We start from the raw sequence: 108,249 nt of genomic DNA on the forward strand, positions 1-108,249 counted from the left end.
CAGATCGACGAACCGGTCAATCGAGCGCAAAAGGTGGTCTTGCGGGACATGATCCTCCAGCGAGAACTCGTAAAACAGCGACGCTTGCGCTTCCTGTCTCGGTCCCATCATGGCTGATCCCTCCCTTTAGGAAGAATTGAATCAGCAACTTACCAACCGATCAAGCCCGAGTTTTTCAACAAAATAGGCTCAAAGCCGACATTCACCCGGCCCGCTACTCCAGCCCCTCTTCGCCCAGCAGGTGCCGACCTTGCCGGTCTTCGACCTCGATCACCCAGAGGTCGGGGTCAAAGCTGCGCTGGCGCTGGATGGCGTGATCCACGTCGCCCTCGGGGCCGGAGGAAAGTTCGACCCATGTGCGTTCGCCGCTCATCAGATCAAAGCTGCGCTGAAAGGCGGTGGCCTGCCCATCGAGCGTATTGAGCTTGACCAAAACCGCGCCCGCGGTGTCATCGCCATGGGCCACAACAAAGGCGGGGATTTCCTGAAACCTGAGCCGCGCCAGATAGGCGTGAACCCAGAAATCAGCGGTCAGGCGGGTCATGCGTTGCCGTCTTTGAAATCCAGACCCATTTCCGAATAGCGCTCGGATTCCTCAAGCCAGTTGGGCCGGACTTTCACTTGCAGGAACAGGTGGATCTTGCGGTCGAGGAACTCTTCCAGTTCCGCCCGCGCGGCCTGACTGACGGCCTTGATCGTCTCGCCCTTCTTGCCCAGAACGATGCCCTTGTGGCCGTCGCGCATGACATAGATGACCTGATCGATTCTGGCCGAGCCGTCCTTGCGTTCTTCCCAGGTCTCGGTCTCGACCGTCAGCTGATAGGGCAGTTCCTGATGCAGGCGCAGGGTCAGCTTCTCGCGCGTCATCTCAGCCGCGATCATGCGCAGGGGCAGATCGGCGATCTGATCTTCGGGGTAAAGCCACGGGCCTTCGGGCAATTCGCCCGCCAGCCATTTGCGCAGGTCGTCGACGCCGTGGCCTTTTTCGGCCGAGATCATGAAAGTTTCGGCAAAGGGGTAGCGCGCGTTCAGGTCGCTGGTCAGCGCCAGCAGTTTCTCGGACGGCACCTTGTCGATCTTGTTGATCGCCAGCGCGATGGTGCGGCCCTGCCCGATCTCGGCCAGCCCTTCGAGGATGCGTTCAACCCCTTCGGTGATGCCGCGATGCGCCTCGACCATCAGCACGACGATATCGGCATCGGCGGCCCCGCCCCAGGCGGCAGCGACCATGGCACGGTCCAGACGGCGACGCGGTTTGAACAGACCCGGCGTGTCCACAAAGACCAGTTGCGCATCGCCTTCCATCGCAACGCCCCGGATACGGGCGCGTGTGGTCTGCACCTTATGGGTCACGATCGAGACCTTTGCCCCGACCATGCGGTTCAGGAGGGTGGATTTGCCTGCGTTGGGCTCTCCGATCAGGGCGATAAATCCGGCGCGTGTGGTCATGTGTCTGGCAATCCTGTCTGCAACTGCGCCCCCCTATAGCAGAAAGGGGCGGCGGGCCAGAGGGATTTGTCGCATTGCGGCCCTGCGTTTGCGGTGGCAGGACAGGCGCAGGTGCCCAGCCAGTTCCAGCCCGGCCGCAAATCCTTTCAATGAGGTTGTCATGAAACGTCGCGAGTTTCTTCTTGGAAGCGGCGCCGCCGCAGGTGCGTTTGGGTTGGGCGGATGGTCGCTGGCGGCAGGTGATGCAGCACAGGAACTGGTGCTGCAACCCGCCAGTTACCGGCTGCGAGAACAGCTTACCGCGGGGATGGTCAGCCTCTCGCCCGATGCGCCGCCGCCGGTTCTGTATGGGCGACAGGGCGAGCCTATGCGGCTGAGTGTGCGCAACACCTTGCCGGATTATACCTCGATGCACTGGCACGGGCTGCGCATTCGCAACGAGATGGACGGGGTGCCTTACCTGACCCAGATGCCCATCGGCGAGGGTGAGCGTTTTACCTATGAGTTCACGCCACCGGATGCGGGGACCTACTGGTACCACCCCCATTGCATGACGATGGAGCAGATGGCGCGCGGGCTGACCGGCGTGATGGTGATTGCCGAGCCGGACGAGCCGGGGTTCGACAGCGAACAGGTGATCAATCTGCGGGATTTCCGTCTGGACGAGGATGACGCGTTCCTGCCTGCCTATACGGCGCGGGGTGCGGCGCGGGCGGGCACGTTTGGTACAGTGCAGACCGCCAACTGGCAGAGCGCGGCAGTTTATGAACACGCGGCGGGCAGTCTGGTGCGGCTGCGGGTGGTCAACACGGACACGACCCGCATCTACAAGCTGCATCCCGAGGGGGCCGAGACCCGGATCATCGCGTGGGACGGGCATCCGGTCGAGATCGACCTGCCGGTGCCAACGGCGGATGAACCGCTGTTGCTGGGCCCCGGTCAGCGGGTGGATTTTGCCGTCCGGATGCCCGAGGGCGAAGGGCAGACGGCGGACCTGATGGCCAAGTTTCCCGGCCAACCGCACCGCGCCATGGCGCGCATGCAGGCTACTGGCACATCAGCGGCGCGCGATCTGCGAGAGCTGCGCCCGCTGCGTGCAAATCCCGTTGCGCGCCCCGATCCGGATCGTGCGGAATTGCATGAGTTCGTCTTTGGCTGGACGCCGGAGGGCAGTGCCCCGAATGACGGGTTCTGCGGCACGCTGGGGTACAGTTTCTGGTCGATCAACCGCAAACCCTGGCCGGGTGATGCGGCGCAGGGCACCGGGCCGCTGGCGGTATTGGAACAGGGCAAAAGCTATGTCCTGCGGTTGCGCAACGAGTCGCCCAACCTGCATCCGATCCACCTGCACGGGCTGGCCTTCGTGCCGCTGCGATCCAACCTGCGCATCCTGCCACCACTGATGACGGACACGATGCTGCTGTTGAAGGATGAGGTGGCGGATATAGCGCTGGTGGCGGACAACCCCGGCGACTGGGCGTTTCATTGCCATGTGATCGAACATCAGAAAACCGGGCTGACCGGGTTCATCCGGGTGGTTTGAACGATGAAACCCGTCGGCCCGACACCGGACCGGCGGGTTGAACGGATCAGATCACGGGTGACGTCGCAGGATGGGGTTCAGCACGGCCACAAACACGATGCCGTACAAAACATGTCCGATCAGCGCGACCCATGTGATGCCGACAAAGTTCAGGAACGGCGGCAGACCGGCAAAGGTCGTGACACCTCCGATAGCAAATACCCACAGACCGAAACCATAGATTGCCGAGGCAACAAACATGTGGACCGGGCCCAGAACCTTGACCCAGATTGGCTGGAAAATAAGGAACCAGCCCAAAGGATAGGCAATCAGGCCGACAATGTAGAAATGCACGAAGAAGCCCAGAAAAGCGTTGCTGGGAAGGCCCAGACTGGACAGCAAACTCTGCGCCAGACCTTCGGGTGACAGGTTGGCCCAGCCGATGCCTGGGCTGACGACCTGCCCCCAGAAATCGAAGGCCATGGTTGCCACAAACCCGGCAATGAACAGAAAGCCGATATTGACGAGCGAGAGTTTTGCACGTTGCATTGGATTGCCTTTATCCGTTGTTTCCCAAGTGCTTTGACCTGTCGCAGTCAGACTGATGCCAAAGCAGTTAACACCCAGATACATATCTCGGGTCGTGGCGGCTATAGTCTTCAAGTTTGATTGAAACTTGTGACAGGCCGGGCGGCAGCACCGATCAGCGGACCCGATCCAGCAACGCCTTGGCGGCCGCCTGTTCGGCCTGGCGCTTGGAGCCTGCGGTGGCTTGTGCCTCGGTTCCGTCCTGAAGGCGGGCGGCGATTGTGAAGACGGGGGCGTGGTCGGGGCCGCTGCGTTTGACCTCGACATAGCTGGGTGGTTTCTGGCCGCGCGCCTGCGCCCATTCCTGAAGCGCGGTTTTGGCGTCGCGGGCGTCGGCCTCGACCTTGTAGATACGGTCGCCCCAGAGGGCGAGAATAACATCGCGGGCAGCTTCGAACCCGGCGTCGCGGTAGATGGCGGCAATCACCGCCTCCATCGCGTCGCCCAGCAGCGCCTGTTTGCGGCGCCCACCCGAGAGCATCTCGGACCGGCCCAGTTTCAGCACCGCGCCCAGATCGATCTGGCGGGCGACATCTGCGCAGGCCTCTTTGCGGACCAGAGCGTTGAACCGGGGCGCAAGCTGGCCTTCGGAGGCTTTCTTGTCGGCCTCAAGCAGCGCGGTGGCCATGACAAGACCCAGCACCCGGTCGCCCAGAAATTCAAGCCGCTGATTGTCGGGCCGGGTCGACGATGAGACCGAGCCGTGGGTCAGCGCACGCACCAGCAGCTCGGGGTTGGCAAATTCATACCCCAAACGCTGCTGGAAAGCCTTTATCTCGGCTGAGAGCTTCAATTGACCGCCTTGAAGAAGCGATCCCCACGCCAGGTCCAGAAGAACAGCATGGACCGCCCGGCAGACGAGAACATGATCCGGTCGGCGCGACCGATCAGGTTTTCGTAGGGCACATAGCCAACCCCGCCAGCGGATTGCGGCAGGCGGCTGTCAGCCGAGTTGTCGCGGTTGTCGCCCATGAAGAAATAATGGCCCTCGGGCACGGTATAGATGCCGGTATTGTCCGAGCCCTGATTGCCGATATTCAGCACGTCATAGGTGACGCCGTTGGGCAGGGTTTCGATCAGGCGCGACTTTTCACAGGCGCCGCCAACACCGACGGGGCCGTTTTCACAGCGTGGGCGCAGTCGTTGCGGGCCCTGTGGTTCGGCGATTTCGGTGAATATGCCGTCAGGCTGCTGCGGAACCGGTGTGCCGTTGAGGATGATCTGCCCTTCGCGGACCTGAATGCGGTCGCCCGGCAGGCCGATCAGGCGCTTGATATAGTCACGTCCGCTGACCGGGTGGCGGAAGACAATGACGTCGCCGCGCACGGGATCGCCGCCCCAGATGCGGCTTCCGTCGTCGCCCTGCATCCAGCCACAGAGATCTTCGGCGTCGATATTCAGGCCGACACTGGGGATGATCAGGCTGGGACATGAGGCGTAGGAATAGCCGTAGGCCATCTTGTTGACGAAGAGGAAATCGCCGATCAGCAGCGTCTGCTTCATCGAACCGGACGGAATCCAGAACGGTTGAAAGAAGAGGGTCCGGAACACGCCCGCGATCAGCAGGGCATAGACGATGGTCTTGATCGTTTCCCAGACGCCGCTTCCGGTTTTGGCTTCCTCGGCCATACTGCTCTCTCCAGTTCTCTGTGCTTGGCTTCGCTGCTACATGCGGGGGGGATGGGGTCAAGTCAAGGCTGTGTGACGTGATCTTGCAGGGGACGCGCCTCGATCACGACAAAGGCCTGTGCCCAGGGGTGGTCATCGGTCAAGGTGACGTGGATGATCGCCTCGTGACCTGCGGGGGTCAGTTCGTTCAGGCGTTCGGCGGCCCAGCCGGTGACATGCATCACCGGCTGCCCGGTGCGCAGGTTGGTGACGGCCATGTCTTTCCACGAAATGCCCATGCGCAGGCCGGTGCCGAGCGCCTTGGAACATGCCTCTTTCGCGGCCCAGCGTTTGGCATAAGTGCCTGCGGTATCCGCGCGGCGTTCGGCCTTGCGCTGTTCGGTGTCAGTAAAGACACGGTTGCGGAACCGGTCGCCGAACCGGTCGAGCGTACCCTGAATGCGGTCGATGTTTGCAAGGTCTGTACCGATGCCGAGGATCATATGGCTCTCATTTCTCTGGTCGGGCCAATCAACGGCAATTGATGACCACACGCAAGCGGTTGGTTGCCGTATTCCGTGATATACTTTACCGGAATGTTCAATTTTTTCGTTGGTGCGGGGGACGCAATGTCGAAAATTCCGTTCATGGCAATCGCGGTGGCTGGCATTGTCGCAAGCACCGTTTTCCCCGCTTTTGCACAGGATTGCGGAACCGAGGATACCCCCTGTCAGGTTGGAGAGGTGTCCTATCGGGTGGTTCTGCCGGATGCAGCGCCCGAGCCGCCAGCTGTTATCTATCTGCATGGCTATGGGGCAACGGCGAATTCAGCCGTAAATCTTTCCGGCCTCGCGGCGGCTTTTACCGACCGCGACATCGCCTTTATCGCGCCGAACGGTCAGGTCGACATTGGCAATCCCAAGGCGCTGGATTGGGGGGTGCATGATGGCTATCGCTGGCCGCGGGATGATCTGGCCGCGCTGGAGCAGATCAAGGAAGACGCCATTGCCCGTTTCGACCTGAACGCCGATCGCATTTTGCTGGCGGGGTATTCACGCGGCGGATCACTGGTTTGGGACAAGGCCTGCACGGATCATTCCTTTGCCTTTGCCTATGCCTCGGCATCAGGGGCCTTTTGGGAGCCGATGTGGCGACGGTGCAGCGGACCGGTTCACATGCATCATTCGCACGGATTTGCAGACCGGACCGTCCCGCTGGAGGGGCGTTTTGTGACCTTTGGGGACTATGATTTCGAACAGGGTAGCGTTTTGAAATCCATTGAAATTCTGACCAGAACCAATGGATGCGGGCAGATGGCGAACAGCGTTTCAACAGAAGGTGCAACCTGGCGAAAGAAGTGGACCGAGTGTCAGAACGGCTCTGTCACCCTGTCGCTGGGGCCACATGGTCACGGCAGGCAACCCGGTTGGGCAAATGCTGTTGCGGAATGGTTTCTGGAAATCTCGAGCGCGCCCTAGCGCCTCCACCGGCATTTGCCGAAATCAACTTGCCTGCTTTACGACAACCGCACCGTCAAAATCTTGTAACTCGCCAGGCCAAAAAACCCGGCAAAGGCGAAATCGAACCAGCGGCGGGCGCGGCGGTAGGTGCGGACCATGCGGGCGGATGAGAACAAAAACGCATAGCCGATGAAGATCAGCAGCGATCCTGCGTACAGCATGGCGAAATAGCCCAGCAGCATCGGCAGGTTGGCATCGCTTGGCGCGACGATGGCATAGATCGACCCCCAGCTGAGGATTGCCTTGGGGTTGGTCAGGTGGATCGCCGCGCCTTTGGCAAAAACCGTGGGCAGCGTGCCGGTGACCGGTTTACCCAGGGCGACCTCATCATCCGAGGTCATCGCGCGTTTCAGGGCCTTCAGCGCCAGCCAGCCCAGATAGGCCACGCCGACATAGCGGATCACCTCGAACAGCCAGACATTAGCCAGCATGACCGCCGACAAGCCCAGCGCCGCGGCAATGCCCCAGGCGGCCGATCCAGCGCAGATGCCAAGGGCAAAGGCCAGCCCGGCGGTGCGGCCTTCGGTCATGGCGGTTCCGGCAATGCCCATCGTGGCCGGGCCCGGAGATCCCCCGGCCATGAGCCAGGCGAACCAGATGGCGATAAAGCCGGAGGTGATCACGCGCGCGCCTCGTCCATCAGGCGGCGCATCTCCCGAATGGCGGGGGTGAGACCCAGGAAGATCGCCTCACCAATCAGGAAATGCCCGATGTTCAATTCCATGACCTCGGGGAAAGCGGCAACCGGCTTTACGGAGTCATAGGTAAGGCCATGGCCTGCATGGACCTCGAGCCCCAGCGAATGGGCAAAGGTGGACATCTGGCGCAGCGATTCAAGCTCGCGCGCGGCGGCGTCCATACGTCCTTCGGCATGGGCGTCGCAATAGGCACCGGTGTGCAGTTCGATCACCTCGGCACCGATGCGGTGCGCGGCCTCGATCTGACGCTGATCCGCGGCGATGAAGATCGACACGCGGCACCCGGCCTCGCGCAGGGGGGCGATGAAATGGGCCAGCTTGTTTTCCTCGCGCGCGACTTCGAGCCCGCCTTCGGTGGTGCGTTCCTCGCGCTTTTCGGGAACGATACAGACGGCGTGCGGTTTGTGGCGCAGGGCGATTTTCTGCATCTCTTCGGTGGCGGCCATTTCAAAGTTCAGAGGCACCGACAGAACCTCCATCAGCCCGTCGATATCGGCGTCCGAGATATGGCGGCGGTCTTCGCGCAGATGCGCGGTGATGCCGTCGGCGCCGGCCTCCTCTGCCAGCTTGGCGGCGCGCAGCGGGTCAGGATAGGCCCCGCCGCGCGCGTTGCGCACGGTGGCGACATGATCGATATTCACACCCAGACGCAGACGGCTTTCGGACATCATTTGGTTCCTTTTGCAGATTTTCGCCCCGACCTTAGCGATCTTGGCGCGGGACCGGCAGGTGTTTCTTCGGCCCGGCGTTTGATTTCTTCAAACTTTGCCTTGATCTTGGCGCGGCGGCGCAGCTGGTAGGTCAGGATCAGCGGCAGGCTGAGGTAGTAGCAGATGATGCCCGCCACGATGCCGGGAATGATGCCGCCAATCATGTAAGGATAGAAAACGTCGTGATAGAACTGCCCCAGCCCGTGCCAGTCGGCCACGCGGTCCGTGAACAGGGCAAGAAGATTGTCCTTGAGGTCACCGATGGCGTCGGCAAATTTGCCCATCAGCCCCTGCGTGTCGCCTTCTTCATATTCGGTGCCCAGCAGGAAATGCCCGGTTTGCAGGCAGATCACCCCAATCGGGACATAGGTCAGGGGATTGCCGAAGAACGTACCGCTGAGCGCGGCCAGAATATTACCCTTGATCAGCCGCGCACCAATTGCGGCGACCAGAAAGTGCAGCCCATAAAACGGCGTGAAGGATGCGAAAACGCCCGCCCCGATGCCACGGGCAATCCGGTCAGGGGAATCCGGCAGGCGGCGGACACGGTGTTTGACATAGTGGAAGGCGCGGGTCCATCCGCCACGCGGATAGACGAGTTCCGAAGCGACCTGAACAGGAGAGCGTCGGTCTCGGCGCTTGAATACCACCCGTGATCACCCCTTCTCAGCCAGCCGCGGTCGCGGTTTTGGTCCGGTCCCGATAACGCTCGACCGCTGCAACGTCGCTTTCAGCCTCAAGCATCAGCATCAGCGAATGCAACTGTTCAAGGTCGCGCAGTTCGACATTGATCAGCAGGCGGTAAAAATCCGGTTTGCGGTCCACAAATTCCAAGTTTGAGATATTGGCCTTTTTCTCGCCGATCAATGTGCAAATGCGCCCCAGAACCCCGGCATCGTTGCCGATGGTCAGATCCAGTGTCGCCCCATAGACGGCCGGGTGCGTGCCAGAATGCCAATGCAGATCGACCCAGCGTTCCGGTTCGCTTTCATATTGGCTGAGCTTGTCGCAGTCGATGGCGTGCACCACAACACCCTTGCCCCGGTAGGTGATGCCGACGATCCGTTCGCCCGGCAGCGGCTGGCAGCAGGGCGCGCGGTCGAATTTCTGGCCGGGCTCAAGACCGATCACCGCGCGCCGCAGCGGGATGGCATCGCCGTCATCCTGAGCCAGTTCTGGATAAACGGCCTGAACCACCTCATGAGCGGTCAGTTCGGCACTGCCCAGACGGGCCAGCAATTCATGCCGGTCTTTCAGGCGCAGGTGCTTGGCGGCGGTATCAAGCGCCTTGTCGGTGGCCTTGCGACCCACATGGTCAAAGCCCGAGCGCGCCAGTTCCTTGCCCAGCTTGATGAACCGTTCGCGATCCACCTCGCGCAGGGCGCGGCGGATGGCGGTACGGGCCTTGCCGGTGACGGCGATCTCAAGCCACGTGACCTGCGGTGTCTGCCCGTCAGCGGTGATGATATCCACGGACTGGCCGTTCTTCATCCGCGTCCAGAGCGGCACGCGAATGCCATCGACCTTGGCCCCCACACAGGCATGGCCGATCCGGGTGTGGATGGCATAGGCGAAATCGATCGGGGTCGCGCCCCGCGGCAGTTTCACCACGTCGCCCTTGGGGGTGAAGCAGAAGACCTGGTCCGAATACATCTCGAGCTTGACGGCTTCGAGGAAATCTTCGTGATCATCCTCGTTGTCGAATTGCTCGGTCAGGTTGGATATCCACTTCGCCGGGTCGACGGCAAAGGGGTTTTCCGTGCGCACCCCGTCCCGGTAGGACCAGTGCGCCGCAACGCCGGTTTCGGCCACATCGTGCATCTGGCGGGTGCGGATCTGAACCTCGACCCGTTTGCCGTCGCGCCCTGAAACCGTGGTATGGATTGAACGGTAGCCGTTCGATTTCGGCTGGCTGATATAGTCCTTGAACCGCCCCGGCACCGCGCGCCAGCGCTGATGGATGGCCCCAAGCGTGCGATAGCAGTCTTCTTCCGTCTGCGTGATGATGCGGAACCCGTAGATGTCCGAGAGGCGCGAGAAGCCCTGATCCTTTTCCTGCATCTTGCGCCAGATCGAATAGGGTTTCTTGGCGCGGCCAAAGACTTCGGCCTCAATGCCTGCCTTTTCCAGCTCGTGGCGCATGTCGCCGGTGATGCGGTGGATCACATCGCCGGTTTCGCGTTGCAGCGTGATAAAGCGACGGATGATCGACTGGCGGCCTTCGGGATTCAGGACGCGGAACGCGAGGTCTTCGAGCTCCTCGCGCATCCATTGCATCCCCATGCGGCCCGCAAGCGGCGCGTAGATATCCATCGTCTCGCGCGCTTTCTGAACCTGCTTTTCGGGCCGCATCGCCTTGATGGTGCGCATGTTGTGCAGACGGTCGGCCAGCTTGACCAGAATGACCCGCAGGTCCTTGGACATGGCCATGAACAGCTTGCGGAAATTCTCGGCCTGTTTGGTTTCGCGGCTGGACAGTTGCAGGTTGGTCAGCTTGGTGACGCCATCGACCAGTTTGGCGACCTCATCCCCGAACAGGTCGGACACCTTGCCGTAATTGGCCTTGGTGTCTTCGATCGTGTCATGCAGCAAAGCCGTAATGATCGTCGCATCATCCAGACGCTGTTCGGTCAGGATGGCGGCAACGGCAACAGGGTGGGTAAAGTAGGGTTCGCCAGAGTGGCGGAATTGCCCTGCGTGCATCTGCTGGCCAAACTCATAGGCCAGCGCGAGACGTTCAGCATTCGTCTTGGGATTGTAGTTGCGGACCAGCGCAATCAGATCGTCAGCAGAAATCATCCGGCCCGCACCTTCGTCTTTGGAGCTTACCCCTGCCCTTGAGCCTCCATCAGAGCGCGCAGGAGCTTTTCTTCGGACATGTCGTCCATCGCAGGCTTGTCCGACTCGGCACCCATCAGCAGCGCCATCTGATCTTCTTCCGGCTCATCAACCTCGATCTGGGTCTGGTTGGCCTCGATCAGGCGTTCGCGCAGGGCGTCCGCACCTTGGGTCTCGTCGGCGATTTCGCGCAAGGACACGACAGGGTTCTTGTCGTTGTCGCGGTCAACGGTAATCGCGGCACCGGCAGAAATCTCGCGCGCCCGATGGGCGGCCAGCATCACCAGTTCGAACCGGTTTGGAACCTTGTCTACGCAATCTTCAACCGTCACGCGGGCCATTGGGCGCTCTCCGTTTCTGAGTCCATGTCAGGAAGAGGTTTATCTAAGCGCGATTCCGCGCCTTGACAAGCAGGAAATGCTGCATTTGCAGGGATCACAGTGGCGTAACCGCTGCAACCTCGGATGGGGGCAGGTCGGCGACCATCTGGGAAACCGTGCGATCAAGCACAGGGTGGCGCCAGTCGGGCACAATATCCGCCATCGGCACAAGCACAAAAGCGCGGTCCTGAAGGCGCGGATGCGGCAGGATCAACTGTTCCGGTGCTTCTTGCCGCTGTGCCTCGGGCGGCAGAGTCAGCCAGCGGTCGAACAGGGCGCGGTCGGGCAGAATCTGATCGCCATAGCACACAAGATCCAGATCCAGCGTCCGCATTCCCCAGCGCTGCACCCGTTCACGACCGAACTGGTGTTCAACCTCGTGCAGTACGCGCAAAAGCTGGGCCGGGGATTTGTCGGTTTCGATCAGCACAGCCGCATTCACGTAGTCCGGACCAGCGCCAGCGGGGAAGCAGGGTGTCGCAAAAAACCGGCTGACAGAGCGAATCACTACGCCCTGTTGCGAAAGTGCGTCAATTGCGCGCTGTAGCGTTACAGCGGGCCCATTTCCTCTCAGATCGAGATTTGCGCCCAATGCCACAACCGCATTTGGCAAAGAATTGTACATATGCTACCCTATATTCGACACATTGCATACTTGCGATAACCGACAAAAGTTCTAATTATAAGCCCACCAGAGTGCGCCATATTATAACTCACACACCCACTCACTCACGTAACGCGGCGCAATCTGGATTATACCGGAAGGACCTATTTATGTTTTATAAGGACGAACGGCTAGCGCTGTTCATCGACGGCTCGAATCTTTATGCCGCGGCAAAAGCACTCGGTTTCGACATAGACTACAAACTTCTGCGGCAGGAATTCATGCGCCGTGGCAAGTTGCTTCGGGCTTTCTACTATACAGCGCTGCTTGAAAACGACGAGTATTCACCGATCCGCCCATTGGTTGACTGGCTGCATTACAACGGCTTCACCATGGTCACAAAACCGGCCAAGGAATACACCGACAGCATGGGGCGTCGGAAAGTCAAAGGAAACATGGATATCGAGCTGACTGTCGATGCCATGGAACTGGCACCGCGTGTGGATCATATCGTGCTGTTCTCGGGTGACGGGGATTTCCGCCCGCTGATCGCCAGCCTGCAACGTCAGGGCGTTCGCGTGTCGGTCGTGTCAACGATCCGCAGCCAGCCGCCGATGATTTCGGACGAGCTGCGCCGTCAGGCCGACAACTTCATCGAGCTGGAAGATCTGCGTGACGTGATCGGTCGCCCGCCGCGTGAAATGCCGACAGAGCATCGCAGCGTCGCGGTTGCAGGCGGCAGCTGATCCGGCACCACTGCCTGTTGATGGGAAAAATTCGCGCGGTCAGGACCGGGGTCCTGGCCGCGCTTCTTTAACTAAGGATTGGTGCTTAAACATCCTCTGACTAACAACGATTCGTGTCAGATGAATGACAATGTCCTGTCTGGACCAAGGCCGGGAAAAGACTTACCTGTGCCCTAAGGAGACAGCCGAATGACCAAGCCGCCACTGACACTTTACCTGGCCGCCCCGCGCGGGTTCTGCGCCGGTGTGGACCGCGCCATCAAGATCGTTGAAATGGCCCTGCAGAAATGGGGGCCGCCGGTCTATGTGCGCCACGAGATCGTGCATAACAAATTCGTGGTCGACGGGTTGCGGGCCAAAGGGGCTGTGTTTGTCGAAGAACTGCATGAATGCCCCGATGACCGCCCGGTGATCTTTTCCGCCCATGGTGTTCCGAAATCGGTACCCGCCGAAGCCGCGCAACGTGAGATGATCTATGTGGATGCCACCTGTCCCCTGGTGTCGAAGGTTCATGTCGAGGCGCAGCGCCATGCGGATGCGGGATTGCAGATGATCATGATCGGCCACAAGGGCCATCCCGAAACCGTTGGCACGATGGGACAGTTGCCAAAGGGTGATGTGCTGCTGGTCGAAACGGTCGAGGATGTGGCCACCGTGCAGGTGCGCGACCCCGACAAGCTGGCCTTTGTCACCCAGACCACCCTGTCAGTGGATGATACCAAGGACATCATCGCAGCCCTTCAGGACCGGTTCCCGGCCATTGTCGGGCCGCATAAGGAAGACATCTGTTATGCCACCACCAACCGGCAGGAGGCCGTGAAGGCCGTGGCCCCCATGGCCGATGCGCTGCTGGTTGTGGGAGCTCCGAACTCGTCAAACTCCCGCCGTCTGGTCGAGGTTGCCTCACGCGAGGGGTGCAAATACGCGCAGCTGGTCCAGCGTGCGACCGAGATCGACTGGCGCGCTTTGCAGGGCATCGAAAGCGTTGCGGTGACCGCAGGCGCATCGGCCCCGGAATTGCTGGTGAACGAGGTGATCGACGCCTTCCGCGACCATTACGATGTCACTGTCGAGCCGGTCGAGACCGCAACCGAAAACGTCGAGTTCAAAGTACCGCGCGTGTTGAGGCAACCGGCGTGACCGGCGTGCCGAAGGCGCCGCTTTATCTTGGGTTGGCGGGACTGGTCCCGTTTGTCTGGGGCGCGCTGACATATCTGAACGGCGATCTGAACGACTGGGGCACGCATACATTTGGCCCGCGCTTTGTCGGGCCTTATGTGCAGCTGTTCTATGGCTCGGTCATCCTGAGCTTTATGTCCGGTGTTCTGTGGGGGTTTGCCACCAAGACCTCGGGCAGCAAGGCGGCGCTGTGTTATGGGCTGTCGGTCCTGCCTGCGCTGTGGGCCTTTGCCATGACGGGCGGCGGGCCGGTCACTGCGGGCACCAATCTGATCTACGGGTTCACTGGCTTGCTGCTGCTGGACGCCCTGTTTTCATACTGGCGGCTGACGCCGGTCTGGTGGATGCAGCTGCGTATCCTGCTGACCGCGGTCGTTCTGGCCAGCCTAGCCGTCGGAGTGTACCTGTGAGCGACAAACGCACAATTGATGCCTATACGACCAGAGTAAACGAATATCTGGCCATTCCTTTACCAGCCGAACAGCTCAAGACCCGTCAGGAATTTGCCGATGCGGTCGGTGCGGGCGGTTATGTGCTGGATCTGGGGTCAGGACCCGGATCGGACAGCGGTTTCCTGATGCGTCAGGGGCTGAAGGTGCGGGCGCTGGATGCCACCCCCGCCTTTGTCGAACATGCCCGCCGGAACGGGGTGGACGCGCATCTGGGCACGTTCGACGACGTTACTGAAACCGCCGAATATGATGGCGTCTACGCCAGTTTTTCCCTGCTGCACGCGCCGCGTGCGGATTTTCCGCGTCACCTTAAAGCGATCCACACGGCCCTGAAGCCCGGAGGCCAGCTGTTTCTGGGCATGAAGCTGGGCACGGGCGAGCATCGTGACGATCTGGACCGCTATTACACCTATTACTCGGAAGCCGAAATCCGAGAGGCGCTGACCCAGGCCGGGTTCACGGTTGACCGCGCGGTCGAAGGAATGGGCAAGGGTCTGGCCGGGTCGTACGACGGGTTTATTCTGGTGTTCGCCCATGCCTGAGTTGTTTGCCTATACAGATGGCGCCTGTTCCGGCAATCCCGGCCCCGGAGGCTGGGGCGTGCTGCTGCGCGCGAAGAACGGGGACAGGGTTCTGAAAGAGCGGGAACTGAACGGGGGCGAGGCCGAGACGACCAACAACCGGATGGAGTTGCTGGCTGCCATCAGCGCGCTTGAGACGCTGGAGCGCCCGTCGAAGATCACCATTGTCACCGACAGCGCCTATGTGAAGAACGGCGTCACCGGCTGGATATTCGGCTGGAAGCGGAATGGCTGGAAAACCTCGAACAAGAAGCCGGTCAAGAATGTCGATCTGTGGCAGCGTCTGGACGAGGCGCAGGAACGACATGATGTGACATGGGAATGGGTCAAGGGCCATGCGGGCCATCCCGAAAACGAAAAGGCCGATGAACTGGCCCGCGCAGGCATGGCGCCCTTCAAGCCGAAAAAGGCGCAGGCGTGAGCGCGCTGACGCTGCTGGATTATGCCTCGGTTCTGATCTTTGCGCTGACCGGGGCGCTGGTGGCCAGCCGGGCGCAGCTGGATCTGGTGGGTTTTGCCTTCATGGCCTGCTTGACCGCAGTTGGCGGCGGCACGGTACGCGACCTGTTGCTGGACCGGCACCCGATCTTCTGGGTCGGCCAGCCAGATTACATCCTGATCGCCGTCGCGGCGGCGGTGTTTGTGTTCTTTACCGCGCATCTGGTGGAAAGCCGCTATAACTGGCTGGTCTGGCTGGACAGTTTCGCGCTGTCAGTCGCCGTTGCGGCCGGAACCGGAGCCGCGTTGTCACTGGATCAGCCCGGTATCATCGTCGTGCTGATGGGAGTGACGACCGGGTGTCTGGGCGGGCTGATGCGCGACGTGGTCTGCAACGAGGTGCCGCTGGTGCTGAAACAGGGCGAACTTTACGTCTCGTGCGCATTTGTTGGGGCGTTGACGGCGGTACTTGCGGTCAGGCTGGGGCTGGAGCCCGCCTTTGTGCTGGGTCTGTGCGCCCTTGTGTGCTGGGCCTTGCGGGCCGGGTCGCTGGTGTTTGGATGGCAGTTGCCCGTCTACAAAAGCCGCCCGCCCCGAAACTGAACCTGTCGGTGGACGCGACCGGGGCGGGCTGATAGCTGTTTGGAACGCGCAGCCCGGAGGCCAAATGCCGTTCAGACTTACATCGATTGCGGTCTCACTGGCTTTGCTGGCCTCATGCGGCGCATATTATGCACCCGTCCGCTTTGTTGCTGAGGGTGACCGGATCATCGCCTCGGGCACGATTGACGAAACAACGCTGTCCGCTTTCGAAGACGTCACCGCCGAAAACCCCAAAGCGCGCACGCTGGTGCTGCAATATATCGAGGGGTCGGTGGATGACGACGCCAATGTCATCTTCAGCCGAGAGGTGCGCAAGGCCGGGTTCGATACCGTTGTGCCATCGGACGGTCTGGTTGCCAGCGGCGGCACAGATCTGTTTCTGGCCGGACATCGCCGCGTTTTGCAACCGGGGGCCTGTGTCGGTGTTCACAGCTGGGCCGGATCGGGGCTGGTGGCCACGGAGTTGCCCAAAGATGACCCGGAACATGACCGCTATCTGGATTATTTCAGGGACATTGGTGTGGATGAGGCGTTTTACTGGTACACGCTGTATGCGGCCCCAGCCGACAGCATCCACTGGATGACCGCCGCCGAGGCGAACCGGTTCGATATGACGACGAAAGCCGCCCCGGCGCTTGGTTCAGCGCTGGAGTGCGACGAGCGCTGATCTGCTGCACTATCTTGTCGAGTGAAGGTTTCCAGGACGGAATGCGCGGCCAAGGAATATGCTAGCGGCGCAGGTAGGTCTGCCAGATCCAGATCACCAGCAATGCGCCCAGAACCGCGCCCACAAAGCCCGACATCCAGCCCATGACGGTTATCAGAAACCGCAGAACGAACCCTCCGATCAGGGCCCCGAAAACACCGATCAGCATGGTGGTTGGAATGTCCGCCTCGATCCGCATCAGGCGGGTGGCGAGGAACCCCGCGGCAGCGCCGATGATGATCAGGGCGACGACGGGCATGTCATTTTCGCCAATGGGTCGGCACGATGATCAGCGCGCCGATAGACGAGATCACCGCATCCAAACCCGGAGGGCCAAAGCTGATACCGAACATGATGCGGATGAAGTAGAACAGGAACGCCCCGCCCACGCAGATGATGATCGACTGAAGATAGCCGTTATGGGTGAACCCGGTCTGTTCGGACAGATATCCGACGATCCCGGCAATCACGACGGTCCCCATCATCACCATGAACATCGGGCTTCTCCTAGGTCAGGCGGGTGCCGGTGGGAATGGGCCAGCCCCGCAGGAAGGTTTCCCTATCCTGCGCGCCTTTACCCGCCCGTTGCAAGCGCAGCAGTTCGACCGCGCCCCGACCGCAGGCCACGTGCAGGTCGTCGTTCAGAACCTCACCCGCTGCGCCCTGCCCGTCTGCCAGCCGCGATGCCAGCAGCTTGATGCGTTCGCCATTCATTTCGGTCCACGCGCCGGGAAAGGGTGACAGCCCGCGAATTTGCCTGTCGACCTCAACCGCCGGGCGCGTCCAGTCGATGCGGGCCTCGGACTTGTCGATCTTGGCGGCATAGGTCACGCCATCCTCGGGCTGCGGTTCCGGTGTGAGATCCGGCAGCTTGGCCAGAGCCTCGACGATCAGCGCGGCCCCCATGGCCGAGAGCCGGTCATGCAGATGCGCGGTGGTTTCTTCAACCTCAATCGCGGTTGCCTGTCGCAGCAGGACCGGGCCGGTGTCCAGACCGGCCTCCATCTGCATGATGCAGATCCCGGTTTCGGCATCGCCGGACATGATCGCCCGGTGGATCGGGGCGGCACCGCGCCAGCGCGGCAGCAGGCTGGCGTGGATGTTCAGGCAGCCGTGTCGCGGCGCGTCCAGAATGGGTTGCGGCAGGATCAGGCCATAAGCGACGACGACGGCGATATCGGCGTTCAGCGCGGCAAACGCGGTCTGTTCGTCAGCAGATTTCAGAGAGGTTGGGTGGCGGACGGGCAGGCCCAGCGCCTCGGCCCGGGCGTGAACCGGTGTCGGGCGGTCTTTCTTGCCACGTCCGGCGGGGCGCGGGGGCTGGCAGTAGACGGCGGCGATGTCGTGCCCGGCCCTGACGAGTGCGTCCAGCACCGGGACCGAAAAATCGGGGGTTCCCATGAAGATGATGCGCATCGTTGGCTCCGGCGGTTGGGACAGGTGCCGGGCTGAAACCCGGCCTACGGTTTTCAGGTTTGTTTGCGGGCCTTGCGCAGCAGCATGTCACGTTTGACCTTGCTGAGCCGGTCGAAATACATCCGTCCGTTCAGGTGGTCGATCTGGTGCTGCACGCTGGTCGCATCGATCCCGACGAAATCGCGGCGGTCCAGCATGCCATGTTCGTTCAGGAACTTCACGGTCACCGCGCGCGGGCGTTTGATTGTGGCCGAGACGCCGGGCAGGTTCGGGCTGGCCTCTTCATGTTCGCGCAGCTCGATCGAGCTGTGCAGGATTTCCGGGTTTGCCAGACGCACGGCCCGGCCCCGTTCGGCAGAGCCGTCAACAACGGCAAGCCGCAGCATCACCCCGATCTGTGGCGCGGCAAGACCGACGCCGGGCATCGCCTCCATCGTGTCGATCATGTCGTCCCAGATGGCGCGGACCTCATCGGTGATCTCGGGCACCTCATCCGCCTTGGTGCACAGGCGCTTGTCAGGCCATGGCAGGCAGGTACGAACGGTCATGCACGGGCCCGTTCGCGTTTGAGCTTTTGCATCTTGCGGGTGATCATCTGCCGTTTCAGCGGCTTGAGATAGTCGATGAACAGCTTGCCGTCCAAGTGATCGATCTCGTGCTGAACGCAGGTGGCCCAGAGCCCGTCAAAGGTTTCCTGTTGCAAGTTTCCGTCGCGGTCCATCCATGTCACATCGACCACTTTGGGGCGCGTCACCTCGGCGTATTGATCAGGGATCGACAGGCAGCCTTCCTCGTAGACATTGGTTTCTTCCGAGGCCGCGATGACCTGCGGGTTGAACATGATCAGCGGGCGCGGCGCCTCGCCTTCTTCCTTAATGCAATCCAGCACGATCAAGCGATCCAGCACGCCGATCTGTGGCGCGGCGAGGCCAACACCCGGGGCGTCATACATCGTTTCCAGCATATCATCGGCCAGTGCGCGCAGGTCGTCCGTGAGGTCGGCCACGGGGGCGCAGACCTTCTTGAGACGGGGGTCGGGATAGATCAGGATGTTACGTTTCATGAGGCTGATTTAGGGCATCGTGCCCCGCGCCGCAACGCCCCCCTTGCACCTGCCTGAATTGCGGTTAGCTTTCGACCATCAGAATGGAGCTGACATGACTTTCAACGACCAGATCGACCGCCGGGGCACCAACAGTACCAAATGGGACAAGATGGAGATGCTGTACGGCGTCTCGCCCGAGGACGGGCTGGCCATGTGGACGGCCGATTCCGATTACCCGACGGCCCCTTGCGTGATCGACGCAGTACGCAAGGCCGCAGATCACGGCGTGTTCGGGTATTCCTGGGCGCACCCGGAGTATCTGGCCTCGGTCCAGTGGTGGATGAAAACCCGCCACGACTGGGAAATTGACACGGACTGGGTTCTGACGTCTCAGGGTCTGGGCAATGCTATTGCCCTGTCGCTGGATGTCTGGACCGAGCCTGGCGATCGCATCGTGACCTTCACCCCTGTCTACCATGAGTTTGCCCATAAGGTGAACAAGGCGGGCCGCCGGGTTGTGGAATGCCCGCTGGTGCGCGACGGCGACAGCTATGGGCTTGATCTGGAGGATGCGCAGTCGCGGCTGGACGGGTCCGAGAAGATGTTGCTGTGGTGTTCGCCGCAGAACCCGTCGGGCCGGGTCTGGACGCCAGAGGAACTGCGCGCCGTGGCCGCATTTGCCGAGCGCAACGGGCTGATCCTTGTGTCAGACGAGATTCACCACGATCTGGTCTATCCCGGTGCCAAGTTTGTGCCGATGGATGTGGCGGCCCCGGATGCGCGGCCTTGGACGGTGACGCTGACAGCGGCATCGAAGACCTTTAACATCGCCGGGCAGCACACCGGCAACATGATCATTCCCAACCCCAAACTGCGCGAGGCGATGAAGCATCGGCTGACAACGCTGGATTATGGCCCCAGCGCGTTGGGTGTGGCGATGATCACCGCCGCCTACAGCCCGGCCGGCGCGGAATGGGCAGATGCCCAGATCGCGCATCTGGAGGAAAACCGGCGTCTGTTCGACCAGACCATCGCCGAGATTCCGGGCCTTTGGTCGATGCCTTTGCAGGCGACCTATCTGGCCTGGGTCGACTTTTCCGGCACCGGCATGGATCACACCGAGTTTGTCCGCCGCCTGCGCGAGGATGCGCGGATTGCAACCTCGTCCGGGCCCGGCTTTGGCACTGGCGGAGAAACGTTTGAACGGTTCAACCTGGCCACACAACGGGCGCGGGTCGAGGAAGCCTGCGTGCGGCTGAAGCGGGCCTTTGGCGACCTGCAATAAGCCAAGCGGTGGCTGGTTTGACTGGCCTCACGATGGACCGCGCCTGCTGTCCGGGCGCGGACCCGAATGGTGAATTCCAAATCGATGGCCAGCCCTACGGCATGGTGGGCGTCACCCTGACCGAACCCGGGACGATAAAGATCCGAGCCTAGTCTTCGTAGCCCAGCAGTGCGATGGGCGCATCCGGGGCGCGGTAGAAATCCAGCGGTGCCTTGTCATGGGCGGCGGTGCTGCGCTTGAATTCGTATCGCATCTCTCCGCCTTCATCCTGATCGGCAATGATCAGGCATTGATACATAAGATTGGCCCCGTCATAGATATCGACCAACCCGCGCAGGCGCGGTGTCGTTTCCGCCTCAACCGTGAAACCATCTTTCCACAATTTGAGAATTTTATAGGTATTGTCGCCCATTTGGACACGAAGGCGACTGGCCTTTTTCAATGTGGCGATTCGGGCCGCATCCAACTCGGCGCGTATTTCCTTTGAAACATAAGTACTCATTAAATCATTCCCCCGCTAATGACCTCTATTGTGCGGGAACTGTTGTAAAAATCCAGTGAACGCGTTCACGGAACTGGCTGTGCCTGCGGTTTGTTGCACAGAAATCCCAGCATTGGCTGTGCGCGCATGCAGGTCTTGTGCGCGGGCAAATGCATAGGAACGGGCGGGGCTTGGACCTATCTTTGACCAAACGCCTGTGCGGAGGATGAGATATGGGCCTGCTGGTCGACGGAAAATGGCAAGACACCTGGTATGACACCAAATCCACCGGTGGCGCATTCAAACGCAGCGCGGCGCAGTTTCGCAACTGGCTGACCGCCGATGGCCGCGCGGGACCGTCGGGCAAAGGCGGGTTCCGGGCCGAAGCCGGGCGGTATCACCTGTATGTCAGCCACGCCTGCCCCTGGGCGCATCGCACCCTGATCTTTCGCGCGTTGAAAGGGCTGAGCGATCTGATCCCGGTTTCGGTCGTGCATCCCGACATGCTGGATCAGGGCTGGACCTTTGAGGTGGATGATCACGGTGCCACGGGTGACGTTCTTTACGGGCTGAGCCATGCACATCAGATCTATACCAAGGCGGATCCGTCCTATTCCGGTCGCGTCACGGTTCCGATCCTGTGGGACAAGGTGCAGGAGACCATCGTTTCGAACGAAAGTTCGGAAATCATCCGCATGTTCAATTCGGCCTTCAACGATATCACTGGCAATACGGACGATTACTGGCCCGAGGCGATGCGGGACGAGATCGAAGAGGTCAACGCGCGCATCTATTCAGACGTCAACAACGGCGTCTACAAGTCGGGCTTTGCCACCACGCAGGACGCCTATGACGCTGCCGTACACCCATTGTTCGACACGCTGGACTGGCTGGAGGAGCGTCTGGCCCGGAACCGTTACCTGATGGGGGATCGGATAACCGAAGCCGATTGGCGGTTGTTCACAACCCTGATCCGCTTCGACCCGGTCTATCACCTGCATTTCAAGTGCAACCGGCGGCGCCTGGTCGATTACCCGAACCTATGGGCCTATACGCGTGAGCTGTATCAATGGCCCGGTGTCGCCGAGACCGTGAACATGGCCCACATTGTGCGCCACTATCACTACAGCCATGACAGCATCAATCCGCACCGGATCATTCCGGTGAACCCGGTGCTGGATTACATGGAGCCGCATGGACGCGGTCAGCGCCCCGCAGCGTAATGTTCGACCATCGCCGCCAGATCCTCTGGCGGCGTTTCGCTTTGAACATAGGCACAGGCATTGGGACTGTGCGCAAAAATCGACCCGTCGGAAAAGAAGGTGGTGTTGGTGACAAAAATCACCCGCGCCTCGGGGCGGCGATAGCTGGCAAAATCTGCCACAGCCAATGCGCTTCCGGTTTCCAGAACCAGATCCAGCACGATGATATCAAAATCCGTGCCATAGAGCGCCAGAATGGCGGCCTCCTGAGCGTCAACCAGCGTGACTTCGGCGTCTTGCCGCTCCAGATGTCTTTTCCAGACCCGACCAAGGTCGGGGTTACTCTCAACAATCAGAACTTTCATTTGCAACAACCTCGGCACTTGGTATGGTGAGTGGTGCCGACCCCCGTGGTCCGTGATCTCGTTATTTCCTTAACAAAGTGTTAACAGCAGCCGCACGCTTGCGTGTTCGGGCGGATTTGCTTGTGTAAATGGCAAAAATCCGCTTGAAGCACCCCGAAACCGGTCAATCCCCGCAGAGAGAGCAGATGAGTACACTTGATCACGGCTTGGACCCCCGCGCAGTTCGCGACCACGGCGGGGGGCTGGACAGGGCGATTGTCAGGTATGGTGGAACGCGCGCAGATTGGATCGATCTGTCGACCGGAATCAATCCGCATCCTTACGCAGTCGCGGGTCTGACCGCCGGAGATTGGGCCGAATTGCCGGATCACGGTGCCTTTGAACGGCTGAGTGATGCGGCCCGCAGGTTCTGGAACGTGCCGCAGGGGGCTGAGATCCTGCCGGCACCCGGTGCATCGGCTGTCATCTCTCGCATTCCGGCGCTAGCCGCGCCAGGGCGTGTCCAGATCACACCGCCCACCTATAACGAACACGCCGCCGCCTTTTCGGCGCAGGGGTGGCGTGTTCAGCCTGAGGGCGCGGCTGACGCCCGCGTGATCGTGCATCCAAATAACCCGGACGGACGTATCTGGCAGGAAAGCGACGTCTCGGCCCCGCTGACCGTGATCGACGAGAGCTTTTGCGATGTCACGCCAGAGGTATCGTTGATCCATCTGGCGGAACGTCCCGGCGTGATCGTGCTGAAGAGCTTTGGCAAGTTCTGGGGGCTGGCCGGGATGCGGCTTGGGTTTGCCATCGGGCGGCCTGAACTGATCAACCGCCTGAACGACCTGACCGGACCCTGGTCAGTGTCCGGCCCGGCCCTGCGGGTTGGGACACAGGCCCTGTCGGACGATGACTGGGCCGATGCCACACGCGCGCGACTGGCGGATGAGGCGGCCCGGCTGGATGCGCTGATGCTGACCAGCGGCGCGGATATCGTCGGTGGTACCAGCCTGTTTCGTCTGTATCGGGTCGATGACGCCTTGGGCTGGCAGGACCGGCTGGCCCGCGCCCATATCTGGAGTCGTATCTTTCCCTATTCAGCAACCTTTCTGCGTCTGGGTCTGCCGCCAGAAAAGGGCTGGGACAGGTTGGAGGCCGCGCTGTGAGCCCTGCCCTGATGCTGGTCTGCGCCCTGTGTCTGGACGCGGCACTGGGAGAGCCCGATTGGCTCTGGTCCCGCGTCAAACACCCGGCGGTAATGATCGGCAACCTGATCGGCTGGCTGGACAAACGCCTGAACCACGGGCGCGGTCGGCGACTGAAAGGGGTGGCGGTGGTTGCCCTTCTGATCTGCGGCGCATGGGGTCTTGGATGGGGTCTGTCGCAGCTGGGGCCGGTCGTTGAAATTCTTGGCTGCGCAATCCTGTTGGCGCAAAAGTCGCTGGTTGCCCATGTCCGCGCGGTTGGTGACGGGTTGCAAACCTCGCTGGAAGACGGACGGGCGCAGGTGGCTATGATCGTTTCGCGCGACACGCAGGATATGACCGAAGCACAGGTGGCGCGTTCCGCCATCGAAAGTGCGGCAGAAAACCTGAGCGACGGGGTCATTGCCCCCGCATTCTGGTTTCTGGTCGCGGGGCTTCCGGGGTTGCTGGTGTACAAGGCGGTGAACACCGCCGACAGTATGATCGGCTATCGCACCGAAACGCACCGTGATTTTGGTTGGGCCGCGGCCCGGTTCGACGACCTGCTGAACCTGATCCCTGCCCGCCTGACCTGCGTGATGATCGTGGCGCTTTCCGGCCAATGGTCTCGCTGGTCTGAGATGGTGCGGGATGCGCAACGCCATATCTCACCCAACGCTGGCTGGCCCGAGGCCGCCATGGCCCGCGCCCTGAATGTCGCGCTGGCTGGCCCGCGCAGCTATGACGGGCAGGTGCGCGACCTAGCCTGGGTCAATGGCGACGCCCCGCGCGAGATCGGTGCATCAGAAGTTTTTCGCGCATGTGACATGCTCTGGCGGGTTTGGGGGCTTGCGCTTGGGCTCGTGTCAGTGTGGGTTGGGGCCAAACTGATATTCTGACGGACCTTTTCATGCGTATACTCTCTGGCCTGATCGCCGCTGCCCTGTTCACCTCACCTGCGCTGGCGCAATGTGGCGGTGGTTTTAATTCCTTTGTCAAAGGGCTGAAGGCCGAGGCCGTGCAGCAGGGTTTGGACAAATCAGCGGTGAACGGGTTCTTTGACGGGGTGCAGCAGGACAGCGCCGTGCTGAAGGCCGACCGGGCGCAGGGCGTTTTTCAGAAGCCCTTTGTTGAATTTTCCCGTCGTCTGATTTCGCAAAACCGGATCGAGCGCGGGCAAGCGATGTCGCGCAAATACGATGCGGTCTTTGATCGGATCGAGCGGGAATATGGCGTTTCCCGCGGGGTGCTGCTGGCCTTCTGGGCATTTGAAACCGATTACGGATCGTTTCAAGGCGACTTCAACACCCGCAACGCACTGGTAACTTTGGCGCATGACTGCCGCCGCCCGGAACTGTTCCGGCCACAGATCTTCGCCGCCATCGAGCTGTATCAGAACGGTGATTTCGACCCGGCCCGCACCACCGGGGCATGGGCCGGAGAGATCGGCATGGTGCAGATGCTGCCGCGTGACATACTGGAAAACGGCGTCGATGGTGACGGTGACGGGCATGTCCGCCTGAAAAGCTCGGCACCTGATGCGCTGATGTCGGGGGCCAGAATGCTGTCCCATCTGGGATGGCGCGCGGGTGAGCCTTGGTTGCAGGAGGTCACCGTGCCCGCGCAGATGGATTGGTCCCTGTCCGGCCCCGGCAAATCGCGTTCGGTGGCGGAATGGCAGGCGATGGGCGTACAGGCGCGCGGCGGGTCCTTGGCCAACCTTCCCGCCTCGCTGATCCTGCCACAAGGGCGCAACGGGCCTGCCTTTCTGGCCTATCCGAATTTCGATGTCTATTTCGAATGGAACCAGAGCTTTGTCTATGTTCTGACCGCCGCCTATTTCGGAACACGGCTTGAGGGCGGCCAGATCTATGATGCGGGCAATCCCGCGCAGGGCCTGAATGGCGCACAGATGAAACAGTTGCAGACCAAGCTTCAGGCCAAAGGATATGATGTCGGCAAGATCGACGGGATTCTGGGGTCAGGGACGCGAGCTGCGACGCAGGCGGAACAGAAACGCCTGGGCCTGCCCGCGGATGCCTGGCCAACGATGGAGTTGCTGGAAAAACTCTGAGCCAGCGGCCCGCACTGCTGCGGTATGGCGCAAAACCCCAAGATTATTCGACGATATCGGCACCGACGCCGCTGATTATGTGACCGGATATTTCTCGGGGTCAATTCCATGTCTTTGACAGACAAAATCGATGTAACTTCCCTTTGGAGGAATACCACCGAATTTGCTGCGAATACCACTGCGGGTTTCGCCCTGGAAGTGGTGAAACCGGGCCCAATCGGGTTCGTAGTCTTCAATGTTCTCGACCGGGTCCAGAAACCCGCGACGCGGCCAATACAAATGCCAGTGCTGGCCTCGGTCGATTTCACCGGTGACCCCCAGCGCCCAGCGGGTCACGCTTGGGCCGGTTGTCGTCCACGGAAGGTCATAGAGCGTGATTGTCTCGCCCGCCTCATAGCGTTTGACCAGTTTTTCAATGTGATCACTGCCCAACCAAAACGGGATCGGGACTTCTGACTCAAGGAAATTCAGGATCAGCTTCAGTGCCAGAGAATTTTTGGGAAGACGCAATACACAATTGTTCATCGCCTTATTGCGCCAGACGACACCAAACAGATAGTCCGGTGGAACATCCAGCGGCCGGATGCAGTAGATATCCAGATCAACCCACACATAGTCGGTTTTTTGCAGCATGTGGATACGGAAGATGTCTGAATAGACCGCCATCCGTCGTCGGCCACCGGTCAGGTTTTCGGTGGTTTCATCTGTATAGATTTCGCGGGCATCATGAACAACGACGCCTTCGGGAACATCCATGTTCATATCCAGCACGTACAGGTGGAAGACATAGCCATGATCCAGAAAGGACTGAATGCATACTCTTTCAACGCAAGATAACGGCGAACCAAACCAGAAACTTGCAACTTGAAATTCCAAAACAGCACCTCTTGCCCTAAGCCGAAACGGGGTCGCTGCTGCACTAACGAAGCGGTGCGTGGCTCGTCAACCGCGGCGGCGGTTTTGGCACGACTTACCCTGCTTTGCGCCAGCGCGCTGTGTCGAGGTGCCCACAGTTTGGTTCTGGCCTATCTTCGGGCGTGCATTTTTGGGCTAATGTTCCTGGCGTAGCCTTTGGCACCTGCCGCGGGTTCAGTACGCTGCACGGGTTGGTCCATTGCCAAAGTGACCGCCCTGAACTGCTGACTTCCTTATTCGGGCCGCACCGGGTATCGATCCCCTTTCTGATCGATCAGGATCAGCCGCTCGCCGCTGCGGACATACAGGTCGCAGCGGCTGAACCCGTTGCGGTACGCAATGCAGACGGAACCGTCATCGGCGATGGCGTAGGTTCCAAAGGCGGAATCTCCTCCCGCGTAGGTATAGGAATAGGCCCCACCGGCCGAAAACTTGGCCTGACCATCATCGTAAAAGGTCAGCGTCTGGCCTGCGAGGGCGTCAAGCTCGGCCACTGTCAGCGGGACATCGCCGGGTTTGACAGGCCAGTCGGCGGCGACAACCGGGGTGGCGGCGATGAGGGCGGAGATCAGGAAACGCGTCATGAGGCCAAGGTAGCGCGTTATGCCTGCAATCATCATAACGTTGCGGTGAGCGGTCAGGCCACCATCTGCTCGGCCTTCTTCAGATCGACCGAAACCAGCTGGCTGACGCCCTGTTCCTGCATGGTGACGCCGAACAGACGATCCATGCGCGCCATGGTCACCGCGTGGTGGGTGATGATCAGGAAACGGGTGTCAGTCTGGCGGCACATCTCGTCCAGCAGATCACAAAAACGGGTGACGTTGGCATCGTCCAGCGGCGCGTCGACTTCGTCCAGCACACAGATCGGGGCCGGGTTGGCCAGGAAAACGCCAAAGATCAGCGCGGTCGCGGTCAGGGTCTGTTCGCCGCCCGACAGCAGGCTGAGGGTCGAGAGTTTCTTGCCCGGCGGCTGACACATGATTTCCAGCCCCGCATCCAGCGGGTCATCGCTTTCGACCATGACCAGATTGGCCTCGCCCCCACCAAAGAGATGCTTGAACAGCATCGCGAAGTTCGAGTTCACCTGTTCAAACGCGGTCAACAGACGCTCGCGCCCTTCGCGGTTGAGGCTGGAGATGCCACTGCGCAGAGCTTTGATCGCCTCTTCCAGATCGGCCTTTTCACTGCTGAGCGTGTCAAATTCTTCCTGAACGTCCTTGCTGTCTTCCTCGGCCCGCAGGTTCACCGCGCCCATGGCGTCGCGCTGGCGTTTGTGGCGGTTCACTTCGGCTTCCAGAGCATCCGCGGCGGGCATCTGGTCGGGGTTGACGTCCAGCTGGTTCAGCAACTGGTTCGGGGTCAGTTGCTGGTCTTCGGCAATCCGTTCTGCCGCCGCAAGCACGCTTTCCTTTGCCGCTTCACTGCGCGCCTCGGCTGCGGCGCGGTTTTCGCGGGCTTCTGAGGCCAGGCGTTCGGCCTCACGCTCGGCCGTCACCACTTCGCGCAACTGTGTTTCTGCTTCGGCCAGCTTGTCAGCGGCATCGGCCCGCCGGGCTTCGGCGGCTTCGATCAACTCGTTCAGCTCTTCCCGCGCCTCGGCGATTTCGCCGGGGACGGCCATAGCCTCGGTCAGTTCCTCTTCCGAACTTTCCTTGCGCTCGGCCAGTTCCGAAATCCGTTTCTCGGCCGTTTCCAGACGGTGCCGCCAGCCGCTCAGGTCCTTGGTGACCTCCTGCGTGCGTCGGGTGCGGGCGTCGCCTTCACGGCGCAGCTCATCATGGGTCGAGCGGTGGGTCAGCATGGTGATCCGCGCTGCCTCGACCGTCTGCTTGATGTCTTCAACCTCGGCGCGGGCGCTGGCAAGATCACCCAGGTCGTTCAGCGCCGCCTCGGCCTCGCGCAGTTGCACGCGGGCGGACATGGCGTCTTCCTTGTGACGGTCTACGGCGAGGGCCAGGGTTTCCAGCTTGCCCTGCGCGAGGTTGCGATCGGCCTCGGCGCGGCTGAGCTGGCGTGCGGTTTCGGCCATGCGCTGATCGGCGGCACGGCGGGCTTCGCGCGCGCGTCGGTCGGCCTCGGTCACGTCCGCCAGTTGCCGCGACAGGGTTTCATGCGCGGCGCGGGCACCGTCGGCCTGCGCCTCGGTGCGGGCCAGTTCCTGTTTCAGCGCCTCAAGCTTGTTGAGCTGTTCCAGACGCAGCGCCGCCGCGCTTGGCGCATCCTCGGCCCAGGCGCGGAACCCGTCCCAGCGCCACAGGTCGCCCGAGCGCGACACAAGACGCTGGCCCGGCTTCAACGACGCCTGCAACCGCGCGCCCTGATCCGCATCGACCAGCCCGATCTGCGCGATGCGACGGCTGAGCCTATCCGGCCCTGACACGTGCAGCGCCAGCGGGTCGACCCCATCGGGCAAGGGTTGATCGCTGTCATAGCCTGCCACCTGAACCCAGCCGGACGGGCCGTCACCTTCAACCAGCGGCGCACGGAGGTCATCGGCCAAGGCTGCTCCCAGCGCCTTCTCAAAACCCGGTTCCACGCGCAGCAGGTCCATCACCTGCCCGCCTTCGGCCGTGTCGCGTTCCACCAGCTTGGCAAGCGCGGTTGTTTCGGCGCGGATTGCACCCAATTCGCCTTCGGCCTCGGACCGTTGCGCGCGTGCCTCGGCTTCGCGGGCCTGCGTTTCATTGCGCAACTCATCTGCGGCGGCCAGCGCCTCTTCGGCGGCCTCGGCGGCTTCGCGGGCTTCTTCCTCGCTTTCCTGCGAAGTTTCAAACGCCACGCTGGCACGGGTCAGGGCTGTTCTGGCCTCATCCACGGCCAGGCGGGCTTTTTCTTCTTCGCCCTCAGAGCGTGCCAGCGTCTTGCGGCTGTCTTCGACCAGACGCTGCGCCGACTGGTGACGGGCGACCAGACGCGCCATATCTTCGGTCTGCTGCGACAGGTGGTCTTCGCGGTCCTGAAGGATCGACGCGGCTTCGCGGGCAATTTCTGCGGCTTCCGCCACCTTCGCGTCATGCCCTTCGGCAGCCTTGGCCAGTTCACGGGCTTCCCATTCCAGCCGTTCGATCATCTGGCCCGCATCGCGGTTCAGGCCGGTTTCCCGGTCGATATCCTTGCCGAGTTGATGAATGCGGCTGGTCAGTGTTTCAATGGTCTGGCGCGCGCGGGTTTCCTGATCGGTCAGTTGATCGCGCTGCACCTGCTGGCGTTGCAGGACAGCGGCGGCGATGGCCTCTTCCTCGCGCAGAGGGGGCAGGGTTTCTTCGATCCCGGCCCTTTTTGCTGCTGCGGCGCGGGCTTCGGCCTCGGCGCGGGAGGCCTCGGAAATCCGGGCCCGCAGCTTGTCTTCAGCCTGCTGGCGGGCCATGTCGGCCTCTTTCCAGCGGCGATAGAGCAGCATCCCCTCGGCCTGACGCAGCTGTTCGCCGATTTCGCGATAGCGTGCGGCCTGACGGGCCTGACGGGCCAGTTGCGCAAGCTGCCCGCCCAACTGCTCGAGCACGTCATCGACGCGGGTCAGGTTGGCCTCGGTCGCTTTCAGCTTCAACTCGGCCTCATGCCGGCGTTGATACAGCCCCGAGATCCCGGCGGCCTCTTCCAGAATGCGACGGCGGGCGCGGGGTTTGGCGCTGATCAGCTCGGCGATGCGGTTCTGCCCCACAAGCGCGGGGGAATGGGCACCGGTCGAGGCATCCGCAAACAGCATCTGCACATCGCGCGCGCGCACATCCTTGCCGTTGGTCTTGTAGGCGCTGCCGACATCGCGGGTGATCCGGCGCACGATTTCAAGCTGGTCGGTGTCATTGAACCCCGCGGGTGCCAGACGTTCGGAATTGTCCATGGTCAGGACAACTTCGGCGAAATTGCGGGCGGGCCGTGTGGCGGCACCGGCAAAGATCACATCCTCCATCGCGCCGCCGCGCATGGATTTGGGGCGGTTTTCCCCCATCACCCAGCGCAAGGCTTCAAGAAGGTTGGACTTGCCACAGCCATTCGGACCCACCACACCGGTCAATCCGTCCGCGATGATCAGATCGGTCGGATCAACAAAGCTTTTGAAGCCGGTCAGTTTGAGCTTGCTGAAACGCAATGGCCGCGTGTCCCGTGATTCCTATGAATTGAAAGTCTGCGCAAGGGATGGGGTCCGAGTCAACGCAGTTGCGCAGGATATGGGATATCAGTGCAAGTTATCCACAACATCTTGCCGAAATGCGCAGGAACACGCGTATGTCAGTATGGGCTGCATTCAAAGACCTGATAGCCGCTGTCGCCTCCGACATTTTCGTAGATACCATAGTCGATACATTCATATCTGGGCGTAGAGACGGCAGTCAGCAGCAGCCGTTCCCCCGCTTCGCGGTCACAACCCAGAACACCAACCGTGACAGCCGCGTCGCCCAGCACGTCGAGGATCGGGCAGCCCGAAACCTGCGCCATGGCCAGCGCGGCGCGATCCCGAACGGGGCCAAGCCGCGGGGCGTATTGCGCGTTGATCCGCACCGCCTCGGCCAGATCGCCGCGCACGCGCACGTCGAACACACTGCCGTTCACCGCCACGCGGGTGGCAGGAACGTCGCGGAAATGCGGGGTCCCGGCGGCGCAGGCGGCCAGCAGAAGAGGTGCGAGAAACCGGATCATGCCGCAGAGTTGCAGCATATTGGTTAACAGAACATTTCCGGACGTCAGGCGCGCAGAACCTCGCCCAACCGGCGGATGCCTTCGCGGATCGTCGCCTCGTCCGAGTTCGAGAAGCTGAGCCGGATCGTGTTTGCCCCGCTGCCGTCTGGGAAAAACGCCTGCCCCGGCACAAAGGCCACTTTCACCGTATCCAGCGCATGCGCCAGCAGGTCAGACCCGCTGATCCCCGCCGGGAGTGTCACCCAGACGAACATACCGCCTTCGGGGCGCGTCCACGCCACCCCGTCGGGCATGTGCTGTTGCAGCGCATCCAGCATCGCATCACGGCGCGCGCGGTAAGTGTCGCGCACTTTCGGGATATGGGTGTCAAAGCACGCTTCCGCGACCTGATGCACGGCCATCTGGTTGATGGTCGCCGAATGCAGATCCGCCGCCTGTTTCAGCAGAACCATCTGCGAGATGATCGGCTTAGCCGCAACCACCCACCCCATGCGCAGACCCGGTGACAGGGTTTTCGAGAAGCTGCCACAGTATATCGTCCGGCAGTTTTCGATCGACCCCTTGCGCGCCTGTTCCAGAGCCAGGATCGGCGGGATCGGATCACCGTCATAGCGCAGCGCCTGATAGGCACCGTCTTCGATCAACGCGCAGTCCAGTTCGTCGGTCAGGTCCAGCAATGCCTCACGGCCAGGGCGAGTCAGGGTTTCGCCTGTCGGGTTGGCAAAATCGGGCGACAGATAGGCGAATTTCACGGCGCCATTCCCTGCCGCAGCCCTGAATTCATCGGCCCCCTTGTTGCCATTGAGCCGGTCAAAGCGCGGCTCATAGGCGTTGAACGCGGCAAGAGCGCCCAGATAGGTGGGCCACCCGACCAAGGCCGTGTCGCCGGGGGACAGGAACAGCTTGCCCAGATAATCCAGCGCCTGCTGCGAGCCCGAGGTGATCAGGACGTTATCCATGTCACATTCCACCCCGATCTCGCGCATGTGCTGCACCAGCCACCGGCGCAGGGGCGCATAGCCTTCGCTGACCGAATACTGCAGCGCCTGCGCCTGCATGTCCGGCCCCAATGCCTGCTGAAACGCCTGCGCGAAAGCCTCAGCCGGGAAAAGCGCGGGGTCCGGAATGCCACCGGCAAACGAAATGATACCGGGCTGATCGAGCAGTTTCAGCAGCTCGCGGATTTCTGACGCCTTCATCCGGGAGGCCCGGGTGGCAAACAATGGGTGTTGGGACATGAGGCTCCTCCGATCTCATTTCGGCGCAGCCTATGCTTTATCAAATTAAAGTCAACACTTCTGACCTAATATTTCAGCGGATTTGACCGGGTATTCTTGAACAGCCCCCCTGTCCATGGTCAAATGAGTTGACCAATTTCGGAACGAACCATGCCTTTTCAGAAAGTTCAGACGGAAAAACTGTCGCTTGCGGTCGTTCGCCAGATCGAGCTGTTGATCCTGCGCGGCATCCTGCGCCCCGGTGAGCGTCTGCCGCCCGAGCGTGAGTTGGCCGAACGGATGGGCGTGTCGCGCCCGTCCCTGCGCGATGCGGTGTCCGAGCTTCAGGAACAGGGGTTGCTGACAACAAAAGCCGGGTCCGGGATCTATGTGGCCGAGGTTTTGGGGTCGGCCTTTTCGCCAGCGCTGATCCGGTTATTCAGCAGCCATGACGAGGCCGTATTCGATTACCTGTCCTTTCGCCGCGACATGGAGGGGCTGGCGGCAGAACGGGCCGCGCGGCTGGGATCAGAGAGCGACCTGAAGGTTGTTCAGGCGATCTATGACAAGATGCGGGCGGCCCATGACCGGAACGCCGCGGACCAAGAGGCGCAGCTGGATGCCGAGTTTCACATGGCCATCATCGAAGCCAGCCACAATGTGGTGATGCTGCACATGATGCGGTCAATGTATGACCTGCTGGTGCAGGGAGTGTTCTATAACCGACGGACAATGTTCCGGCAGCGCGCGACCCGCGAGGCCATTCTGGACCAGCACAGCACTATCAACGCGGCCCTTCAGGCCCGCGATCCGGCAGCCGCACGTCAGGCCGTCGAAACTCATCTGAGCTTTGTCGAACGCTGCATGATCGATCAGCAGAAGGCAGAGCGGAACGAGGCCGTTGCGCAGCAAAGGTTGCAGCACGAAACCCGTCAGGCCTAGCGCTTTCCGAAGGCCTTCCGGGAGCGGAGCTCAGGCGGCCCCGGTCTCGGCCTGGATCAGGTGTGACGGGAAAGGTGTGCCACTGCCTTCGCCCAGATCGTCATTCGGGGCGATGGTTGTCAGGGCCGGGTCGATGAACAGCCGCGCGCCCCGGTCCCTGAGGTGTTTATGCAGCATCACATGTTCGCACACGAGGTCGCCCTTTTCATCCCGGCAGGAATAGCGCAGGCCACGCAGGGCGCGTGTCTTGTACAATCCTGCGCCGCCAAAGGCGCTATCGACCGGTATCAGGGGCATATCGGACGGAATGTGATACTGGCGGTCGAAAACCGCTGATTTCAGCAGAACTTTCCGCCATTTGCGGCGCCCGAACAGGGGCTTGCGCGTTGTCCGAATTCTTTGCCAGACGTCTTCGTCGCACCAGCCTGCGCAGCGCAGGGCATAGATATCGTAATAGGCCGGTTTGGAATTGGCGAAGACACCTTCCCAGCGTGGTACGGAACGTTGTGCGGCCGTCAGAACCGTCTGAGCGTCCAGACAGACATTCGGCCCGTTCAGATCAAGCACCAATGTCAGGTCGTGACCGCTGTCGCGTTCTTCCAGCCTGTTGAGGACAGCGTTTCTGGCCGCCGTGATCCGCTCGACCCGGCCCGGCAGTCTGGAGGCCAGACCATCCATGCGGACAAGGTCCACATTCGGGTCGCGGCGCGCGAATTCGGACAGAACCCGATCCGTACGATCGGTGTTGTCGTTTGTCGCAATGGTCACGGAATAGCGGTACAAGCGGGTGGTCAGGTCTTCGATCCTGTTGATGCTTTCGATCAGCGCGGCCCCGCCGTTTCTGACCACCCCAACAATATTCATCGAAACGTTTTCGCCTGCCACGGCCCGTCTTTCCCTGTTCTTTTTGCACCCGTCGGCCCTGAGCGGGACATTCCGACCCAAAGACGGGTACAGAATCCGGGTGATGTTCCGGTCAATACAATCAGCCCCGCCCCCAAAACAAAAGACCCGACAGCGCAATGCTCTCGGGTCATCTGCGTTTTTTACCTGTCGGTGTCCCCGTCAGTGCAGCTTGGCGCCCACATCTGCGATCGAGACCTCGATCAGCTTGTTCGCCTGCGCGGCTGTCATCTGCTTGGCCAGAACCGAGCCGGCAGCGGCAATCGCAACCGAAACGGCCTGATCGCGCACGTCTTTTACAGCCGAGGCTTCGGCCGAGGCAATCTGGTCCTGCGCAGCAGCCAGACGGCGTTCGATCGACTTTTCGAGATCGACCTTCGCCTGGTCCGCAGCCAGAGCCGCGTCCTGTTTGGCCGCCTCGACAATCGCATCAGCCTGTGCCTGCACTTCACGCTGCTTGCGCTCGTACGAGGCCAGCAGGCTGCGTGCTTCTTCATGCAGGGCGCGGGCTTCGTCCAGCTCGGCCTTGATGCCTTCGGCACGGTTGTCCAGCGCACCGCCGATCATGCCCGGCACCTTGAAGTAGAACAGGACCGCGATGAAAACGATGAAGCCCAGAAGGACCACAAAGTCGGTGTTGCCAAGCGAGAAGAACGGGCCGCTTGCAGCCAGCGCGGGGCTGGCGGCACCAACGATCAGGATAAGGGCAAGAGTGTTCCGCATGTCACTTATCCTTTCATCTGCGTGTCAATGGCACTGTCGATGGCTTTGGCATCCGCCTCGCCGCCCAGCGCGGTGACCAGTTCAGCCGCCGTATCCTTGGCGACCACTTGAATGCTTTCCAGCGCACCGGCACGGATTTCGGCAATTGCCTTTTCCGATTCAGCCGCCTTTGCAGCGATTTCCGCATCCGCCCTGGCAATCGCGTCATCCAGACCAGCCTGGATTTCAGCACGGGCTTCGGCCGCGATACGCTGCGCTTCGGCACGGGCATCGGCCAGCGCCTTGTTATAGGCCTCTTCGGCCTCGACCGCTTTGGCCTTCAGATCTTCGGCCGCAGCCAGGTCATTTGTAATGGTCCCCCGGCGCTCGGCCAGGATCGCCGCGATGCGGGGCAGAGCCACGCGAGACAGGACCAGAAAGATGACGACCAGCGTAATGACCAGCCAGAAAATCTGGTTGGGGAACCAATCGAAGCAGAGCTGCGGCATCCCGATGGCAGAGCCATGCGAGTCGACGCACGCGCCAACTACTTCTTCGCTAATGGGTTCAGTCGCCATGATGTCCTCCGTCGGAACGTTGTCTTTACAACAGGTGGGCCGCTATGGCTTGGACCCACCTGCGCGTAAGGATCAGGTTCCGCAGATTAGACGGCGAACATCAGCAGCAGCGAGACCAGGAATGCGAAGATCCCCAGGGCTTCTGCGAATGCGATACCGATGAACAGGGTTGCGGTCTGCGAAGCAGCCGCCGAAGGGTTGCGCAGGGCGCCGGCAAGGAAGTTGCCTGCAACGTTGCCCACCCCGATTGCGGCTGCGCCGGAACCGATTGCTGCCAGGCCTGCGCCGATGTGTGCGAGATCGCCTTCCATGATGTTTCTCCTTACGAATTGGAAGTTTCGATGTTGGGTTGTCGGACCTTAGTGCGAAGGATGCAGCGCATCTTTCAGATAAACACAGGTCAGAATGGTGAATACGTAGGCCTGAATGAAGGCCACAAGGACCTCGAGACCATACATTGCGGTGATCGCCAGAACTGACACAGGCGAAATCAGGGAAATTGCGGCAAAGCCTGCAAACACCTTGATCACCGCGTGGCCTGCCATGACGTTACCGGCAAGACGAATGGAGTGGCTGACGGGGCGTACGAAGTACGAGATCAGCTCGATGATCGCCAGGATCGGGCGCAGCGCCAGCGGCGCGCTGGAGACCCAGAACAGGCCCAGGAACGCGGCACCGTTCTTGACGAAACCCAGAATGGTCACGGTCAGGAACACGGCCAGCGCCAGCGGGATTGTCACGGCGAAATGCGATGTGGTGGTGAACGAGGTTGGGATCAGACCCAGGAAGTTCGCGGTCACAATGAACATGAACAGGGTCATGACATAGGGGAAGAACTTGACGCCGTCCTTGCCGCAGATGTCTTCCAGCATCTTGTAGATGAAGCCATAGGCCAGTTCCGCAATCGACTGCATCCGGGTCGGGACGATGGCACGCTTTGACGTGCTGAGAACCAGCAGGCCAAAGATCGCCACGATGGCCAGGAACAGCCACAGGGTCACGTTGGTGGGCGTGTACCAGGCAATCTCGCCACCGAACAGCGGCTTGACGATGAACTGGTCCATCGGGTGAAACACCAGGCTGCTGGCTTCTGCTGCGTGGTCTGCGCCTTCGGCGCCGTGTGCTGCGGTGGTCTCGCTTGCCACGTTCAGTCCCTCTCGTCCTTTTCGGCCTGCATATCGGCCGCTTGTTTATCTTGAACCTCTTGCGCGCTGCGGAGCATAACCTTCACGCCCGCGACAAGGCCCAGCAATGTGAACAGCACCAGAAAGATCGGGATCGTCCCGAGCAGGCTGTCCAGCCCGTATCCGATGCCAAATCCGATCCCAAGACCGGAAACCATTTCGATGACCATCCTCCAGGCAAGCTCGCCCCCGGATATGTCACTGTCAGCGCGGGCAGCCGGCTTTCTGGCCTTTTTCGCCGCCTCGATCTTGGCCTCAAGCTGCGCCATACGCTGCTTTTGGTCGTCATCGGTCACGGACGGAATCCTCGCGCTGTCTTGCGCATGGTGCTAAGGCGCGAAAGGCGCAGAGTCAACGGCGTTGATGGTGTGAAATGACGCAGGCTAATAAATTGTTTTTAACCAGTTATTTTTGGCTTGCTCGCCCGATCGAATTGCCTGCCTTTGGCCTGAGCGGCAGTAATCGCCCCAAAACCCATATTCAACCTTTTGGTTGATCTTTGCGCGCTAGCTGCGGCCACAGGCGTCGAACAAGGCGTCCGTCGATCAGCAAGAGCCCGGCAAAAATCGCCGCCATGCCCATCAAATGTTCGGGTTGCAGAGTTTCCCCCAAAACCCAGGTTCCAAGTATCAGGGCGGAAACCGGTGCGATCAGCGTGACGGTCGAAATGTTGGTTGGCCCGACTCTGGGCAGCAACCAGTAGAAGGCAATGAAAGCGGCCGAGGTCAGCACAAATCCGATCATCAACAACGAAAGCCATGTTTCAGTGCGCTCGATCATCGGCAGGCCTTCACGCCAAAGTGCCAAGGGTAAAATTGCCAAGGCCGCCCCGGTCAGTGCCAGGGCGACCAGCACCACCGGCTGCATGTCGCGGAAGGCCCGCGCAATGTTGACAGAAAACGCGTAACATATGGGTGCGCACAGGGTCAGCAGAACCGCCCAGAACTGAGATGTTTCGCCATTGTGCAAAATCGGGACGGACAACACGACAATCCCAATGAAGCCGCACACTACGCCAAGGGATTTCAACAGCGTCGCACGCTCGCTTCCCGGCCAGAAATGCGAAACGATAACGGCAAAGGCCGGTGTTGTCGCATTCACGATCCCTGCCACGCCGGACGCGATATGCTGCTGCCCAAGCGCATAGAACGCAAATGGTGCAGCATAGCTGAGCGCCCCGAACCCCAGCAGTCCAATGGCGCGCCCGAGTGTCAGGTGAACCGGCATACGGGCGGCAATCACATAGATCCAACAGCCCAGAGCCCCAAATGCAACCCGTCCCAACGATACGGATAACGGACCAAGTTCGCGCAGCAATATGGCGTTGAACATGAAAGACATGCCCCACCCGATGCCAAGGACGCAGATCACCAGCCAGTATTTCAGCGCCATTGCCGCCCCCTTTGTGCATCACCGCTGCACAGTGACGTGATAGGGTAAATTGTCAAACGGGTTCTCGCCCATTAGGAAAGACCCATGTCCAACGATCTCGACACCGTGTTCGCGGCCCTTGCCGACCCCACCCGCCGCGCCATTCTGGCGATGCTGCTGGAGGACGATATGGCCGTGACGGATGTCGCCGAGCCGTTCGAGATGTCGCTGGCGGCGATCTCGAAACATCTGGTCATCCTGACTAAAGCCGGGCTGATATCACAGGAAAAGCGCGGCCGGGTGAAGTGGTGCAAGCTGGAACCCGACGCGCTGCGCACCGCTTCGGTCTGGATGCAGGGGTTCGGTCAGTTCGAACCCATCAACCTGGATGCGTTCGAACGGTTTCTGGAAGTCGAGCTTCCGATCTCGGATGAGACCTAGCGCACGACGAAGACCGACATGCTGGCATGTTTGGCCAGATATCCGGCGTGGCTGGAAAAGATGTAATCGGTGATCCGGGGCGCGTGGGTGCCCACGATGATCAGGTCTGCACCAATCTCTTCCGCCGCGCGGGTCAGGTCGCTGTCCACTTCGGCAGCAACATCAACCGAGTGAATCTTGCGCACCGCGACCTCGCCCGCGCCTTCTGATACAAGCTGTTCGGTGAAGTCGGCCAGTTGCTTGTCTATCTCGGCCTCGGCTTCCGAGGATGCACCCATATGGGCCCCGCTGACACTGACCAGAGTGATCTTGGCGCCCTGCCATTTTGCCACTTGAGCGGCGACATCTGCGGCCTTGCGAACCTCGGGCGGCAGGTGGCGGTCAATCGGCAGCATGATATGTTTGAACATAATCTCCTCCTTTTGTCCGCCTTCCAAGGTAGTCATGAGACCAAGGGCCTGCCTTGATCTGGCTCAACAGATTCTGCTTTTGGAATTCGTGGGCAATCTGTACCGGTTTCAGACCGGGAGCGGCGTTACTCAGCTGCCCGGCGTTGGGGAATGGAGCGCGGGGCCTCTTCTTTCAGCAGCATCAGCAGCGCAATGACCGTCAGCGCCACACCGCCCAGGATCAATCCCGTCGGGACAGGTTTGCCCAGCGCGATTTCCCACAGGATCACCCAGCTTGGCACCAGATAGGTATAGGCCATGACCTTGGCCGACGGCAGCCGGAGCGAGGAGAATTGCACCAGAACGAAACTGGCCGCTGTTGCGAAGAACGAGATATAGAACAACCCGATCCAGACGATGGCGGGAAGAGCTGCCCAATCGGTTGCCTTCAGGTCAGACCAGCCGAACAGGACCAATAACAGGCACCCGGCAACCAGCGTACCGAACGTGAACACGACGGCAGGTTCTCCGCGGTTCAGTCTGCGGATCATGGGGGTGTAAATCGCGTGCGCGACGCATCCCCAGAAATAGATGACCTCGCCCTCGCCGATCTGGAAGGCGCGGAACATCTGCCAGTCGGCCCGAAAGATCACCCACAGCGCCCCAATCGCACCGATGGACAGGGCTATTGCCATGCGCGGCGTGGTGATCTGGCGCAGCAGGACCCAGCCCGCAATGGCCGAGACAACGGGGGTCAGGGTGAAAACCGCGGCAGCGCTGACCGGCGGGGCGGCTTGCAGCCCGTAAAACATCAGGACAAAGTAGGTGGCGAACAACCCGCCCAGCACCAGATACCGCCAGGGCGCCTGTGCGGCACTGCGGGGCAGACCGGTTGTCGCCAATGCCGCCACACCAATCACCACAGCCGCGATGGCAAAGCGCACCGCATTCAAGGCAGCAGGGGCAATTTCGTTGGCAATCATCGACCCAAGCGAGAAACTGCCTGCAACAAGGGCCGAAAAAGTCAGCATGGCCAGATGGCCGCGCATCTGCGGATTCATGGGCACCAGCCTTTGGAGGCTTCTTTCAGAAAACTCAGGAACGTTTGCACCTTGGTGGTTCGGTGCAGGTCCACATGGGTCACCAGCCACAGGTTGCCGAACCATTCCGGAAGCGGGTCGATCACTTCGACCAGAGTGTCATGACGGGCGGCCTCCCAACGGGCCATGAAGCCGATACCGGCCCCAGCCAGAACGGCCTCGCGCATACAGAAATTGTTGGTGCAGCGAAAGGTGATGCGATCGGCGGATACCGTGTTGCGCAGCCACCGGGTGAACGGCGCGCGGCTGCCTTCATCGTCAGAGCTGACGAAGTGATGGTTCCCGAAATCCTCGATACCCGAGGGTTTGCCGTGCCGTTCGATATAAGAAGTGCTGGCATAGAGGCCGACTTCTTCCTGCCGGAAGGGTTGCACAACGTTGTCGGGCTGATCCGGGGCCGATCCCGCACGGATCGCAACATGCGCTTCGCCATATTCCAACCGGAACAGGCGGTCTCCGGTCAGGTAGCGCACGATCAGCTCGGGGTGCATCTTTTGAAACTCGGTCAGCGTCGGCACCACCAATGGCGCGATGGAGCCCAGCGACGTCACCACCAGTTCACCCGATACATCGTCACCGCGCCCCTTCATCCGGCCGACAAGCTGGTTGAACTGGTCTTCGGTGGCCTGCGCCACGCGCAGCAAATCGTCGCCCGCTTCGGTCGGGGTATATCCCCGCGCGTGGCGCTGGAACAGTTTGACACCCAACCGGGCCTCGATCGCGTCGATGTGGCGGATCACTGTGGCGTGGTGCACGCCCAGAACCTCGGCCGCGCCGCTGACGGTTCCCATGCGCGCCACCTGATAGGCGGTCCGCACCTCATCCCAATTGTCCATCGTCACACCGTTCTGTGCAATTTCTAACAATAGCTGTTGATGTATCCGAGTTTTGTTCGCAAACGCAACAGCCATATTGGGATCAGAACAAGATTTCCCTGACCTAAAGGACCCGAAAAATGGCTAAAACCATCCTGCATATCGACGCCTCTGCCCGCCGCGCGGGTTCGACCACCCGCGACCTGTCTGACCGCATTGTCCGGCAGTTGGGTGCCGCCCGCATCATCCGCCGAGATCTGGCTACCCCCCTGCCCCTGCTGACCGAAGACTGGATCGCCGCCAACTTTACTCCGGCCGAGCAGCGCGACGACCTGCAACGCGACCGGCTGGCCCTTTCGGACGCGCTGGTGACCGAATTGCAAGAGGCTGATACCATCGTTATCGGCCTGCCGATCTACAACTTCTCGGTCCCCGCTGCATTCAAGGCCTGGATCGACCTGGTCGCCCGCGCGGGCCTGACCTTTTCATATTCGGAGAACGGCCCAAAAGGGTTGCTGGAGAGTAAACGCGCCATTCTGGCAATCGCGTCGGGCGGTACCGCTGTCGGATCCGAGATCGACTTTGCCACCAACTATGTGCGTCACGTTCTGGGCTTTATCGGCATCCATGATGTAGCGGTCATCGCCGCGGATCAAATGGCGGTGAACCCCGAAGCCGCGCTGGAAAGCGCCAAAAAGGCGGTAACAGAACTGGCGGCCTGATCGCCACTGGTCAATAAGCCCTGAAACGTCCAGTCTGCTGGCCAGATGGAACTGGCGGACTGGATGGCGCGCATGAAAAAGATCGGAATTCTGGGCGGTGTGGGCTGGGCCTCGACCGTGGACTATTACAGGGCCATTGCCGAAGGTTCCGGGCGTCACTTTGCGGCGCGCGGCCACGGCGCGCCCCTGCCGATCCCTGCCATGACCATCGAGTCTGTCACACAGGCCAAGACCCGCGCCCTGCGGGGTGTCGCAGGGGACGAAGCTAGCTGGGCGGCGTTTGATGCGGTGTTTCGCGACGCGCTGCTGACGCTGGAGCGCGCAGGCTGCGATTTTGGCATCATAGCGTCCAACACCCCACACGCGCGGTTGCACGCGATCAGACAGGGTGTTTCCATGCCCATTCTCAGCATTTTCGACGCGACGGCAGAGGCCACGGCCAACACAGGCGTGTCAAACGCATTGGTGCTTGGAACAACCGTGACGATGCAGGCCACCAACTATGCGGATCGTCTGGCGGCCGAGGGCATCACCGCGAATGCGCGGCTGCCCGACCCCGAGATTTCCGAGATGCAGGCCATGATCGACAGTGATTTCTACGGTGGTGCCTCTGATGCAGCGCGCGCAAGGTTGCTGGCCTTTTGCAACAAACATGCCCGTCCCGGAACCGCCATTCTGCTGGCCTGTACCGAGTTGCCGCTTGCCTTTCCAAACCATCTGGATGACCCGGTATTCGAGGCCGATGGGCACCTGTTCATCAACCCGTCCGCCGCGCATGTCGCTGCCGCGCTGAAACAGGCGCTTGAGTGATCAGGGCAGCCACGTAACGGTGCAACCGATGCGATCGAAGAACGCCATCACGTCGGATTGTTTCATCACAACGGTACGGTCATTGACCAACGGGTGCATATAAATCACCTCGACCCCTTGGGCGGCAGCGTCCATGAAGAACTGCACATTGTTCTGCACACCGTTGATCATCGCCAGCGGGCTGACCGCGCCGGGGCGAATACCAAGGTTCTGCAACAGCCGGTCTGCCGAACCAAAGGACAGGGCGCCGACACCCAGTTCTGCGCCCAGCGCCTTGAGGTCAATCTCGCGGCTTTGTTCCAGCGTCACCAGGTAGTTGCGCTTTTTCTTGTCCCGCAGATACAGGTTCTTGACCCGCAACGCGTTCTCGCTCGGCACCATGAACTGGCCTTCTACGGCCTTGGAGTCCTCGACCGTGCGCAAGGGAACATGGGTATGCAGGCGGTAGGGCAGCCCCCAGTCATCCAGCTGCGCCAACAGCGCGTCAGAACTGAGCGGTAATGTATCCTGAAATGTGGATGATGCGTCCATGGGATATCTCCGAAATGTTCAACGGCACTTGGCCTAACTGCGCCAAAATGGCAAGAACGAGACGAACCTGACGCTTTGAAGATCAATTTTCATGAAGATCATCAGAAACAACCCCGATCATTTGATAATCTTGCACAGACCGTGGGGGCGGAGCCTGTTTATATTGATCGTTTTCCTCATTTTCGCCGGATCCGCGATCAGCCAACAGATACAGGAGGAACCGGGATATCTTGAAATTCTCAAAACGCTCTCAATCCCGATTGTTGTTATTGTGGTATTGTCCCTCGAAGTTGTACAAAAGATGCAGATCATCCTGGATCGCACAACTGACACCTTGAAAATCCAACGTCGCACTCTGTTGGGCTATCGTGTCGAATCACACAAACTGTCAGACTTTAGATGCGCCGAAATGCAAGACAATGGTGGAAGTATTGGCGAAATAGCCACGCGTCCGGTTCTACATTTTGTGCATTCAGACGGTACAAGCTCAATTCCATTATTCGCCAGTTACACGAAATGGGGATCGAGCGCATTTGACGCGATCCAAACCCTGAACGCATGGAATGACGCCCGCACAGTTGACTCTGACAGCCAATCGGCCTAATGCCACCGCCAAACATCCGGAAGCGTCTTGATCTTCCGGTCCCTTGAGTCGTTCAGGGATCGCCCCCCACCAGCGAGTTTCGCCCGTGGGGGCGTTTGTGCATTTAACCGACGCATCCTATCTAGGACGCGCCATCAGATAACCGGCTAAGGAGGCCGAAGGCATGTTTGAAAATCTATCCGAACGCCTTTCCGGCGTCTTTGACCGGCTGACCAAACAGGGTGCCCTGTCTGAAGAAGACGTCAAGACCGCTCTGCGCGAGGTCCGTGTTGCCCTGCTTGAGGCCGACGTCTCGCTGCCGGTGGCGCGTGAATTCGTAAAGAAGGTGCAGGACCAGGCGACCGGTCAGGCGGTGACCAAGTCGATCACCCCCGGTCAGCAGGTCGTCAAGATCGTACATGACGCGCTGGTCGATACCCTGCGTGGCGAGGAAGACCCCGGCAAACTGAAGATCGACAACCCGCCTGCCCCGATCCTGATGGTCGGTTTGCAGGGTTCGGGTAAGACCACCACCACCGGTAAACTGGCCAAGCGCCTGAAAGAGAAAGAGGGCAAGAAAGTCCTGATGGCCTCGCTCGACGTCTACCGCCCGGCGGCGATGGATCAGCTGGCGGTTCTGGGGACACAGGTTGGCGTCGATACGCTGCCGATTGTACCGGGCCAGAAACCCGTCGACATCGCCAAGCGCGCCAAGCAGCAAGCCACATTGGGCGGCTATGACGTCTACATGCTGGATACCGCCGGTCGCCTGCATATCGACGAAGTGCTAATGGACGAGGTCGAACAGGTCCGCAACGCGGTTGACCCGCGCGAGACCCTGCTGGTGGTTGACGGCCTGACCGGTCAGGTCGCCGTTGAGGTGGCCGAAGAATTCGACGCCAAGGTCGGTATCTCGGGCGTGGTCCTGACCCGGATGGACGGGGACGGGCGCGGTGGTGCGGCGCTGTCTATGCGCGCGGTGACTGGCAAGCCTATTCGCTTTGTCGGTCTGGGCGAGAAGATGGACGCGCTGGAGACCTTCGAGCCGGACCGGATCGCCGGACGTATTCTGGGCATGGGCGACATCGTTGCCCTGGTCGAAAAGGCCCAGGAAACGATGGAGATGGAACAGACCGAGCGCATGATGAAGCGCATGGTCAAAGGTCAGTTCAACATGAACGACCTGAAGATGCAGCTGGAACAAATGATCCAGATGGGCGGCATGCAGGGCATGATGGGCATGATGCCGGGCATGGGCAAAATGGCCAAGCAGATGGATCAGGCGGGTCTGGACGACAAGATCCTGCGCCAGCAGATCGCCTTGATCCAGTCCATGACCAAACGCGAACGCGCCAACCCGCAACTGCTGCAAGCCAGCCGCAAGAAACGGATTGCAGCCGGTTCGGGGATGGAGGTCAGCGACCTCAACAAGCTGCTCAAGATGCACCGGCAGATGTCGGACATGATGAAAAAGATGGGAAAGATGGGCAAAGGCAAGATGCTGAAACAGGCCATGAAGGGCATGTTCGGTAAAGGCGGCCCCAGCCCCGAAGACTTGGCCGCTGGCATGGACCCCAAGGCACTGGAACAGGCGGCCAAGGCGATGGGCGGCAGGATGCCCGGTGGTCTGCCTGGTCTGGGCGGCGGCATGGGGCTGCCTCAGGGCCTGAGCGGGTTTGGCAAGAAGAAGTAATGAACGCCTTCGCCCAACATATCCCCCGGCTTGAAACCGAGCGCCTGATCCTGCGCGCGCCGTCCGAGGCTGATCTGGACGCCGATACCGCGTTTTTTGCCAGCGATGCGGCGAAGTTCGTCGGCGGACCACTGCGCCGGGATGAGGTTTGGCGACTGATCGCTTCGCTGCTGGGCCACTGGTCCCTGCGCGGTTACGGGTTCTGGAGTGCTGAGGAAAAAGCCTCGGGCACTTATGTCGGGCGGATCGGGCTTTGGTGCCCCGAAGGCTGGCCCGAACCCGAGATCGGCTGGACACTGATGAACCACGCGACCGGCAAGGGTTACGCGACCGAGGCAGCACTCGCCGCACGTTCCTATGCGTATGATGTTCTGGGGTGGGAGACGGCGATCTCGCTGATTGATCTGGACAATCTTGCCAGCAAGGCCGTGGCGAAACGGCTGGGCGCGCAGTTCGAGTATCACTATGACCACCCCAAATTCGGCAGGTCCGAAATCTGGCGGCACCCCGCGCCTGCGGATCTGGTGAATGGCGGGATGGAGGCCTACGCATGACCGCGGTCACCATCCCCACCGTTGAAACCGAACGTCTGATCCTGCGCGCGCCACATCTGGATGATCTGCCTGCGCTGACCGCATTCTTTGCGACCGAGCGCAGCCATTTAGTGGGCGGCCCGCGGGACGCGCTGGAAAGCTGGGGCATGTTGGCCAGACGCCTTGGGCACTGGGCGTTGAAAGGATTTGGCCTCTGGCACCTGACCGAGAAATCCAGCGGTCGGTTCGCTGGCGGCGTCGGCCTGATTGACGCCCCCGGCTGGGACGAGCCTGAACTGGGCTGGACCGTGATGGAAGATTTCGAAGGCAAAGGTTTTGCCTATGAGGCCGCGCTTGCCGCCCGGTCCTATGCGGCGCGGCATCAGGGCCTGAACGGGGTGATTTCGTATATCGCCCACGAAAACGATCGCTCGCGCGCTTTGGCCGAACGGTTGGGCGCAACGCTGGAGCGTGACAATGCCGAACTGCTGGGCCAGCCCTGCCAGGTGTGGCGGCACCCCAAGATTGACGTTTCGACACCCGAAAGGACCGGCCAATGAACAACCCCGTGACACGCGCGGCTGCATTGCTGAAAGAGCATCGCGAAAGTATCGACCGGCTGGATGCGATCCTTGTCTATACGCTGGGCGAGCGGTTCAAACACACACAGGCCGTTGGCAAGCTCAAGGCCGAACACAACCTTCCCCCGTCCGATCCCTCGCGTGAGGCCACGCAGATCGCACGGCTTGAAGACCTGGCGAAAGAGGCCGATCTGGACCCCGATTTCGCCAAGGCTTTTCTGAATTTCATCATTCAGGAAGTCATCCGACACCACAGGAAACACCAAGGGTGAACCAGAGGTTCAGCAACCATCAGAATTAACCGGAAAACACACCGGCCAATCAAATACACGCCTCCGGCGTGATGCCATTCAAAGGAGATACCACCATGGCAATGAAAATTCGTCTCGCCCGCGCAGGCTCGAAAAAACGTCCGTTTTACCGCATCGTCGCGGCTGACAGCCGGATGCCGCGCGACGGCCGTTTCATCGAGAAACTGGGCACCTACAACCCGCTGCTGCCGAAGGACAGCGAAGAGCGTGTGAAAATGGACATGGAACGCGTTCAGCACTGGCTGGATCAGGGCGCCCAGCCCACCGACCGTATCGCGCGTATGCTGGAAGCTGCCGGCACCCGTGACAAGGCCGAGCGCAACAACCCCAACAAGGGCACACCGGGCAAGAAAGCTCAGGAACGCGCGGAAGAGAAAGCTGCAAAGGCTGCGGAAGCTGCCGAAGCGGCTGCTGCACCGGCTGAAGAAGCGGCTGCAGAAGAATAAGCAGGCCGAAGCGTGCGGGATCAGACCTTTACTGACGCATTTCGCACGCAGTTCGATCTGTTGTTGCGGCTCCGGCGCGATGTGCGCCGGTTCCGCGGCGACGCGGTAGACGAGGCAGTGCTTGCGCGCTGCCTCGACGCGTTTCGGCTGGCCCCATCCGTGGGGCTAAGCGAACCCTGGCGCGTGATCCGCGTCGATAGCGCAGCGGCCCGGGCTGCGGCGCTAAGGAATTTCCAAACCGCCAATGATGATGCCCTGGCGGGCTATTCCGGCGACAGGGCGCAGCTTTACAGCCGCCTGAAACTGTCGGGGATGCAGGAAGCGCCGGTGCAACTGGCCGTCTTCTGCGACGACAGTACCGACAAGGGGATGGGTCTTGGCGCGGGCTCGATGCCCGAGATGCGGCGCTATTCCGTGGTCTCTGCCATCACCCTGTTCTGGCTGGCCCTGCGGACTGAGGGGCTGGGGTTGGGCTGGGTATCCATTCTGGACCCCGAACAGATGGCGCGCGATTTGGATGTACCGGACAACTGGCGTCTGATCGGGTATTTCTGTGTCGGATGGCCGGAACAGATATCTGACACCCCCGAACTTGAACAGGTTGGCTGGGAAAACCGGGCCGACAGCCTGAAGATCGAAACAAGGTAGCGCCAAATGTTCGGATTGATACGCCTTCCCATTCTGCTGCTGATCGCCTTTATTGTGGGCGTGTTCTTTGAGCGCAACAATCAGCGCGAAGCCTGCAACGGGCTTGGCGAATGGAGAAACGGGATCTGTTTGACGACGGGGGCTGCCAATGAGTGATCTGATCTGCGTCGGCAGCGTCGCGGGGTCTTATGGTGTACGCGGTGAAGTGCGCCTGAAAAGCTTCTGCGCCGTTCCCGAAGATATCGAGGCGTATTCGCCGCTGACGGATGAATCCGGCAAGGAACGCTATCCAGTGGTTCTGACGCGTACGATCAAGAACGGTTTTGCCGCCCGTCTTGGCGGCGTCGAAACCAAGGAACAGGCGGATGCCCTGAACGGTTTGCGCCTGTTTGCGCGGCGCGATCAGTTGCCCTCGTTGCCCGATGACGAGTTCTACCACACAGACCTGATTGGGCTTGAGGTCTATGACACCGGCGGCACCCTGCTGGGCAAGGTCAAATCCGTGCAGAACCACGGGGCCACGGACCTGCTGGAACTACACGGGCCGGGCCTGAAGGCGACGGTTCTGCTGCCGTTCACGATGCAGGTGGTGCCAACCGTCGATCTGGAACAGGGCCGCATCGTGGCCGACCCGCCCGAAGGCCTAATCTGATGCGACGTGTTCTGCTGCATCTGGGTTTTCACAAGACCGGCATGACGGCAGCACAGTCCTTTCTGCACGAAAACCGCGAGCTGATCTGGCCGCATTTCGCGCTGGTCCTTCCGTATAAGACCCGCAAGGCCGGGTTGAACGAAGCGGCCACGCGCCATTCGATCTATCGTCTGGATGACACGCTGGCAGGGTTTGGCGGTCAGCTGCACACGTTTTTCGACGGTCTGGATTTCGGAGCACGCCGGGGATTGATCCTGAGCGAAGAGAATTTTCTGGGCCTGCGCCCCAGCAGGAACAAAAGCGAAGGATACGGGGCGGCACCCGAACTGGCGGAAACGGTTGTCAGCGTGCTGCGCCGCCGTCTGGTGGGCGACGAAACCGACATCACCGTCTACCTGTCGTTGCGCAATCGCGATGCGTGGTTGCGCAGCCTTTGGGCGCATGATCTGCAACTGTCGCGCATGGTTCAGGACCTGGACGGCTTTTGCGCCGATCTTGCGCATCTGCCATCGCCACAGGACACGGCAGACCGGATCAGGGACCGGTTGCCAACTGTCACGGTACGGACCGCGTGGATGGAAGCGCTGAAAGGTCACCACCTTGGACTGGGAGCACCATTTGCCGAATTTCTCGCCCTGCCACCCGGGAAATCTGCACGGCTTGTGAAGCCCGCGCATGAAAGCCCTCAGCTGTCCGACGACGTTCTGAGGGAAATGCTGGCCCTGAACCGATCATCGCTGGACGAAGCGGCATTGATCACTCAGAAAAAGGCCCTGATTCGAACCGCCCAATATGAACTGGCCCGCCAGAAATGACTGACAAACCCGGCAAATCCCATGGTCGCAAGGCGATCCGGGCCACGCTGAAACCGCGTGAGCTGATGACACCCACCCCGGACCTGCACGGCGTCTGGAAAGCCAAGGTTATCACCCTGTTTCCAACCGCCTTTCCGGGCGTTCTGGGGGAAAGCCTGACCGGCAAGGCCCTGCAGGAGGGGTTGTGGCAGCTGGAAACCGTGGATTTGCGGCAATTCGGCGTCGGCAGGCATCGCAACGTGGACGACACGCCCGCCGGGGGCGGCGCGGGTATGGTTTTGCGGCCCGATGTGTTGGGCGAAGCCATCGAGCACACCATGGCGGGCATTCAGGGCAACTGGCCGCTGATTTACCTCAGCCCGCGCGGGCGGCGCATGGACCAGCGCATGATGCAGACCCTTGCGCGCTGCGATGGCATGACCCTGCTGTGTGGCCGGTTCGAAGGCGTGGATGAGCGTGTGCTGGAGCATTACGGTGTGCAGGAGGTCTCGTTGGGGGATTTCGTGATGACCGGCGGTGAGATTGCAGCACAGGCCCTGATTGATGCCACGGTGCGCCTGATCCCCGGCGTTCTGGGCAATCAAGCCTCGACCGAAGAGGAAAGCTTTTCCTCGGGCTTGCTGGAGCATCCGCAATACACCCGCCCTGCGGATTGGAAAGGCCGCCCGATACCCGAGGTTCTGATGTCGGGCCACCACGGCCGCATCGCCGAATGGCGTCACAAGATGGCTGAGGACATTACCAGCGAGCGGCGCCCGGATATCTGGGCCGACTATGTAAAATCCCGATCGGATTCGTCTGATTAGAACGCCCGAATGTTGCAGACATGCCGCAGGTTCTGTATTTGCCGGAATTCTATTTGCAGTTGATCGTCCTCCAAAATATGCACGTTTGAAAGCCCTGCTTTTTCAGGACCTTAAAACGAAAGACTAATTGCATAATGAAGAAGTTATAGCTTGGCGCTTTTCTGGTTGCCTCTGCCTGCGCGACCAAACCACTGGGGATGTCCGTTCCAACGCAAGCCGGTCACAATCTGCATTCGGCGCGGGTTGCGGTCGATTCCTGCTCTCAGGAAGCTGACGAAGGTGGAAACAGCGCCGTCATCGGGGGATATGCAACGAATATCCTGCTGTGGGGTATCCTCATCGGCCCTGCGATTACCGCCCCGATCCAGGACGAACTGCGCACGCAGGGCGAAATCGATCAGGTGGACCGTTGCCTGCAAGAGCGCGGCTTCGAACGCCGGGAACTGAGCGCAGGTGAATCGTTCTGGGTGCGCAACGCCTTTGGGGAAGAGCGGGAGCGCCGGTTGGACCATCTGGTTGGCGGCGGCACTATGGAAACCTACGGCGCACCAAAGACCTAACCCCCGGCCTTCCATCTGGCCCAGACGTCTGGCGTGCCGTTGAAGGTGTTGATGTCTACCCGGCCCTGAACGCCCGGCACCAGACCGGTGCCGGTATATTGCCAGAACCGCCAGACCGCGCGGGGATAGACAGTGCGGGGGTGGCCCGCAACCGATCTCAGCCAGAACTCGGTCTTGGGCAGGCGCCCGATATCGGTGTCTTCAAAGAAATCCACCGTGGTATAGACGATCGGGCGGCGGCCATAATGTCGTTCGAGAATGTCCAGAAAACGCTGCGCCTCGGCGCGGACGGTTCTGCCATCGGGGCGCAGCGTGCAGGTTTTGGAATGCGGCGTCCATTCCATATCCAGCACATGCGGCAGGTCTGCCCCTTTGGGCACGTTCTGGATGAACCAGCGGGCCTGTTCCCGGGCCGAGCGGCAGAAATAATAATAGTGATAGGCGCCCCAAGGCACACCGGCCGACTGTGCGCCGCGGCGGTGATCATCGAACAGGGGATCGGCCACGTCGCCGCCTTCGGTCGCCTTCAGAAAAACAAAGCTGACGCCTGATGCCCGCGCCGTGCGCCAGTCAATCGGCCCCTGCCAGCGTGAAACGTCAAGGCCATGGATCGGGTATTGTCCGGGGTGACGCCCTTCCCAGTCATGGGGATCCGCGTCGCCGAAATCGGGGTAAATCACAAGCGGTGCTGTCCTGTCCACGCCCGGAACGGGTTCTACGGCCTGAGGTTTCGGGCCGCCCCGCCCGCAAGACATCAGCGCGACGGCCGTTATGGCCAGCATGAATGCCAATCGCATCATAGGGTCCTGTCTGAAATATCTGCTCATATTATTTGCCTCAGAATGCCTGATCTGGGCGGCATGGCAACGCCTTACTTTCAGGCTGGCGGATTCCTACCGGCGCCTTGGGCAAGACAGGGCGTTTTTCCCTTGATCCCTGCCGGCAATACCCTTAAACGACCGCAATCCGGTGCCGCGTTCTGCGACTCCGGTGTTTTGGTTTGCACCATGGCGTGACGTCCCGCTTTCTTCGGCAGGGATGCGTCGGGTCAGGCCAGACCAAAGGAACATTCGATCTGACCTCTGGCGGGCTGTACGCAGGACCCGGTGAAGACCAAGAGCTCTCAGGCCGTGCCCAACTTCGTGGACCAACCACGAGCAGATAGGAGAAACTGCGATGGACCTGATCGCACAGCTTGAGGCGGAACAGATTGCCGCCCTGGGGAAAGACATCCCCGATTTCAAAGCCGGTGACACTATCCGTGTCGGCTATAAGGTGACCGAAGGGTCGCGCACCCGTGTGCAGAACTACGAAGGCGTCTGCATCGCGCGCAACAACGGCAGCGGCATTGCCGGTTCGTTCACCGTTCGCAAAATCTCGTTTGGCGAAGGCGTGGAGCGTGTGTTCCCGCTGTATTCGACCAATATCGACAGCATCACCGTTGTCCGCCGTGGTCGCGTTCGCCGCGCCAAACTGTACTATCTGCGCTCGCGTCGCGGTAAATCCGCACGTATCGCAGAGGTCACCAACTACAAGCCCAAAGCTGGCGCCGAAGCGTAAGGAGCGGAAAGATGAAAAAAGACATCCATCCCGATTATCACGTCATCGACGTCAAGATGACCGATGGCACCGTCGTTCAGATGAAATCCACCTGGGGCAGCGAAGGCGACCAGCTGGCACTGGAAATCGACCCTTCGGTACATCCTGCATGGACCGGTGGTTCGTCGCGCCTGTTGGACGCTGGCGGCCGCGTGTCGAAGTTCAAGAAGAAATACGAAGGCCTGGGTTTCTGAACCTTTGCCACAGTCTTTCAAAGGAAGGTCGCCAGCGGGCGGCCTTCTTTCGTTTCAGGCCCCTGCTTTCCCCGGTTTCTGATCCTTGGGTTTCGTGAGTTCGGCCGCGTCGTGCAATGGCGGAACCGGACCGCGCAGCAACAGCAGCGCGATCACCAGCCCGATACAGGCCGCGATAGCAGCCATGAGCATCGCCGCATCAAACGCATTATCCCGCAGGTCACGCAATGCTTTGGCCAGTGTTGAACCTGTTGACGGGTCAAGCCCGGCAATCAACTGTTCCACCTGTGTTGCCGTGCCATGCGTCAGGGCGCGCGCAAGGTCGCCGCGCTGTGCCGACCCGTCGGGTAGCGCCGCGATGACTTCGGACAGGCCGGAGCGGATGGTCAGGGATGCGGCCAGACCGCCAACAACCGATCCCATCGTGGCCCCGAAATACAGGAATGTGTTGATCACCCCGGACCCCTGTCCGACATGTTCGTCGGGCAGCAACCGAAGCCCGAGACGGGGCAGCAACGAAAAACAAATGCCGATGCCAACCCCCACAATGATCAGCTTCCACCAGATTTCAGCATAGCTGTCGATGTTCGAGGTTGTTGTCAAAAGCAGGAAGCCGCAGGCCATCAATCCCATTGCGACGGTCACCGGCCATTGAAAACTGTATGGCGCAAGCAGGCGCGGAGCGGTGACGGAAATGACAAACATGCTCAGGCTCAGGGGCAGGATTGCCACGCCCGCCTCAACCGGTGAATAGCCGAACGCATCCGGGGACTGGACGAACACGTTGAAGTAGACAAAGAAACAGAACAACGCAAATCCCGCAAAGAACATCCCCGTTGCCGCCATAAGATAGCGCGGGTGCCGGAAGTACCGGAACTCGACCAGCGGATCGTCGCTGCGCCGCGAGGTGTAGACCAGACCGACAACTGCCAAAGCGGCGACACCCAAAGGAACGATGGTCAGGGCATTGTCCCATCCGTGTGCCTCACCGTTGCTGAGCGCGAAAGACAATGGGCCCAGCAGCAAGACAATGGCAATCGCCCCTGCGGTATCGAATTTTGCACCCTGAAGGCGCGTATCCGGGACATAGTTTTTCCTGCTGACCTGCAGGCCGATCACAAACGCAATGGCAAGCAGCACAAGGTCTGTGGCGAATACCCCGCGCCAGCTTAGAAAGTTGGCAAAGCTTCCTCCGACTATGGGCCCGACGCCTATCGCAAGGCCCACGATTGCGCCCCACACACCGGTCACACTGGCCCGTTGTTCCTCGGGCGTTGCGGCGGTCAGCAGGGACAATGAGGTGCCGAACAGGGCCGCAGCCCCTGCCCCTTGCGCGCCACGCCCGATCAGCAGCATCGCCGCGTTCTGTGAAAACAGCACCGAAGCCGAGCCACAGGCAAACACGATCATGCCAAAGAAAAAGACACCCATCTTGCCCGTGATATCCCCAAGCCGGCTTACAATCGTCACAAGGGCCGCACTGGCCACCGTATAGATCGCCATCACCCATTGCAGACCCGAGGGCGTCAGATCGAACTCGGCCTTCAGATATGGAAGGATGGTCGCAACAGCAGTTGTGTTGAAGCCAACGACCATCATGCAAATGGCCGTCATTGCAAGAACAACGCGTGAACCGCCTGAACTGTCCGCAGCAGTGTCCGGCATGCCTATGCCCCTTTCACCTGCTTTGAAGATGAACCGAAGAGGACCCGTGCAAAGCCTGCAAGGTTATTCGGTGTAAATCTGTTTGGTATTTAACCAAATTTTCCGCCCCCCGCATAGTTTTCACGATCCGGACCAAGCGGCGTCACCGCGAAAGGACCCTTTGGGAGCGCGATCTGTACATGTGTGAATCAGGCAAACGGCGCGATTGATTCCAGTGCGGATCGTTGCAGGCAGCGGTTGTTCAAGATGTTCGGGACTAGGCGCCGACACGGCGATATCGCTGCCAAGACCGTGATCGGATAGCCGATCAAGGCAGATCACCAGACTGGTGCCTTCCCGTAACCCGCGCACTGCGCTGTGTTTTCCAAAATAGAGTCCGATAATGCCTAAAAGCGCCGCTTGAGGTTCTTTTCATCGTAGGCGACACAACATATAGTGGGTGCCAACAACGTGTAGTCAAACACGGCAAGACTTGGGAATACAAGCATGGCACATATCATTGTGGTCGGTAACGAAAAAGGCGGCGCTGGAAAATCGACCGTGTCGATGCATGTGGCAACCGCACTGGCCCGACTGGGGCACAAGGTCAGCACGCTGGATCTGGACCTGCGGCAGCGCAGCCTTGGACGGTATTTCGAGAACCGGAACAACTTTCTGAAAAGCGCGGACCTGACGCTGCCCGGCCCACGCCATCACGACCTGCCCGAGATTGATGCCAGCACGTTGAAACCGGGCGAGAACATTTATGACCACCGCCTGTCTGCTGCCGTGTCGCAACTGGAAAGCGACAGCGACTTTATACTGATCGACTGCCCCGGCTCTCATACACGCCTGAGCCAGGTGGCGCATTCGCTGGCCGACACGCTGATCACCCCTTTGAACGACAGCTTCATCGATTTTGACCTGCTGGCGCGGATTGATTCAAAGGGTGAGAAAATCCTTGGCCCGTCCGTCTATTCCGAGATGGTCTGGAACGCCCGCCAATTGCGGGCGCAGGCCGGGCTGAAGCCCATCGACTGGGTCGTTGTGCGCAACCGCGTCGGCACCCAGCGCATGGTCAACAAGGAAAAGATGCAGCGCGCGATCGAAATGCTGTCGCAGCGCATCGGCTTCCGCGTCGCTTCGGGCTTTTCCGAACGGGTGATCTTTCGCGAACTGTTTCCCCGCGGCCTGACCCTGCTGGACCTCAAGGATATTGGCGTCAAACAGCTGAATATCTCGAACATCGCAGCACGGCAGGAGTTGCGCGACATGATGCGAGAGCTGAACCTGCCGGGTGTCGAAGTCGATTTCTGATCAGTTGTATTGGGGGCTGGGACGCGGACAAAGCGACAGAACTCTGCGCTCGTGCAAATGTCAGCTTTAACTATCCGACTGAAAACTCGTCGATTGAAGAAACAAGCTTCAATAAGTCGGCCTCATAAAAACCGGCAGCATTGATGCAATTCGTTTCAAGCATCTTCAGCCCGTCGTCCGTGCGACATACATCGATAACGTAGGCGGGTGCGTATTCTGGGTTTGCCTCCACCAGACTCTTGGCAAACTCTAAGGCATCGTCATCGATTTCATGCCGGTAAACGACGCGCGAGCCCTCCTTGTAGAGAGAGAAAGTCACAATCTCATCTCTGACCACCCACAGTCGCCACTCTTTTTGAATGCGAACGGGCTTCGTGAACATCATTTCTGTATCGTGACGAAGTGAGCCTCTAGGTATCTCGTGTTCTTCTAGGGCGAGTACCTTGCTTGCCAGCACAATGATTTCACCAGAAGATTTTACGTTTCCCGGCTCTTCTTTGCTGTCTTCTACTGGGCGTATGAACCAGTTGCTTCCGTCGTCGGGAAGTTGTTCGGGAACATCGCGCAGCGTTAAGAAAAGAGCATCCGCGCCATTGAGAAGAAACGGGTGCCAGGGTTCTTCATGAACAAAAGGCCTTATCTTGAAAACTCCGGGCTTTAGGTCGTTGGCCTGCGCGTATCGCCATAGCGTATAAGAACCGAACATCACCACGGCGTTCGGATCGTTGATGGTCGGAGTTGGTGTCAGTTCGCCTATAAACGGAACGACTTTGTGCCACGTGTACGGAATATCCAGCCGATCAAGTGCCACAGCCATTTTCCGAGTGTCTTCAAAATCCTGAAGTATCCATTGCATTTTATGGGCTCTAATTTGAAAGCATTGTACTGCACATAGAGAACACCATCCCGCCAAATGCTCAACAGCAGACATTTGAGCTTTGTGTGAACCCGGTCGGTTTGGGCTCAACCCAACTGCTCGTTCAAATCCTCACCATTCTCGAACACCCGCTCGAACCCGCCGCTCGTACCCAGCGAAACAAAGGTGCTCCCTCACGGCTTTCAGCTTTGGAACCGCTGAACGGAACAGCCTCGGTTTCACCCGGTAACTGATGGCCCGCCGGGACTGTATACCGTGAACAGCTCTTTGGGTTCGTTCACCCCGCGCAGCATGTAGCGCCCGACCGAGATGAGGTCTTGTGCGCAGGGGCGTGCCGCGACCGCGACGTCGTCCGAGATCAGGATTCTCTGACCCAGCGACCGGTGCATTCCCGCGATTCGGGCGGCCTGATTGACGGCGGGGCCGATCACTGTGAAATCCAGCCGTGTTTCGGACCCGATATTGCCATACAGGATTTCGCCGGAATGCAGGGCCAGCGTGAATTTCGCAACCGGCAGCCCATGCGCCTGACGTCGGGCGTTCAATTCATCCATGCGGGCTTGCAGCAAGGGCACCGCGCTGAGCGCGGCACGGGCGTCCTCGTCGATTTCGCCGACATCGAACATGGCCATCAGCCCATCGCCCATGAATTTCAGGATGTTCCCACCCTTGTCGTGCACAACGCCCACGGCCACAGCCAGGTAATCATTCAGCATGTCGATGATCTCGTGGCCCGGCAGGTCTTCTGACAGGTTGGTGAACCCTTCCAGATCGAAATTCCAGATCACCGCATCGATCTGCTGCAATGATCCGCGACGAATCTCACCTGACAGGACGCGGCGCCCGGCATCACGACCCAGATAGACCCGCATCAGGTCTTCGGTCAGGTTCTGGTTCTTGGCGGATTTGAGCGCCAGCCCCAGATGCGGCAATACCGCATGAATGTGCCTGAGATCTCTGTCATCAAACCCGGACGGCGCATCGCTGGTCCAGGACATCAGGACGCCATCACTGACCTTTTTGGTACCGTCGGGGCGCATCTTTCCCGCCCCCTCATACGAGATGCCGGTGGCATAATAATCGGTCGCCCCAACCTCTCTCAGGTCGTTCAACAATGGAAAGCGGCTGGGTTCATTATGGTCGACAAGTTTGACCCGGATTTCATCCAGATCCTCGTTCAGCAGCGCATAAAGCGAGCTTTGTTGCCACATTTCGCTGGGCGTATCCGTGTTTTCAAACTTCTCGGATTCACCGCCGGTGCTTTTGTACCAGCTATATCCGGTTCCGCCATAAACCGGGTGCAAGGTTGACTGCGCCGCATGAAACCGCATCAGCGGAATGCCCATATCGACCAGACTGGTGCAGAACCCTTCCAGCAACTCTTCCTGCCCGGCACCCTCAAGCCCCTTTTGGACCAACCAGTCGATCAGGGTGTGTGTGGATACCTTGGCAGGTTCAAATGACGTCATTTCAAATTCCGTATCAAGCATGACACACATCTGGGGACGGCAGGCGCCAATTACCAGTGGTCAATCCACGCCAGCCAACCGTCGCAACATCTGGCGCAGCAAGGCGGCATCTTTTTCGCTGAACAGACCCGACAGCCTGGCGTCATAGCTTGCGGCCACCCCGTACAAGTCGCGATACACGGCTTGCCCGGCTGGTGTCAGCGTCAGCCATTCCGCCCGCCGATCAGCCTCGTCCCGTGTGCGTTTCAGGTACCGGCGCTCCTCGAGCTTGGCAACTGCACGGCTGATCTTGGTTTTGTGCATTCCGGCCCGTTCACCAATTTCCTTGGCGGTCATTTCGCCAAACAGCCCCAGATGGAACAGCACCCGCCATTCGGTTCTGAGCATTCCGTACCGTCCCTTGTAGACAGCCTGAAATTCCAACGAGGCGCGCTCGGCTGCCTGGTTCAGCAGAAACGGCAGAAAATTCTGCAGGAAAAAGTCATCATTTTTTTCAGATTCGTCGTGTGTCATGCTTGTTAGTTACAAAATCAACTATTAACCGACAAGCAGCAAACGGAGGAATACGTAATGAACCGTCCGACGGATCCGCATTCATTGACGCAAGCAGCAACGCCTGTTGGTACCCATGCCGGTTACATGCCCGGCTTTGGCAACGACTTTGAAACCGAGGCGCTGCCCGATGCGCTGCCGCAGGGGATGAACAGCCCGCAAAGGTGCAACTACGGACTTTACGGTGAACAGCTGAGCGGCACGGCCTTTACCGCCAACCCGCCTGAACGCACCTGGTGCTATCGTATTCGCCCGTCGGTAAAGCATTCGCACCGTTACGAAAAGATCGACTTGCCCTATTGGAAATCGGCCCCGTGCATCGACCCGGACGTGATCAGCCTGGGCCAGTATCGCTGGGACCCGGTGCCGCATTCCGATGAAGGTCTGAACTGGATGACCGGGATGCGGACCATGACGACGGCCGGGGATGTGAACACCCAGGTTGGCATGGCCTGCCACATTTATCTGGTTACCGAATCCATGGTCGACGACTATTTCTTCTCGGCTGATTCCGAGTTGCTGGTGGTGCCACAGGAAGGGCGACTGCGCTTTGCGACTGAACTGGGAATCATTGACCTTGAGCCCAAGGAAATCGCGATCATCCCGCGTGGACTGCTGTACCGGGTTGAAGTTCTGGAAGGCCCGGCACGTGGCTTTGTGTGCGAGAATTACGGCCAGAAGTTTGAACTGCCGGGTCGCGGCCCGATCGGGGCCAACTGCATGGCCAACCCGCGCGATTTCAAAGCTCCGGTCGCTGCCTATGAGGATCGTGAAACCCCTTCGACCGTGACGATCAAATGGTGCGGCCAGTTTCACACCACGAAAATCGGACACAGCCCGCTGGATGTGGTGGCGTGGCACGGCAATTATGCACCCTACAAATACGATCTGCGCAATTATTGCCCGGTCGGCGCCATCCTGTTTGACCATCCCGACCCGTCGATCTTTACCGTTCTGACGGCGCCTTCCGGCCAGCCTGGTACTGCAAATATTGACTTTGTCCTGTTCCGCGAACGCTGGATGGTGATGGAAGACACGTTCCGCCCACCGTGGTATCACAAGAACATCATGTCGGAACTGATGGGCAACATCTACGGTCAATATGATGCGAAACCGCAGGGCTTCGTTCCCGGTGGCACCAGTCTGCACAACATGATGATCCCGCATGGCCCCGACAGGGAAGCCTTTGACAAAGCATCCTATTCCAATCTGGGGCCGGAAAAGCTGGACCAGACGATGTCGTTCATGTTCGAAACCCGGTTCCCCCAGCACCTGACGCCGTTTGCCGCCAATGAGGCACCGTTGCAGGACGACTATATCGATTGCTGGACATCGCTAGAGAAGAAGTTCGACGGCACACCGGGCAAGAAGTGACCCTCAGACTGGGTTACCCGGACAGCACCCGTCCTGATGGCGATGAACATACCCATTCCGGTTGCAGGCGTACTGTCGCTGCAACCGGAAAACAAAGACGGGGCCTTGGCAGCCGACCTGCCGCAACCGCGCCCGTTCTGGGCTTTGGCGCCTGTCTTTTAGGGGTTATGATCGTTTCGAACCACGTACCAAGTACAACAAAATAGAAGCAAAATATGCCTTTGATGAAATCCTGGGTGGCCTCGGCCAACGACGCGGCGCATCCGTTTCCACTGAACAACCTGCCTTACGGTGTCTTCTCGACTGAAGGCGATGATCCACGCTGCGGTGTGGCCATTGGCGACATGATCCTGGACGTTACCGCCGCCGAAGCCGAAGGCCTGATCACCCTGACCGATGAACCGCTGTTCGATCTGCCGTTCTGGAACCCCCTGATGGAGGAAGGCCCGGCTGTCTGGACCGCCCTGCGTGAGCGGCTGATCAGCCTTCTGGCGGACGGCTCGGACGAACAAAGCAAGGTCGAACCGCTGCTTGTACCACAGGCCGAAGCCGAGATGCACTTGCCCTTCGCGGTCAGCGAATACACCGATTTCTATGCCGGGCGGAACCATGCCTTCAACGTGGGCACCATGTTTCGTGGCCCGGAAAACGCGCTGCCGCCGAACTGGTTGCACATTCCGATTGGTTATAACGGACGGGCGTCCTCGGTCGTGGTGTCCGGCACGGATATCCGTCGCCCTTGGGGACAGCTGAAATCCCCCGATCAGGACCTGCCCGCCTTCCTGCCCAGCCGCCGCTTTGATATCGAGTTGGAGATGGGTGCGATTGTCGGCACGCCCTCGGATGGCCCGATCACGGTTCAGGAAGCTGACGACCACATCTTCGGCTACGTTCTGCTGAACGACTGGTCGGCACGTGATATACAGGCCTGGGAATACCAGCCGTTGGGTCCGTTTCAGGCCAAGGCAACCGCAACCTCGATCAGCCCCTGGATCGTGACCAAGGCAGCCCTCGAACCGTTCCGCTGTGATACGCCAGCCCGCGAGTTCGCGCTGCTGGACCACCTCAACGATTGCGGCCCGATGCTTTATGACATCGATCTGGCCATCACCATGGCACCCGATGGCAAAGACGCCACGACCATCGCGCGGACCAACTACAACCAGATGTACTATTCTGCCGCGCAGCAACTGGCCCACCACACCACATCGGGATGCCCGATGAACACCGGCGACCTGCTGGGGTCAGGCACCATATCCGGACCAACCAAGCCCGAACGCGGATCATTGCTGGAACTCAGCTGGGGTGGGAAAGAGCCGCTGACGCTGGACACAGGTGAAACCCGCAGCTTCATCGAAGACGGCGACACGATGACCCTGACCGGCGCGGCCAGGGGCGACGGCTATACGATCGGGTTCGGCGACTGTACCGGCACCATTCTGCCTGCACTCAATTCCCCATTCGAGCGATGACGCACTGAGCTTCATCTTTTCCCAAATACTCCCGCCGGAGGCATCCAACCCCTGCCTTCCGCGCAACCGCAAAAGGACAAAACCAAGATGGCCAAAGCATTCGCGTCCCAGGGGGACATGTCGGAAAAGAAAATCTCGTTCACCGAAGTGGGCGAGGGGCTCTATGCTTTCACCGCCGAGGGCGACCCGAACTCGGGCGTGATCATCGGCGATGACAGCGTGATGATCGTCGAGGCGCAGGCGACCCCGCGCCTGGCCAACAAGGTGATCGAATGCGTGCGGTCTGTGACCGACAAGCCGATCACCCACGTGGCCCTGACCCATTATCACGCTGTACGGGTTTTAGGTGCCAGCGCTTTTGGAGCACAACAGATCCTGATGTCCGACATGGCCCGCGCCATGGTGGTTGAACGCGGTCAGGAAGACTGGGACAGCGAATTCCAGCGCTTCCCGCGCCTGTTCGAAGGGCATGAAAGCATCCCCGGCCTGACCTGGCCCACAACCACATTCAGCGACACGATGACCGTTTATCTGGGCAACCGCCGGATCGACCTGATGCATCTGGGGCGCGCCCATACCGCCGGTGATATCGTCATCCATGTGCCTGACCAGAACGTGATGTTCACCGGCGACATCGTCGAATATCACTCGGCCTGCTATTGCGGCGACGGGCATTTCAGCGACTGGGGCGACACGCTGGACGAGATCAAGTGGTTCGATGTCGACGCCATCGCACCGGGACGCGGCGACGCGCTGGTTGGCAAGGACATGGTCAATGCCGCCATCGAAAACACCCGCGATTTCGTCGAAAGCACCTACCGCCCCGCAGCCAAGGTTGCGGCGCGCGGTGGCAGCCTGAAAGAGGCATGGGACGCAGTCCGCGCCGAATGTGACCCGAAATTCGCCAGTTACGCGATCTACGAACACTGCCTGCCGTTCAACGTCGCCCGCGCCTATGACGAAGCCCGTGGTATCGACACGCCTCGCATCTGGACCGCCCAACGCGATCTTGAGATGTGGGAGGCCCTGCAGGGGTAAGGAAAAACGGCCCAGTTTGATCCAGATCGTTTTAGGCGGCGGGATTCAGTGAAACCATATGCCAAAGGCTTCGGCACGTGCTGCCGGGGCACAGGACATGCAGCACTTTGGCGCATCTGCTTGGGGGGAAGCCCATGAACAAGATCTTTGAAACTCCGCTTTACGGCTATGAACGCAGCCCCGATCAGGACAGCCCGACGCCGGTTCGGCACAAGGTTATCGTGATCGGCGCGGGCCCGGTTGGTCTGGCCGCCGCGATTGATCTGGCGCAGCAAGGGGTCGACGTCGTGGTTCTGGACGAGAATGACAAGGTCAGTTTCGGCAGCCGCGCCATCTGTTTCTCGCAACGCACGCTGGAAATTGCCGACCGGCTGGGATGCGGACGCCGACTGGTCGACAAGGGCGTCCTGTGGGATCGGGGCAAGGTGTTCTTCGATGACCGACAGGTCTATGACTTCAACCTGCAACCGGAACAAGGTTATGCCAACCCTGCCTTCATCAACCTTCAGCAATACCATTTTGAGAACTATTTCGTTGAACGGGTCCGCGAGTTGCAGGCAGAAGGCGCACCGATTGAGATACGCGGGCGCAACAAGGTCGAGGCGATTGGCACGCATGACGATCACGTGCGGCTGGAGGTCGGGACGCCCGAAGGACCTTACACAATCGAAGCCGATTGGCTGATTGCCTGTGATGGCGCGACCTCCCCCGCCCGGCGGATGTTGGGCATTGATTTCGAAGGACGGATTTTCGAAGACAACTTCCTGATTGCAGACGTGATCATGGATGCGGATTTTCCGTCTGAACGCTGGTTCTGGTTCGATCCGCCGTTCAATCGCGGGCAATCCGCATTGTTGCATAAACAGCCCGACAATGTATGGCGCATCGACTTGCAGCTGGGTTGGGATATCGACAAGGAACGCGAAAAGCGCCCCGAGAACGTGATCCCCCGCCTCAAGGCGATGCTGGGCGATGATGTCGAGTTTGAGCTAGAATGGGTCTCGATCTATACGTTCCAGTGCCGTCGCATGGAAAGCTTCCGCAAGGGCCGTGTCCTGTTTGCGGGCGACAGCGCGCATCAGGTCAGCCCCTTTGGCGCGCGCGGGGCCAATTCCGGCCTTCAGGACACCGACAACCTGTGTTGGAAACTGAAGCTGGTTCTGGACGGGAAAGCACCTGAAACTCTGCTGGACAGCTACAACGCCGAACGCGTGTACGGGGCCGACGAGAACATCCTGAATTCCAGCCGGTCGACCGATTTCATCACCCCGAAATCCCAGATGTCGCGGATCCTGCGCGATGCGGTACTGGACCTGAGCGAGCATTATGACTTCGCGCGCCCGCTGGTGAATTCTGGCCGCCTGAGCCAGCCCTGCACCTATGATGGATCTTCGCTGAATTCTGCGGACGCGCTGAACGGCCCCGCCGGAACGCGACCGGGCTCGGCCTGTCCCGACGCTCCGCTTGGTGACGAGTTTCTGCTGCCCAAGCTTGCAGGCAAGTTCACGCTTCTGACCGTCGATGCAGACGCCCCTGATGCCCTGGAAGAAGACGGGATCGAGGTCACGCGACTGGCGCTGTCGGTCAAGGATGACATGACGCTGGCCCTCAAACGCCGCTATCTGGGCGACGCGACCAGCGCAGTCTATCTGATCCGCCCGGACCAGCATGTGGCCGCCCGGCGTGACAGTTACGAAGAAAACACCTTCCGGCACGCGATCCGCAGAGCCTGCGGTAAGGAGTAAGCCCTATGTCAGACCTGATCCTAACCCCGAACATCAAAGACGCCGATGACTTCTATGCCGAACTTCTGGCCGCACATGAGGGCCTGGAAAAAGCCGACAGCGACGCGCTGAATGCGCGGCTGGTGCTGGTGCTGGCCAACCACATCGGTGACAGTGCAGTGCTGACGGACGCCCTTCGCGCTGCCGCTTTGACTGACAATTGACAGGCCCGGACGTGAGCGACGTCGTCCTTTATGACTATTGGCGGTCCTCGGCCAGTTACCGGGTGCGGATCGCCCTGAATCTGGCCGGGATCGCGTATCGCCCGGTTGTTGTCGATCTGGTCGGCGGCGCACAAAAGAGCGATGAACATATCGCTCGAAACCCGCAGGGCTTTGTGCCGGTTCTGGATATTGACGGGCTGCGGTTGACGCAATCGCTGGCCATCCTCGACTATCTGGACCGGACCCGGCAGTTGAACCTTCTGCCTGATGATCCGGCGGAACGTGCGCGTGTTCAGGCACTGGCTTATGCGATTGCGGTCGACATCCACCCAATCTGCAACCTGTCGGTTGCGCGCTATGCTACGACCCTAAGCCATAATGCCCCCGACATGCCCGGCGACTGGATGCGGCATTTCATCAAACCCGGGTTGCAGGCGTTTGAAACCATGCTGGGGGATTTCGAACAGGCCCCCTACTGTGTTGGGTCAAAGCCCGGTCTCGCCGACCTCTGCCTGATCCCGCAGATCTATAACGCGCGCCGGTGGCAGGTTGATCTGTCGGATATGCCCCGCCTGCTGCGGGTTGAAGAGGCCTGCGCCAATCACCCGGCCTTTGTCGCGGCACATCCCGACGCACATGCGCAGGGTTAACGTTGCACAGACCCTGTGTGCATGCGCAGCTAGGTTTTTTTCCTTTTAGGCCTTAGCTTTGAGCCAACAAAGCAGACGAGGTTCCTATGCCCGAGATCACCGGCTATCACGCCCATGTCTATTTCGACGCCGACACGCAGGACACCGCGCGACAGGTCTGTGAAGAGGCGGCCCGCCTGTTCCCTGTTCAAATGGGCCGGATGCACGCCCGAAACGTCGGCCCCCATTCGCGCTGGAGCTGCCAGCTGGGCTTTGCTGCCAGCGCATTCGACCAAGTCATCCCATGGCTGATGCTGAACCGGCAGGGCCTGACGGTCTTCACGCACCCGGAAACCGGTGAACATCTGGAGGATCACCGCGACCGCGCGATCTGGATGGGTGAGATGCTGGCGTTGGACCTGTCGATCTTCGACAACCTTTAACCCAGCGCCCGTGCCTGATCCCGCAGAACGAATTTCTGCACCTTGCCGGTTGATGTCTTGGGCAGGGTTCCGAACACAACCGTTTTGGGTGCCTTGAAATGGGCCATCCGGTCGCGACAGAAGGCGATAAGCTCTGCCTCGGTTGCGGCTGCGCCGGGTTTCAACTCGACAAAGGCGCAGGGCGTTTCGCCCCATTTCTCATCGGGACGGGCCACCACTGCAGCCTCCATCACCGCCGGATGCTTGTAGAGGATACCTTCGACCTCGACAGATGAGATATTCTCGCCGCCCGAGATGATGATGTCCTTTGAACGGTCCTTGAGCGCGATATAGCCATCGGGGTGCATGACGCCCAGATCACCGGACGCGAACCAGCCACCGTGAAAGGCCTTGTCGGTAGCGTCGGGATTCTTGAGGTATCCTTTCATCACCACGTTGCCCTGCATGAATATCTCACCCATGGTTTCGCCATCAGCCGGAACCGGTTCCAGCGTTTCCGGGTCGGCCACCATCAGTCCGGACAACGCTGTATAGCGCACCCCTTGCCGCACCTTGAGGGCCGCGCGGTCTTCAGGCACTTTGCTGTTCCATTCGTCTTTCCATGCGCAGACAACCGAAGGCCCATAGGTTTCGGTCAGGCCATAGACATGCGTGACCTCGACACCCATCGCCTCCATCGCTTCGATCACGGCCGCAGGCGGCGGGGCACCTGCCGTCATCACCTTGATCTGGTGGTCAAAGTCCTTCAACTCATCCGGAGCGTGGGCCAGCATATTCAGAACGATCGGCGCACCGCAGAAGTGGGTCACTTTCTCGTCCCGGAAAGCAGCATAGATCGGTTCGGCCCGCACCGCGCGCAAGCAAACGGAAACACCTGCATTGGCTGCCATGGCCCACGGGAAGCACCAGCCGTTGCAGTGGAACATCGGCAGAGTCCACAAATAGACCGAATGCTTGGGCATATCCCAGTCCAGCAAATCGGACTGCGCATTCAGGGTCGCGCCGCGATGGTGGTAAACCACGCCCTTGGGGTTGCCCGTGGTGCCCGAGGTATAATTCAGGGTGATCGCGTCCCATTCGTCCGCTGGCAGTGACCAGTCAAACGCGGGGTCGCCTTCGGCCAGCAGGGCATCATAGGTCAGGCGGCCCAGCTTTTCACCGCCGTCGAAGGTGGGGTCTTCGATATCGATGACCAGAATGTCATGATCGACCTGTTGCAGCGCATCTTTCACCACATCCGAAAACTCGGGGTCGACCAGCAGCGCCTTGGCTTCGGCATGGTTCAGGATGAATGCGACAATCGGCGCATCCAGCCGCGTGTTGATTGCGTTCAGAACAGCGCCCGTCATGGGCACGCCAAAATGCGCCTCGTACATTTCCGGGATGTTGGCCGCGATTATCGAAACGGTATCGCCCCGTCCAATCCCACGCGCTGTCAACGCACTCGCCAGACGCCGGCAACGGGCATAGGTTTCAGCCCAGGAATACCGGCGATCCCCATAAACCACGGATGGATAATCCGGGTAGACCTGCGCCGTCCGTTCAATGAACGTAAGGGGCGACAGGGGTGTGTAATTTGCCCGGCATTTGTCCAAATGACGCTCGTAGATATGTGTCGCTGCCATCCGCTGTCCTCCCGAAACGCAGTTTGGGCGAATTGAGCACAAAGTTCGCGTTCTGACAAACCCGTAGAAATACGGCGGCAAAACTGACTGGCGATACGGGATGATACGATCTGGCCCTATCTACATCCGGGCTTTCGCGGTGATCTGAAGCATCTTAAACACATGCCGGGATGAGGCATTTCCATATCCCGTGCACCGCTTCCTCACTGAAAGGACATGTCATGGACGGCACGTTCAACGAAAACGATCTTTCCCGCGTGGTCGAGGCCGACCGCGCCCATATCTGGCACCATCTGATCCAGCATAAACCCTTTGAAACCAATGACCCACGCATCATTGTCGAGGGCAAGGGCATGCGTGTCTGGGACCAGAAAGGCAAAGAGCATCTGGATGCGGTTTCCGGCGGCGTCTGGACCGTCAACGTCGGCTATGGCCGCGAATCGATCTGCAAGGCGGTTTACGACCAGCTGATGAAGCTGTGCTATTTCGCCAATTCGGCCGGTTCGATCCCGGGTGCGCTGTTTGCCGAGCAACTGATCGACAAGATGCCGGGCATGAGCCGCGTCTATTACACCAACTCAGGTTCCGAGGCGAACGAGAAGGCGTTCAAGATGGTGCGCCAGATCGCGCACAAGAAATACGGCGGCAAGAAAACCAAGATCCTGTACCGCGACCGGGACTATCACGGCTCGACGCTGGCGACCATGTCGGCAGGCGGTCAGGACGAGCGCACAGCGCAATACGGCCCCTTCGCCCCTGATTTCGTGCGCGTGCCGCATTGCATGGAATATCGCAAACACGAGCTAGACGGCGCACCCGAAGAGAATTTTGGCGAATGGGCCGCAGATCAGATTGAAGCCGTCATTCTGCGCGAAGGCCCCGATACAGTAGGTGCCCTGTGCCTTGAGCCTGTGACAGCAGGCGGCGGTGTGATCGAAGCGCCCGAGGGTTACTGGCAGCGCGTGCAGGAGATCTGCAAGAAATACGACGTGCTGCTGCATATCGACGAGGTTGTCTGTGGCGTGGGCCGCACCGGCACGTGGTTCGGGTACCAGCAATACGGTATCAAGCCCGATTTCGTGACCATGGCCAAGGGCGTTGCATCGGGCTATGCCGCGATTGCCTGCATGGTCACCACCGAGGAAGTCTTTGACTTGTTCAAAGACGATGCCGCGGACCCAATGAACTATTTCCGCGATATCTCGACCTTTGGTGGGTGCACCGCTGGTCCGGCAGCGGCCATCGAGAACATGCGCATCATTCAGGATGAAAACCTGTTGCAGAACTGCACGGACATGGGCGCGCGCATGACGAACAACCTTCTGGCGCTGATGGACAAGCACAAGGTCATCGGCGATGTGCGCGGCAAGGGCCTGTTCCTGGGGGCCGAACTGGTTGTAGATCGCGGCACCAAAGAGCCGGTGGACGAGAAACTGGCGCAGGCCGTTACTGCCGACTGTATGGCACAGGGCGTGATCATCGGCGTGACCAACCGCTCGATCCCCGGTCGCAACAACACGCTGTGCTTCTCGCCTGCGCTGATTGCTACGGCCGATGACATCGACCAGATCACCGACGCGGTTGACGGCGCGCTGGGGCGTGTTTTTGGATGATCCAAGCCGACTAACCGCTGATCTTAGAATCTCCAATTCTCTGAACCGGCGCGCTCTGCGCCGGTTCATTCAAACGCAGAAGTCCAGTCTCAGTTCACCCTCTTGATTTCGACTTCGTCAAATTCAAACCTGCCGGTTCCGAATGCTGCGAGGCCAATTCCCGCGCGACCGTCCGCGCCCGAGGACGTTCGTTTTGAAAACAGCGTTTGAATGACCTTTGTTCCGTTGACATAGAAGACAACATGCGCGCCTCGCACCTTAAAGGACAACTTGTTCGGAGACTCGAGCAAAATCGCGTCATGAGTGCCCGCATGCACGACGCGCAACTGACGTCCGTCTTTTTGCAGAACGTGGAAGCGCCCCTTGCCGTCCACGGCAAATACCACATATTTTCCCGCTTTCCCGCTGCCAACCAGAATGCCAACCCCGCTTTTTCCGGAAAACTCTCCGCCCACAACGGCAGATATCACCATGTCTTGCGTACTCTCCAACGAGTCCGATCCTGGAAAATTTACCCATGCCACATCGTTGAACTGAAGACTGCGGGTATCCTGCCTATTTTCCATCACAAGCTTGCCATCGGCCACATAAAACGCCCACGGCGACTTGACCGACTGAAAGTCAATCTGCCCGCCCAGCATGAGCGTCTGGTCTTCTCCGTCAAAGGTTTCAACCAACACGTCCGGAGTATCGGGCTCTGTGATAGCGTCCTGCGACCGCGCTTCATCAGAGTAACCGACTAACGTGGCAGTCAGAACAATAAGAGCTTGTATTAATTTTAGGCAAAAAGGCATTCTGGTAATTCCATTCAATCCAAAAGAGAAGTTGATTATATAATTACAGCAATTACGTGCATTATCCAGAATGGAATACCATACTTGGTTGATGCGGAAATCCACGGGTTTCTGCCAAAGAAAAAGACCGCCCCAAGGGGACGGCCTTTCTTTCACTGTCTCTTTTCAGAGGTTCAGGCAGCCAGAGCAGCCTGAGCTTTGGCGACGATCGCGCCGAACGCTTCCGGTTCGTGCACGGCCAGGTCGGCCAGAACTTTGCGGTCCACTTCGATACCGGCCAGGTTGAGACCGTTGATGAAGCGGGAATATGTCAGAGCCTCGTCATGGCTGCGCACAGCAGCGTTGATCCGCTGGATCCACAGCGCGCGGAAGTTGCGCTTGCGGTTCTTGCGGTCACGAGTCGCGTACTGGTTGGCCTTGTCGACGGCCTGAGTTGCGACTTTGAAGTTGCTCTTGCGACGACCATAATAGCCTTTTGCGGCCTTGATGATCTTCTTGTGACGGGCGTGAGTTACGGTTCCACCTTTAACGCGGGACATCTCTTACATCTCCTCTTAGCGGTCGTAGGGCATGTAGCCCTTGACGATCTTTGCGTCGGGGGCGGACAGGGTGGTGTTGCCACGGGCATCGCGGATGAATTTCTTGGTCCGCTTGATCATGCCGTGCCGTTTGCCGGCCTGGCCAGCAAGGACCTTACCGGTCGCAGTCACCTTGAAGCGCTTCTTGGCGCTTGATTTGGTCTTCATCTTAGGCATTTCCGTCTCCTTTTCCGGGTTCGGTTTCAGACGCGACTCGGCATGCCATCTCGGCCGGTCACGCGATCAGAAGCGCCGTTTACGCAAGTTCGGTCATACTGGCAAGGGGGTTTGGACCAGAATCTATGCTTTTTGCAGGCTGGTCAGGCACCGGGGCGACACAAGCCGCCCCGGTGATTGGACTTAGTGTTCAAATTTGCGGATTTCACCGCTCTTCAGCCTTGCGGAGTAGGACGCCAGTTCCTGCCGCACCACTTTCATCAGGAAGTAGAGGGCAAAGACGTTCACAACCGCCATCGCAAAGATCGCCGCATCCGAGAAGTCGATAACCGGACCGAGGTTGGCTGCAGCGCCGATCACCACGAAGACGCAGAAGATGATCTTGAAGATCAGCTCTTTTGTGTGACCTTCTCCGAACAGGTAGGTCCAGGCCTTCAGGCCATAGTAGGACCAGCTGATCATTGTCGAGAAGGCAAACAGGATCACCGCGATCGCAAGGATGTACGGGAACCAGCTGAACGCGCTGGCAAAGGCGGCAGAGGTCAGGCTGACGCCGGAATTGCCATCCACTGTTGCGATGGCGGAACCCGCCTCGTTCAGCATGTAGTTGCCGGTTTCAGGGTCGATGATCAGCTGTTGCGTGATGATGATCACCAGTGCCGTCATGGTACAGATCACGACGGTATCGATGAACGGTTCAAGCAGCGATACAAAACCCTCGGTGATCGGTTCCTTGGTCCGAACCGCCGAGTGCGCAATCGCCGCCGAGCCAACGCCCGCCTCGTTCGAGAATGCCGCGCGCTTGAAGCCCTGGATCAGCGCGCCGACCATGCCCCCTGCTACGCCCAGCCCCGTGAAGGCACCGGCAAAGATCTGACCAAAGGCCCAGCCGATCATGTCCGCATTCATCGCGATGATGACCAGTGCGGTGGCGACATACAGCACACCCATGAACGGCACGACCTTTTCAGTCACCCGAGCGATGGATTTCAGACCGCCAACAATGACCATGAACACGACCGCGGCAAAAACAATACCGGTAATCCAGCCCGGATAGTCGCCAACGATACCGGCGATCTGCTGATGCGCCTGGTTGGCCTGGAACATGTTCCCGCCGCCCAACGCGCCCAGAATACAGAAGATCGAGAACAGCACCGCCAGGATCTTACCACCGGGCAGGCCCAGCTCGTCGAAGCCCTTGGACATGTAATACATCGGGCCACCTGAAACGGTGCCGTCTTCGTATTCATTGCGGTATTTCACGCCCAGCGTACATTCGGTGAACTTCGATGCCATGCCCAGAAGACCCGCAAGGATCATCCAGAAGGTTGCGCCTGGCCCACCGATGCCAATGGCAACGGCCACGCCCGCGATGTTCCCCAGGCCCACAGTGCCGGACAGCGCCGTGGCCAATGCCTGAAAGTGGCTGACCTCGCCCGCGTCGTTGGGATCGGAATAGTCACCTTTGACAAGGCTGATCGCGTGACCAAAGAACCGCAACTGCACAAGCGCGAAATACAGCGTGAAAACCGATGCAGCGATGACCAGCCACATAACGATCCACGGAAAGCTGGTTCCGGGCAGCGGTGCAAATATGAAGCTGACAAACGGCCCGGTCAGGTTTGCAAAGGCCTGATTGATTTTTTCGTCCAGTCCCGGCGCCTCTTGCGCAAGGGCAGGGCTGGCGGCAATGGTGGCGGCCGTTACGGCGCCAAGTGTTTTTAGCGTTCTCATTTTTGGCCCTCCCCTCAGTTCACGACCGTAACCGGAACGTCGGCATGCATCACCAGATATTGCGTCGAACTGCCGAACAGGCGTTTCTTGATCCCGTCCGCAGATGCCCGGCCCACGACGATTTGCGAGCCTCCGTTTTCGACAGTGATGGCGTTCAGCGTTTCCGCCACATCGCCATGGCGCACAATGCCCTGCGCCTCGAAACCCGCAGCCCTGAGGGCCTCTACGGCTGGTGTCACGACACGCGACAACGCCAGATCAACCTCTTCTTCGCGGCGCTTGTGGCGCTGGGCGTTTTCTTCAGGTGTCTGGAATGTGTAAGGTGACCATTCGATCACATAAGCGACCAGCAAATCGCACGTTCCGATCAGCTTTGCCAAATCCTTGGCAAAGGCAATCGCACGCTCGCCGGTTTCAGTCCCGTCGAGTCCTATGACAATCTTTGTTGTCATTTCGTTCCTCCGTTTTTGTTGTTAAGGCCGGGGCCCACGCCCCCGGCAGGGCGGCCGGAACTTGGAACTTTTCAACAAGACCGCCCTTTGGTAAGTATTAGGAAATTTCACTAGGAATTGGAGATTTTTTTGGGCCATTTTCAGTGTAATTTATCGAATTGCGCCAAAAATACAGGGAATTTTACTGATTAGCAGAGATTTAGACAATATCGATCAACGCATCCTGTACGAGCTGGAGGCCAATGGCCGGCTCTCGATAGTTGAGTTGGCGGCGCGCGTAAACCTTACCAATACGCCCTGTTCCGAGCGTGTAAAACGACTTGAGAAGAATGGTTATATCAAAGGGTACAGAGCCGTCGTCGACAAGGAAAGGATGGGGCTGGCGCTGCTGACCGTGGTGCAGGTATCCCTGGTCGCAACTGCGGAACAATCCCTTGTGAAATTCAATGAGGCTGTTCGGAATGTGTCGGAAATCGAAAGCTGCCTGATGGTGGCGGGATCGTTTGATTATCTGTTGACTGTTCGAACGCGCGACATTGCACATTTCCGGCTGGTTCTGGGCGAGAAGATCAACAAGCTGCCGGGGATACATCAGACCAGCTCTTTTACAGTTATGGAGATTGTAAAAGAGCCGGTTGGCTGACACGACACTCGGGCCCGAGTGTCGGCCTTCGGTTATTCCGGATCCGTGCTGTAGATCAGCCGTTCATCACACGGGGCCACGCGCAGAATGTTAGTCGTGCCCGGTACGTTGAAGGGGACACCGGCCGTAACCACGATCTGGTCGGTTTCGGTTGCAAACCCCCCTGCCCGCGCCGCGCGGGCCGCGTTGACCACGGCGCTTTTGAACCGCTGAAGTTCGGGCGTCATGACGCAGTTGCACCCCCAGCTCAGGCAAAGCCTGCGCGCGGTCCCCATCAACGATGTCATCGCAATGATCGGAACACCGGGACGTTCGCGGGCGGTCAATGAGGCGGTCGTTCCGCTTTGCGTAAAGCAGCAGATGGCTTTGATATCGGTCTTTTCAGCAATCTCTCGGGCGGCCGCGACGATGGCATCGGCCACAGTGCTTCCTTTTGCCGTGCGGGACGCGGCGATGATCTGGGAATAGGTCGGGTCGGCCTCGACCTCGATGGCGACCTCATTCATGGTCTGCACGGCCTCAACCGGATAAGCACCTGCCGCCGATTCCGCGCTGAGCATAATGGCGTCCGTGCCCTCATAGATCGCGGTGGCCACATCCGACACTTCGGCACGCGTGGGCATCGGGCTTTCGATCATGCTTTCCAGCATCTGGGTGGCGACAATGACCGGCTTGGCGGCACTACGGCACTTGCGGACCAGCCTTTTTTGAATGGGCGGCACCGCGGATACCGGCAGTTCCACGCCCAGATCGCCCCGCGCCACCATGATCCCGTCCGAGGCATCGAGGATGTCGTCGAACGCCTCGACCGCGGCGGGCTTTTCGATCTTCGACAGGATCGCGGCGCGTCCATCAGCCAGCGCGCGGGCCTCAAACACATCTTTCGCACGCTGAACAAAGCTCAACGCCAGCCAATCGACACCCAGTTGGCACACAAACTCCAGATCATCACGGTCCTTCGCCGACAAGGCCGCCAGCGGCAGCACCACATCCGGGACGTTCACGCCCTTGCGATTCGAAATCGTACCGCCCACTTCGACCGTGCAATTGGCAAAGTCTTGGCCGCAATCCTGAACGATCAGACGGATCTTGCCGTCATTGACCAGAAGGCGCGCGCCCGGTTCAAGGGCTGCAAAAATCTCGGGATGCGGCAGGCACACGCGGGTGATGTCACCGGGGGCTGAATCAAGGTCCAGACGGAACGCCGCGCCCTCTTCCAGCTCCTCCGTATCATTTGCAAAAACACCAACCCGCAGCTTGGGGCCCTGAAGATCGGCCAGAATGGCAATTGGGCTGTCCAGATCCTTTTCAACCCGCCGAATGATCCTGTGGCGTTCACGTATCTCATCATGGCTGCCGTGGCTCATGTTCAGACGGAACACATCCGCCCCGGCCTCGTGCAGGGCGCGAATGGTGTCATAGTCACTGGACGCCGGTCCCAGCGTCGCCACGATTTTTACATTTCTCAGGCGTCGCATTGGTCTTGACCTCCTCATGCCGGTTCAGATTGCGCAGATCAGCTTTTGCAAAATGTTACCGCAAACACTGCTGTGGCGCTTATTGCGCAATTCCCTTTTTAAAGCAACTGCCCTACACCTGCGACAAACTAGATGACAGGCTTATGACTTACACCCCGTTTTTTGTTCACGGCGCGGATCGCCCGTCCCGATGGCTGATCACATGCGACCACGCAACCAACATCGTTCCCCCCGAGGTCAATGACGGAGACCTTGGCCTGCCGCGCGAGGATATGGAGCGCCATATCGCCTATGATGTCGGCGCGTATGAGGTATCAAAGCATCTGGGCGAGATTCTGAACGCGCCGGTGATCGCCGCCAATTTCTCGCGCCTTGTAATCGACCCGAACCGAGGGGAAGATGACCCCACGCTGTTGATGAAACTGTATGACGGGTCGATCATTCCCGGCAACCGCCATGCCGATGCCGCCGAGCGCGAACGCCGCCTGGACATGTGTTATCGCCCCTACCACACAGCGTTGGCCGAGATGGCGGCACTGCCACATGCGGTAATTGTGTCGATGCATTCCTTCACGCGCCAGTTGCGTGGACGTGACCCCCGACCATGGCACATTGGCGTATTGCACACCCCGGACGAGCGGTTTTCGCGCCCTTTGATCAATCGGCTGCAACAGGAAGATGACCTGTGCGTTGGTGTCAATGAACCCTATACCGGCGTTTTGCCAGGTGACGCGATTGACAAGCACTGCACCGCTTCTAGCCGCCCCAATGCATTGATCGAGCTGCGCAATGATCTGATCGCCGACCATGCCGGTCAACGGCATTGGGCCGAGCGGCTGGCGGTAATCCTGCAAGATGCGCTGGACGCCAGCGACCTTTGACCGCAAGGTTTGCTGGGGCATTCCGCCCCTCACGCCATTGTGAGCAACGCCTCTGATCCCCATATAATGCAGGAAAGGGGATCGTCATGACACATGAGTTTCTGACAACGTTTTTTGGTTGGATGGCCGCGCTTAATATCGCGGTATTGCTGTTCACCACCGTCATGATTCTGCTTTTGCAGGACTGGATCGCTGGCATTCACGGCAGGATGTTTCAGATGGATCGCGCCGACGTGAAACGCGCCTATTTCAGATACCTTGCCAACTACAAGATCCTGACACTGATCTTTTGCATCGTGCCCTGGCTGGCCTTGAAACTGATGTAGGTAGCACTGACCACAAGCACCGTTGTTGTAACGACACGGCAGGATTGTTACGTCAGAAGAAACACACACTGCCTTCCGGAGCCACAAGATGGACATGCAAACCGAAATCGAACTTCAGGCTGCCGCATTTCGTCGGCTGCAAAAGCACCTGATGGAAGACCGCACCGACGTGCAGAACATCGACATGATGAATCTGGCCGGGTTCTGCCGCAACTGCCTGTCGCGCTGGTATCAGGAAGCGGCCAATGAAAAGGGGATCGAGATGGGCAAGGACGAGGCCCGTGAACTTTTCTACGGCATGACCATGGATGAATGGAAAGCCAATTATCAAACCGAGGCCAGCACTGAAAAACAGGCCGCCTTCAAGGTCGCGTTTGAAGAGAATGTAACAAAAAAGGGCTAGGTCCAATACGAAAAAGGCCCGCCAGATTGGCGGGCCTTTTTCCTTAGATCGCCGCCTTGCGACTTTCGTCCAGATAAATCTCGCGCAAGCGTTTTGCAATCGGCCCCGGCGTACCGTCACCTAGCGCAACTCCGTCGATTTCAACCACCGGCATCACAAAGGCACTGGCCGAGGTGGTGAATGCTTCGTCCGCCTCTTTGGCTTCGTCGATGGTGAACAGACGTTCTTCGATTTCCATCTGCGCCTCAGCCGCCATGCGCAACACGGCCTTTCGGGTGATGCCGTGCAGAATATCGTTGGATAGCGGGCGGGTGACAATCTTGCCGTTTTTGACGAAATAGGCGTTGTTGCTGGTGCCCTCGGTCACAAAGCCTTCCTCGACCAGCCATGCGTCGTCGCAACCTGCCTTCTTGGCCATCATCTTGCCCATCGACGGGTAGAGCAATTGCACCGTTTTGATGTCGCGCCGGCCCCAGCGGATGTCTTCGATCGAGATGATCTTGGCGCCTTTCCTTGCCGCCGGGCTGTCAGCCAGCCCGGGCTTGTTCTGCGTGAACAGAACGAGGCTGGGCTTGGTATCTGCCGACGGAAACACGAAATCCCGTTCGCCATCGCTGCCGCGCGAGACCTGCAAATAGACCAAACCTTCCTCGATACCGTTCAGCTCAATCAGCTTACGGTGGATTTCCAGCAGTTCGTCCTTGGTGCAGGGCTCGGCCATCTCCAGCTCGTCCAGCGAGCGCTTCAGACGGACTGAGTGACCTTCGAAGTCGATCAGCTTGCCGTCCAGCACACTGGTGACTTCGTAAACCGCGTCCGCAAACAGGAAGCCACGGTCAAATATGGAAACCTTGGCCTCGGTCTCCGGCAGGTATTCGCCATTTACGTAAACGGTACGGGTCATATTCGTCTCCTCAACCCCAAAGTGCGGCCGCAGGCGGGTGCACTCCGGCGTCGTCAAAATCCAGCGGGGTGTCGCGGTCTTCGGCCAACAGAAGCGGGCCGTCAAGGTCCGTTACCATCGCACCCTGTGCCAGCAATGTCGCAGGTGCCATGGCAAGCGAGCTGCCGACCATGCATCCCACCATTATGTCATAGCCTTCGGCAATCGCTGCCTTGCGCAACTCCAGCGCCTCGGTCAGGCCCCCAGTCTTGTCGAGCTTGATGTTGATGACATCATATTTACCCTTCAACTTGGGCAGGCTGGAACGGTCATGGCAGGATTCGTCAGCGCAGACTGGCACCGGGCGCTTCATCCCGATCAATGCATCGTCATCTCCTGCGGGCAAAGGCTGTTCCACCAATGCCACGCCCAGCCGCACCAGATGCGGGGCGAGGTCGGCGTAAACCTCGGCAGACCAGCCTTCGTTTGCATCCACAATGATCTTGGAATTCGGAGCACCAGCGCGCACCGCCTCAAGCCGGGGCATATCATCGGGCGTGCCCAGCTTGATCTTCAGAAGCGGGCGATGCGCGTTCCCGGCGGCCTGCGCCTGCATTGCCTCGGGCGTGTCCAGCGACAATGTATAGGCGGTGATCTCGGGGCCGGGCTTTGGCAGACCTGCCAGGTCCCAGGCGCGCTTGCCAACACGTTTGCACTCCAGATCCCACAAGGCACAATCCACGGCGTTCCGCGCGGCGCCTGCGGGCAGCAGATCCGTCAGCGACTGGCGGGTGACATCTGCGGGAAGACCGGCAATCTCAGCCTCAACAGACTCGAGCGTTTCGTCATAACGCGCATAAGGAACGCATTCGCCCCAGCCGTGATGGCTTCCGTCCGAAACCCGAACCGTCAGCACCTTTGCTTCGGTCCGCGACCCGCGCGAGATGGTGAAGACCTGCGCCAGCCGGAACACTTCGCGAGAAACCTCAATCTGCACGCACCCGCTCCTTCATCTTTTCCCAAATACTCACGCCGGAGGCGGAACAGTCCGCCACCGGCGCGTTGTTCAGATCATATTGCGGCCAGCGCGTCCACCAGCTTGCCAGAACCAAAACGGAACGGGTCGGTCGCAGGCAGGCCCATGTCCTCTTCGATCTTGGCCAGATAGGCGGTCGCGTCTGCCTCGGACATGTGCTGGGTGTTGACCGAAACGCCAACAACCTGACAATCCGGGTTTGCCACCTTGGCCAGCGCCAGCGCGGTGTCGCGCAGGGCTTCCAATGTTGGCAGTTGATAGGTTGGCAAGCCGCGCATATGCGCACGGGTCGGTTCATGGCTCAGGATCAGGGCGTCCGGCTGGCCGCCATGGATCAGTGCCATGGTCACGCCGGAATAGGATACGTGGAACAATGACCCCTGCCCTTCGATCAGGTCCCAGTGATCATCGTCATTGTCCGGTGTCAGCCATTCGACCGAACCCGCCATGAAGTCAGCAATGACTGCATCCAGCGGCACACCGTCACCGGTGATCAGGATGCCGGTTTGGCCGGTCGCGCGGAAGGTCGATTTCATCCCGCGCTCACGCATCTCGGCGTCCATCGCCAGCGCGGTGTACATCTTGCCAACCGAACAGTCGGTACCGACGGCCAGACACCGTTTGCCCTTGCGCTTGATCCCGTTTGCAATCGGATAATTTATTTCAGGCACCCGCACGTCGTGCAGTTTCCGTCCTGTTGCTTCGGCCACGGCCACCAGGTCCGGCTCATCCCGCAGCAGGTTATGCAACCCCGAGGCCAGGTCGAACCCCTCCTCAAGCGCCATGACCAGAACCTTTTTCCAGTCCTGGCTGATCACACCGCCGCGGTTTGCCACGCCGATCACCAGTGTCTTGGCACCGGCATCCTTCGCTTCGGTCAGGGTCAAGTCAGCCAAGCCCAGATCGGCCTTGCAGCCATCCATTCGATACTGGCCCACGGCGTTTTCCGGACGCCAGTCCTTGATCCCAACAGCCACTTTGGCCGCCAATTGGTCGGGCGCATCGCCCAGGAACAGCAGGTACGGTGTCTCGATCATTGCGGTCACTCCTTTGATTCCGGGGCAGGCTAGAGAAGCGGTAAAACGAGCGCTTCGCGTTTTGGCCCGTCAACCACGGCCTATGCGCGAGTTTCTTGCGCAGTGTTCTCGATGCGCGCAAAAATCTTCGAAGTTTTTAAAGTGATTAAACTTTAATCACCCCACTCGGGCAGTTTTGAAGCTGCTTTCTGCAACCGCATTGCCGCATGTGCACAATCGCTCTTGCGCCGCACCGCGCAATTTAATACCTCATTGATCAGGAAAATCGTAATTTCATTACTCAGACGAGGTCCAGATGAGCTTTCGCATCCAACCTGCCGCACCGGCGCGTCCCAATCGCTGTCAGCTGTTTGGCCCGGGGTCGAACACCAAACTGTTCCCGAAGATGGCGGCATCCGCTGCGGATGTGATCAACCTCGATCTTGAAGACTCGGTTGCGCCTTCGGACAAGGATACGGCCCGCACCAATGTCATCGAAGCACTGAACACCGTGGACTGGGGCAACAAATACATGTCCGTTCGCATCAACGGACTGGATACCCCGTACTGGTATCGCGACGTTGTCGATGTACTGGAACAGGCGGGCGACCGTCTGGATCAGATCATGATCCCCAAAGTCGGCTGCGCGGCAGATGTCTATGCGGTGGACGCACTGGTCACCGCCATTGAACGCGCCAAAGGTCGCCCCAAACCAATCAGCTTTGAGGTTATCATCGAATCTTCCGCCGGCATCGCCCATGTCGAAGAAATCGCAGCCTCCTCGCCCCGTTTGCAGGCTATGAGCCTTGGCGCGGCTGATTTTGCCGCTTCGATGGGGATGCAAACCACCGGCATCGGCGGCACGCAGGAAAACTATTACATGCTGCACGAGGGTGCGAAACACTGGTCCGATCCATGGCACTGGGCACAGGCCGCCATCGTTGCCGCATGCCGCACCCATGGCGTGCTGCCAGTCGACGGGCCCTTCGGTGACTTCAGCGATGACGAGGGGTACATTGCGCAGGCCAAACGTTCGGCCACGCTGGGCATGGTGGGCAAATGGGCCATCCATCCCAAGCAGATCGCGCTGGCCAATCAGGTGTTCACCCCCTCGGAAGAAGCCGTGTCAGAGGCCCGCGAAATCCTCGCCGCGATGGAGCAAGCCAAAGCCAATGGCGAAGGTGCGACGGTTTACAAAGGACGTCTGGTCGACATCGCTTCGATCAAGCAGGCCGAGGTGATCGTGGCACAGGCCGAGTTGATCGCGGCCAACGGCTGATGCACAATAAAAAAGGCGCCCGACCCGGCGCCTTTTTCCAACTTTGTTCTGGTATCACCGCCCAAAAACAGCATTCGGCGTCCAGGTGAACCTTTCGCCCTTTTTACCCGACTTCATCATCAGGCAGGATGTTCCAAGCTTTTGGAAATAGATGATCTTGAGCGGGTACCACCCTGCCTTGGGCACTTCGACTTCGGTCCGCTGGTTGGCCTCACAACCCTGAATACCCGTGACATAGCCTATATTTTGGCCTCCGACGAATGCTTCTATCCCGTCATTCGACCAGGTTTCCAACTCGTAAACCCCAGGCGAGTCGAACCGCATATATCCCGTAATCTCGGCAGCAACATTGTAAGCGCCGTCGAATGTCATGACATTGTCACCCTGACTGGTGTCCCTGTAATCCAGTCCCTGCAGCGGTTGCCCAGGCTGCGCTTTGGACAGCATGCTTTTTGCCTGACTCAGATCGCGGATCTTCTTGTGTTGATTGCCTGTGCCAATGTACTTCACATTCAGCCCCGCCTTCGGAGAAGGCTGCGGGTTGGCAGGTTGCAGTTTCAGCGGGGCAGACAAGGCGGCCCCGGCAACCACTGACAAGGCAACTGCGGCCGCCACTGTTCGAACGCGTTTCATCGTAATCTCCCTGTTTGCGTGCCGTTCTGGCTGGGCGTATCCCAAGGCAACGTCATTTCCATGACTTTAGGCTGTGAGTTTTCGCCCTGCAAGAGAGTGTGCCTTCACAATTCAAGGCGTCACGCCCGCAAATTCTTGGGTGAATCCATAACCACATAGGATGTGATCGATGTGACATGCGGCAAGGTCCCCAACACCTCGGTATGGAAGGTCTTGTAAGACGGCAGGTCTGCACATTCGACCCGCAGCAGGTATTCGATTGTTCCCGTGATGTTGTGGCATTCGACAACTTCCGGGGCTAGTTGGAGCGCGCGTTCAAACCCCTCCTGCGCGGCCTTTGTATGCTCGCCCAGCCCTACACCAATATAAGCGACAAAGCCGATACCCATCGCCGTCGGGTCCAGAACTGCGCGATAGCCTGTGATCACCCCGGCCCTTTCAAGCTCTTGCACGCGGCGCAGGCAGGCCGAAGGGGAAAGGCCCACACGCTCAGCCAGATCCAGATTGCTGATCCGTCCGTCACGGGTCAGCTCCTGCAATATCTGGCGGTTTATTCTGTCATTTTTCATCATTGATTGCACAGCTACAGGAAACACGCACAAAAAAGCAATTTCATTTGCCGCAGAGCGGACAATACTTCGCGCCATGACTTATGACATCCTGATGGCCCTGATCGCCTTTGCCTTCGTAACCTCGATCACACCGGGGCCGAACAACCTGATGCTGATGGCTTCGGGGGCAAATTTCGGCTTTCGACGTTCGATTCCGCATATGCTGGGCATTGGGCTTGGCTTTACCTTCATGGTGCTGCTCGTCGGATCTGGTCTGGTGCAGGTCTTTGATCGGTATCCCGTCAGCTATTCGATGCTGAAAACCCTGTCGGTGATTTATCTGCTCTATCTGGCCTGGAAGATTGCACATGCCGCGCCGGCAAGCAGCGCAGAGGTGACTGGAGTGCCGATGACATTCCTGCAAGCCGCAGCGTTTCAATGGGTTAACCCAAAAGCCTGGGCCATGGCCCTGACCGCCACCACGGCCTATACACCGGATCGGACGATGTATGCGATTGCCATCGTTGCGTTTGTCTTCGGGGCGATCAACTTACCGTCCGTCAGCACATGGACCGTTCTGGGACAGCAGATGGCGCGGATGCTGACAAACCCGCGCCGATTGGTTGTCTTCAACTGGACAATGGCTGTGCTGCTTGTGGTTTCGCTCTACCCCGTGCTTTGGCCGGAGTGAGTTTCCCCATAAGTCGATTTCAGCGATTGTTCTGCTGGGCATGTCGGGAATGTGCTGGCAAGAGAAAGAATCTCTTAATCTGATCAACGGCTTTTGACATGAACGATGCCGCTTCAGTGTCATCTAGTTGCATCTGAGGCCAGCCGGCGGCATATAGCTAGGAAATTTCACGCAGATGAGGCGTCATGACCCAGTATCTGGATTTCGAAAAACCGCTGGCCGAAATTGAAGGCAAAGCTGAAGAGCTGCGCGCGCTGGCCCGTGCCAACGAAGAAATGGATGTGGCCGAAGAAGCCGCCGCACTGGATGCCAAAGCCTCCAAGCTGCTGGATGAACTCTATCGCGACCTGACACCCTGGCGGAAGTGCCAGGTGGCGCGTCACCCGGAGCGCCCGCATTGCAAGGATTACGTGGACGCTTTGTTCACCGAGTTCACCCCGCTGGCCGGTGACCGGAACTTTGCCGACGATCTCGCCGTTATCGGTGGTCTTGCGCGCTTTAACGATCAGCCGGTGATGGCGATCGGCCACGAAAAGGGCAGCGATACCAAGTCGCGGATCGAACGCAATTTCGGGATGGCCCGACCTGAAGGGTATCGCAAGGCCGTGCGCCTGATGGAGATGGCCGGGCGTTTTGGACTGCCTGTCATTACCTTGATCGACACTGCTGGCGCCTATCCGGGCAAAGGAGCAGAGGAACGCGGCCAATCCGAGGCGATTGCCCGGTCGACCGAAATGTGTCTGAAAATCGGCGTGCCGCTGGTTTCGGTCATCATCGGCGAAGGCGGCTCGGGCGGCGCTGTGGCGTTTGCGACCGCAAACCGCGTGGCGATGTTGGAGCATTCGGTCTATTCGGTGATCTCGCCGGAAGGCTGCGCATCGATCCTGTGGAAAGATGCCGAGAAGATGCGTGAAGCGGCCGAGGCGCTGCGTTTGACCGCTCAGGATTTGCACAAGCTGGGCGTATGTGACCGGATCATCCCGGAACCCAAGGGTGGCGCACATCGCGATCGACCGGCAACGGTTGAGTCGGTGCGCGCGGCCATCACCGCCATGTTGACTGAACTGGACGGCAAGGATGGGGCGGCCCTGATAAAGGACCGCCGTCAGAAATTCCTTGATATCGGGTCGAAGGGGCTGGCGGCGTAACCGTCAGCCACCCAACCTGCGCAACAACGCAACCGAAGGCTCACCTGTCACGGGCAGACCGTTGGCGCTTTGATAAGCGCTGATGGCTGTGGTGGTGTTGTTTCCGATCACGCCATCTGCGCCTTGCGTGTCATACCCCGCAGATGTCAGGCGGCGCTGCAATTCCTTGCGGTCGTCCAGCGTAAGCCCACTTGCATCCGGCCCGAAGGAGGCCTGAAACGGCGCCCCGCCCGCGATCCTGTCCGCCAGATGACCGACACCGATCGCGTAGCTGTCCGAGTTGTTATAGCGTTTGATTACCTGGAAATTGCGGAACACGGCGATGCGGGGGCCCGGTATTTGCGGCTGCAACACGGCCACCGGAGTACCGGAAACACGCCCCGCCTCTCCGCCCCAGGGTTGGCCCCGCACCCAACCTGCACGCGCCAGATATGCCGCTGTCGAGGCCAGCGCATCTGTCGGATCATCTGACCAAATGTCGCGCCGCCCGTCGCCGGTGAAATCCACGGCATAGGCAAGATACGAGGTCGGAATGAACTGCGTGTGCCCCATCGCCCCGGCCCAACTGCCGGTCATGTTGGCAGGCGTGGTATCGCCGTTCTGAAGGATCTTCATCGCCGCGATCAACTGACTTTCAAAGAACTGCCCACGCCGGCCATCATAAGCAAGCGTCGACAGAGCCGATACAACGGGCACATCACCGCGGCGCGCGCCGTAACGGCTCTCCAGCCCCCAGACGGCCACGACGATTTCCTTATCCACGCCATATTGCGCCTCGATCCGCGACAGGGTGCCGTTATGTTGCCGCAGCATCTGCTGGCCGGTGCTGATCCGTTCGTCCGAGGCCGCGATGGCTAGGTAGTCTTCGAGGCTGCGCTTGAATTCGACCTGATTTCGGTCGCGTTCGATTACGTCGGGCAAATACCCGGCCCCCTGAAAGGCGCGGTCAACGGTTGTCCGGGAGATCCCCTGCGACGCTGCCCTGCCCTTGAAACCGGCAACCCAGGCATCCCACCCGGCATTAGGAACAGCCCGCATCCGGGTTGCAGGCGTGCCGGACGGAGCGGCACCGCCTGTACAGGCGGCCAAAAGCGTTGATCCGAGGCAAATGGAAAAAGTCCGGCGAGTGATCATGGTTTGGGTCTGCTCTTGTTTGTGATTTGCCGCAAGAGTAACCCAGCCGGGTTGCACAGGCCAGAACAGTGACACCTTGGACGGGCGCTTTGACGATGTCGGCAGGAAGCCGCTCAGCTGACCAGCAAACGCAGCCCCTGCGTCACATCCGAGCGCACTGCCAGCCGCAATCCCGGCTCGTCCCCGGCCTTGAGCGCCGCAATGATCAGCTTGTGATAATGTGGCGGCTCTGCGCGCCTGAGACGTCCGTAAAGCGCCCGCATCGTTGGGCCAAGTTGCAGCCAGACGGTTTCAGCAATGGCCAGCATCGCAGGGGCCTGAGCGCGCAGATACAGGGTTCTGTGAAATTCCAGGTTTGAACGGATATAGCCAACCGCATCCCGTTTGGTCACCATCTCGGCAACTGTCATGTTGATGCTCTGCAACCTATCGATCAGGGCCATGTGTGCCCTGGGCAAGGCCCGGCTTGCCAGTTCGACCTCAAGCAAGGCGCGCAAGGCAGCCAGTTCCTCAATCCGGTCATTCGTCAGCTCCGGGGTCGAAACCCGGCCCGATGTGGACAGGAACAATGCCCCTTCTGCGGCCAGGCGGCGGACCGCCTCTCGCGCCGGAGTCATTGAAACACCAAATTCCTTGCCGATGCCCCGCAGGGTCAGGGCCTGCCCCGGTGCCATCTCACCATGCATGATCCGGGATCGCAGCGCCCGGTACACCCGGTCATGTGTTGCGGTCTGGGTTTCGGAAGGGCGCGCGGTCAACATATGCTCATGTGATCACAAAAAGGCGCCACGTCAACTCGGCTCTGTGTCAAATCTGTAGCGATGCAACTCGGCCCCGTTGTCGCGCAACCAACGGCGGGGCGGCTGATACGGGCCAAAGATCTTTTCAACCTGCGCCCAGAAGGCAGGCGAGTGGTTCATCTCGGCAAGATGTGCCACCTCATGCGCCGCGACATAGTGCAACACGTCAGGAGGTGCCAGAATAAGGCGCCACGAAAACATCAACCCGCCATGCGAGCTGCACGACCCCCAACGCGACCGCGTGTCACGCAGGCTGAGTGTCGTGTACGAACGCCCCAGCATAGCTGCATAATCATCACAGGCGCCGGTCAACCGGTCTCGCGCCAGTTCCTTCAGAAACCGGCCCAGTCTGCGGGCCTCGGCCCCTGTCGGCACGGCAACCTCATCTGCATTCAGCATAACCCGCCGCCCGGTGGCAGGGACGATTCGGCGTGCTTTCCCCTCGATCGGGATCACTTGCCCAAACTGCACGGTGGCCATATCGGGCCGACCCTGAAGATGCTGCCGGATCCACTCTTCCTTGGTGCGCGCAAAGCTCAAGGCCTCGGATTCCGGCACGCCATTCGGGTAAGTCAACGTGACGCGCCCATCCAGCTGGGAGATTCGCAGGCTGATACGCCGCGCCCGAGCCGATTTGCGCAATCTCAGTGGCACCGGCGGTGTCCCTGGCAATGCGTGCTCTCCCATATCGCGACCTCTCTTGCGCAAAGACTTTGACAGTGCCCTCTGCCTGTGGCAGGTGAGCTGAATCATTTAGACGACTCACCTGATATCAAGGGGATTTGACATGCCCAAGGAAGAATGGGGCGTAAAGCGTGTTTGCCCGACAACTGGTAAGCGGTTTTACGACCTGAATAAAGACCCCATCATCAGCCCCTACACTGGCGAGATTGTGGAGCTTGAAACAGTCAAAAGCCGCATGATCGCGGCGGATGCGGAAGACGCGGCTTCGGTCAAAGCACGTGAAAACACGGCGGATGACGATCTGGTTCTGGACGATGATGATAGCGTCGACGTGGATTTGGATGACGATCTGCTGGACGACGATGATGACGACAGTGATGACGTTTCACTGGACGACATCACCGACATGACGTCAGACGACGACAACTGATCAAGTAAAAGGCGATCCCCTGGGATCGCCTTTTACTTGAGAGGGACAGCCCGGACGGAAATTCGCGTCCAATTCCAATTTTGGACTTGCACTCGCAGCCGCTGTCTCCTAAACGTCCGTCCACCATACCGATGGTACAATGATGGGGCCTTAGCTCAGTTGGGAGAGCGCTTGCATGGCATGCAAGAGGTCAGGGGTTCGACTCCCCTAGGCTCCACCAAAACCTAACAGAACAACTAGATAGCAAGCATTAGAGCGGTGTGACACACAGGTGTGACACAAAATGAAGCTGCATGCGTACCTCTCACTGTCTAGACACGGCATATATTACTTCCGTTGGCCCCTGCCCGACACAAGACCAAAACCCCACACTGGACCAAGCACCACACATCGGACAGTGCATTGGGCTATCGCCCACCAGCCCCGGAAACCATCATTCCAAAGGATCAGAGGCCGACGATGCACTAACAATCAAACTGGACTAGTCAGATGAGGCTGTTCACTATCAACAGCGGCCTCGTGATCAACAAACATAAACTGGCTAGACTGGTTGTTTGCGAGTGCGTCCTTGCAAAGTAGCTTACTCAAACGCCCCACAACGAGCTTCGCCGATAGCGTCATGGTGAGGTCCATAGCATCCCTCTGCACCATGGCCGTGCCAGTCACCGTGGTGATGCCTGTCCGTGCATGCGGCCATAGCTATAAGTATAGCCAAAAACGCCACCGTTCTCCGGGTTGCTTTTATGCTGTTGCTCTGACCCATTTGCGAAGCACCTTACCAACAATTTGGCAACCTACGCTTTGACACAAGTCAACACTCAACTGCAACGTCGTCCACATCACTGCAGTTAGGGGTTTAGTACGAAGGACCTTCTCATGTTGCTAGCTACGAGGAGGCGGGCCCAAAAAGCTCGAAATTAAGTTGGTCACAATCCATAATTATAAACGTGATGGCGTTGTCATGCTTGGTCTGCTGCAGTAGCGTCCTGAACCATGGTCATCCGACGATACTCAATTGTGCTACTAGTCAGCGTTCTGGTCACCCTGACCGGTTTTGGCACCGTTGTTCATGCGCTATCAGATGGCTGCATCGGCCTTCACTGTGAAAGCCACATGCAATCAACAGAACACGCTTCCGTGGCTAAAAATAGCATCGATAAGTCGTCCCCAAACAGCCACCATGACCCGGACAGTTCAGGAACCGGCGAGTGTAATCCCTCTATCTGCCAAGCCATTGTTTTGCTCGCCCAGAACGGAGAAGCCGCGCAGGATCAACGTGAAATTGATCCAGAGTTTCAGATTGGAACTCAAGCCAAGCCGATTGAACCGGATAACCCATACAAGCCCCCTGACCTTTGAAGCAGCGTAAATCCTTGCGAACATCTGCGACCTGCGCGTGCCGCTGTTCGCAATGAACCGCAGCACTATAAGCTTCCAAAATGTCAGGACCAATCCATGAAAAAAAGTTACTTACTAGTCGGCGTATGCACCGTCGCTGCCGTCGCCGCTTTCATAACCCTTCGGCCCGGTTCAATCGAAGAGACTACGCCGCAGGAGGCACTTGAAGGCGATGCTATGGTCGCAATTCAGATGCCGTCAATTGAGGGCAATGCTGTAATCGGTCAGCGTGTCTTTGATGTCTCCTGCGCTACTTGCCACGGCGTCAACGCGGTCGGAGTAGAAGGCGCAGGACCGCCTCTGATCCACAAGATATACGAGCCCAGCCACCACGCTGACGAAGCCTTTCAGAGGGCGGTTTCACAAGGTGTAAGAAGCCATCATTGGCAGTTTGGTGACATGCCGCCGGTCGAAGGATTGACGCGAGGCGACGTTGCCATGGTGATCGCGTACATTCGTGAAATCCAGCGTGCTAATGGAATAAATTGAGGACAGAACCATGAAGAAGATCATAACGCTCGCAATCATGGCTGCTATTCCCAGCGGGGTACTGGCGCATTCCAAGGCCGAAGAAACGACACCTGCCAACGGGGCTACTGTAACCTCTGTGCCCGCCGAAATTGGCCTCAGCTTCACCAAGGACATCCGGTTGACACGGATTGAGATGGCCCATGAAGAGCAAGCGGCGATACGCTTGGATTTGGGGGACCAAACAAGTTTCCGTCAGGTGTTCACGATCCCATTGCCGGGCAATGGAACCGGCACCTATGTCATCGAGTGGCGTGGTTTAGGTAAAGACGGCCATGCGATGCAGGGCGAATTTTCCTTTTCCGTGGAATGAGCATGCCAGACATTTGGGGAGTTGTCGCAATCCTCGCAAAGCTGGTGCTCTACATCGGCTTTGCTGGGTCCACCGGGCTTGTCGTCGTGAAGTGCCTCTATTCCGAACTAGTCGCGCCGATAAGCCTTGCGATGAAACGCCAAGCCATGGTCTTGGCGTGGCTTTCCCTCGCAGCAACGGTATTTGGCTTCATGCTCCGAGGAGCCGCCTTAACAGGCGGAGTTGACGGCATGGTCGATCCAGAGATGCTTGGCTTGCTTTGGCAAACATCCGTAGGCGACGTACTTGTTTATCGCCTTGCAGGCGCAGTGTTGATCCTTGTGGGACTGTCTGTTCCTCGCTTTGGCCTATGGATCGCGCTGTTGGGTGGCGCATTGGCCATGTGGTCCTTTGCACAGATCGGACATGTGCCGGAACTGGAGAGTTTTGGTGTCCAACTCTTGCTCCTGTTGCATCTTCTATGTGTAGCCTTTTGGGTGGGTATCTTTAGCCCGCTGCGGGGTATGGCTCTCATGCCTGAACACCTGACAGATGCTGCTGAACTAGGGCACAGGTTCGGACAAGCTGCTGCACTGATTGTGCCAACGCTGGTCGCGGCGGGTCTCTGGATGGCTTGGTTGTTTGTTGGCAATCTCCAAGGGCTCTTGTTCACTAGCTACGGTCAGACTCTGTTGCTCAAAGTGTTCCTTGTGGCGCTGTTGTTGATCCTCGCCGCTGCCAACAAGCTCCGATTTGTTCCGGCCTTACAAAGCGGAGAGGCTAAAGCAGCGCAACGCCTCGCCCGATCTATCGAGGTTGAGGCAATAGTCGTATTTGCGGTTCTGGCGACAACGGCGACACTCACCAGCGTACTAACGCTTCCGAGTTAAGGTAGGTAGAGATGAACAAACACCTGTATGCACTCGCTATATGCAGTATTGGTACTAGCGTCGCTGCAGATCATGAGTTGTTAGACCGGGACCTCGCGAATGGGCAAAAACTCTACGCAGAGTACTGTGCCTCGTGCCATGGAGTTAATCTGGAAGGCCTACCCGACTGGCAGACACCCGGCGATGACGGAGTGTTACCCGCCCCACCACATGACGTGACAGGGCACACATGGCACCATGATAACCAGCTACTGTTCGAGTATACCAAACTAGGTGGGGCAGACGCATTGGCAGCACGCGGTATTAAAGACTTCAACAGCGGCATGCCGGGCTTTGAGGGCACCCTGACTAACGACGACATATGGGACGTGCTGGCTTACATACGCTCCACTTGGCCTGACGATGTTCAGCAAATGCAGGCTAGTCGCAACCTTCCTCATCAGTAAAGGGCAGTAGTCTGGTGTCGGTTTGGGTATACACAGTTCAACGTAGCAGGTTGAGTGCTTCTAAGTGTGACACTAAGGTGAGACACTCTGTAAACCAGCACACTACAATAGTGTTTACTATCAGGGCATTAGGCGTTCGGCAGCGTTTCCCCCAGGCTCCGCCAAAACCTAACAATACAACCAGTTAGCAAGCAATAGAGCGGCGTGACACACAAGTGTGACGCAAAATGAAGCTGCATGCGTATCTCTCACTGTCCCGACACGGCATCTACTACTTTCGTTGGCCCCTACCCGACGCGGCACCAAAACACCGCACCAGACTAAACACCCCGCGTAGAACCTTCGTGTTTCATTGCGTACTAGATGCCCTAATGAGACTGGTACTCTGGCACGGCGTCTTGCAGTGTGCGGTGACACAATAGCAAGGCACATAGAAGCATCGGGCACGAACCACGGCGAACTCCGCACAAAGGTGCATGAGCACTTCACTTCCTACATTGGCATCCAAACCCGTTGGAATGACCCTGACTTCTTTTTGTGACAATCAGCGCAGATACGCAGATCAGTTGCCGAAAGCGCCTGTTCCTGCTGATCCGCCACGTGGCGAACGCGGATGCGCTTGGGCAAGCGAGCCTGTCTGCTGGGCCGCGCTACACCCATTCCGACTTCACTCAGCGCCGTGTAATTGTCATATCAAAGAAAAATGCAGCATCAAACCGACCCTGATTGGAATGCACGGTTTTGCCACTGGTAAATTCCTTCGAAAAACTCTGAGTGACCGAGAATGGTACAACTCGGGTTTTTCCAAACAGGTATCCCACGTTTCCTGAGATCCGCAGTTTTCCGTTGTCAGACAGCGATGCGCGAAACTTTTGCGGACGCGACGCACCGGTTCCAGTATTGTCTTGAGCACTAATAAGTTGAAACCCGGCGGCCGATTTGCGGTACACCACTCGCAGCATTGTTTTAGGCTTTTCGTTGGCAAGTTCGCCGCCATTGTAACGTGGGTCCGGTCGTCTTTTGAATTCGATGACATAGTCACCATAGAAGGCGGTTTGGGCGTTCTCGTTTGGGGGCGACTTGGGTACGGCCACCAGTATCTGAGGGTCTGCTTGTTGGTCGCTTTGCGCGGATGGTTCTGGTTTTGCTACATTTTTCAGAAAGGCGTAGCTTTGTGCTGTGAGGTATCCGGTTCTTTCTGCGCCATTTTGCCTCTGAAACTCTTTCAGAGCTTCACGGGACCGAGGCCCGAAGATCCCATCCACTGATCCAACTGAAAACCCAAGCGCGTTCAGGCCGCGTTGAATGCTCCGGTATTCGTTTCGGTTCAGATTCAGACTGGCCTCGATGTCCGAATTCGAGCGTGGCAACGGTGCAGGCGCGTCTAGGCGGCTTTCGGTTCCAGGGGGTGAAATCGTCGTTTTCGGCGTGACGAGTGTGGCAATCTTCCGATTTGTGTGTCCGACCACATCCGTAACCTGTTGAGAATATTGCCCCGCGCGGGTGTCTGGATACAGCTGCGCGATCAGCTTTAAAGCGCCCTGCTTCGCGCTTTCGTCTTCCAGCTGCATGGCCTCGCCCAGAACACGTTGCGCCGACCGCTCGCGCTCATCGACAGGGCGAACGACATTGGCAGCATCTGCAGTGGCATCGTCACTTTTGATTGGCTCTTTGAGTGCTGCTGGGACAAGGAAAATGTCATGACCGGGCAGAGACCCATAGGTGAATGGCTCCTGATACCCATCTGTAAGTTCGTAAACTGTATCCCGCACCTTCCGGAACATCTTCCCAAGCTCCAACCCGGGTACCTCGATATGTTCAAGAAAGGCCTCTGCATACGGGCTGTTGCGACCGTCACCATCCAGCGCCAAAGTCCCGCCTCGCGCTGAATACCCGACAAGAACCCCACTGGGATCGATGCGGCCTAACCCTTGACCAATTGATCGGGTTGCAGTGGTTCGAACCATATCGCTCACGAACGGGTTGTTCCGACACGCATCCACTATGACCAGCTTCAAGCCTTTCGCGGTCGAAACGGCGTTGAGCACCGTATCCAGACGGATTGCCTCGAATTCTACGTCCTTGTCACTCCTGAGTTCGGCATTGGTCGGTATCAGGTAGTTTGTGTTGTCGATTTCGATCCCGTGACCTGCAAAATAGACTAATACCATATCCGCATCGACTACATCCTCAGAGAAGTCTCTTAAGGTCAGGCGCATTTCGCGGTAGTCGAGGTTTTGTTTTGCTGTGACATGAAAGCCGATCCTCTTGAGGGCGGCAGAAATATCCTGGGCGTCATTGGCTGAGTTTGGGATGTTTGACACATGCTCATATCGTGCATTTCCAATTACCAAAGCCACACGTTTTGCATGAGGCGTTTCCGCAAGTGCTGCGTTCAGTCCGAACATCAAAACGAAGCTCAGATATATCCACGATCCAAAGAAGCATTGGTGCAATTGGCGCGTTAACATGGCAAAATCGTCCACTGAAACCGGACCTAATATAGCATAAATGGAGTTTATGGGCGACGTTGTTGTCAAACCAACTGCTTCACTTGGGCCTTGTGTGACGTCAGCACCCACCGGACAGATTTAGGGGTTTGAGCAACGGAGGATTTCTGGTTCTCCGCAATATCACCCGCACGATCGCGGCTTACTAACGCACGCTTGTCACGCCCGATACGCCCTATGATCGCTTTGTGAAAGGCGAGGATGCGGCGCTGTTACAAGCAGATTTGCGCGGCCTCGTGCTTTTCGACAAGATCGGCTGCCGAAACTGCCATATCGATGCCGCGCTCTCCACAGCGGGCACTGAAAAGCCACTTGGGACTTACCGAATATTCCCGGTGTTTCGGGACGGCAATCCCTATCTGGTAAAATACGATCTGCTTCTTGAGGAGCGTCCCGTCCGGTTTCGCGTGCCCTGCCTGCGCAATGTCGCGCTGACCGCGCCCTATTTCCACAATGGCTCGGTAAGCGATCTGGAAGAGGCGATCAGAGTTATGGCCGTTTCTCAGTTGGGACGCACCCTGAGCGATGATCCTTTGGCAGACATCCACATTGTGGCCGCGAGCGCTGAAGACACAGTTCCAGGGCGGAACACGGACATGCTCATCAATCGCGCAGTGAGCCGACAAGAGGTGTCTGATATTGGCGAATTCCTGCGGTCACTCACGGTGGCCACGCTTCCCGATTAGGTTTTTTGCATAAAGAAGACCCGTAAAGGGGCATTGGATCGATCAATCGACTTTGCCGGTTTCGATTTTGTTGGGGATCGCGATGCCCACCGCTCAGGTTAAACGACATGTGGGCTACATTCTTGGAGTACGCTCCGAGACGATATTCTCGATCGCATCGGCAAGGTGGACGTCGGCAATCGCAAGATCACCACGTTCAACGCGCAGCCTGTGCGCTTCGGCCAGAACGTCACCATGAGTCGCACCTTCAGGCGGCTCAAAGCGGTAACTCGCAAGCTCGATCCTCAAACCCAACGGATCGTGGAAATAGATCGAGTTCATGAAGCCCCGGTCTTTGATTGGCGTGTGCTTGATACCCCTCTCGTCAAGCCGTTCCTCGACCTGCATGAGAACCGAGCGTGACACCGCGAAGGCCAGATGATGAACCGCGCCAACCTGATCCCTGAGCAAACTGCCGGACGGTTTTCGATCTTCATTGGTGAACACCGTGATCGTCTGGCCGTTACCAGCGGCAAAGTACAAGTGACCCTGTGAATGATCGTCCAGGTTTGGTTGATCGAAGATAAGCGAAAACCCGAGAAGACCCTCCCAGAAGTCTATTGACGTTTGCCGGTCTGCACCAGTCAGGGTGATGTGGTGAATGCCCTGTGCCTGCAATTTGCGCATGTTGAGTTTCCTCCCGTTTGATGAGTTCTCACCTCGCCCGGCTAGTTGAAGGTGAGAAGAAAACAAGCGCCTTGATTGCTTGGTACAACACTGAGTTGCCCACCAATTGCTTCCATGGTCGCTTTGACAATATTCAGGCCCATACCTGTGCCACCGGCCTCTCTTTTTGTCGTAAAGAAGGGCTGCAAAATCTTGTCCTTGTTCCCTTCACTGATACCGGCGCCATTATCCGCAATTTTTAGACTGATGACACCGTCGTTCTGATAGGCTGTCAGCACGGCATTCTGCGCGCCGTGTTGCTGAGCGTTCTCGAGCATATGTGTCAGTATGATGTGCAGGGTGGGTGCCGCGACGGGCAAGGGCAAGTTATCGTTTTCAGCCTTGATGGCAAGCGCCGGGAACGTCTGGACGACCTGATCAGTGATGTCGTTCAGACAGCATGTACCGTTGATGGCACTCTGATCGGCCAGGCTGAAGGCGCGCATGTTGGCCAGCAGATCCTCCATCCGCTTTCCGCCCTTTTCTACAGTGTCCAGCAGGCGGTGTTTCTGCGCAGATGGCAAATCGTCGTCGCGCAGCAGCTCTGCCGCGCCTTTCAGGGCGGTGAGGGGTGACTTCAGCTCGTGGGTGACATGGGCGGTGTACGTTTTCAATCCGTCCTGCTTGTCCTGCAAGCGTTCCGTCAGCGATTGAAAACTATGGCTCAGATCCGCGATTTCCCGCGTGCCAAGCTGGTCTGGTGGTTCCCATGCCTGACCACCGTGGCCCGCCATCTGGCTGCGCTGGATCAACAGGTGGATCGGCCGGGTGATGAACCGCCAGAATACGTACCCGATAAGCGCCGCAGACAAAGCGACAAATGCCGCGGCCTTGGCAAGGTTGAAACGTTCGCCGTACAGAAAGCGGAAAATATGGTTCGGGGTGCGGCTCAGGTAAACCGCCCCGATCAAGGTCTGATCCACGTACACTGGCATCGCCACGAAAACGCGCACGCGGGCACCGCGGCTGAGGGTATAAAGCGCAGGCGTTGCGTCCTCGCGCACGCGGGTGCGCGCGACCGAGACGGTTTTCCCTGAAAGGGCCTCGCGAACCTCGTCAACATGGCCCAGCTTCTGCCCGATTTCCGCGGTTCCGGCAAACACGTTCCCATCGACATCCAGCATCCGGTAACCCGCAAGGGTTTGCGCTTGGGCGGCGTTGGCGATGCGGCTTAGCGGGGCGGCGATGGCCTGATAAACCGAACCGGGTCGGACGGTTGCGGGCCGCGCGTCCGGGCGCGGTGGCAGAACCGTTTCGCGATTGACCGACAGTGATGGGAACACCGCGTGCTCGGTTGAGATTGCACTCGGGCGGGGCGGCTTGATCCCGGCTGCATCTGCATAAAGCTCGGCATACGCCGCTGACATAACCGCAGCCTGTGTCAGCAGGCTTTCTTCGGTCTGTTGCACCAGTTGACTATCATAAAAGCGGAACAGGACCAGCCCGGCAAAGGGCAAGCACAGGACAATGCCCAGCACCAGCAGAACGATGGTCCACAATCTGGGGCGCCATTTACGGTTCAGCCGGGCGTGCATGCACCCATCCTGAGGCCGACACCGTGAATGGTCACGATCCCCTCGGCACAGCCGGCCTGGGCAAGTTTGGCACGGACATTGCGTATATGGCTGTCAATGGTGCGGTCCGAGACGTGGATGTTATAGCCGTAAAGCGCATCGATCAGCTGCGCCCTGGACAGAACGCGGTCGGGACGGGCCATCAGAGTTGCCAGCAGCCGAAATTCCGATCCGGTCAGCGTCACAGGGGTTGAAGCGAACCTGCACAGGTGCCGCTCTGCATCCAGGTGCAGGCTGCCTTGCGACAACACCGGGTCGGGCTGGGCAGGTGTCGGCGCGCTGCGTTTCAGGATGGCCTTGATCCGGGCCACCAATTCGCGTGGGGAAAAGGGTTTCGTCAGATAATCATCGGCGCCCAGCTCCAGCCCAACGATACGGTCGACCTCGTCATCGCGGGCGGTCAGGAACAGGATCGGCACGTCCGAGGATTTGCGGATGTCCCTGCATACTTCCAGACCATCCTTTTCGGGCAGCCCGATATCCAACACGATCAGGTCGGGGCTTTCCTGGCGGTTTGTATCAAGCGCGGTCAGGCCGTCACTGGCCAGAAGTGGCGCATAGCCTGCCTTTTCAATCGCGAACCTTGTTACCTCAAGGATATCCGGATCATCGTCGACAACAAGAATGCGTGCAGGCATCAAATGGGGTCCTTCAACTCTGCTGCCGATAATAGGCTTGGATCCGCCATCTCCGAAAGCCCCATTCGCGCCAGTTGGTGATTGCATCCTTTTTCAGGTCATATTGCATCCACGCGTCACAGACCTGCTGTCCGGTTCTGGTTTCATGATCGCGTATGGCTGGGTAAGCATCAGCACCAAGGCTGCATATGTAACCGGTATCCTGTTTCGTCAGAGCGCTGCCGTGGCTCAGATTGTAGCCGGCTAAGACTGATGCAAAATTCACAAAGTTGCAGGTATACAAGACCACCAGAAGCGCTGCAAAACAACGCCGCAGTAGCCAGGTTGTACCGAAGCCGCGATGGATTTGCACCACGGTCAGCAGCAAACCGGTGAGAACCAGCGCCATCCATATGAAGGCGGCCACCCGCAAATAGGTAAGCGCATAGGCGTCGACGTAATGATGCAGCCGGATAGCAGCTGTCAGCACCAGGAACATGTTCTGCGCCAACCACATGTAGATCAGAAAGCGCAACGTCCGGTCCGCGCCGATCATGCTGTGAGTGACCAGAGTGAATACGCCCGCCAAAAGGGCCGTCACCACCAGCGGATAAGCGCCCCGGTGGGCATAAGCGGCATAGCTCATCCCCTGAGGCAGGGATACACCGCCGGTCAGGATACCGAGGTCCATCACGGTTTGCACAAGGAACATCAGGTTGAACAGCAACAGCGAATTGCGCACCGAGATTGGATTGATCAGAAATGCGGCCCGGCTTGGGCCCGTCTTCGGCATGGCGGCGGGGCGGGCAATGCCACCCAGCGACGGATCGCTGAGGTTAAGGAACGGCCACAGCAGCGAGGCCATTACACTCCAGAACAGAAGCCGCAGCCAGAAGTACCCCTCGAACAGAAGACTTGGGTCCAGCTCGGCCAGAAGGTCTTCCAGCACTGGATTGGCGGCGGCCAGCAAAGCAAGGAAGACCGCGCCCAATAGCAACGGCAAGGCCAGCGAGGCTGCGTGGCGGCGGCTGTCGGACCCAAGATCGGCGGCCACAGCGGTGCGACATGTGTCGCGCAGCAAAAGCGTCGCGCCGATGGAAGGCAGTCGCAGGGCGGTTCGCAGCAGCAGACGTTCGTTTACGGTCTGACCGAATAGCGCCCAGGTCGCCAGACTGACCAAACCAGCGAGGCTGAACAGCATAGATAGAAGCTGTAAATCGATGGCCACCGGTAGGTTGGTGATCAAGGCAAATGCGGCGGCTATGCGCCACTCCTTTGCAGTCGCACGCCGGGGTTTCATCGCCATGATCGCGGCGGACAAGACCAGCGCGAAGACTGAGACAGAAATGCCTAGCGGCTGTTCCCAAAACAACCAATCAGCAAGCGCTACCAGCGATGCAAGAAGCGGGATTGCATGGCGCATTTTCAGCGTGGACATCAGAGAACCACTCTGCTGTCGTCTGTTGCCTCCCCATCGGGGGACTTCGTCCATCTTTCCCAGCCACCACGCGTCCAACACGATGCTGTCCGGTACGCCGCGAATTGTCAGTTCCTGCCTCATGTCCTGTCTCCTGCTTGCAGGTTTGTGTTCCCGGCAGATTGCCTGCGGCGCTTGCATCTTTGGCGTGACGTATCCGCAGCCTTCATGGGGCTTTCGTGCAGAAAATGTGCAGAGGCGGTGAAAGGCATTACCAACCACAATTTTCGAGCTGCAACTCGCGCCGCGCAATAAATGCGACGTGTCCAGACATTGAACTGCAAGCAAAAGCGCAGTGTGACACAGTTGAACCTTCCCCTGAGAAGCGGTTCGCCGTTATGGCTGAGGAAACGGAGGATCGAACATGGCCAACCCTCTCTATGATGATCTGTTTGGCATTCACGCCGGCAAAGATACGGCTTTCCTGCACCTGACAGACGGGACGACCATCACCTATCGAAACTTTCTGAGCACAGCCGCCCGGATCGCCCATGTGGCCACGCAACTGGGTCTAAAACCCGGGGACCGCGTTGCGGCTCAGGTCGATAAATCGCCTGAGGCGCTGGCGCTTTACGCGGCATGCGCGCAGGCCGGTCTGGTTTTCCTGCCGCTGAACACCGCCTATACCGTGGACGAGTTGACGTATTTCATCGAAAACAGCGGCGCATCACTTGTTGTCTGCGATGGCCGAAGCAAAGACCAACTGACCCCGATTGCCGCGCGTTTTGGGGGCAGGGTTGAAACGCTGAATGCGGACGGCTCTGGCTCGCTGATGGATTTGGCGGCTGCAATGCCAGACAGCTTTGCGACTGTGGATCGGGACGGTGAGGATCTGGCGGCGTTTCTTTATACGTCGGGCACCACCGGACGTTCAAAGGGGGCGATGCTGACCCAGAACAACCTGCTGTCCAATGCGCGGACACTGGTCAAAGAGTGGCGGTTTGCGTCCGAAGACGTTCTGTTGCACGCGTTGCCTATCTTTCACACACATGGTCTGTTTGTGGCCACCAATATCATTCTGGCGGTTGGCGGAAGCATGATCTGGCTGCCAAAATTCGACCCTGATCAGATCATTGACAGGATGCCCGGAGCCACGTCGATGATGGGCGTGCCAACCTTCTACACGCGCCTGCTGGCAGACGCGCGTTTTACCAGGGGGCTGACCGAACATATGCGCCTGTTCGTATCGGGCTCAGCCCCTCTGCTGGCGGATACCCATGCACAATTCCAAGAGCGTACCGGTCATCGTATCCTAGAACGCTATGGCATGACCGAAACCAATATGAACACCTCGAACCCCTATGACGGCGAACGTCGCGCGGGCACGGTCGGGTTTCCCTTGCCGGGGGTGGAACTAAAGATATGCGATGCAGACGGTAACCCTTTGCCGCAGGGTGAAATCGGCGAGATCGAAGTGCGTGGTCCGAACGTATTCAAGGGATATTGGCAGATGCCGGAAAAGACGGCTGCCGAGCTGCGTGAAAACGGGTTCTTCATCACCGGTGATCTGGGACAGGTCGACGAAGATGGGTATGTCCATATCGTCGGGCGCAACAAGGACCTGATCATCTCGGGTGGCTACAATATCTACCCCAAGGAAATTGAGCTGGTTCTGGACAGCCAGCCCGGTGTTCTGGAGAGCGCAGTGATCGGCGTGCCGCATCCCGACTTCGGTGAAACCGTGCTGGGCCTGATTGTTGCCGAACCTGGGCAATCTCCGGATCTCGACGCGTTGATGGATACAGTGCGCGACAGCCTGGCGCGGTTCAAACATCCCCGCACGCTTATTCAACTGGATGAATTGCCCCGCAATACAATGGGAAAAGTCCAAAAGAACATCTTGCGCGACCAGTTCAGGGACATGTTCAAAGCCGGGTCACAAGGCACATAATGGCAGAGCCTAGATAAGCGTCGGAAACTTGATATAGTCCTCAAAACCAATGGGGATAGAAGAATATGAACAATCGTTTGCGCAAGATCACCATCGTAGGTGGCGGCACGGCAGGCTGGATGACCGCGTTGATCCTGGACATGGTGTTTTCACGCACTTCATCAACAGCGGACCGGCCACATATCTGCCTGATCGAAAGCCCTAATATTTCGACCGTGGGTGTGGGTGAGGCTACGGTGCCGCGCATGCCGGTCACGCTCCGTCAGGCGGGCATTTCCGAACGGGATTTTTTTCGCGAGACGAACGCGTCCTTCAAACTGGGCGTGAAGTTCTGCAACTGGAACAAGGACCCCAAAGGAAAACGCATCGATTACGTGAACCCCTTTGCCCATGGCCAGATGCTGGAAGGGTTGGACGCCGCCGAGTATTTCCTGCGCTTTGGCAATGGAGAGCGGGACTTTACACAGTCCATTTCGCCCCACGATCATCTGGGCCGTCTGTGCAAAGGCGCGCGGCAGCTGGGTCAGCCCGAGTTTGAACAGCGTTTTGGCTATGCCTATCATCTGGATGCCGTGAAGTTTGCGGGCATGCTTACCACGGTCTGCACCAAGCGCGGCGTCGAGCATATCCAGGACGAGGTACAGAAAGTCGAGCTGGATGAACAGGGCAACGTCAGCCATCTGATGCTGGAGCGCGCGGGCCGTCATGACATCGAAATGGTCATCGATTGCACCGGGTTCCGCGGTTTGATCATCAATCAGGCGCTGGGTGAGCCGTTCTTGGATTATTCGGACTACCTGCCCAATGATCGCGCCATGGCGTTGCAGGTCGAACACCGCAATCCCAACAAGATCGAAAGCCTCACGCGGTCGACCGCGCTGGGCGCGGGATGGACGTGGCGGGTGCCGCTCTACAATCGCGTGGGTACGGGCTATGTGTTCTCCTCGGCGCATCGAACGGATGATCAGGCGGCAGACGAATATCTTCAATGGCTGGGTGACAGCGGTAAGGGTTTGACGCCGCGGATCATCCCGATGCGCGTCGGGCGCGTGCGCAATGCCTGGGTCAAGAATTGTGTGGCAATCGGTCTGTCCGGCGGGTTTATCGAGCCGTTGGAAAGTACCGCGATCCACATGATTGACCACGCAGTACGCTGGTTTGCAGAACACTTGCCGACGCGCGACGTCGCCCCGTCGCTGCGGGCAAGATACAACCGGCAGATGGATAAGCTTTATAACGAGGTTCTGGAATTCATCTGCCTGCATTACCGATTGGGTAACCGAAAGGATGACTCGTATTGGATCGACGCGCGGACAGAGATGAAGATACCGGATCGGCTGGCCGAGAACCTGGAATTGTGGCAGCACCGTCTGCCGATGGATCACGATGTGGAATTTGCCACGCTGTTTGATCATCGCGTGTACCAGACGGTTCTGTTGGGCAAACAGGTCTATGATACGGGTTACGGTACCGGCATCCGAGATCGTTTGCGGCCGTTGAAGAAGGTGATCTGGTTCCAGGGCATGCAGCGTGCGAAAGAGGATCTTGCGCAGATCGTCAAAGTGATGCCGGATCATAAAACGCTGCTGCGCGATATCCGAGGGGAGCTGGAAAAACCGGTCTTTGGAATGGCGAACGTGGCGAAACCGACGGTTGCGATGCCGGGCACGAAACCCGCACCTGTTACGATCCAGAACATGCCGAACTTTGCTGAAATCCAAAGCGGCGCGAAGGATTTGCAACTGTTCTAGGGGTTCTCTGCCCGTACGAAGGAAATTTGATAAACTGAAGGGCGAGGCATTCAGCCCCGGCCTTCAGGGCGGTTTAACGCCAGCTCATACCCCGGTCAGACAAGTGCCTTTGCACCCGACCCGGATAATCAGAAACAATGGCATCCACACGCAGGTCGATCATCTTGGCAATGTCTACAGGGTCATTGACCGTCCAAACCGCAACGCAAAGGCCCAAATCCTTGGCCAGTTCGACGTTTTCGGCAGTTACATCTGCATAATACGGGCACCACAGTGAGCCGCCCGCTTGCTTGACCAATAGCGGAATATCGCCTTTGCGGCCTCGAAAATCCGGGCAGACTGCTTTTGAAGAATCCTCCCCTACATCCTCGGCGTTTTCGGGAAGTTGGGTCAGATAAGAAGATGGCATATCAGGCGCTTGCCGCTGACATTCTTCCAACAGATTCCAGTCGAAACTGTGCAGAACGGCGCGCGACGACAGGGCCCTGGAACGGACCTCTTGCAGGACAAGACGGACAAACTTCTCTCTGTAGCGCGCGTCATGGGCCAAATCGGGGTCCGACTTCAGCTCGAGCATCAGACAGGCATCGCTATGTTGGGGGTCACTCACCAGATCCAGCAGGTCAAGCAGCCTTGGAACGCGAACGCCATCCATTTGTGCCTGATCAGGAAAACGCTGACCATAGGCAGAATTCCCATCCAACCGCCCGACATCGAACTTCTGAATCTGCTCGAATGTCAGGGTTGAAACCTTCGGCTCTTCCCCGGTCAGAAACTGGCCGTCAGCATCGCGAAAACTGGGGGCGTGCAGCCGGTGATTATGGGTTATGACAGGGATGTCGTCAGCCGTGAGAACAACGTCAAACTCCAGAAGCGGCACGCCAATGGACAACGGAAAGTCGAAGCCAATCATGCTGTTTTCAGGCAACACACCTCGCGCACCCCGGTGGCCTACGATGCGGATCAGGTTGTCGCGCCCCCGGAAAGCCTCGACCTGAGGGAATGCCATCAGCCTTCCAGCCTTTCACCGGTAGATTGGTCAAACAGATGCAAATGGTTTGAGGACACAGAAAACCGCATGTTCGGATGTCGGCCTTCAATCGGATGTACACCCGGAAGGCTGATCGTGATCGGATCGCCCGAGCCGGTCAGTTGACCGTGCAACAGCGTGTTTGCCCCCAATGGCTCAGCCATCTGAATCGTGGCCTCAATCGGGCCATTGTCATCCAGCAATAGATGCTCGGGTCGTACCCCCAGTTTGAAGGCAGTATCAGGACCCGGCGACGAACCAACCGCGACCTCACCAATCATGGCGGTTCCGTTTTCGCGTCGGGCTTCAAAGACATTCATCGCGGGGCTGCCGATGAACTGCGCCGCAAACAGGGTTCTTGGTGTTTCGTATACCTCTAGCGGTGTGCCAACCTGTTCGGCGATACCGCCGTTCATGACGATCATCCTGTCGGCCATTGTCATGGCTTCAACCTGATCGTGGGTTACATAAAGCGACGTGATCCCCAGTTTTTCCTGGAGCTCACGAATCTCAAGCCGCATCTGCACGCGAAGCTTGGCGTCCAGGTTCGAAAGAGGCTCGTCAAACAGGAAGACCGCAGGTTCACGGACAATCGCGCGACCCATAGCCACCCTCTGACGTTGGCCGCCTGACAATTGTCTGGGTTTGCGGTCCAGCAATGGTTCAAGCTGCAATAGCCTGGCCGCCTCGGTCACTTTTTGATCGATCTGGGCCTTGGGCAACCCAGCAATCTTCAGGCCATAGCCCATGTTCTGCCGGACCGACATATGGGGGTAGAGCGCATAGTTCTGGAACACCATGGCAATGTCGCGATCCATCGGCTCTTTTTCGTTGGCCCGTTCCTCACCAATCCGGATTTCACCCGAGGTCACGGTCTCAAGCCCTGCCACCATCCGCAGCAGCGTGGATTTCCCACAACCCGAAGGGCCGACGATGACAATGAACTCGCCATCTTCGATTTGGATGTCGATGCCATGTATGACATCTGTCGGGCCAAAGCTCTTTTTGACATTCTCCAGAGTTACTGTTGCCATTTCTTATTTCTCGCTATCGACAAGGCCGCGGACAAAAAGCTTTTGCATTGACACCACCACGATGACTGGCGGGATCATTGCCAGAATGGAGGTCGCCATGATGACCGGCCAATCTGCCACATCATCGCCAGACGGGAACATCTGCTTGATGCCCATCACAATGGTGTTCATTTCAGGGTCGGTGGTGATAAGCAGCGGCCACAGATACTGGTTCCACCCATAGATAAACAGGATGACGAACAGTGCCGCAATGTTTGTCCGGCTCATCGGAACGACGATGTCGATGAAAAACCGCATTGGCCGGGCACCATCCACACGCGCAGCTTCGGCCAGCTCGTCCGGAATTGTCAGAAAGAACTGACGGAACAGGAAGGTCGCCGTGGCCGAAGCGATCAGGGGAAAGATCAGCCCGTAGTAGCTATTGAGCATTCCGAACCCGGCCACGACCTCAAATGTCGGTACGATCCGCACTTCGACCGGCAGCATAAGGGTCAGAAAGATCAGCCAAAAGAACGTTGTTCGACCGGGAAAACGAAAATAGACGATTGCAAATGCCGACAGCAGTGAAATGACGATCTTGCCCACTGCAATCCCGATGGCCATCACAAGGCTGTTGAACAGCATCGTTGCGACGGGGACATTCACGCCGGAAAACAGGGCTGCCTTGTAGTTCTCCCAGAACTGATCACCCGGCAAAAGCGGCATGGGTGGTGATACAACTTCCGGCTGGGTAACGGTTGAGGCGACAAACGCCAGCCAGATCGGAAAGAAGATTACCAGAACGCCAAGGATCATCAGGGCATGCGTCAGCCAGATACCCGCTCCGCGCTTTTCGACCATTCCGTGCTGCTGGGCTGCCATCAGTAATGCACCCTCTTTTCCACGTATTTGAACTGAATGACGGTCAGCAGGCCGACGACAATCAGCAAAATGACCGATTGCGCCGAAGACGAGCCCAGATCCTGACCGACGAACCCGTCTGAAAAGACCTTGTAGACCAGTATGGTCGTGGCCTGCTGCGGCCCGCCGCCGGTGATTGTGTGGATTACGCCAAAAGTTTCAAAGAACGCGTAAACCACATTCACAACAAGCAGGAAGAACGCTGTAGGTGACAGCAACGGCAGGACAATCGTGAAAAACCTGCGCCAGAATCGTGCGCCATCGATCGCGGCGGCCTCGATGACCGACCTCGGAACCGACTGGAGTGCGGCGAAGAAGAACAAAAAGTTATAACTGATGCGCCCCCAGGCCGAAGCGACAACCACAAGCCCCATCGCTTCGGTGCCATTCAAGACGTGGTTCCAGTCATAGCCCAGCTGTCCAAGATACCACGACACGACACCGACGCGCGTGTTGAACATGAACAGCCAGAGTACACCCGCAACCGCCGGTGCGACTGCATAAGGCCAAATCAACAGAGTCCGATAAGCTCCGGATCCTTTGATCAGCCGATCTGCAATGACTGCCAGAAACAGGGCCGGGATCATGGAGCAGAGCGTAACAAGCGTCGAAAACACCGCCGTGGTTACAAAGGATGCGCGATAAAACTTGTCGCTCAGCAGAAATTCAAAATTGCCCAGACCGACGAACTTGGACGACAACCCGAACGGATCTGGGATGAACAGCGACTGCCATACAGCTTGTGCAGCGGGATAGAAGAAGAATACGGCTGAAATGACGACCTGTGGGGCGATCAGCGCCAATGGCAACAGCCAGCCGCGAAAAGTGACGCGTTTTTCCATCCTGATGACCCGCCGAGAAAAGTGGATGCGGGCTCTGCCGAGCCCGCACCGGATTTCAGAGGTTTATTGATTTGCCGATTCGAACCTGCGCAGAAGCGCGTCACCGCGTTCTTTTGCGCTGTCCATGGCTTCCTGGGCGGTTTTCTCACCGGACCAGATGGCCTCAAGCTCCTCATCGATGATACCGCGGATTTGATCGAACGACCCCAGACGCAGACCTTTCGAGTTTGCTGTCGGCTCTTTCGCGGTCATCTGGATCACAGCGATATCGGTGCCCGGGTTTTCATCATAGAAACCGGCCGCACGGGTCGCTTCACCGGCTTCCGCGGTAATCGGAAGATACCCGGTATTCTGGTGCCATGCCGCCTGAACGTCAGACGAAGACAAGAAGCTCAAGAACTCGCCAACGCCTTTATATTCTTCCGGATCATGACCTTCCATCACCCAAAGGGATGCACCGCCGATGATGGTATTCTGCGGCTCGCTTGTGACCGCTTCCCAATACGGCAGCGGGCGCACATCAAAGTCGAACTCGGCCTCGGCTTTTATCCCGGCATACCCGGCCGAGCTTTCGGTGAACAAGGCACACTCACCGGCCCGGAAGTTTGCGCCGCCTTCATTTCTGCGACCGGTATAGATGAATTCCCCATCCTTTGCCCAGTCGCCCATGGCGCTCAGGTGCGCGACCTGTACCGGGCCGTTCAGCATCAGTTCTGTATCCAGACCGGCAAAACCATTGTCCTGCGATGCAAACGGAACGTTGTGATAGGCAGACAGGTTTTCCAGGTGGATCCAGCTTTGCCACGCCGTCACCAGCGGGCAGTCCTCGCCTCCGGCTTTGAGTTGCTCCAGCACATCACCAACTTTTTCCCAAGTCGACAGGTCAGTGTCAGGATCAACACCCGCCGCCTGCATGGCATCGCGGTTGACCCACAAGACCGGCGTGGAAGAGTTGAACGGCAGCGACAACATATCTCCGTCGGTGGTGGTGTAATAACCTTTCACCGCACCGATATAGGCATCGGGATCAAAAGACGCGCCACTTTCGGCCATGACTTTGTAGACCGGCTTGATCGCGCCTTTTGCCGACATCATCGTTGCGGTACCGACTTCGAAAACCATCAGGATATGTGGCTGTTCACCTGCGCGGAAAGCGGCAATACCAGCGTTCAGGGTTTCCGAGTAGTTGCCCTTGTGGCTTTCGACCACGACAAACTCATCCTGACTGGCGTTGAACTCTTCAACCTGCGCTTTGACAAGTTCGCCAAGGCGGCCGGTGAAGGCATGCCAGAATTGAACTTCGGTTTGTGCCATTGCCGCCAAGGGGGACAAGGCAGTTGTAACGGCAAGAGCGCCAAGCAAATTCTTTTTCATGATTCCTCCCATGCATCAGGTTCGATGCTTCGTTGAGTACCGACTTCAACGCGTATTCGACACACATGACGATTTCACGACGTTACCGCTAAAGAAATATAATTCAAGCCCTATTTTTTGGCAAAAATCATAATACGGTGTTATACACATTGAATGTACAAGCAGCACCGGGTCTGGAATGAGACAAACTTTGAGAATTCGGCAACTGGAAGCGCTCATGGCGGTGACCACCAATGGTTCGGTCACAGCAGCTGCCGCCGATTTGGGGATAAGCCAACCAGCTGTTAGCAGGTTGCTTTCGGATCTTGAAAAATCGTTTGGATTTCAACTTTTTGATCGCCGCAAAGGGCGATTGGTGCCAACCCAGGAAGTTCGCTATCTGCAACCCAGCGTGGATCGTGTTCTGGAATTGATGAAGCAGATATCAGACGCCAGTCAGAATATCACACAGCGAAAAGCCGGGCATATCCGCGTCGCCTGCCTTCCCGGTTTTGCCACCAGCCATCTGCCGGATGTTGTGGCAAGTTTTCTGAAAGACCGGCCAGGTGTTACTATGACGATCGAACCGGACAGGCCGGAACGGATTTTGGAATGGATGGTCGGCGAACAATATGACTTTGGAATCACCGATGGCTTTAACGGTCATCCTGGAGTCGAAAGCAGAAATGTCGATGTGCGCACGGTTTGCGTGTTCCCGAAAAATCACGCACTTGAGAACCTCTCGGAGGTGACGCCTTCCGATCTTGCAGATGAGAGCATCATACATACGCGGCGCGATAGCGACTTTTTCGGACGGCTTTCGAAGGCATTTCAGCAGGCCAATGTTACACTCAACTCGCATATCGAGGTCCGGCAATTCACGGCGGCATGTGAATTGGCGATAAAAGGCGTCGGTGTTTCAATTGTCAGCGAGCTGGACGCTGTCCATTACACAGACCGGGGGCTAAGCTACAGGCCCTTCAAGCCGTTCTTGCCGCATACGCTTTCGCTGGTACGCCCGGTTTTGAAGCAGCCGTCTTTGATAACACTGGAGTTCATCGAGCATTTCAGCGAAAGCCTGAATGCGTTCAGAACACTTGCCTGAGGCTGCGGTCAACGGGGCGAATGATATCTGCTCGGGTTTCCAGCCAACAGTCTCCAAATAACAGCAGGAGCAAAGAGGTCGATAGCGCCCAAAGTCGTCGTTATTGTGAGGCTCCGCGTATTTGTTCAATGGCTCGGGCGGCAAATCTTCCCGACAAAGACTCGTCTGCGTTTGCTTCCAATGCAGGTAAAGCGGGGGATGCTTTCCCTCCGATTTCACCCAAGGCGATGGCCGCTTCTTTTCTGACAAAAACCGAAGGGCTACCCAACAGCTTGATCAGTTCCGGAACGGCTGGAGCTGCGTCGGCACCAAAGAGCGCCAAAGACTGAGCCGCGTCACGTTGTTCCTTGGCATCTCTGCGCATCAGATCAGCTTTGAGACTTGCAACTGTCGTACTCGGCGGAAGCGCGGCCAATCGAAGGCCTTTATTCAAACGGTTGTTCAAATATTGATGCTCGCCGATCCATCGCACGATAAAGAAATAATCGCGTACCGCTTCGCTCAGAACTTTCTCGTTTTCTCCATCCTGCCATTGTTCGATCATTGCGCGCGCGTTGCTTCGGTCACCATTCAAGGCCAGAACCGACGCTGCAAATGGCATCAACTCAACTGCCTGCGGGTTTCGGTCCAGCTCAGACCTAATAACAGCCTCTGCATCTGTCAGATCATTCACCGCAAACAGCGCAGCACCTTGAAATAGCGCGTAGTGGCTGGGGTATTCCGGGTCGAGGCGCATTGCAGCCTGTACAAATGCCAACCCTTCCTCTGGCTCGCCACCCGCGATCAAAGCCCATCCCATTGTCACATGCGCTTCAGGGTCGCTTGGTTGCAGGGCAATGGCTTTCGCGGCTTCTTGCCTCGCTTCTTCTGTTCCCCGACTTACACCCTCGGCACTGTCCCAATCCGGAAGGTTGAGAGCGACTATTGCCCTGATAACATGGATAAGCGAGGTGTCCTGATGCGTCAGTTCACGGTAGTATTTATAGAACAGCCCGATATGCATCTGCTCTTCAGCATTCGCAAAGCCTGACCAGTGGTGGAAGATGTGCGGTCGCAAATGTACCATAGCTAACATCGCCCAGGCGCGCGCATAATTCGGGTCCAACTCGACAGCCCGCTCAAAATGC

Annotated in this window: 127 protein-coding genes and 1 tRNA gene (1 of these 128 only partly in view); 61 read left to right on the plus strand and 67 right to left on the minus strand. The window is 58.8% G+C overall.

Annotated features, from left to right (window positions below; all coding sequences use genetic code 11):
* Positions 1-214 precede the first annotated feature (214 nt).
* The 3 genes from AC2FLZ_RS01745 to AC2FLZ_RS01755 are packed head-to-tail and all read right to left on the minus strand — an operon-like array spanning position 215 to position 1,611.
* Positions 215-544, minus strand: a complete 330-nt coding sequence (locus AC2FLZ_RS01745; protein ID WP_209598772.1) for a DUF1491 family protein — start codon at positions 542-544, stop codon at positions 215-217.
* Entirely contained in the window at positions 541-1,449 is a 909-nt protein-coding gene (gene era, locus AC2FLZ_RS01750; RefSeq protein WP_209506233.1) for a GTPase Era, read from the minus strand. The genes AC2FLZ_RS01745 and era overlap by 4 nt, the downstream gene beginning before the upstream one ends.
* 33 nt (positions 1,450-1,482) lie before the next feature.
* A complete protein-coding gene (locus tag AC2FLZ_RS01755) occupies positions 1,483-1,611 on the minus strand; it encodes a hypothetical protein (RefSeq protein ID WP_480494628.1) in 129 nt (42 codons plus the stop codon).
* On the opposite strand from AC2FLZ_RS01755, the gene AC2FLZ_RS01760 reads away from it, so the two are divergent.
* Entirely contained in the window at positions 1,610-2,992 is a 1,383-nt protein-coding gene (locus AC2FLZ_RS01760) for a multicopper oxidase family protein (RefSeq protein ID WP_496881648.1), read from the plus strand. The genes AC2FLZ_RS01755 and AC2FLZ_RS01760 overlap by 2 nt on opposite strands.
* 51 nt (positions 2,993-3,043) lie before the next feature.
* On the opposite strand, the gene AC2FLZ_RS01765 is transcribed toward AC2FLZ_RS01760, so the two are convergent.
* The 4 genes from AC2FLZ_RS01765 to acpS all read right to left on the minus strand — a co-directional run bounded on the left by AC2FLZ_RS01765 (position 3,044) and on the right by acpS (position 5,670).
* On the minus strand, positions 3,044-3,520 hold the full coding sequence (locus AC2FLZ_RS01765; protein ID WP_480623497.1) for a hypothetical protein: 477 nt from the start codon (positions 3,518-3,520) through the stop codon (positions 3,044-3,046).
* 154 nt (positions 3,521-3,674) lie between these two features.
* Positions 3,675-4,352, minus strand: coding sequence for a ribonuclease III (rnc, locus tag AC2FLZ_RS01770; RefSeq protein ID WP_496881649.1), 678 nt, complete (start codon positions 4,350-4,352; stop codon positions 3,675-3,677).
* Positions 4,349-5,188, minus strand: coding sequence for a signal peptidase I (lepB, locus tag AC2FLZ_RS01775; RefSeq protein ID WP_480473873.1), 840 nt, complete (start codon positions 5,186-5,188; stop codon positions 4,349-4,351). The genes rnc and lepB overlap by 4 nt, the downstream gene beginning before the upstream one ends.
* Positions 5,189-5,250: 62 nt before the next feature.
* On the minus strand, positions 5,251-5,670 hold the full coding sequence (gene acpS, locus AC2FLZ_RS01780) for a holo-ACP synthase (RefSeq protein WP_209506227.1): 420 nt from the start codon (positions 5,668-5,670) through the stop codon (positions 5,251-5,253).
* A gap of 126 nt (positions 5,671-5,796) precedes the next feature.
* On the opposite strand from acpS, the gene AC2FLZ_RS01785 reads away from it, so the two are divergent.
* Entirely contained in the window at positions 5,797-6,645 is an 849-nt protein-coding gene (locus AC2FLZ_RS01785; RefSeq protein WP_496881650.1) for a CE1 family esterase, read from the plus strand.
* A gap of 38 nt (positions 6,646-6,683) precedes the next feature.
* On the opposite strand, the gene AC2FLZ_RS01790 is transcribed toward AC2FLZ_RS01785, so the two are convergent.
* The 6 genes from AC2FLZ_RS01790 to folK form a co-directional block, all read right to left on the minus strand.
* Positions 6,684-7,310 carry a LysE family translocator gene (locus AC2FLZ_RS01790; RefSeq protein ID WP_480519473.1) on the minus strand — a complete coding sequence of 209 codons (627 nt, stop codon included), beginning with the start codon at positions 7,308-7,310 and terminating at the stop codon, positions 6,684-6,686.
* Positions 7,307-8,053, minus strand: a complete 747-nt coding sequence (locus AC2FLZ_RS01795; RefSeq protein ID WP_480483761.1) for a pyridoxine 5'-phosphate synthase — start codon at positions 8,051-8,053, stop codon at positions 7,307-7,309. The genes AC2FLZ_RS01790 and AC2FLZ_RS01795 overlap by 4 nt, the downstream gene beginning before the upstream one ends.
* On the minus strand, positions 8,053-8,745 hold the full coding sequence (locus AC2FLZ_RS01800) for a DUF2062 domain-containing protein (protein ID WP_480494639.1): 693 nt from the start codon (positions 8,743-8,745) through the stop codon (positions 8,053-8,055). The genes AC2FLZ_RS01795 and AC2FLZ_RS01800 overlap by 1 nt, the downstream gene beginning before the upstream one ends.
* Positions 8,746-8,761: 16 nt before the next feature.
* Positions 8,762-10,894 (minus strand): RelA/SpoT family protein, encoded by a 2,133-nt coding sequence (locus tag AC2FLZ_RS01805; RefSeq protein ID WP_480473878.1) that lies wholly within the window; start codon positions 10,892-10,894, stop codon positions 8,762-8,764.
* A gap of 26 nt (positions 10,895-10,920) precedes the next feature.
* The gene (gene rpoZ / locus AC2FLZ_RS01810) at positions 10,921-11,274 is read right to left on the minus strand and encodes a DNA-directed RNA polymerase subunit omega (RefSeq protein ID WP_209506215.1); all 354 of its coding nucleotides are present in this window, start codon (positions 11,272-11,274) and stop codon (positions 10,921-10,923) included.
* A gap of 94 nt (positions 11,275-11,368) precedes the next feature.
* Positions 11,369-11,938: a 2-amino-4-hydroxy-6-hydroxymethyldihydropteridine diphosphokinase gene (folK, locus tag AC2FLZ_RS01815; protein ID WP_480519471.1), complete on the minus strand. Its 570-nt coding sequence runs from the start codon at positions 11,936-11,938 to the stop codon at positions 11,369-11,371.
* Between the two features lie 149 nt (positions 11,939-12,087).
* On the opposite strand from folK, the gene AC2FLZ_RS01820 reads away from it, so the two are divergent.
* The 7 genes from AC2FLZ_RS01820 (at position 12,088) to AC2FLZ_RS01850 (ending at position 16,583) form a co-directional block, all read left to right on the plus strand.
* The gene (locus AC2FLZ_RS01820) at positions 12,088-12,663 is read left to right on the plus strand and encodes a LabA-like NYN domain-containing protein (protein WP_267364074.1); all 576 of its coding nucleotides are present in this window, start codon (positions 12,088-12,090) and stop codon (positions 12,661-12,663) included.
* Positions 12,664-12,852: 189 nt separating this feature from the next.
* Positions 12,853-13,803 (plus strand): 4-hydroxy-3-methylbut-2-enyl diphosphate reductase, encoded by a 951-nt coding sequence (ispH, locus tag AC2FLZ_RS01825; RefSeq protein ID WP_496881651.1) that lies wholly within the window; start codon positions 12,853-12,855, stop codon positions 13,801-13,803.
* Positions 13,800-14,252 carry a DUF3429 domain-containing protein gene (locus AC2FLZ_RS01830; RefSeq protein ID WP_480774152.1) on the plus strand — a complete coding sequence of 151 codons (453 nt, stop codon included), beginning with the start codon at positions 13,800-13,802 and terminating at the stop codon, positions 14,250-14,252. Before ispH ends, AC2FLZ_RS01830 begins: the two co-directional genes overlap by 4 nt.
* Positions 14,249-14,836 carry a class I SAM-dependent methyltransferase gene (locus AC2FLZ_RS01835; RefSeq protein ID WP_496881652.1) on the plus strand — a complete coding sequence of 196 codons (588 nt, stop codon included), beginning with the start codon at positions 14,249-14,251 and terminating at the stop codon, positions 14,834-14,836. Before AC2FLZ_RS01830 ends, AC2FLZ_RS01835 begins: the two co-directional genes overlap by 4 nt.
* Positions 14,829-15,296 carry a ribonuclease HI gene (rnhA, locus tag AC2FLZ_RS01840; RefSeq protein WP_480519465.1) on the plus strand — a complete coding sequence of 156 codons (468 nt, stop codon included), beginning with the start codon at positions 14,829-14,831 and terminating at the stop codon, positions 15,294-15,296. Before AC2FLZ_RS01835 ends, rnhA begins: the two co-directional genes overlap by 8 nt.
* The gene (locus AC2FLZ_RS01845) at positions 15,293-15,916 is read left to right on the plus strand and encodes a trimeric intracellular cation channel family protein (RefSeq protein WP_267364069.1); all 624 of its coding nucleotides are present in this window, start codon (positions 15,293-15,295) and stop codon (positions 15,914-15,916) included. Before rnhA ends, AC2FLZ_RS01845 begins: the two co-directional genes overlap by 4 nt.
* Positions 15,917-15,980: 64 nt before the next feature.
* Complete coding sequence (locus AC2FLZ_RS01850; RefSeq protein ID WP_480519463.1) at positions 15,981-16,583, plus strand: COG3904 family protein; 603 nt, start codon at positions 15,981-15,983, stop codon at positions 16,581-16,583.
* 61 nt (positions 16,584-16,644) lie between these two features.
* On the opposite strand, the gene AC2FLZ_RS01855 is transcribed toward AC2FLZ_RS01850, so the two are convergent.
* From AC2FLZ_RS01855 to def (AC2FLZ_RS01875), 5 genes are read right to left on the minus strand one after another with little or no spacing between them, the layout of a single operon-like run.
* The gene (locus AC2FLZ_RS01855) at positions 16,645-16,881 is read right to left on the minus strand and encodes a GlsB/YeaQ/YmgE family stress response membrane protein (protein WP_480473887.1); all 237 of its coding nucleotides are present in this window, start codon (positions 16,879-16,881) and stop codon (positions 16,645-16,647) included.
* Position 16,882: 1 nt separating this feature from the next.
* Complete coding sequence (locus AC2FLZ_RS01860) at positions 16,883-17,119, minus strand: hypothetical protein (protein ID WP_267364066.1); 237 nt, start codon at positions 17,117-17,119, stop codon at positions 16,883-16,885.
* A gap of 10 nt (positions 17,120-17,129) precedes the next feature.
* Complete coding sequence (gene fmt / locus AC2FLZ_RS01865) at positions 17,130-18,038, minus strand: methionyl-tRNA formyltransferase (protein WP_496808216.1); 909 nt, start codon at positions 18,036-18,038, stop codon at positions 17,130-17,132.
* Positions 18,039-18,091: 53 nt separating this feature from the next.
* Positions 18,092-18,586 (minus strand): peptide deformylase, encoded by a 495-nt coding sequence (gene def / locus AC2FLZ_RS01870; RefSeq protein WP_496808215.1) that lies wholly within the window; start codon positions 18,584-18,586, stop codon positions 18,092-18,094.
* Positions 18,583-19,101, minus strand: coding sequence for a peptide deformylase (def, locus tag AC2FLZ_RS01875; protein ID WP_480494658.1), 519 nt, complete (start codon positions 19,099-19,101; stop codon positions 18,583-18,585). The genes def (AC2FLZ_RS01870) and def (AC2FLZ_RS01875) overlap by 4 nt, the downstream gene beginning before the upstream one ends.
* A 94-nt stretch (positions 19,102-19,195) precedes the next feature.
* Between def (AC2FLZ_RS01875) and AC2FLZ_RS01880 the strand changes: the two genes are divergently transcribed.
* The gene (locus tag AC2FLZ_RS01880; RefSeq protein WP_496881653.1) at positions 19,196-20,368 is read left to right on the plus strand and encodes a MalY/PatB family protein; all 1,173 of its coding nucleotides are present in this window, start codon (positions 19,196-19,198) and stop codon (positions 20,366-20,368) included.
* Positions 20,369-20,376: 8 nt separating this feature from the next.
* Entirely contained in the window at positions 20,377-20,520 is a 144-nt protein-coding gene (locus tag AC2FLZ_RS01885) for a hypothetical protein (RefSeq protein WP_496822002.1), read from the plus strand.
* Here the strand turns inward: AC2FLZ_RS01885 and AC2FLZ_RS01890 are convergent.
* The gene (locus tag AC2FLZ_RS01890) at positions 20,517-20,870 is read right to left on the minus strand and encodes a hypothetical protein (protein WP_480494662.1); all 354 of its coding nucleotides are present in this window, start codon (positions 20,868-20,870) and stop codon (positions 20,517-20,519) included. The two genes, AC2FLZ_RS01885 and AC2FLZ_RS01890, sit on opposite strands and share 4 nt — an antisense overlap.
* A 212-nt stretch (positions 20,871-21,082) precedes the next feature.
* On the opposite strand from AC2FLZ_RS01890, the gene AC2FLZ_RS01895 reads away from it, so the two are divergent.
* Positions 21,083-22,072, plus strand: coding sequence for a glutathione S-transferase family protein (locus tag AC2FLZ_RS01895; RefSeq protein WP_496822004.1), 990 nt, complete (start codon positions 21,083-21,085; stop codon positions 22,070-22,072).
* On the opposite strand, the gene AC2FLZ_RS01900 is transcribed toward AC2FLZ_RS01895, so the two are convergent.
* Positions 22,054-22,416: a response regulator transcription factor gene (locus tag AC2FLZ_RS01900; protein WP_209506176.1), complete on the minus strand. Its 363-nt coding sequence runs from the start codon at positions 22,414-22,416 to the stop codon at positions 22,054-22,056. The genes AC2FLZ_RS01895 and AC2FLZ_RS01900 overlap by 19 nt on opposite strands.
* Before the next feature lie 185 nt (positions 22,417-22,601).
* On the opposite strand from AC2FLZ_RS01900, the gene cobD reads away from it, so the two are divergent.
* Genes cobD through AC2FLZ_RS01915 form a run of 3 tightly spaced genes read left to right on the plus strand, consistent with a single transcriptional unit; the run spans position 22,602 to position 25,659 of the window.
* Complete coding sequence (gene cobD, locus AC2FLZ_RS01905; protein ID WP_496881654.1) at positions 22,602-23,567, plus strand: threonine-phosphate decarboxylase CobD; 966 nt, start codon at positions 22,602-22,604, stop codon at positions 23,565-23,567.
* Positions 23,564-24,484, plus strand: coding sequence for an adenosylcobinamide-phosphate synthase CbiB (cbiB, locus tag AC2FLZ_RS01910; RefSeq protein WP_480494667.1), 921 nt, complete (start codon positions 23,564-23,566; stop codon positions 24,482-24,484). The genes cobD and cbiB overlap by 4 nt, the downstream gene beginning before the upstream one ends.
* 11 nt (positions 24,485-24,495) lie before the next feature.
* Positions 24,496-25,659, plus strand: coding sequence for a lytic murein transglycosylase (locus AC2FLZ_RS01915; RefSeq protein ID WP_496881655.1), 1,164 nt, complete (start codon positions 24,496-24,498; stop codon positions 25,657-25,659).
* A gap of 75 nt (positions 25,660-25,734) precedes the next feature.
* Here the strand turns inward: AC2FLZ_RS01915 and AC2FLZ_RS01920 are convergent, their stop codons facing one another.
* The 5 genes from AC2FLZ_RS01920 to AC2FLZ_RS01940 all read right to left on the minus strand — a co-directional run bounded on the left by AC2FLZ_RS01920 (position 25,735) and on the right by AC2FLZ_RS01940 (position 32,453).
* Positions 25,735-26,535 (minus strand): glycosyltransferase family 32 protein, encoded by an 801-nt coding sequence (locus tag AC2FLZ_RS01920; RefSeq protein WP_496822007.1) that lies wholly within the window; start codon positions 26,533-26,535, stop codon positions 25,735-25,737.
* Positions 26,536-26,807: 272 nt separating this feature from the next.
* Positions 26,808-27,158, minus strand: a complete 351-nt coding sequence (locus AC2FLZ_RS01925; RefSeq protein ID WP_480494786.1) for a hypothetical protein — start codon at positions 27,156-27,158, stop codon at positions 26,808-26,810.
* Between the two features lie 53 nt (positions 27,159-27,211).
* Positions 27,212-30,667, minus strand: coding sequence for a chromosome segregation SMC family protein (locus AC2FLZ_RS01930; RefSeq protein ID WP_496881656.1), 3,456 nt, complete (start codon positions 30,665-30,667; stop codon positions 27,212-27,214).
* 140 nt (positions 30,668-30,807) lie between these two features.
* A complete protein-coding gene (locus tag AC2FLZ_RS01935; RefSeq protein ID WP_480483776.1) occupies positions 30,808-31,215 on the minus strand; it encodes a hypothetical protein in 408 nt (135 codons plus the stop codon).
* A 44-nt stretch (positions 31,216-31,259) separates the two neighbouring features.
* Positions 31,260-32,453 (minus strand): aminotransferase-like domain-containing protein, encoded by a 1,194-nt coding sequence (locus AC2FLZ_RS01940; RefSeq protein WP_480554740.1) that lies wholly within the window; start codon positions 32,451-32,453, stop codon positions 31,260-31,262.
* A gap of 150 nt (positions 32,454-32,603) precedes the next feature.
* Between AC2FLZ_RS01940 and AC2FLZ_RS01945 the strand changes: the two genes are divergently transcribed.
* Positions 32,604-33,374 (plus strand): FCD domain-containing protein, encoded by a 771-nt coding sequence (locus AC2FLZ_RS01945; protein ID WP_267365974.1) that lies wholly within the window; start codon positions 32,604-32,606, stop codon positions 33,372-33,374.
* 30 nt (positions 33,375-33,404) lie between these two features.
* Here the strand turns inward: AC2FLZ_RS01945 and AC2FLZ_RS01950 are convergent, their stop codons facing one another.
* From AC2FLZ_RS01950 to AC2FLZ_RS01980, 7 genes are all read right to left on the minus strand, one after another.
* Positions 33,405-34,259 (minus strand): hypothetical protein, encoded by an 855-nt coding sequence (locus tag AC2FLZ_RS01950; protein WP_496715543.1) that lies wholly within the window; start codon positions 34,257-34,259, stop codon positions 33,405-33,407.
* A 180-nt stretch (positions 34,260-34,439) separates the two neighbouring features.
* Complete coding sequence (locus tag AC2FLZ_RS01955; protein WP_480494680.1) at positions 34,440-35,000, minus strand: F0F1 ATP synthase subunit B; 561 nt, start codon at positions 34,998-35,000, stop codon at positions 34,440-34,442.
* 5 nt (positions 35,001-35,005) lie between these two features.
* A complete protein-coding gene (locus tag AC2FLZ_RS01960; protein WP_480494682.1) occupies positions 35,006-35,557 on the minus strand; it encodes a F0F1 ATP synthase subunit B' in 552 nt (183 codons plus the stop codon).
* Positions 35,558-35,643: 86 nt separating this feature from the next.
* Complete coding sequence (locus AC2FLZ_RS01965; protein ID WP_005981269.1) at positions 35,644-35,868, minus strand: F0F1 ATP synthase subunit C; 225 nt, start codon at positions 35,866-35,868, stop codon at positions 35,644-35,646.
* A gap of 48 nt (positions 35,869-35,916) precedes the next feature.
* Entirely contained in the window at positions 35,917-36,702 is a 786-nt protein-coding gene (locus AC2FLZ_RS01970; protein WP_267366759.1) for a F0F1 ATP synthase subunit A, read from the minus strand.
* Between the two features lie 2 nt (positions 36,703-36,704).
* Entirely contained in the window at positions 36,705-37,037 is a 333-nt protein-coding gene (locus tag AC2FLZ_RS01975) for an AtpZ/AtpI family protein (RefSeq protein WP_480473911.1), read from the minus strand.
* 184 nt (positions 37,038-37,221) lie between these two features.
* The gene (locus AC2FLZ_RS01980) at positions 37,222-38,133 is read right to left on the minus strand and encodes a DMT family transporter (protein ID WP_480494686.1); all 912 of its coding nucleotides are present in this window, start codon (positions 38,131-38,133) and stop codon (positions 37,222-37,224) included.
* An 84-nt stretch (positions 38,134-38,217) separates the two neighbouring features.
* Between AC2FLZ_RS01980 and AC2FLZ_RS01985 the strand changes: the two genes are divergently transcribed.
* Complete coding sequence (locus AC2FLZ_RS01985; RefSeq protein WP_480507349.1) at positions 38,218-38,553, plus strand: ArsR/SmtB family transcription factor; 336 nt, start codon at positions 38,218-38,220, stop codon at positions 38,551-38,553.
* Here AC2FLZ_RS01985 and AC2FLZ_RS01990 read toward each other — a convergent pair.
* From AC2FLZ_RS01990 to AC2FLZ_RS02000, 3 genes are all read right to left on the minus strand, one after another.
* The gene (locus AC2FLZ_RS01990; protein WP_480494688.1) at positions 38,550-38,963 is read right to left on the minus strand and encodes a universal stress protein; all 414 of its coding nucleotides are present in this window, start codon (positions 38,961-38,963) and stop codon (positions 38,550-38,552) included. The genes AC2FLZ_RS01985 and AC2FLZ_RS01990 overlap by 4 nt on opposite strands.
* A gap of 125 nt (positions 38,964-39,088) precedes the next feature.
* On the minus strand, positions 39,089-40,003 hold the full coding sequence (locus AC2FLZ_RS01995) for a DMT family transporter (protein ID WP_496881657.1): 915 nt from the start codon (positions 40,001-40,003) through the stop codon (positions 39,089-39,091).
* A complete protein-coding gene (locus AC2FLZ_RS02000) occupies positions 40,000-40,878 on the minus strand; it encodes a LysR family transcriptional regulator (protein ID WP_480554844.1) in 879 nt (292 codons plus the stop codon). The genes AC2FLZ_RS01995 and AC2FLZ_RS02000 overlap by 4 nt, the downstream gene beginning before the upstream one ends.
* A 119-nt stretch (positions 40,879-40,997) precedes the next feature.
* Between AC2FLZ_RS02000 and AC2FLZ_RS02005 the strand changes: the two genes are divergently transcribed.
* Entirely contained in the window at positions 40,998-41,579 is a 582-nt protein-coding gene (locus tag AC2FLZ_RS02005) for an FMN-dependent NADH-azoreductase (RefSeq protein ID WP_496881658.1), read from the plus strand.
* A gap of 72 nt (positions 41,580-41,651) precedes the next feature.
* The gene (locus tag AC2FLZ_RS02010) at positions 41,652-42,389 is read left to right on the plus strand and encodes an aspartate/glutamate racemase family protein (protein ID WP_496881697.1); all 738 of its coding nucleotides are present in this window, start codon (positions 41,652-41,654) and stop codon (positions 42,387-42,389) included.
* On the opposite strand, the gene AC2FLZ_RS02015 is transcribed toward AC2FLZ_RS02010, so the two are convergent.
* Positions 42,390-42,920, minus strand: coding sequence for a prolyl-tRNA synthetase associated domain-containing protein (locus AC2FLZ_RS02015; protein ID WP_496881659.1), 531 nt, complete (start codon positions 42,918-42,920; stop codon positions 42,390-42,392).
* Between the two features lie 91 nt (positions 42,921-43,011).
* On the opposite strand from AC2FLZ_RS02015, the gene AC2FLZ_RS02020 reads away from it, so the two are divergent.
* The 12 genes from AC2FLZ_RS02020 to AC2FLZ_RS02075 all read left to right on the plus strand — a co-directional run bounded on the left by AC2FLZ_RS02020 (position 43,012) and on the right by AC2FLZ_RS02075 (position 50,548).
* Positions 43,012-43,524, plus strand: a complete 513-nt coding sequence (locus AC2FLZ_RS02020) for a hypothetical protein (protein ID WP_480554745.1) — start codon at positions 43,012-43,014, stop codon at positions 43,522-43,524.
* Between the two features lie 163 nt (positions 43,525-43,687).
* Entirely contained in the window at positions 43,688-45,196 is a 1,509-nt protein-coding gene (gene ffh / locus AC2FLZ_RS02025; protein WP_496881660.1) for a signal recognition particle protein, read from the plus strand.
* Entirely contained in the window at positions 45,196-45,750 is a 555-nt protein-coding gene (locus tag AC2FLZ_RS02030; RefSeq protein ID WP_480623517.1) for a GNAT family N-acetyltransferase, read from the plus strand. Before ffh ends, AC2FLZ_RS02030 begins: the two co-directional genes overlap by 1 nt.
* Complete coding sequence (locus AC2FLZ_RS02035; protein ID WP_496881661.1) at positions 45,747-46,289, plus strand: GNAT family N-acetyltransferase; 543 nt, start codon at positions 45,747-45,749, stop codon at positions 46,287-46,289. Before AC2FLZ_RS02030 ends, AC2FLZ_RS02035 begins: the two co-directional genes overlap by 4 nt.
* Positions 46,286-46,582 carry a chorismate mutase gene (locus AC2FLZ_RS02040; protein WP_209506121.1) on the plus strand — a complete coding sequence of 99 codons (297 nt, stop codon included), beginning with the start codon at positions 46,286-46,288 and terminating at the stop codon, positions 46,580-46,582. Before AC2FLZ_RS02035 ends, AC2FLZ_RS02040 begins: the two co-directional genes overlap by 4 nt.
* Positions 46,583-46,677: 95 nt before the next feature.
* The gene (gene rpsP / locus AC2FLZ_RS02045; RefSeq protein ID WP_209506119.1) at positions 46,678-47,067 is read left to right on the plus strand and encodes a 30S ribosomal protein S16; all 390 of its coding nucleotides are present in this window, start codon (positions 46,678-46,680) and stop codon (positions 47,065-47,067) included.
* 12 nt (positions 47,068-47,079) lie between these two features.
* Positions 47,080-47,715, plus strand: coding sequence for a 5,6-dimethylbenzimidazole synthase (gene bluB / locus AC2FLZ_RS02050; RefSeq protein ID WP_480519417.1), 636 nt, complete (start codon positions 47,080-47,082; stop codon positions 47,713-47,715).
* A 6-nt stretch (positions 47,716-47,721) separates the two neighbouring features.
* Positions 47,722-47,871 (plus strand): hypothetical protein, encoded by a 150-nt coding sequence (locus AC2FLZ_RS02055; RefSeq protein WP_162896811.1) that lies wholly within the window; start codon positions 47,722-47,724, stop codon positions 47,869-47,871.
* Complete coding sequence (gene rimM, locus AC2FLZ_RS02060) at positions 47,864-48,367, plus strand: ribosome maturation factor RimM (protein WP_480519415.1); 504 nt, start codon at positions 47,864-47,866, stop codon at positions 48,365-48,367. The genes AC2FLZ_RS02055 and rimM overlap by 8 nt, the downstream gene beginning before the upstream one ends.
* Positions 48,367-49,182 (plus strand): hypothetical protein, encoded by an 816-nt coding sequence (locus tag AC2FLZ_RS02065; RefSeq protein WP_496881662.1) that lies wholly within the window; start codon positions 48,367-48,369, stop codon positions 49,180-49,182. The genes rimM and AC2FLZ_RS02065 overlap by 1 nt, the downstream gene beginning before the upstream one ends.
* Positions 49,179-49,988: a tRNA (guanosine(37)-N1)-methyltransferase TrmD gene (gene trmD, locus AC2FLZ_RS02070; protein WP_496881663.1), complete on the plus strand. Its 810-nt coding sequence runs from the start codon at positions 49,179-49,181 to the stop codon at positions 49,986-49,988. Before AC2FLZ_RS02065 ends, trmD begins: the two co-directional genes overlap by 4 nt.
* A gap of 197 nt (positions 49,989-50,185) precedes the next feature.
* The gene (locus AC2FLZ_RS02075) at positions 50,186-50,548 is read left to right on the plus strand and encodes a hypothetical protein (RefSeq protein ID WP_496881664.1); all 363 of its coding nucleotides are present in this window, start codon (positions 50,186-50,188) and stop codon (positions 50,546-50,548) included.
* Here the strand turns inward: AC2FLZ_RS02075 and AC2FLZ_RS02080 are convergent.
* A complete protein-coding gene (locus AC2FLZ_RS02080) occupies positions 50,545-51,345 on the minus strand; it encodes a glycoside hydrolase family 25 protein (protein ID WP_480487199.1) in 801 nt (266 codons plus the stop codon). The genes AC2FLZ_RS02075 and AC2FLZ_RS02080 overlap by 4 nt on opposite strands.
* A 379-nt stretch (positions 51,346-51,724) precedes the next feature.
* On the opposite strand from AC2FLZ_RS02080, the gene rplS reads away from it, so the two are divergent.
* Together rplS and rpmE are read left to right on the plus strand one after the other, a co-directional pair.
* Entirely contained in the window at positions 51,725-52,108 is a 384-nt protein-coding gene (rplS, locus tag AC2FLZ_RS02085; protein WP_267366771.1) for a 50S ribosomal protein L19, read from the plus strand.
* Between the two features lie 11 nt (positions 52,109-52,119).
* Positions 52,120-52,341, plus strand: a complete 222-nt coding sequence (rpmE, locus tag AC2FLZ_RS02090; RefSeq protein ID WP_267366773.1) for a 50S ribosomal protein L31 — start codon at positions 52,120-52,122, stop codon at positions 52,339-52,341.
* Between the two features lie 54 nt (positions 52,342-52,395).
* Here the strand turns inward: rpmE and AC2FLZ_RS02095 are convergent, their stop codons facing one another.
* Entirely contained in the window at positions 52,396-54,006 is a 1,611-nt protein-coding gene (locus AC2FLZ_RS02095) for an MFS transporter (protein WP_496881665.1), read from the minus strand.
* A gap of 486 nt (positions 54,007-54,492) precedes the next feature.
* Here AC2FLZ_RS02095 and AC2FLZ_RS02100 point away from each other — a divergent pair, with 486 nt between their 5' ends.
* Positions 54,493-55,302: a division plane positioning ATPase MipZ gene (locus AC2FLZ_RS02100; RefSeq protein WP_480624162.1), complete on the plus strand. Its 810-nt coding sequence runs from the start codon at positions 54,493-54,495 to the stop codon at positions 55,300-55,302.
* A 70-nt stretch (positions 55,303-55,372) separates the two neighbouring features.
* Here the strand turns inward: AC2FLZ_RS02100 and AC2FLZ_RS02105 are convergent, their stop codons facing one another.
* The 3 genes from AC2FLZ_RS02105 to AC2FLZ_RS02115 form a co-directional block, all read right to left on the minus strand.
* Positions 55,373-56,119 (minus strand): ATP-grasp domain-containing protein, encoded by a 747-nt coding sequence (locus AC2FLZ_RS02105; RefSeq protein ID WP_496822021.1) that lies wholly within the window; start codon positions 56,117-56,119, stop codon positions 55,373-55,375.
* A 278-nt stretch (positions 56,120-56,397) separates the two neighbouring features.
* Entirely contained in the window at positions 56,398-57,669 is a 1,272-nt protein-coding gene (locus tag AC2FLZ_RS02110) for an adenylate/guanylate cyclase domain-containing protein (protein WP_496881666.1), read from the minus strand.
* A gap of 39 nt (positions 57,670-57,708) precedes the next feature.
* Positions 57,709-58,161: a MarR family winged helix-turn-helix transcriptional regulator gene (locus AC2FLZ_RS02115; protein WP_480554755.1), complete on the minus strand. Its 453-nt coding sequence runs from the start codon at positions 58,159-58,161 to the stop codon at positions 57,709-57,711.
* 57 nt (positions 58,162-58,218) lie between these two features.
* Between AC2FLZ_RS02115 and hmgA the strand changes: the two genes are divergently transcribed.
* The 8 genes from hmgA (at position 58,219) to AC2FLZ_RS02155 (ending at position 65,104) form a co-directional block, all read left to right on the plus strand.
* A complete protein-coding gene (gene hmgA / locus AC2FLZ_RS02120) occupies positions 58,219-59,574 on the plus strand; it encodes a homogentisate 1,2-dioxygenase (RefSeq protein WP_267365046.1) in 1,356 nt (451 codons plus the stop codon).
* 36 nt (positions 59,575-59,610) lie between these two features.
* A complete protein-coding gene (locus AC2FLZ_RS02125; protein WP_480605896.1) occupies positions 59,611-59,736 on the plus strand; it encodes a hypothetical protein in 126 nt (41 codons plus the stop codon).
* A gap of 53 nt (positions 59,737-59,789) precedes the next feature.
* Positions 59,790-61,046 (plus strand): fumarylacetoacetase, encoded by a 1,257-nt coding sequence (gene fahA / locus AC2FLZ_RS02130; RefSeq protein WP_496881667.1) that lies wholly within the window; start codon positions 59,790-59,792, stop codon positions 61,044-61,046.
* A gap of 87 nt (positions 61,047-61,133) precedes the next feature.
* The gene (locus AC2FLZ_RS02135; RefSeq protein ID WP_209598814.1) at positions 61,134-62,084 is read left to right on the plus strand and encodes an MBL fold metallo-hydrolase; all 951 of its coding nucleotides are present in this window, start codon (positions 61,134-61,136) and stop codon (positions 62,082-62,084) included.
* 134 nt (positions 62,085-62,218) lie between these two features.
* On the plus strand, positions 62,219-63,829 hold the full coding sequence (locus tag AC2FLZ_RS02140; protein ID WP_496715106.1) for an FAD-dependent oxidoreductase: 1,611 nt from the start codon (positions 62,219-62,221) through the stop codon (positions 63,827-63,829).
* Positions 63,830-63,834: 5 nt separating this feature from the next.
* Positions 63,835-64,032: a DUF2783 domain-containing protein gene (locus AC2FLZ_RS02145; RefSeq protein ID WP_480519396.1), complete on the plus strand. Its 198-nt coding sequence runs from the start codon at positions 63,835-63,837 to the stop codon at positions 64,030-64,032.
* An 11-nt stretch (positions 64,033-64,043) separates the two neighbouring features.
* On the plus strand, positions 64,044-64,682 hold the full coding sequence (gene maiA, locus AC2FLZ_RS02150) for a maleylacetoacetate isomerase (protein WP_496881668.1): 639 nt from the start codon (positions 64,044-64,046) through the stop codon (positions 64,680-64,682).
* Between the two features lie 86 nt (positions 64,683-64,768).
* Positions 64,769-65,104: a DOPA 4,5-dioxygenase family protein gene (locus AC2FLZ_RS02155; RefSeq protein WP_480519392.1), complete on the plus strand. Its 336-nt coding sequence runs from the start codon at positions 64,769-64,771 to the stop codon at positions 65,102-65,104.
* Here the strand turns inward: AC2FLZ_RS02155 and AC2FLZ_RS02160 are convergent.
* A complete protein-coding gene (locus AC2FLZ_RS02160; protein WP_496881669.1) occupies positions 65,101-66,729 on the minus strand; it encodes an acyl-CoA synthetase in 1,629 nt (542 codons plus the stop codon). The two genes, AC2FLZ_RS02155 and AC2FLZ_RS02160, sit on opposite strands and share 4 nt — an antisense overlap.
* A 221-nt stretch (positions 66,730-66,950) precedes the next feature.
* Here AC2FLZ_RS02160 and AC2FLZ_RS02165 point away from each other — a divergent pair, with 221 nt between their 5' ends.
* Complete coding sequence (locus AC2FLZ_RS02165) at positions 66,951-68,342, plus strand: aminotransferase family protein (RefSeq protein ID WP_209506068.1); 1,392 nt, start codon at positions 66,951-66,953, stop codon at positions 68,340-68,342.
* An 89-nt stretch (positions 68,343-68,431) separates the two neighbouring features.
* Here AC2FLZ_RS02165 and AC2FLZ_RS02170 read toward each other — a convergent pair whose 3' ends face one another.
* From AC2FLZ_RS02170 to AC2FLZ_RS02190, 5 genes are all read right to left on the minus strand, one after another.
* Positions 68,432-69,241 carry a hypothetical protein gene (locus AC2FLZ_RS02170; RefSeq protein WP_496881670.1) on the minus strand — a complete coding sequence of 270 codons (810 nt, stop codon included), beginning with the start codon at positions 69,239-69,241 and terminating at the stop codon, positions 68,432-68,434.
* Positions 69,242-69,309: 68 nt separating this feature from the next.
* Positions 69,310-69,675 (minus strand): 50S ribosomal protein L20, encoded by a 366-nt coding sequence (gene rplT, locus AC2FLZ_RS02175; protein ID WP_039523695.1) that lies wholly within the window; start codon positions 69,673-69,675, stop codon positions 69,310-69,312.
* A 15-nt stretch (positions 69,676-69,690) separates the two neighbouring features.
* The gene (gene rpmI / locus AC2FLZ_RS02180; protein WP_010443552.1) at positions 69,691-69,891 is read right to left on the minus strand and encodes a 50S ribosomal protein L35; all 201 of its coding nucleotides are present in this window, start codon (positions 69,889-69,891) and stop codon (positions 69,691-69,693) included.
* 183 nt (positions 69,892-70,074) lie between these two features.
* Positions 70,075-71,625, minus strand: a complete 1,551-nt coding sequence (locus tag AC2FLZ_RS02185) for an alanine/glycine:cation symporter family protein (RefSeq protein WP_480519384.1) — start codon at positions 71,623-71,625, stop codon at positions 70,075-70,077.
* A gap of 14 nt (positions 71,626-71,639) precedes the next feature.
* Positions 71,640-72,077 (minus strand): universal stress protein, encoded by a 438-nt coding sequence (locus AC2FLZ_RS02190; protein WP_480473950.1) that lies wholly within the window; start codon positions 72,075-72,077, stop codon positions 71,640-71,642.
* A gap of 208 nt (positions 72,078-72,285) precedes the next feature.
* Here AC2FLZ_RS02190 and AC2FLZ_RS02195 point away from each other — a divergent pair, with 208 nt between their 5' ends.
* Positions 72,286-72,720, plus strand: a complete 435-nt coding sequence (locus AC2FLZ_RS02195; protein WP_480476823.1) for an Lrp/AsnC ligand binding domain-containing protein — start codon at positions 72,286-72,288, stop codon at positions 72,718-72,720.
* A 32-nt stretch (positions 72,721-72,752) separates the two neighbouring features.
* Here the strand turns inward: AC2FLZ_RS02195 and pyk are convergent, their stop codons facing one another.
* Positions 72,753-74,198, minus strand: a complete 1,446-nt coding sequence (gene pyk, locus AC2FLZ_RS02200; RefSeq protein ID WP_480623530.1) for a pyruvate kinase — start codon at positions 74,196-74,198, stop codon at positions 72,753-72,755.
* 143 nt (positions 74,199-74,341) lie between these two features.
* Between pyk and AC2FLZ_RS02205 the strand changes: the two genes are divergently transcribed.
* The 3 genes from AC2FLZ_RS02205 (at position 74,342) to AC2FLZ_RS02215 (ending at position 75,808) form a co-directional block, all read left to right on the plus strand.
* Positions 74,342-75,079: an N-formylglutamate amidohydrolase gene (locus AC2FLZ_RS02205; RefSeq protein WP_496881671.1), complete on the plus strand. Its 738-nt coding sequence runs from the start codon at positions 74,342-74,344 to the stop codon at positions 75,077-75,079.
* 86 nt (positions 75,080-75,165) lie between these two features.
* A complete protein-coding gene (locus AC2FLZ_RS02210; RefSeq protein ID WP_267365128.1) occupies positions 75,166-75,405 on the plus strand; it encodes a DUF6868 family protein in 240 nt (79 codons plus the stop codon).
* A gap of 88 nt (positions 75,406-75,493) precedes the next feature.
* Positions 75,494-75,808, plus strand: a complete 315-nt coding sequence (locus AC2FLZ_RS02215; protein WP_496881672.1) for a DUF1244 domain-containing protein — start codon at positions 75,494-75,496, stop codon at positions 75,806-75,808.
* Positions 75,809-75,851: 43 nt separating this feature from the next.
* On the opposite strand, the gene AC2FLZ_RS02220 is transcribed toward AC2FLZ_RS02215, so the two are convergent.
* The 3 genes from AC2FLZ_RS02220 to dgcN all read right to left on the minus strand — a co-directional run bounded on the left by AC2FLZ_RS02220 (position 75,852) and on the right by dgcN (position 78,764).
* The gene (locus tag AC2FLZ_RS02220; protein WP_496881673.1) at positions 75,852-76,712 is read right to left on the minus strand and encodes a D-amino-acid transaminase; all 861 of its coding nucleotides are present in this window, start codon (positions 76,710-76,712) and stop codon (positions 75,852-75,854) included.
* A 10-nt stretch (positions 76,713-76,722) separates the two neighbouring features.
* Positions 76,723-77,688 carry an N-acetyl-D-Glu racemase DgcA gene (gene dgcA, locus AC2FLZ_RS02225; RefSeq protein WP_496715110.1) on the minus strand — a complete coding sequence of 322 codons (966 nt, stop codon included), beginning with the start codon at positions 77,686-77,688 and terminating at the stop codon, positions 76,723-76,725.
* 74 nt (positions 77,689-77,762) lie between these two features.
* Entirely contained in the window at positions 77,763-78,764 is a 1,002-nt protein-coding gene (dgcN, locus tag AC2FLZ_RS02230; protein ID WP_496881674.1) for an N-acetyltransferase DgcN, read from the minus strand.
* Positions 78,765-79,059: 295 nt separating this feature from the next.
* On the opposite strand from dgcN, the gene AC2FLZ_RS02235 reads away from it, so the two are divergent.
* Positions 79,060-80,022 (plus strand): L-malyl-CoA/beta-methylmalyl-CoA lyase, encoded by a 963-nt coding sequence (locus tag AC2FLZ_RS02235; protein WP_496881675.1) that lies wholly within the window; start codon positions 79,060-79,062, stop codon positions 80,020-80,022.
* Between the two features lie 54 nt (positions 80,023-80,076).
* Here the strand turns inward: AC2FLZ_RS02235 and AC2FLZ_RS02240 are convergent, their stop codons facing one another.
* Together AC2FLZ_RS02240 and AC2FLZ_RS02245 are read right to left on the minus strand one after the other, a co-directional pair.
* Positions 80,077-80,655 (minus strand): PA14 domain-containing protein, encoded by a 579-nt coding sequence (locus AC2FLZ_RS02240; RefSeq protein ID WP_480473959.1) that lies wholly within the window; start codon positions 80,653-80,655, stop codon positions 80,077-80,079.
* A gap of 119 nt (positions 80,656-80,774) precedes the next feature.
* Positions 80,775-81,227 (minus strand): Lrp/AsnC family transcriptional regulator, encoded by a 453-nt coding sequence (locus AC2FLZ_RS02245; RefSeq protein ID WP_496881676.1) that lies wholly within the window; start codon positions 81,225-81,227, stop codon positions 80,775-80,777.
* 73 nt (positions 81,228-81,300) lie between these two features.
* On the opposite strand from AC2FLZ_RS02245, the gene AC2FLZ_RS02250 reads away from it, so the two are divergent.
* Together AC2FLZ_RS02250 and AC2FLZ_RS02255 are read left to right on the plus strand one after the other, a co-directional pair.
* Positions 81,301-81,897 (plus strand): LysE family translocator, encoded by a 597-nt coding sequence (locus AC2FLZ_RS02250; protein ID WP_496881677.1) that lies wholly within the window; start codon positions 81,301-81,303, stop codon positions 81,895-81,897.
* Positions 81,898-82,082: 185 nt separating this feature from the next.
* A complete protein-coding gene (locus AC2FLZ_RS02255) occupies positions 82,083-83,045 on the plus strand; it encodes an acetyl-CoA carboxylase carboxyltransferase subunit alpha (protein WP_496881678.1) in 963 nt (320 codons plus the stop codon).
* Between the two features lie 3 nt (positions 83,046-83,048).
* Here AC2FLZ_RS02255 and AC2FLZ_RS02260 read toward each other — a convergent pair whose 3' ends face one another.
* The 3 genes from AC2FLZ_RS02260 to AC2FLZ_RS02270 all read right to left on the minus strand — a co-directional run bounded on the left by AC2FLZ_RS02260 (position 83,049) and on the right by AC2FLZ_RS02270 (position 85,666).
* On the minus strand, positions 83,049-84,179 hold the full coding sequence (locus AC2FLZ_RS02260; protein WP_496881679.1) for a lytic murein transglycosylase: 1,131 nt from the start codon (positions 84,177-84,179) through the stop codon (positions 83,049-83,051).
* A 113-nt stretch (positions 84,180-84,292) separates the two neighbouring features.
* Positions 84,293-84,940 (minus strand): GntR family transcriptional regulator, encoded by a 648-nt coding sequence (locus tag AC2FLZ_RS02265; protein WP_480473964.1) that lies wholly within the window; start codon positions 84,938-84,940, stop codon positions 84,293-84,295.
* A gap of 30 nt (positions 84,941-84,970) precedes the next feature.
* On the minus strand, positions 84,971-85,666 hold the full coding sequence (locus tag AC2FLZ_RS02270; protein ID WP_496881680.1) for a M48 family metallopeptidase: 696 nt from the start codon (positions 85,664-85,666) through the stop codon (positions 84,971-84,973).
* A 100-nt stretch (positions 85,667-85,766) separates the two neighbouring features.
* On the opposite strand from AC2FLZ_RS02270, the gene AC2FLZ_RS02275 reads away from it, so the two are divergent.
* The 7 genes from AC2FLZ_RS02275 (at position 85,767) to AC2FLZ_RS02305 (ending at position 89,647) form a co-directional block, all read left to right on the plus strand.
* A complete protein-coding gene (locus AC2FLZ_RS02275) occupies positions 85,767-86,093 on the plus strand; it encodes a TIGR02300 family protein (RefSeq protein WP_480473966.1) in 327 nt (108 codons plus the stop codon).
* A gap of 144 nt (positions 86,094-86,237) precedes the next feature.
* Positions 86,238-86,313 (plus strand) — tRNA-Ala (locus AC2FLZ_RS02280).
* 797 nt (positions 86,314-87,110) lie between these two features.
* Positions 87,111-87,452, plus strand: a complete 342-nt coding sequence (locus AC2FLZ_RS02285; RefSeq protein ID WP_480473967.1) for a hypothetical protein — start codon at positions 87,111-87,113, stop codon at positions 87,450-87,452.
* Positions 87,453-87,548: 96 nt separating this feature from the next.
* Positions 87,549-87,980 (plus strand): c-type cytochrome, encoded by a 432-nt coding sequence (locus tag AC2FLZ_RS02290; RefSeq protein ID WP_480473968.1) that lies wholly within the window; start codon positions 87,549-87,551, stop codon positions 87,978-87,980.
* Positions 87,981-87,990: 10 nt separating this feature from the next.
* A complete protein-coding gene (locus AC2FLZ_RS02295) occupies positions 87,991-88,332 on the plus strand; it encodes a copper resistance CopC family protein (protein WP_480494746.1) in 342 nt (113 codons plus the stop codon).
* Positions 88,333-88,334: 2 nt separating this feature from the next.
* Positions 88,335-89,201 (plus strand): CopD family protein, encoded by an 867-nt coding sequence (locus AC2FLZ_RS02300; RefSeq protein ID WP_496715113.1) that lies wholly within the window; start codon positions 88,335-88,337, stop codon positions 89,199-89,201.
* Between the two features lie 11 nt (positions 89,202-89,212).
* The gene (locus AC2FLZ_RS02305) at positions 89,213-89,647 is read left to right on the plus strand and encodes a c-type cytochrome (RefSeq protein ID WP_496881681.1); all 435 of its coding nucleotides are present in this window, start codon (positions 89,213-89,215) and stop codon (positions 89,645-89,647) included.
* Positions 89,648-90,318: 671 nt separating this feature from the next.
* On the opposite strand, the gene AC2FLZ_RS02310 is transcribed toward AC2FLZ_RS02305, so the two are convergent.
* Entirely contained in the window at positions 90,319-92,055 is a 1,737-nt protein-coding gene (locus tag AC2FLZ_RS02310) for a caspase family protein (RefSeq protein ID WP_496881682.1), read from the minus strand.
* A gap of 290 nt (positions 92,056-92,345) precedes the next feature.
* Here AC2FLZ_RS02310 and AC2FLZ_RS02315 point away from each other — a divergent pair, with 290 nt between their 5' ends.
* Positions 92,346-92,843 carry a hypothetical protein gene (locus tag AC2FLZ_RS02315; protein ID WP_496715117.1) on the plus strand — a complete coding sequence of 166 codons (498 nt, stop codon included), beginning with the start codon at positions 92,346-92,348 and terminating at the stop codon, positions 92,841-92,843.
* A gap of 114 nt (positions 92,844-92,957) precedes the next feature.
* On the opposite strand, the gene AC2FLZ_RS02320 is transcribed toward AC2FLZ_RS02315, so the two are convergent.
* Genes AC2FLZ_RS02320 through AC2FLZ_RS02335 form a run of 4 tightly spaced genes read right to left on the minus strand, consistent with a single transcriptional unit; the run spans position 92,958 to position 97,300 of the window.
* Positions 92,958-93,509 (minus strand): VOC family protein, encoded by a 552-nt coding sequence (locus tag AC2FLZ_RS02320; protein WP_209505961.1) that lies wholly within the window; start codon positions 93,507-93,509, stop codon positions 92,958-92,960.
* 41 nt (positions 93,510-93,550) lie between these two features.
* Positions 93,551-95,083 carry a sensor histidine kinase gene (locus AC2FLZ_RS02325; protein WP_480473975.1) on the minus strand — a complete coding sequence of 511 codons (1,533 nt, stop codon included), beginning with the start codon at positions 95,081-95,083 and terminating at the stop codon, positions 93,551-93,553.
* On the minus strand, positions 95,068-95,760 hold the full coding sequence (locus AC2FLZ_RS02330) for a response regulator (protein ID WP_480487262.1): 693 nt from the start codon (positions 95,758-95,760) through the stop codon (positions 95,068-95,070). Before AC2FLZ_RS02330 ends, AC2FLZ_RS02325 begins: the two co-directional genes overlap by 16 nt.
* Positions 95,761-95,773: 13 nt before the next feature.
* Positions 95,774-97,300 (minus strand): DUF4153 domain-containing protein, encoded by a 1,527-nt coding sequence (locus AC2FLZ_RS02335; protein ID WP_496881683.1) that lies wholly within the window; start codon positions 97,298-97,300, stop codon positions 95,774-95,776.
* 280 nt (positions 97,301-97,580) lie between these two features.
* On the opposite strand from AC2FLZ_RS02335, the gene AC2FLZ_RS02340 reads away from it, so the two are divergent.
* Together AC2FLZ_RS02340 and AC2FLZ_RS02345 are read left to right on the plus strand one after the other, a co-directional pair.
* Positions 97,581-99,107, plus strand: a complete 1,527-nt coding sequence (locus AC2FLZ_RS02340) for a malonate--CoA ligase (RefSeq protein WP_496881684.1) — start codon at positions 97,581-97,583, stop codon at positions 99,105-99,107.
* Between the two features lie 65 nt (positions 99,108-99,172).
* Positions 99,173-100,858, plus strand: a complete 1,686-nt coding sequence (locus AC2FLZ_RS02345) for a tryptophan halogenase family protein (RefSeq protein ID WP_496881685.1) — start codon at positions 99,173-99,175, stop codon at positions 100,856-100,858.
* Between the two features lie 73 nt (positions 100,859-100,931).
* On the opposite strand, the gene AC2FLZ_RS02350 is transcribed toward AC2FLZ_RS02345, so the two are convergent.
* From AC2FLZ_RS02350 to ugpB, 5 genes are all read right to left on the minus strand, one after another.
* Complete coding sequence (locus tag AC2FLZ_RS02350; RefSeq protein WP_496881686.1) at positions 100,932-101,867, minus strand: glycerophosphodiester phosphodiesterase family protein; 936 nt, start codon at positions 101,865-101,867, stop codon at positions 100,932-100,934.
* Positions 101,867-102,922: a sn-glycerol-3-phosphate ABC transporter ATP-binding protein UgpC gene (ugpC, locus tag AC2FLZ_RS02355; RefSeq protein WP_496881687.1), complete on the minus strand. Its 1,056-nt coding sequence runs from the start codon at positions 102,920-102,922 to the stop codon at positions 101,867-101,869. The genes AC2FLZ_RS02350 and ugpC overlap by 1 nt, the downstream gene beginning before the upstream one ends.
* Positions 102,923-102,925: 3 nt before the next feature.
* Complete coding sequence (ugpE, locus tag AC2FLZ_RS02360; RefSeq protein WP_267365578.1) at positions 102,926-103,762, minus strand: sn-glycerol-3-phosphate ABC transporter permease UgpE; 837 nt, start codon at positions 103,760-103,762, stop codon at positions 102,926-102,928.
* A 20-nt stretch (positions 103,763-103,782) separates the two neighbouring features.
* Positions 103,783-104,664, minus strand: a complete 882-nt coding sequence (gene ugpA, locus AC2FLZ_RS02365) for a sn-glycerol-3-phosphate ABC transporter permease UgpA (RefSeq protein ID WP_209505975.1) — start codon at positions 104,662-104,664, stop codon at positions 103,783-103,785.
* Positions 104,665-104,727: 63 nt separating this feature from the next.
* Complete coding sequence (gene ugpB / locus AC2FLZ_RS02370) at positions 104,728-106,038, minus strand: sn-glycerol-3-phosphate ABC transporter substrate-binding protein UgpB (RefSeq protein WP_496881688.1); 1,311 nt, start codon at positions 106,036-106,038, stop codon at positions 104,728-104,730.
* A gap of 178 nt (positions 106,039-106,216) precedes the next feature.
* On the opposite strand from ugpB, the gene AC2FLZ_RS02375 reads away from it, so the two are divergent.
* Entirely contained in the window at positions 106,217-107,122 is a 906-nt protein-coding gene (locus tag AC2FLZ_RS02375) for a LysR substrate-binding domain-containing protein (protein ID WP_480473983.1), read from the plus strand.
* 100 nt (positions 107,123-107,222) lie between these two features.
* Here AC2FLZ_RS02375 and AC2FLZ_RS02380 read toward each other — a convergent pair whose 3' ends face one another.
* Positions 107,223-108,249, minus strand: partial view of a HEAT repeat domain-containing protein gene (locus tag AC2FLZ_RS02380; protein ID WP_496881689.1) — the final stretch only. It continues 1,214 nt past the right edge of the window; the window shows 1,027 of its 2,241 coding nt (coding positions 1,215-2,241); its start codon lies beyond the right edge, outside the window; it ends in the stop codon at positions 107,223-107,225.

The sequence above is a fragment of the Ruegeria sp. YKSF131 genome (assembly GCF_059612645.1).

Excerpts from the sequence above, each read along its gene's own strand:
- AC2FLZ_RS01745 (WP_209598772.1), bottom strand. The coding sequence starts at position 544 with ATGACCCGCCTGACCGCTGATTTCTGGGTTCACGCCTATCTGGCGCGG.
- era (WP_209506233.1), bottom strand. The coding sequence starts at position 1,449 with ATGACCACACGCGCCGGATTTATCGCCCTGATCGGAGAGCCCAACGCA.
- AC2FLZ_RS01760 (WP_496881648.1), top strand. The coding sequence starts at position 1,610 with ATGAAACGTCGCGAGTTTCTTCTTGGAAGCGGCGCCGCCGCAGGTGCG.
- AC2FLZ_RS01755 (WP_480494628.1), bottom strand. The coding sequence starts at position 1,611 with ATGACAACCTCATTGAAAGGATTTGCGGCCGGGCTGGAACTGGCTGGG.
- AC2FLZ_RS01765 (WP_480623497.1), bottom strand. The coding sequence starts at position 3,520 with ATGCAACGTGCAAAACTCTCGCTCGTCAATATCGGCTTTCTGTTCATT.
- lepB (WP_480473873.1), bottom strand. The coding sequence starts at position 5,188 with ATGGCCGAGGAAGCCAAAACCGGAAGCGGCGTCTGGGAAACGATCAAG.
- acpS (WP_209506227.1), bottom strand. The coding sequence starts at position 5,670 with ATGATCCTCGGCATCGGTACAGACCTTGCAAACATCGACCGCATTCAG.
- AC2FLZ_RS01785 (WP_496881650.1), top strand. The coding sequence starts at position 5,797 with ATGTCGAAAATTCCGTTCATGGCAATCGCGGTGGCTGGCATTGTCGCA.
- AC2FLZ_RS01795 (WP_480483761.1), bottom strand. The coding sequence starts at position 8,053 with ATGTCCGAAAGCCGTCTGCGTCTGGGTGTGAATATCGATCATGTCGCC.
- AC2FLZ_RS01805 (WP_480473878.1), bottom strand. The coding sequence starts at position 10,894 with ATGATTTCTGCTGACGATCTGATTGCGCTGGTCCGCAACTACAATCCC.
- rpoZ (WP_209506215.1), bottom strand. The coding sequence starts at position 11,274 with ATGGCCCGCGTGACGGTTGAAGATTGCGTAGACAAGGTTCCAAACCGG.
- folK (WP_480519471.1), bottom strand. The coding sequence starts at position 11,938 with ATGTACAATTCTTTGCCAAATGCGGTTGTGGCATTGGGCGCAAATCTC.
- AC2FLZ_RS01820 (WP_267364074.1), top strand. The coding sequence starts at position 12,088 with ATGTTTTATAAGGACGAACGGCTAGCGCTGTTCATCGACGGCTCGAAT.
- ispH (WP_496881651.1), top strand. The coding sequence starts at position 12,853 with ATGACCAAGCCGCCACTGACACTTTACCTGGCCGCCCCGCGCGGGTTC.
- rnhA (WP_480519465.1), top strand. The coding sequence starts at position 14,829 with ATGCCTGAGTTGTTTGCCTATACAGATGGCGCCTGTTCCGGCAATCCC.
- AC2FLZ_RS01850 (WP_480519463.1), top strand. The coding sequence starts at position 15,981 with ATGCCGTTCAGACTTACATCGATTGCGGTCTCACTGGCTTTGCTGGCC.
- AC2FLZ_RS01855 (WP_480473887.1), bottom strand. The coding sequence starts at position 16,881 with ATGCCCGTCGTCGCCCTGATCATCATCGGCGCTGCCGCGGGGTTCCTC.
- AC2FLZ_RS01860 (WP_267364066.1), bottom strand. The coding sequence starts at position 17,119 with ATGTTCATGGTGATGATGGGGACCGTCGTGATTGCCGGGATCGTCGGA.
- fmt (WP_496808216.1), bottom strand. The coding sequence starts at position 18,038 with ATGCGCATCATCTTCATGGGAACCCCCGATTTTTCGGTCCCGGTGCTG.
- def (WP_496808215.1), bottom strand. The coding sequence starts at position 18,586 with ATGACCGTTCGTACCTGCCTGCCATGGCCTGACAAGCGCCTGTGCACC.
- def (WP_480494658.1), bottom strand. The coding sequence starts at position 19,101 with ATGAAACGTAACATCCTGATCTATCCCGACCCCCGTCTCAAGAAGGTC.
- AC2FLZ_RS01880 (WP_496881653.1), top strand. The coding sequence starts at position 19,196 with ATGACTTTCAACGACCAGATCGACCGCCGGGGCACCAACAGTACCAAA.
- AC2FLZ_RS01890 (WP_480494662.1), bottom strand. The coding sequence starts at position 20,870 with ATGAGTACTTATGTTTCAAAGGAAATACGCGCCGAGTTGGATGCGGCC.
- AC2FLZ_RS01895 (WP_496822004.1), top strand. The coding sequence starts at position 21,083 with ATGGGCCTGCTGGTCGACGGAAAATGGCAAGACACCTGGTATGACACC.
- AC2FLZ_RS01900 (WP_209506176.1), bottom strand. The coding sequence starts at position 22,416 with ATGAAAGTTCTGATTGTTGAGAGTAACCCCGACCTTGGTCGGGTCTGG.
- cobD (WP_496881654.1), top strand. The coding sequence starts at position 22,602 with ATGAGTACACTTGATCACGGCTTGGACCCCCGCGCAGTTCGCGACCAC.
- AC2FLZ_RS01915 (WP_496881655.1), top strand. The coding sequence starts at position 24,496 with ATGCGTATACTCTCTGGCCTGATCGCCGCTGCCCTGTTCACCTCACCT.
- AC2FLZ_RS01925 (WP_480494786.1), bottom strand. The coding sequence starts at position 27,158 with ATGACGCGTTTCCTGATCTCCGCCCTCATCGCCGCCACCCCGGTTGTC.
- AC2FLZ_RS01935 (WP_480483776.1), bottom strand. The coding sequence starts at position 31,215 with ATGATCCGGTTTCTCGCACCTCTTCTGCTGGCCGCCTGCGCCGCCGGG.
- AC2FLZ_RS01940 (WP_480554740.1), bottom strand. The coding sequence starts at position 32,453 with ATGTCCCAACACCCATTGTTTGCCACCCGGGCCTCCCGGATGAAGGCG.
- AC2FLZ_RS01945 (WP_267365974.1), top strand. The coding sequence starts at position 32,604 with ATGCCTTTTCAGAAAGTTCAGACGGAAAAACTGTCGCTTGCGGTCGTT.
- AC2FLZ_RS01955 (WP_480494680.1), bottom strand. The coding sequence starts at position 35,000 with ATGCGGAACACTCTTGCCCTTATCCTGATCGTTGGTGCCGCCAGCCCC.
- AC2FLZ_RS01960 (WP_480494682.1), bottom strand. The coding sequence starts at position 35,557 with ATGGCGACTGAACCCATTAGCGAAGAAGTAGTTGGCGCGTGCGTCGAC.
- AC2FLZ_RS01965 (WP_005981269.1), bottom strand. The coding sequence starts at position 35,868 with ATGGAAGGCGATCTCGCACACATCGGCGCAGGCCTGGCAGCAATCGGT.
- AC2FLZ_RS01980 (WP_480494686.1), bottom strand. The coding sequence starts at position 38,133 with ATGGCGCTGAAATACTGGCTGGTGATCTGCGTCCTTGGCATCGGGTGG.
- AC2FLZ_RS01985 (WP_480507349.1), top strand. The coding sequence starts at position 38,218 with ATGTCCAACGATCTCGACACCGTGTTCGCGGCCCTTGCCGACCCCACC.
- AC2FLZ_RS01990 (WP_480494688.1), bottom strand. The coding sequence starts at position 38,963 with ATGTTCAAACATATCATGCTGCCGATTGACCGCCACCTGCCGCCCGAG.
- AC2FLZ_RS01995 (WP_496881657.1), bottom strand. The coding sequence starts at position 40,003 with ATGAATCCGCAGATGCGCGGCCATCTGGCCATGCTGACTTTTTCGGCC.
- AC2FLZ_RS02000 (WP_480554844.1), bottom strand. The coding sequence starts at position 40,878 with ATGGACAATTGGGATGAGGTGCGGACCGCCTATCAGGTGGCGCGCATG.
- AC2FLZ_RS02005 (WP_496881658.1), top strand. The coding sequence starts at position 40,998 with ATGGCTAAAACCATCCTGCATATCGACGCCTCTGCCCGCCGCGCGGGT.
- AC2FLZ_RS02010 (WP_496881697.1), top strand. The coding sequence starts at position 41,652 with ATGAAAAAGATCGGAATTCTGGGCGGTGTGGGCTGGGCCTCGACCGTG.
- AC2FLZ_RS02015 (WP_496881659.1), bottom strand. The coding sequence starts at position 42,920 with ATGGACGCATCATCCACATTTCAGGATACATTACCGCTCAGTTCTGAC.
- AC2FLZ_RS02020 (WP_480554745.1), top strand. The coding sequence starts at position 43,012 with ATGAAGATCATCAGAAACAACCCCGATCATTTGATAATCTTGCACAGA.
- ffh (WP_496881660.1), top strand. The coding sequence starts at position 43,688 with ATGTTTGAAAATCTATCCGAACGCCTTTCCGGCGTCTTTGACCGGCTG.
- AC2FLZ_RS02030 (WP_480623517.1), top strand. The coding sequence starts at position 45,196 with ATGAACGCCTTCGCCCAACATATCCCCCGGCTTGAAACCGAGCGCCTG.
- AC2FLZ_RS02035 (WP_496881661.1), top strand. The coding sequence starts at position 45,747 with ATGACCGCGGTCACCATCCCCACCGTTGAAACCGAACGTCTGATCCTG.
- AC2FLZ_RS02040 (WP_209506121.1), top strand. The coding sequence starts at position 46,286 with ATGAACAACCCCGTGACACGCGCGGCTGCATTGCTGAAAGAGCATCGC.
- rpsP (WP_209506119.1), top strand. The coding sequence starts at position 46,678 with ATGGCAATGAAAATTCGTCTCGCCCGCGCAGGCTCGAAAAAACGTCCG.
- AC2FLZ_RS02055 (WP_162896811.1), top strand. The coding sequence starts at position 47,722 with ATGTTCGGATTGATACGCCTTCCCATTCTGCTGCTGATCGCCTTTATT.
- rimM (WP_480519415.1), top strand. The coding sequence starts at position 47,864 with ATGAGTGATCTGATCTGCGTCGGCAGCGTCGCGGGGTCTTATGGTGTA.
- AC2FLZ_RS02065 (WP_496881662.1), top strand. The coding sequence starts at position 48,367 with ATGCGACGTGTTCTGCTGCATCTGGGTTTTCACAAGACCGGCATGACG.
- trmD (WP_496881663.1), top strand. The coding sequence starts at position 49,179 with ATGACTGACAAACCCGGCAAATCCCATGGTCGCAAGGCGATCCGGGCC.
- AC2FLZ_RS02075 (WP_496881664.1), top strand. The coding sequence starts at position 50,186 with ATGTCCGTTCCAACGCAAGCCGGTCACAATCTGCATTCGGCGCGGGTT.
- AC2FLZ_RS02080 (WP_480487199.1), bottom strand. The coding sequence starts at position 51,345 with ATGCGATTGGCATTCATGCTGGCCATAACGGCCGTCGCGCTGATGTCT.
- rplS (WP_267366771.1), top strand. The coding sequence starts at position 51,725 with ATGGACCTGATCGCACAGCTTGAGGCGGAACAGATTGCCGCCCTGGGG.
- rpmE (WP_267366773.1), top strand. The coding sequence starts at position 52,120 with ATGAAAAAAGACATCCATCCCGATTATCACGTCATCGACGTCAAGATG.
- AC2FLZ_RS02095 (WP_496881665.1), bottom strand. The coding sequence starts at position 54,006 with ATGCCGGACACTGCTGCGGACAGTTCAGGCGGTTCACGCGTTGTTCTT.
- AC2FLZ_RS02100 (WP_480624162.1), top strand. The coding sequence starts at position 54,493 with ATGGCACATATCATTGTGGTCGGTAACGAAAAAGGCGGCGCTGGAAAA.
- AC2FLZ_RS02105 (WP_496822021.1), bottom strand. The coding sequence starts at position 56,119 with ATGGCTGTGGCACTTGATCGGCTGGATATTCCGTACACGTGGCACAAA.
- AC2FLZ_RS02110 (WP_496881666.1), bottom strand. The coding sequence starts at position 57,669 with ATGCTTGATACGGAATTTGAAATGACGTCATTTGAACCTGCCAAGGTA.
- AC2FLZ_RS02115 (WP_480554755.1), bottom strand. The coding sequence starts at position 58,161 with ATGACACACGACGAATCTGAAAAAAATGATGACTTTTTCCTGCAGAAT.
- hmgA (WP_267365046.1), top strand. The coding sequence starts at position 58,219 with ATGAACCGTCCGACGGATCCGCATTCATTGACGCAAGCAGCAACGCCT.
- AC2FLZ_RS02125 (WP_480605896.1), top strand. The coding sequence starts at position 59,611 with ATGGCGATGAACATACCCATTCCGGTTGCAGGCGTACTGTCGCTGCAA.
- fahA (WP_496881667.1), top strand. The coding sequence starts at position 59,790 with ATGCCTTTGATGAAATCCTGGGTGGCCTCGGCCAACGACGCGGCGCAT.
- AC2FLZ_RS02135 (WP_209598814.1), top strand. The coding sequence starts at position 61,134 with ATGGCCAAAGCATTCGCGTCCCAGGGGGACATGTCGGAAAAGAAAATC.
- AC2FLZ_RS02140 (WP_496715106.1), top strand. The coding sequence starts at position 62,219 with ATGAACAAGATCTTTGAAACTCCGCTTTACGGCTATGAACGCAGCCCC.
- AC2FLZ_RS02145 (WP_480519396.1), top strand. The coding sequence starts at position 63,835 with ATGTCAGACCTGATCCTAACCCCGAACATCAAAGACGCCGATGACTTC.
- AC2FLZ_RS02155 (WP_480519392.1), top strand. The coding sequence starts at position 64,769 with ATGCCCGAGATCACCGGCTATCACGCCCATGTCTATTTCGACGCCGAC.
- AC2FLZ_RS02160 (WP_496881669.1), bottom strand. The coding sequence starts at position 66,729 with ATGGCAGCGACACATATCTACGAGCGTCATTTGGACAAATGCCGGGCA.
- AC2FLZ_RS02165 (WP_209506068.1), top strand. The coding sequence starts at position 66,951 with ATGGACGGCACGTTCAACGAAAACGATCTTTCCCGCGTGGTCGAGGCC.
- rplT (WP_039523695.1), bottom strand. The coding sequence starts at position 69,675 with ATGTCCCGCGTTAAAGGTGGAACCGTAACTCACGCCCGTCACAAGAAG.
- rpmI (WP_010443552.1), bottom strand. The coding sequence starts at position 69,891 with ATGCCTAAGATGAAGACCAAATCAAGCGCCAAGAAGCGCTTCAAGGTG.
- AC2FLZ_RS02185 (WP_480519384.1), bottom strand. The coding sequence starts at position 71,625 with ATGAGAACGCTAAAAACACTTGGCGCCGTAACGGCCGCCACCATTGCC.
- AC2FLZ_RS02190 (WP_480473950.1), bottom strand. The coding sequence starts at position 72,077 with ATGACAACAAAGATTGTCATAGGACTCGACGGGACTGAAACCGGCGAG.
- pyk (WP_480623530.1), bottom strand. The coding sequence starts at position 74,198 with ATGCGACGCCTGAGAAATGTAAAAATCGTGGCGACGCTGGGACCGGCG.
- AC2FLZ_RS02205 (WP_496881671.1), top strand. The coding sequence starts at position 74,342 with ATGACTTACACCCCGTTTTTTGTTCACGGCGCGGATCGCCCGTCCCGA.
- AC2FLZ_RS02210 (WP_267365128.1), top strand. The coding sequence starts at position 75,166 with ATGACACATGAGTTTCTGACAACGTTTTTTGGTTGGATGGCCGCGCTT.
- AC2FLZ_RS02215 (WP_496881672.1), top strand. The coding sequence starts at position 75,494 with ATGGACATGCAAACCGAAATCGAACTTCAGGCTGCCGCATTTCGTCGG.
- AC2FLZ_RS02220 (WP_496881673.1), bottom strand. The coding sequence starts at position 76,712 with ATGACCCGTACCGTTTACGTAAATGGCGAATACCTGCCGGAGACCGAG.
- dgcN (WP_496881674.1), bottom strand. The coding sequence starts at position 78,764 with ATGATCGAGACACCGTACCTGCTGTTCCTGGGCGATGCGCCCGACCAA.
- AC2FLZ_RS02235 (WP_496881675.1), top strand. The coding sequence starts at position 79,060 with ATGAGCTTTCGCATCCAACCTGCCGCACCGGCGCGTCCCAATCGCTGT.
- AC2FLZ_RS02240 (WP_480473959.1), bottom strand. The coding sequence starts at position 80,655 with ATGAAACGCGTTCGAACAGTGGCGGCCGCAGTTGCCTTGTCAGTGGTT.
- AC2FLZ_RS02245 (WP_496881676.1), bottom strand. The coding sequence starts at position 81,227 with ATGATGAAAAATGACAGAATAAACCGCCAGATATTGCAGGAGCTGACC.
- AC2FLZ_RS02250 (WP_496881677.1), top strand. The coding sequence starts at position 81,301 with ATGACTTATGACATCCTGATGGCCCTGATCGCCTTTGCCTTCGTAACC.
- AC2FLZ_RS02255 (WP_496881678.1), top strand. The coding sequence starts at position 82,083 with ATGACCCAGTATCTGGATTTCGAAAAACCGCTGGCCGAAATTGAAGGC.
- AC2FLZ_RS02260 (WP_496881679.1), bottom strand. The coding sequence starts at position 84,179 with ATGATCACTCGCCGGACTTTTTCCATTTGCCTCGGATCAACGCTTTTG.
- AC2FLZ_RS02265 (WP_480473964.1), bottom strand. The coding sequence starts at position 84,940 with ATGTTGACCGCGCGCCCTTCCGAAACCCAGACCGCAACACATGACCGG.
- AC2FLZ_RS02270 (WP_496881680.1), bottom strand. The coding sequence starts at position 85,666 with ATGGGAGAGCACGCATTGCCAGGGACACCGCCGGTGCCACTGAGATTG.
- AC2FLZ_RS02275 (WP_480473966.1), top strand. The coding sequence starts at position 85,767 with ATGCCCAAGGAAGAATGGGGCGTAAAGCGTGTTTGCCCGACAACTGGT.
- AC2FLZ_RS02290 (WP_480473968.1), top strand. The coding sequence starts at position 87,549 with ATGAAAAAAAGTTACTTACTAGTCGGCGTATGCACCGTCGCTGCCGTC.
- AC2FLZ_RS02295 (WP_480494746.1), top strand. The coding sequence starts at position 87,991 with ATGAAGAAGATCATAACGCTCGCAATCATGGCTGCTATTCCCAGCGGG.
- AC2FLZ_RS02300 (WP_496715113.1), top strand. The coding sequence starts at position 88,335 with ATGCCAGACATTTGGGGAGTTGTCGCAATCCTCGCAAAGCTGGTGCTC.
- AC2FLZ_RS02305 (WP_496881681.1), top strand. The coding sequence starts at position 89,213 with ATGAACAAACACCTGTATGCACTCGCTATATGCAGTATTGGTACTAGC.
- AC2FLZ_RS02310 (WP_496881682.1), bottom strand. The coding sequence starts at position 92,055 with ATGTTCGGACTGAACGCAGCACTTGCGGAAACGCCTCATGCAAAACGT.
- AC2FLZ_RS02320 (WP_209505961.1), bottom strand. The coding sequence starts at position 93,509 with ATGCGCAAATTGCAGGCACAGGGCATTCACCACATCACCCTGACTGGT.
- AC2FLZ_RS02325 (WP_480473975.1), bottom strand. The coding sequence starts at position 95,083 with ATGCACGCCCGGCTGAACCGTAAATGGCGCCCCAGATTGTGGACCATC.
- AC2FLZ_RS02330 (WP_480487262.1), bottom strand. The coding sequence starts at position 95,760 with ATGCCTGCACGCATTCTTGTTGTCGACGATGATCCGGATATCCTTGAG.
- AC2FLZ_RS02335 (WP_496881683.1), bottom strand. The coding sequence starts at position 97,300 with ATGAGGCAGGAACTGACAATTCGCGGCGTACCGGACAGCATCGTGTTG.
- AC2FLZ_RS02340 (WP_496881684.1), top strand. The coding sequence starts at position 97,581 with ATGGCCAACCCTCTCTATGATGATCTGTTTGGCATTCACGCCGGCAAA.
- AC2FLZ_RS02345 (WP_496881685.1), top strand. The coding sequence starts at position 99,173 with ATGAACAATCGTTTGCGCAAGATCACCATCGTAGGTGGCGGCACGGCA.
- AC2FLZ_RS02350 (WP_496881686.1), bottom strand. The coding sequence starts at position 101,867 with ATGGCATTCCCTCAGGTCGAGGCTTTCCGGGGGCGCGACAACCTGATC.
- ugpC (WP_496881687.1), bottom strand. The coding sequence starts at position 102,922 with ATGGCAACAGTAACTCTGGAGAATGTCAAAAAGAGCTTTGGCCCGACA.
- ugpE (WP_267365578.1), bottom strand. The coding sequence starts at position 103,762 with ATGGTCGAAAAGCGCGGAGCGGGTATCTGGCTGACGCATGCCCTGATG.
- ugpA (WP_209505975.1), bottom strand. The coding sequence starts at position 104,664 with ATGGAAAAACGCGTCACTTTTCGCGGCTGGCTGTTGCCATTGGCGCTG.
- ugpB (WP_496881688.1), bottom strand. The coding sequence starts at position 106,038 with ATGAAAAAGAATTTGCTTGGCGCTCTTGCCGTTACAACTGCCTTGTCC.
- AC2FLZ_RS02375 (WP_480473983.1), top strand. The coding sequence starts at position 106,217 with ATGAGACAAACTTTGAGAATTCGGCAACTGGAAGCGCTCATGGCGGTG.